Below are 115,343 nucleotides of genomic sequence, written 5' to 3'. Positions count from 1 at the left end.
TTTGACCATCTCCATTTCCACCCACGAGATTAATATTTTTGCCCATCAACTCAAATACGGGCTTCACTTTCTCAAAGACACCCTCATCTCCGCCAACCATGATTGAAAGGGTCGCATTTTTTGCACCAAGTTCACCGCCAGAAACTGGAGCATCCAAGTAATCGCAGCCCAATGCATTTATTTTCTTAGCAAACTCTTTAGTAGAAATTGGTGATATGGAGCTCATATCAACAACAACCTTCCCTTTGGTAAGGCCAGATGCTATTCCGTTGTCACCAAATAGCACCTTCTCAACATCAGGAGTGTCTGGGACCATAGTAAAAATAATGTCGGCTTTGCTAGCAACTTCTTGAGGCGAGGAGCATTGCACTGCCGATGAAGACGCCAGCCCTTCTGGTACCTTACTACGCGTATTAATAAACACTTCGTGGCCTGCATCGATTAAATGGCCCGCCATAGGTGTACCCATTATTCCTAAACCAACAAATCCCAACTTTAATTGCTTACTCATAATGTCTCCATATCGTTATTTAGTTAGATTTTTAATCCAGCCCAATCCTGCTTCAGTATTAGTTGCTGGTTTGTATTCGCAGCCAATCCAACCTTCATAGCCAATGCCATCAATGAACTGAAATAGATGCGGGTAATTAATTTCTCCAGTACCTGGCTCATTTCTGCCGGGGTTATCCGCCAATTGAATGTGAGCGATTTTAGAAAGATTGGTTTCTATGGTTTTGCAGAGCTCACCTTCCATGCGTTGGGCATGGTAGATGTCATATTGAATAAATAAATTATCTGAACCCACTTCGTTCAGAATATCTAAGGCCTGCTGGGTTCTGGATAAATAAAAGCCAGGAATATCGAATGTGTTTATTGGCTCAATTAGAAGTTTGATGTTGACCTTCTTTAAAGCAGCAGCTGCATAAGCCAAATTTGAAACAAATGTTTGATGTAGTAAGCCTTTATCAACACCAGCTGGAATTTTTCCAGCCAAACAATTTAATTGCTTAACGCCAAGCGTTTTTGCATATTCAATAGCCTTGACGACCCCTCCCTGGAACTCTGCAACACGATCTGGCAAGCAAGCTATGCCGCGCTCCCCGGCATCCCAATCGCCGGCAGGCAAATTATGTAGAACTAGTTCAAGCTTATATTGCTCTAGTTTTTGCTTAATCTCCTCCGCAGGAAATGGATAAGGAAAAAGAAATTCAACCGCCTGAAACCCAGACTTAGCTGCCTTTTCAAAACGATCTAAAAAAGGCAACTCATTAAACAGCATGGTGAGGTTTGCAGCAAATTGGGGCATTCAAATTCCTTTGGAGTAAATCAAGTTAATGGATGATCTTAACAAAAGATGTCTATTTAAGCCTCGGCAAGGAATATCGATTTTTATTATAAAAATAGGCTAAGATTCAATTTAGCAGCTTTTTATATATAAGGAAAATAATGAACATCAAATATGCGCAAATCGCACTAATCCTTGCAGCCTTTTTTACCAGCATATCCCCAGTGAATGCACAACCAGCAACCGCAGCATCCGGCCAGGCGAAACCAGCCGTGATTGATGCCGCAGTGACCGACAATCGCTATCAGCTATACGAGGGCGAAGTGGTAAAGATTGATAAAAAGACTCGCACTATTACCTTCAAAAACAAAGAGGGTGAATCAAAGTTTGTTGCTGGACCGGATATTACCAATTTTGACCAGATCAAAAAAGGTGATCGCGTCAATGTAAATTATGAATTAGCTGTAGCGATTGAGCTCATTAAGACTAAGAGTGATGGTATCCGCTCTAAAGTTGAGACCAACACAGTGACATCGTCCCATGCAAACGAAAAGCCTTCCGAAAAAATTGCTAATAAAACAACCATCATTGCCGATATAGTAGAAGTCAATCGCGAGAAAAAGCTTGTTTCCGTAAAAGGTCCTAGCGGTAAGATCACCACCGTTACCGTAAAGAACCCTGCTTTGTTGGCTGATGTTAATGTAGGCGAGCAAGTTAAGGTTATTTACTATGATGCGATGGCAGCATCCATCGCTACACCTAAGAAGTAAACCTTAAATTGATTCAACTATTACTGGCCACTCAGGCAGCCGTTTCGGCGCTGTACTACCTAACCGCCCCCTTCCACCTGAGTGTGCTGGTCATTTTTTTTTGGCTCACCAATACCGCCAGCATTCTTTTGCTCCTAAAAAATCATGCTGGCTTAATTGGTGAATTTTCACCGAATATAAAGCGCTATCGATTTGTTTTTACGGTAACCTTAATCATTTCCGAAGTCCTAATTAATATCGCATCCGACTCTTACCAAGCGGATAACTTACATGGCTTAATTAGCGATACTGAGGTGCTGTTTACAGGAATGACGCTTGGTGTTTTGTGGCATTACGAAATAGCCAACAAATTCAAAAAACTGTTTTAAGCTTTTCTGAGCTTAGATATCAGAATGGAGGCGTTAGATCCTCCGAATGCAAATGAATTGCTCATTGCGTATGAAATATCTAAATCAATAGACTGTAATGGCAAATAGTTTAGATCGCACTCCGGGTCTGCTATCTTTAAAAATGCAGTACCAGGGGCAATATTGTTCTGTAACGCCTGTATCGTAATCACCAACTCTAAAGCGCCTGCCGCTCCCAGTGTGTGACCATGGATCGCTTTCGTAGAGCTAATAGCAGTTTTTTGCGCAGCCTCTATTCCAAATGCAGATTTAATTGAATTCGTTTCAGCTAAATCACCCACACCAGTGGCAGTTCCATGCGCATTAATATATCCAATATCCATTGAGTTAACGCCTGCTTCTGCCATGCAGGCCTTCATGGCTTTAGCCTGACCCAGTGAGTCAGGTCTTGTAATGTGCATCGCATCGGTTGTTGCACCATAACCAACGACTTCGCCCAGAATATTAGCGCCTCTCTTAAGAGCGCTTTCAAGAGATTCTAGAATTAAGGCAGCCGCACCCTCCCCCAAAACAAAGCCACTTCTGTTCTTTGAAAAGGGCTTACATGAACTAGCAATGTTATCTGGATCTGGGGTTGCAAGCGTTCTCAAAGCCTCCCATGCCTTTATTGGGCCAGCATTAAATAAGCTTTCAGCGCCACCTGCAATCGCTCTTTCGCAAACTCCATACTGAATACTTCGGAAAGCTTCCCCCACAGCATGACTTGAAGATGCGCATGCGGTTGAGTAAGTTAATGAGGGACCTCTAAAGCCAGTTCGCATTGACAGTAATCCAGCCGCTCCATTGGCCATTACGCCAATAATAGTGAATGGTCGAGCACGTTGTTTAGTGTTAAGGTAAATATCTTGATAGGTGTTATCGAGGGTGTTGGAGCCACCAAATCCAGTTCCCCAGAAAATTCCGCTTTTATCAAGCTCTGCCTCACTTAAATCGCCCAAGCCAGACTGTTGCAACGCTTCCTTGGCTACCAGCCAGGAAAGGTGAGCAGTTCTGTCAAACATCCCAAGTGAATTCGCATCCAAATCAAAAAAGAGATCATCTTGAATAATGGAAGCGCAAGGAAGATCAACGGGTATTGCAGTTAACTCTGAAAAAGCGCCAATTCCGGATTGACATTGAACGGCCTTCTGAAATTGAATTCCAGCACCTACCCCAAGGCCAGAAACAGCGCCTAGGCCAGTTACAACGACTCTTCTTACACCTTCTCTAATCAATTAATTGGCTTTGCAGTATCAAGCAAGGCAGCAACTTCTGCCAAGGTATCCACTTTTGCATCCTCATTAGGAATGCGCACTTTGAAGTGATCTTCAAGATCAAAAATGAGCTCTATCTTTCCCAGGGAATCCACGCCAAGGCTCTCGAGAGTGGTGTTGGGGCCTAACTCATCTATTTTTTTATCAAACTTTTGGGATACTAGTTCGATCAATGTGCTTAGGGTATTAGACATTATTCTTTTCTTTTTAATTCCTGCAAAAGCTGGTTATCTCTGTGCAGGATTATAAGGTAACGTGATTCAGAGACAAGTAGCAATAATTTTGACTTAAAACGCTGGCGTTGCAAAACCTCGATAAAGAAAATGGCCACACTACCAAATAGAAGATTGATTAAGAATCTTTCAAATTCATCCAATGTCAGAGTAAAGATTCCAAAAGGCGGCACAAAATATAGATTAGCGTAAATACTGGTTACCAAAATATAAATGCTTGCCGTAATGTAACCAAAAAAATAAGCAAGTACGGTCGCGGCAAAGAAATAGAATTTGTAGGGGTGGGCGCTGTAAAAATTAGGGCCCATATATAGCATCCATCCGCTAATAATTACAAAAGACAGGGCAGACCAAAACAAAGCATCAGATACACTATGAGATGACCAATTATTGGCGTTTTTGATAATCATGACTAGTTTTGTCTCTAATGGGTCTAAAATTAATAGTTATGAATGACTATACACATAATGACGATAATAGCCCTCTAATTGTACTATTTCACGGCCTTTCGTCATCGCCTCTTGAATTCAATTTCCTAAGCTCACAGCTTACTGCTGCTGGCTATAGGGTGAATGCCCCAACCATTGCGGGATATTCCTTTGGAGGCAAGGCTAGTAGTTGGAAGTTCTGGCTTAAGGAAGCGATCAAGCATGTTCAAGACCTGCAGAAGACTGAATCTAAGCCTATCAGCCTGGGGGGTATTTCACTTGGCTCTACATTAGCCTTGGCTGTTGCCTCTGAGCTCAACGATATCTTAGGCGTGGTGGCTCTATCAACTACCCTTAAATACAACGGTTGGGCCATCCCCTGGTATCGCTCGCTGATACCATTTGGAATGATGCTTGGATTGGGTGATCACTTCAAATACAGGGAGCGCGATCCCTTTGGCATTAAGAATCCTCAAATTCGCGCCTATATCAAGAGAGTACTTTCGAGCCAAGATATATCCGCCGTCGGTGGTTTATACATGTCGCTGAGGCACATGCATGAAGGAAACAAGCTTTGTAAGTATGTAACAGAAAATCTTTCACGAGTAAGTTCCTCTGTTTTAACCATTCATGCTATTGATGATGAAATAGCCAATACCTTTAATGCAGAATTGGTTGGTGAAAAATCTAATGCTTCCTTACTAAGACAGATTTATTTGGGAAATAGCTATCATATGATCACTGTAGATAACGAACGGGAAACAGTAGCCTATGAAACCCAAAACTTCCTCGATTTAATTTATGGAAAAATTGAACCTATACCATCAGAAGAAAAAATTCTTGCGCCAGAATTGCAGCGTTTTTTGAGAAACCTCAACAGAATTGACTAATGCGTCAAACTTGTGCCCCTTGCATGAGGGATTCATGAATTCAGGAAAGCCAAAATGGATTCCTTACTCCCCTATTTAATTTCACCTTTAATCTTGCTTGTGCTCAGCCTTTGGGAGCGCAGATGCCCCCTGTATCTATACAATGCAGATAAGGCTTGGCGTAAAAGACTTCTGATTTGTGCGGTTCTTGGCATTGCCTCTACCGGTCTTATTGGTGCTGTTATCAGTCCATATACGAGTGCCATGCATGCTTCGGGGCCAATCGTAGAATTGTTAAATTCAAGCCCCAATTGGTTAAGCGGGCTTGGCGCATATCTGGTGATTACTTTTTTTGTATATTGGTGGCATCGTTATCGTCACCACAACAATTTTGCATGGAAAGTCTTCCATCAAATCCATCACAGCACTTATCGCCTCCAGGCCTTTACTGCTTTTTATGCTCACCCATCGGATTTTGTTGCCAATGTATTCATCATCAACTTAGTTTGTTATGGCTTATTGGGAATGAGTATTGAATCTGCCTCTTGGGCTACCCTGTGGGTTGCAATATTCGAGTACTGGGAGCATACCAACATTCGTACACCACGTTGGCTTGGGTATTTCATTGTTCGCCCAGAAATGCATCGCATTCACCATGAGCGCGATCGTCACCGCAATAACTATGGCCTACCAATCTGGGATATGATTTTTGGAACATACGAGAACTCGAGCCGCCAAGTGGAATGCGGTTTTGATATTAAGCAGGAGAAAAGAATTTCAGAAATGTTAGCTTGCAAACAAGTTGAATAAGAAAAAGCCCCCGATTAAGGGGGCTTTTTAATTGTCTTGGCGGAACGGACGGGACTCGAACCCGCGACCCTCGGCGTGACAGGCCGATATTCTAACCAACTGAACTACCGCTCCAAAATACATCGAGTAACGCAACATCATACATCTTTACATCTACCAGAAGAATCTGGCGTCCCCAGGGGGATTCGAACCCCCGTACTCACCGTGAAAGGGTGATGTCCTAGGCCTCTAGACGATGGGGACCTGGACTACAACATACAACTATTTTAAATGCTTGGTGGAGATAAGCGGGATCGAACCGCTGACCTCTTGCATGCCATGCAAGCGCTCTCCCAGCTGAGCTATACCCCCAAAATCCCGCCATAAAACTACAAGACACTCAAAACAATCCAAGATTTTATCCTATTTTTGTGCAGATGCGCAAATTCTCTATTGGATAACCTTGGAGAGCCTTTTGACGGCTTCTTCCTTGCCCAACACAACCAATACAGAATCAATGGCTGGGGTCTGAGTGGTGGCAAATAATGCATATCTAACAGGCATTGCTAGTGCCGGCATTTTGATTTGGTGCTTTGCCAATATTTGCTTAAAAGCAGCTGCATAAGCCTCTTTAGTCGGCTCAGCAGTTGAAATGGCCTCAATCAAATCTTTTAAGGCAGGAATAACGGCTTCACCAATATTTTCCTTAATTTGATCAACGCTTAAATTAGGTGCCGGCAAATAGAATAGCTTTGCCCCCTCGGCAATTTCAATTAGGGTATTGGCGCGATCTTTTAATAAACCCACTACCTGAACAAAGTCTGGGCCGGATTCTGTATCTATACCCATCTCATGTGCAAATGGCTTAGTAGCAGCTGCTAGGTTTGCTAGATCGGAATTCTGAATATATTGATGGTTTAGCCAAAGTAATTTTTCTGGATTATGTTGCGCTGGTGAGCGGCCCAAACTTTCCAAATCAAACCAATCTACAAATTGTTCTTTTGTAAATACCTCGGCATCTCCATGAGACCAGCCAAGTCTTGCAAGGTAATTCAGGATTGCATCAGGCAGGTAACCTGCTTTTTGGTAATCTCTCACACTCATTGCGCCATTACGCTTACTCATTTTTTCACCGGCATCATTGAGGACGGTTGGCAGATGGGCATAGACAGGCGGGGTTCCACCAAGCGCCTTCATGATGTTGATTTGTCTTGGTGTGTTATTGACATGGTCATCACCCCGAATAACGTGGGTAATGTTCATATCCATGTCATCAATCACTACGCAAAAGTTATAGGTAGGTGTTCCGTCTGGTCTCGCAATAACCAAATCATCCAACTCATCATTACTAATTTCTATTTGACCTTTGACAGCGTCATTCCAAATGACTGATCCACCAATTGGATTCTTAAAGCGGATTACTGGGCTTACACCCTCAGGAACGGGCGGCAATGTTTTGCCAGGCTCAGGTCTCCAAAGTCCGTTATAGCGAGGCTTTTCTTTATTTGCCATTTGCTGATCACGGAGTTTATTGAGCTCTTCTTCGCTCATGTAGCACGGATAGGCCAATCCAGAATCCAGCATTTGTTTTACTACTTCACGATATCGATCAATACGCTGCATCTGATAGATCGGACCTTCATCCAAATCGAGGCCGAGCCACGCCATTCCTTCGATGATGACGTCTACCGCTTCCTGTGATGAACGCTCAAGGTCAGTATCCTCAATACGAAGAATGAAGTCGCCTTTATTGTGGCGTGCAAAGGCCCATGGATACAGAGCGCTGCGAAGATTTCCCAGATGAATGAAGCCCGTGGGACTTGGGGCGAAACGTGTACGAATATGCATAAATCGCATTATCTCAGGTCGGGCTTGCTGAGACTAAAACCGAAAAAAAGTGGATACTTTGCCCTATGAATGAATTACTAGTCTTTATGTGCGATGGCGCCCCAGTTCGCGGGGAAATTGTGTCCATTGGGAGCGCCTGGCAGGCCGTTTTAGAGCGTCGTAATGACCCCCCTGCCGTCCGTCGGATACTTGGCGACTTCGTTGGTGCAGCTACCCTTCTAAGTGCAAGCCTTAAATTTGATGGAACCCTCATTATTCAAGCGCAAAGCAAGGGTCCTATTCAGCTTCTGGTTGTGGAATGTAAGTCTGATTTATCCATGAGGGCTACAGTCAAGCTCTCAGTTGACCCCTCTGAAATAATGCCCGACGCAACATTAGCCGATCTTCTGGATGTGAGTGGGAGCGGAAGATTGGTGATCACCTTAGATCCAGCCGACCGTGAGCCGGGGCAAGCCCCCTACCAGGGCATCGTAGCGCTACAAGATCATCAAGGCGCAGTCATTAAGCCGGTCAGCAGCGCTGCAGAGGCTATAGCCCTGTATATGCAAAACTCCGAACAATTAGACACGCGCATTTGGCTTACTTCCAGCGATACACATGTTGGGGGCTTATTGCTACAGCGCTTACCAAATTCTGGGGGTCATGCACATATAGATCCGCAGGTTGCTACTGAAGGCTGGTCACGCATTCAAACGCTTGGGGAAACAATTACTGATGAAGAGCTGTTAACGCTCCCACCAGAGACTATTTTGAGACGTTTATTTTTAGAAGAGTCCGCCGAAAACGGTGTACGCAGCTTCCCTGCTCGCCCCATTCGTTTTGCTTGCAGATGTTCTCGTACTAAGGTTGCGGATATCTTGCGAATGCTTGGTGAAGAAGAGGTTCAAAGCATTCTTGCGGAGCAAGGAGCCGTGGAAACCGTCTGTGATTTCTGTGCAAAACCATACCGCTTTGATGCGGTTGATTGCCTGCAGGTATTTAAAACTGATTTATTGAGTGATGCTACAAGGCCGCCATCTAGCGGTCATTAAAAAGTTACTGTTTTGTGGTTTGGGAATTTGATGTCTTATCCGCTGGCAAGATTTGCACGAAAAACTCACCTTCCTTAATTAAGCCATGCTCAACACGGGCCCGCTCTTCGATGGCGCGAGTGCCGTCTTTCAGGTCTTTAACATCGCCAGATAGCTTGGCATTGCGAAGAGCCAAGAGACTATTTTTAGCCTCTTGAAGCTCTACTTGTCGCTCCATCTCGTAAACCTTTAGCCATCCACCCTTACCCAGCCAAAGTGGGTACTGGATTGCTATTAGCAATACCAGCATGGAGTAGATGACGATCCGCATAAGCTATTAAGAACTCTAAGTTAGCGTTTGAGGTTATAGAAAACAGATTTACCTGGATAAGTTGCCACATCACCCAGATCTTCTTCAATACGCAACAGCTGGTTATATTTAGCAATGCGATCAGAGCGAGATAAAGAACCGGTTTTAATTTGACCTGCGTTAGTGCCAACAGCAATATCTGCAATGGTGCTGTCTTCGGTCTCGCCAGAGCGATGGGAAATCACAGCAGTGTAGTTTGCGCGCTTAGCCATCTCAATAGCAGCAAACGTTTCTGTCAAAGTGCCAATCTGATTAATCTTAATCAGAATAGAGTTGGCAATGCCTTTGTCTATTCCCTCTTGGAGGATGCGGGTGTTTGTAACAAATAAATCATCACCAACCAATTGAATTTTCTTACCAAGCTTTTTGGTAATGTCAGCCCAACCATCCCAGTCACCTTCATGCATGCCATCCTCAATCGAGACGATTGGGAACTGGTCTGTCAAGTTACCAAGGTAATCAGAGAACTCACTTGAGCTTAATTGTAGGCCTTCGCCTGACAAGTGATATTTGCCATCTTTGTAGAACTCACTAGCAGCGCAATCTAGGGCCAATAGAACATCTTCGCCTGCCGTATAGCCTGCACCCTCAATTGCCTTCATAATGGTCTGCAAACATTCGTGATTACTCTTGAAGTTTGGTGCAAAACCACCCTCATCACCAACAGTAGTTAGCATACCTTGAGAGCCTAAGATCTTTTTTAGCTCATGGAAAATCTCTGCACCACAACGAAGTGCGTCACGGAAGTTTTCGGCGCCAACTGGCATCACCATGAATTCTTGAATATCCAAACTATTATTGGCGTGAGCACCACCGTTCACGATGTTCATCATAGGCACTGGTAACTGCATACCGCCAGAGCCTCCAAAATAACGATATAAAGGCAGACCCGCTTCTTCAGCTGCTGCTCTGGCAACGGCCATAGAAACTGCAAGCGTTGCATTTGCACCTAAGCGTGCTTTGTTATGAGTGCCATCTAATTCAATCAGAGTGCGATCAAGAAAGGCTTGTTCACTAGCATCAAGCCCAAGAATAGATTCTGCAATCTCAATATTGATGTTTTGAACAGCCTTGAGAACGCCTTTACCCAAGTAACGTGACTTGTCTCCATCGCGCAACTCAATAGCCTCACGAGATCCTGTGGAAGCTCCAGAAGGTACTGCCGCGCGACCCATAACGCCTGACTCAAGCAAAACATCGCACTCAACTGTTGGGTTGCCGCGCGAATCCAGAACTTCTCTACCGATGATGTCAACAATGGCGCTCATGCACCTTCTCCTTAAAACAATATGAAATGGGTTTTAATAACTTACTTAAAGCTGTCTTCTAAAAAACTTCCAGATGATTTAACGACTCCATCGATCGCTACCAAGGACTCAAGTAGCTCTTTCATGCGATCCAAAGGAACAGCATTCGGTCCATCGGACAATGCTTTTGCTGGATCAGGATGGGTTTCCATAAATAGGCCGCTAATGCCGACTGCTACAGCAGCACGCGCCAAAACGGGTACGAATTCACGTTGACCGCCGCTAGAGTTGCCTTGACCTCCAGGCAATTGAACTGAATGAGTAGCATCAAATACTACTGGCGCATTAGATTCTCGCAGTATTGCCAAGCTACGCATATCTGAAACCAGGTTGTTGTAGCCAAAGGAGGCGCCACGTTCGCAAACCATAAATTGATCTGGAAGATTTTTTTCAGCAGCAGCTACTCGAGCCTTCTCAATAACATTCAGCATCTCGTGCGGCGAAAGAAACTGACCCTTTTTAAAATTCACCGGCTTGCCACTTTGAGCGCAGGCACGAATAAAGTCGGTTTGTCTGCATAAAAAAGCCGGAGTCTGCAATACATCTACAACGCTAGCTACGGCAGCAATTTCACTGATGTCATGAACATCCGTAAGCACCGGAACGTTAACTTGCTTTTTAACCTTAGCCAAAATCTCTAAGCCCTTATCCATACCTAAACCACGGAAAGACGTTCCTGATGAACGATTGGCCTTATCAAACGATGACTTGTAGATAAAGGGGATCTTTAGAGCAGAAGTAATTTCTTTCAATTGACCTGCAATATCAATAGCTGATTGCTCTGACTCAATGACACAGGGACCAGCAATTAAAAAGAAACGTTGATTTAGACCAACGTCAAAGCCACACAACTTAAATGCGCTCATATTCTTCCTTTATGCAGCCTGCTTTTCAGCGGCTGTTTGGTGCTCAAGTGCAGCGCTAATAAAGGCTGAGAACAAAGGGTGTCCATCCCGTGGTGTTGAAGTAAATTCAGGGTGAAACTGCACACCGAAGAACCAAGGATGCATAGAGGTTGGTAATTCCATCATCTCTGGCAACTCTTCATGAGGGGTTCTAGCTGAAATAATCAAACCAGATTTCTCCAACTGAGGTACGTAGGTATTGTTTACTTCATAACGATGACGATGACGCTCATTTACCTCAGGACCGTAAATGCGATGGGCTAAGGTTCCAGCTTTAACTGGACAGCGTTGCGACCCTAGACGCATAGTGCCGCCCAAATCAGAGTCGTTAGTGCGTTTCTCTACTCGCCCTTCTCTGTCCAACCATTCGGTTATCAGAGCAACAACGGGCTGCTCTGATAGAGGATCAAATTCGGTGCTATTTGCTTTTGTGAGGTTCGCTACATGGCGTGCAAATTCAATTACGGCCAATTGCATACCCAAGCAAATACCTAAATAAGGAACATTGTTTTCACGTGCATAGCGAATGGCAGCAATTTTGCCTTCAGTGCCACGTTTACCAAAGCCACCGGGAACCAGGATAGCGTCGAGATTTTGTAGACATCCGATACCATCTTTTTCAATGACTTCGGAATCAATGTAATTAATATTGACGCGGGTATGCGTATGAATACCGGCGTGACGCAAAGCTTCAATCAGTGATTTGTATGACTCCGTTAGCTCCACATACTTGCCAACCATACCAATGGTCACTTCGTGTTGTGGGTTTGCCATTTCATAAACTAGATTAGCCCAAACAGAAAGATCTGCTGGCTTGGCTTTGAGATCTAGTTGACGGCAAATTAAATCATCCATGCCTTGGGCTTGGAGCATTTCAGGAATCTTATAAATTGTGTCTACATCCCAAACTGAAATCACCGCTTCTTCACGAACATTTGAGAACAAAGATATCTTTGCACGCTCATCTTCAGGAATTGGTCGGTCAGCACGACAGAGCAATACTGTCGGCATGATGCCAATTTCACGAAGCTTCTGAACAGAGTGTTGCGTTGGTTTAGTTTTTAACTCACCGGCGCTATGGATATAAGGGACGAGAGTCAAATGAACAAAAGCGCAATCATGCAAAGGTAGTCGCAAGCTCATCTGTCTTGCAGCCTCTAAGAACGGTAGTGATTCGATATCACCAACGGTACCGCCGATTTCGCAAATAGCAACATCTGCTTTGCCATCATGACTAGCTTTAGCGCCGCGCTCTACAAAAGCTTGGATTTCATTTGTAATGTGCGGAATAACTTGGACTGTTTTTCCAAGATATTCACCGCGACGCTCTTTGCTGATAACTGACTCATAAATCTGGCCAGTGGTGAAGTTATTACTTTTGCGCATCTTTGCAGAAACAAAGCGCTCATAGTGACCCAAGTCTAAATCGGTCTCAGCACCATCTTCGGTTACAAAAACCTCTCCGTGCTGCAGTGGGCTCATAGTGCCCGGGTCAACGTTGATATAAGGGTCTAATTTTAGGAGGGTGACTTTCAGGCCGCGGGATTCAAGAATCGCGGCAAGCGAGGCAGCTGCGATTCCTTTCCCTAAAGAAGAAACCACACCACCAGTGACAAAAACGTATTTGGTCATCGCTTAAGCTCTGTTGGAAAAAGTAATTATAACGATAGCCATCAGGGGCGGGAGAATTTCAAAATCGTTAATATAGGATCTTATCCACCCAAATCTAATGATTTAATACCTATGCGCCTTTTATTTGCGATATTAATCACTATTCTTTCCCTCTTTTATTTCCTCCCTTTTGCTATTGCATTTCACAAAAAAAGGGCAAATACAGGGGCTATTTTTGCCTTAAACCTATTTTTAGGATGGTCCCTGATTGGCTGGGTAGTGGCACTGGTTTGGGCCCTCAAAGAAGAGCAAGTTGTGTAATTGACCCATTTTTCAGGTCATGGGTCTAAATAAAGCCCTAATTTCGGTTAATTTGCCGATTTTTTAGGGTTTAAACTCTTATATAAGACTTGATTTAGCAACTATAATTTGGCAAAACGGGAGAGAATTCCCTTTTGGCCTTTCTATTGATCACCTTTACCTCATAGGAAACATAATGTTAGAAGCCTATAACGCCCTCGCCGCTGAACGCGCAGCCCTCGGTATTCCAGCCCTACCCTTAACCAAGGATCAAACCTCTGAACTGGTGAAGTTGCTGAAAAACCCACCTGCTGGTAAGGAAGCTGAGCTACTTGAATTAATCACCAACCGCGTTCCTGCTGGTGTTGACGATGCAGCTAAAGTTAAAGCTGAGTTCTTAGATGCTGTTGCCAAAGGTACAGAAAAATCCCCAATAATTTCCCGCGTACGTGCTACTGAACTTTTGGGCACGATGCTAGGTGGTTACAACATCAAACCTTTAGTAGAGCTTTTATCTGACTCTGAGTGTGGTGTTGCTGCTGCCGAAGCGCTCAAGAAAACACTCTTGATGTTTGATTATTTCAACGACGTTCAAGAACTTGCTGAAAAAGGCAATGCGAATGCTAAAGCAGTAATGCAAAGCTGGGCCAATGCGGACTGGTTTACTAGCCGCCCTGCAGTTCCAGAAAGCATGAAGTTAACTGTTTTCAAGGTAACAGGTGAAACCAATACCGACGACCTTTCTCCTGCGCCTGATGCATGGAGCCGCCCTGATATTCCGCTGCATGCAACCATCATGCTCAAGAACCCCCGTCCTGGCATTGAGCCAGATGAGAGTGGTGTTCGTGGTCCGATGAAGCAAATCGCTGCTCTCCAGAAAAAAGGTAATCAAATTGCTTATGTTGGGGACGTGGTTGGCACAGGCTCTTCACGCAAATCTGCAACAAACTCTGTTCTTTGGTGGACAGGTCAAGATATTCCATTTGTACCAAACAAGCGTTTTGGTGGTGTGTGCTTAGGTACCAACATTGCCCCGATCTTCTTCAACACAATGGAAGATTCTGGAGCATTGCCAATCGAATTAGATGTTTCGCAAATGAATATGGGTGATGAGATTGAACTTCGCCCATACGAAGGAAAAGTATTTAAAAATGGTAAAGAAATCACCAGCTTTACATTGAAATCACCAGTGATTTTGGATGAAGTACGCGCCGGCGGACGAATTCCTTTGATCGTTGGTCGCGGCTTAACTGCTAAGGCACGTGCCGCTCTCGGCCTGCCTGCTTCTACTGAATTCCGCTTACCAGTAAATCCAGTTGACAATAAGAAGGGCTTTAGTTTGGCTCAAAAGATGGTTGGTCGTGCATGTGGATTGCCAGAAGGCCAAGGTGTTCGCCCTGGTACATACTGCGAACCACACATGACTACTGTTGGCTCACAAGACACAACTGGTCCAATGACGCGTGATGAATTGAAAGACTTGGCTTGCCTTGGCTTCTCTTCTGATCTCGTAATGCAATCCTTCTGCCATACCTCAGCTTATCCAAAGCCTGTAGATATTCGTACACAACATGAGTTGCCACCATTCATGACCAATCGCGGCGGTGTTGCCTTGCGCCCAGGTGATGGTGTGATCCACAGCTGGTTAAATCGCTTGCTCCTTCCTGATACCTGTGGAACTGGTGGCGATAGCCATACTCGTTTCCCAATCGGCATTTCTTTCCCTGCTGGTTCAGGTTTAGTTGCCTTTGCCGCAGCAACAGGTGTAATGCCATTGGATATGCCTGAGTCTGTATTGGTCCGCTTTAAAGGCAAGATGCAACCTGGCATCACCTTACGTGACCTAGTAAATGCCATCCCTTTATATGCAATCAAAAAAGGTTTGTTGACCGTTGAGAAACAAGGCAAGAAGAATATTTTCTCTGGCCGTATTCTTGAAATTGAAGGCCTACCTGACCTAAAAGTTGAGCAAGCCTTTGAATTGTCTGATGCTTCTGCTGAACGTTCTGCTGGTGGTTGTACAGTTCACTTGAACAAAGAGCCAATCATCGAATACATGACATCAAATATCACCTTGATGAAGTGGATGATTGCTAATGGTTATGAAGATAAACGTACTCTCGGTCGCCGTATCAAAGCCATGGAAGCTTGGATTGCTAATCCACAACTCCTCAAAGCTGATGCGGATGCTGACTATGCAGAGATCATCGAAATCAATATCGATGAAATCAAAGAGCCTATCCTTGCATGCCCTAACGATCCGGATGATGTGAAAGTATTGTCTGAAGTAGCTGGCGATAAGATTGATGAGGTATTTATTGGCTCATGCATGACCAATATTGGCCACTTCCGCGCAGCTGGTCAGGTGCTACAAGGCAAGAAAGATATGCCAACCCGTTTATGGGTAGCGCCGCCAACCAAGATGGATGCCATGGTCTTGATGGAAGAAGGCTACTACGGCATGTTAGGCGCAGCTGGTGCCCGTATGGAAAGCCCAGGCTGCTCACTTTGCATGGGTAATCAAGCACAGATCCGCAAGGGCTCAACAGCTGTATCGACTTCTACTCGTAACTTCCCTAACCGCCTGGGTATCGACACTCGCGTGTATTTGGCTTCTGCTGAATTGGCTTCTGTTGCCGCCCTCTTGGGTCGCCTACCTACACCTGCTGAGTATTTAGAGCAAGTGAAGGCACTCGATGCTAAAGCTGGTGATGTCTATAAATACATGAGTTTTGATAAGCTCAAGTCATTTAGCGATGTTGCAGATACTGTGACTGTGTAATACGCAATACGCTCAACCTAGCAATAGGTTGAACAGCAAAAAAGGCGATCAAACGATCGCCTTTTTCTTTTGCTTCGAAGTATTAGATCGAGAGCTTATTTTCTTGTCGGACATTCTCCCGACTAATGCCTGAGACCCATTTATTGGTAGGAAGCCCGGTTTTTTCAAGAATCAGTTTTGCTCGTTTTGAGACATCCTTCCATTCCGCCTCGAGCTTAGGCCCTTTGAATCCAATCGCCACGACGTTGCAATCATGAGACTCTGGAAATAAGAGCACTCTATTATTAAAGGCTTCGCAGATATTCTTAAGGTTTATATCAAAGCTTTTGTGTCGCGAGAATAAATTCACCGTCATGACACCAGGCCCTCTAAGAATATCGTAGCAACCTTTATAGAAATCCAAAGAGCTTGCTGCAGGGCCATCGCAAATCGCATCATACAAATCAACCTGAACAGCATCAAAGTAGTCTTGATACTTTTTATTCTTGACGAATAGTTTTGCATCAGCTTGTAGAGTTTCTAAGCGGCGATCATCGTCAGGTGTAAAAAACATTGATCTTGCAGAAATGATTACAGCGGGATTGAACTCTACTACGGTAGTTTTCACAGCTGGGCAATATCGATGTTGAAATTTAGTTAATGCACCAGTGCCTAAACCTAGCTGGGCTATCCGCATGCCAGGCTTAGTCTCTAAAAACAAAAGCCAGGCCATCATTTGCTGGTTGTACTCTAAATAAATCTCGTCAGGATCACGAATATGCATCGCACCCTGAATGGAGTCGGTGCCAAAGTGGAGATAACGAACGCCGCCACTTTCAGAAAAAGTGACCGGCTCCATTAATCCGTCAGCAGACAACTTAATTCGCCCAACGACGGGCATTGCGGAATAAGCGTAGCCAAGGGCTAGCCCCATCAGGGGTATCCAACCATTCAGGCGGACACCAGCTCATCTGTACAGCCCTAAATACACGTTCTGGATGTGGCATCATGACCATAAAGCGGCCATCAGGTGTCGTCACACCAGTCAACCCATTAGGAGAGCCGTTTGGATTCATGGGATAGGTTTCTGTTGGGTTACCTTGATGATCCACAAAGCGGAATGAGGCCAAGCCTTGCTTTTGAATCTGCTCTAAGCTGCCCTGTTGACTGAAATTGGCAAATCCTTCACCGTGAGCGATGGCAATGGGTATCTGACTGCCTTCCATGCCTTGGGTGAATATTGAAGGTGAAGCCATTACTTCAGCCATCACTAAGCGCGCTTCATATTGCTCTGATTGATTGCGTGTAAATTTAGGCCATGCTTCTGCACCCGGAATAATTCCTGAGAGATTGCTCATCATTTGGCAGCCGTTACAAACACCTAACGCAAAGCTGTCTTGACGCTCAAAGAACTTAGAAAACTGATCACGAAGCTGTTGATTAAACAGAATTGTTTTTGCCCAGCCTTCTCCAGCTCCCAATACATCTCCGTAACTAAAGCCACCACAAGCAATAAGCCCTCTAAAGTCTTCTAATTTAGCCTTGCCACTGAGCAAATCTGACATATGAACGTCATAGCTCTCAAATCCAGCCCAATTAACGGAATAAGCCATTTCCACATGAGAATTAACACCCTGCTCTCGCAAAATGGCCACTTTGGGGCGCGCATTCTTAGCGATAAAGGGCGCTGCAATATCTTCAGAAGGATTGAATGTGAGTTTAGGATTCATGCCCGCATCGGCAACATTGTCCAAGAGCAAGAATTCACTATCAGCACAGGTGGGATTGTCACGTAAACGCGCTATTTGATAGCTAGTGTTAGTCCAGATCTTTTGTAGTACTTCGCGGGGTTCGGCAAAGATATTTTTTGCATCACGCCAAATTTCAATACGGCCGTTGGTATTGGGTTTGCCGATCACATGGCTGTGAGCGCTTAAGCCTAACCTTCTCAATACAGCAAACACTGCATCACGATCTTCTTTGCGAACTTGAATTACCGCGCCTAACTCTTCATTAAATAACGCGCGCATGGTTTGCTCATGGCGACGACCAGATACCTGTTGAGCCCAATTCTTGGCGTCACCATAATCAGGCTCTTGTCCAGCATCCCTAGCGATCATATCTACGTTAAGCGAGATGCCGCAGTGGGAGGCAAAAGCCATTTCAGCAACAGAGGCAAATAACCCACCATCAGAACGGTCGTGATAGGCCAAAAGCTTATTCTCTTTACGCAGCTCAATAATGGCGGCAGCCAAAGACTTCAAATCTTCTGGGTGATCAATATCAGGCGCTGATTTTCCGGACTGATCAAGCACTTGAGCCAAGATACTTCCCGCCATACGATTCTTACCACGCCCTAAATCGATCAAGATCAGCTCAGTCTCTTGTGGAGATCCGTCTTTACCCTTCAACTGCAGAAGAGGTGTCAATGTTTTACGGGCATCTAGCACAGATGCAAAAGCAGAGATGATTAAAGATACGGGTGCGACTACTTTCTTGGCTTCATCACCATCTTGCCATGCGGTAGACATAGATAAAGAATCCTTGCCAACTGGAATCGATATTCCAAGCGCAGGACACAGTTCCATGCCAATCGCTTTAACGGAGTCATAGAGCTTGGCATCCTCACCAGGAGAACCGCATGCCGCCATCCAGTTTGCAGAAAGTTTTACGCTTTCGAGGCTGGCAATATCTGCAGCCAAGAGGTTGGTAATCGCCTCACCCACTGCCATGCGCGCAGCCGCTGCTGCGTCTATAACCGCTAATGGAGTTCTTTCACCCATAGACATTGCTTCACCACGATAACCCTTGTAATCCATCAGAGTAACGGCGCAATCAGCTACAGGAACTTGCCATGGACCAACAAACTGGTCTCTCGCATTTAGACCGCCAACAGTTCGGTCACCAATCGTAATTAAGAATGATTTGCTTGCTACAGTAGGTTGTTGCAAGACCCAGGCTATTGATTGTGCAAGATCGGCATCAGTTACATCTAATTCTTTGAACTCCTGGGCAACTCTTGTAACGTTGCGATGCATCTTTGGAGGCTTACCAAGCAAAACTTCCATTGGCATATCAATTGGCAGCGCAGCATCATCAGATGAGGACTGCTTTGAGTCGCTTAATTTCAACTGACGTTCTGCGGTTGCTTCGCCAACTACCGCAAAAGGACAACGCTCACGTTCGCAAAATGATTTAAACAGGTCAAAATCTTTTGCATCAATAGCCAAAACATAACGTTCCTGAGATTCATTGCACCAAATCTCCGCAGGACTCATGCCACTTTCTTCGAGTGGAACGCTCCGAAGTTTAAATGAAGCCCCCAAACCAGCTCCATCTGCAAGCTCCGGGAATGCATTGGATATACCGCCCGCACCCACATCATGTATTGACACGATTGGATTGTGATCACCAAGAGCGCGGCAGGCATTAATCACCTCTTGTGCTCGACGCTCCATTTCTGGATTGCCTCGCTGCACAGAATCAAAATCAAGATCGGCAGTATTTGTCCCTGTTGCAACCGAGCTTCCTGTAGCACCGCCCATACCAATTCGCATGCCTGGGCCACCCAATTGAATCAATAAGTGCCCTGCTTGAATTGCTTTTTTTGCAGTGTGGATTGAATCAATGCTTCCAATACCGCCGGCAATCATGATGGGCTTGTGATAACCACGACGTGTGCCATCTAATGTTTGCTCAAAGACTCTAAAGTAACCACCTAAAATTGGGCGACCAAATTCATTATTGAATGCAGCGCCGCCTAGCGGCCCTTCAATCATGATTTGTAAAGGTGTAGCAATGCGCTCAGGCTTGCCATATTTCAGATTCTCCCAAGGAAGATCTGTGCCAGGAATATTTAAATTAGATACTGAGAAACCGGTAAGGCCAGCTTTAGGACGTCCGCCTATACCAGTGGCACCCTCATCACGAATTTCACCGCCCGCACCTGTAGATGCGCCAGGAAAAGGAGCGATCGCAGTCGGGTGATTATGAGTCTCCACCTTCATAAGGGTGTGGACCAAGCGCGTATCTTTTTCATAGCGTTGATCTTTACCTTGGGGAACCCAGGTTTCCGCTTCGCAGCCAACCATGACTGCAGAGTTGTCGGAATACGCAACAATCGTTCCCTCTGGTTTTAATTGGTGAGTATTGCGGATCATGGCAAATAAAGATCGCTCTTGATCATCCCCATCAATTGTCCAGCTGGAATTAAAAATCTTATGGCGACAGTGTTCACTGTTTGCTTGAGCGAACATTATTAGCTCAACGTCTGATGGGTTGCGCTTGAGTCTAGTAAAATTTTCAACTAGGTATGTAACCTCGTCATCGGACAAAGCAAGGCCTAATTCTTGATTTGCTTTATCGAGAGCAGCCCGACCTTCAGTCATTACCGGTATACGTGTTAACGGCTTGTCTTCCAGTGATTGGTATAAAGCATTAGCGGCGTCAGTTGAATCAATCACTGCTTCAGTCATTCTGTCGTGGACCGCAGCAAGCACCAATTGCTTTTGCTCTGGTGTCAGCGCTTTCTTGCTCTTCCATGAAAATTGAGCGCCACGCTCAATGCGCAATACATCTAATCCACATTGACGAGCGATATCTGTGGCCTTACTGGCCCATGGAGAAAGTGTTCCAAACCTCGGAATAACAATGGCACCTTGATTCTCGTTCTTGCTACTTCCGAACCAGGATTTTCCTGGATGTATTTTTGAATGAAATGGCTCGCCATAGGTCAACAAACTAGCCATGACTTCTTGGTCTTTGGCTTTTAGCGAAGCCTCTGACCATATGAAATGAAGGTATTGAGCTTCAATGGACTCAAGATCAACCCCTTGAGCAGCCAAAGCAGCCAAAAGTCGCTGCTGGCGGAAGGGGGAAAGCGCATCAGCGCCGGGCAAAAAGTGGAAAAAAGACATCCCTAGATTATAAGGTTTTGCCTACAGCAATCGACCGCCTTGAAGGTGTAATTGCCGCTGGCACCGATCAGCCAGGGCTTGGTCGTGGGTGACCAAAATAAGGGTGGAATGATTGGCTCGATTTAGCTCAAAAAGCAGCTCAATAACCCGATTTCCGCTAACCTCATCCAGACTGCCCGTGGGCTCGTCAGCAAATAAAATCTCTGGCTTCATGATGAAGGCCCTAGCTAGCGCTACCCGTTGCTGCTCTCCGCCAGACAAGGTCTTGGGGAAATGGTTGGCTCGCTCGCTTAAACCCACCTGTTCTAGGCAGGCCAATGCATTTTCCTTAGCCATCCCCATCCCATTTAGATCGGCCGGCAGCATGACGTTTTCAAGGGCTGTTAAATGAGGTAGCAATTGGAAGGATTGAAATACAAAGCCTACCTTTTGCCCTCGTAATTTCGCCCGCCCATCTTCGTCAAGCTGATTGAGATTTTGGGCAACCAATTCAACATGCCCACTAGAGGGGGTATCTAAGCCGGCTAAAAGACCGAGCAAAGTACTTTTCCCAGAACCCGACGCGCCAGTAATAGCAACACTTTCGCCATCAAAGACATCAAAGCTAATGTCGTGCAAAATAGTTAATGATCCATCGCTAAATAAAACTTCTTTACCTAGATGTATTGCGCTAAGGACCTTGACTGGAATACTCATAAATGAATCAATATATTTGGTTGAACTTCTTGAGTAAAAAATTGCAGGCCATATTGATGGCAAGCTCCCTATTTTGCCTGTTTATTCCCCTTAGCACACAGGCTCAGACTAATCCCGTTATTTTGGTTATGGGAGATAGTCTCTCGGCAGAGTATGGATTGACGCGCGGCACTGGGTGGGTAAAGCTCCTGGAGGACCAACTTCATAAAGAGGCTAGTCCTTGGACTGTTTTTAACGCCAGCATTAGCGGGGAAACCAGTTCTGGAGGCCTATCTAGATTACCAAAACTACTGGAACAAAGGAAACCGGGAATTGTCCTTTTAGAACTTGGAGCAAATGATGCATTACGCGGCCTATCAATCCAAGAGTCAAATAGAAATCTTCGCAAAATGATTCAATTAAGCAAAAGCTCAGGAGCAAAAGTTCTACTGTTTGGAATGCAGATTCCACCCAATTATGGACAAGACTACACCAAGCAATTTCAGGAGCTATATCCCAAGCTGGCTCGCCAGGAACAAGTTGAACTTGTGCCGTTTTTTCTAAAGAACGTTGCCTCTGACATCAATTTATTTCAAGCGGATCGCATGCATCCGAACGAAAAGGCGCAAGCCATTGTCTTTAAAAACGTATGGGGCGCTATGGCCCCATATCAAGCACTACTTAAGTAAATAAGTAATTCAGCGATACAGCTTAACTGCCCGAACCAGATGATGGCGGCTTCAGTGGGTTGATTATCTTGACCCCAGCAACATCGCGCCAATAAGCCATAAAGCCAGCAAATTCAGACTGAGCTGCCAACGCTTGGATTTGTTGCGCTTGTGCCTTGTGGACCTTGGCATCAACACCTGCGGGTTGCCTTAGCTGATCAACACGATACAGAATGGTGCCAACCCCTGGATTTTGAACAGAAACCAGCGCAGGGAATTTATCAGGATTGACGGACATCACCTCATCTAAAGCTCCACCTACTAAATTTGCAGGCTTATTCCGAGAAACCCAAATAGGACTAGCAAAGCCGGTGCCACTCTTCGGGTCTTTTTCTAATGCCGTAAAGCGATCTGCTGCAGCGCTGACGGCAAGTTTTTCAGCCATGCGTTGACTTACTTGACGCTTCACTTCAGCGGCAACATCTTTGTAAGGCAAAGTTTGAGCAGGATGGAAAACAACTACTCTTGCCGAAACAAAAACGCCTGGAGAGGTTTGTACAGCTTCAATATTGCGTTTGTTCTTAACAGCGTCATCACCAAACAAGGATTGAACTACCTTAGGATTGGCCAGCGGATGATCTTTTGCAACGCCGGATGCACCGGAGCGCGTTACGCCCTTCTGTGTTTGAATATTGAGCTTTAATTTATCTGCAGCCGGCTTAAGACTATCCGACTGGTCATAAGTCATATTGGCAAATTGATCTGCTTTATCGCTAAATACTTTCGCATCTTCTTTTGGATCGGCTTTGAGAACGATGTACTCGACATCCACATACTCCGGACTCTCAAATAGCTTCGTATTGGCGGTATAGAAGGCCTGGAGGTCTTCTTGGGAAGGATTTACCTTGTTTAAATAATCTTTTGCATCAAAGGATAGAGCCTGAACTTGACGCTCAGTCTCATACAGGGTTGAAACAATTTCAGATAATTTTGGACTGGCGATTTCCGTACGGGCTACAGAGTTCACCAATTGGCTGATTTTTAAATCAAAAGCCTGGCTCGCATAAAACTGCTCTTCATTTAAGCCATTGCTAGCCAAGAGCTGTTTGAAGCGCGCATCATCAAAACTTCCATCTTGCTTATATAGCGCGCGAATTTGCGGAATATTTTGCAAGCTCTTAACAAGGGCTTCTTTCCCAACTTGTAAACGCAAATTGCTGACTGCAAAACCAAGGATGCGTTGTTGCAGTAACTCATTCAAAATTGCTTGTCTAAATTGAAGGCTTTGAGCAATCTGCGCATTTCCACCGACGCGCTCTGCTTGACGTTTCGCAGCAGAATCCACCTCTTGAGCGGTAATAGGTTTGCCGTTAACTTTGATAATGTCAGTCTCTTTGTCCAGGAAGCTGGAATAGCTAGAAATTCCAAAGAACGCAAAGGATGGAACAATCAAAAGCATTAAAACAAACTGAAGAATTCGCTGGTGCTTACGGACGGTATCAAACATGTAAAAGTTCGCTAGTAAAAAAGATGAATACCACGAGTGTACTAGGCGCTGGGCTGATGGGTATTGAAATGCCTGAGTAGGCTAAGAAAAAGAAAAGAGGTAATAGTTTGGTGGGCGCTGAGAGGCTCGAACTCCCGACATTCTGCGTGTAAGGCAGACGCTCTACCAACTGAGCTAAGCGCCCCAAATTATTACAGCTGAGATTGTAACCTAAGCGTGGGTTTTGGGTGGATTTTTCGCTAAACCGACCTCTAACCACGAGGAGAATTTAACGAAAAATCGCCCTATTTTCAGTGCTTAAGAACGTCTGAGGCCGCACCCTTTTCATTTGCTTTACTAGCCTCTGAAGCCTTTTTAGCCAACTCTTCGGGCGTAGGATCTGGCAGTGCTTCAGGCATACGTTCTAAAGCCAGCTCCAACACTTTATCGATCCAGCGAACCGGAATAATCTCGATTGCATTTTTGACGTTGTCGGGAATATCAATCAGGTCCTTGACGTTCTCTTCGGGAATTAAGGCTAATTTAATGCCACCGCGATGAGCAGCCAAAAGTTTCTCTTTTAATCCGCCAATAGGCAATACTTCACCACGAAGCGTAATTTCACCTGTCATCGCAACATCTGAACGAATCGGAATCCCAGTAAAGACTGATACCAAGGCTGTCGTAATCGCAATACCGGCAGATGGGCCATCCTTTGGTGTTGCGCCATCAGGGAAGTGAATATGAATATCCTTCTTCTCAAAAGCCTCGTCCGTGATACCAAGTCGTTTAGATCTAGAGCGAACTACTGTTCTAGCAGCTTCAACGGATTCTTTCATGACATCGCCTATGGAACCAGTTCGGGTAATAACGCCCTTACCTGGCATCACAGCAGCTTCGATGGTAAGCAAATCGCCACCCACTTCAGTCCAAGCCAAGCCGGTCACCTGACCAACTTGATTTTCTTTACCAGCCAAACCAAAGTCATACATGCGTACAGATAAGAACTTCTCTAAGTTGTCCGCATTCACAACGACTGGAGCTGCTTCTTTTTTCAAGAGCAATAGTTTTACAACCTTACGACAAATCTTACTAATTTCACGCTCTAAAGAACGTACGCCAGCCTCACGCGTGTAGTAACGAATCATGTTACGAACTGCGCTATCTTCAATCTTGAGCTCGTCCTTCTTTAAGCCATTATTTTTGATTTGTTTAGGAATCAAATAATTCACAGCAATGCTGGTTTTCTCGTCCTCGGTATAACCAGCTAGGCGAATAATCTCAAGACGATCTAACAATGGGCCAGGAATATTCAAGGAGTTTGAGGTAGCCACGAACATCACATCTGATAGATCAAAATCAACTTCTACATAGTGATCTTGGAAGGTGTGATTTTGTTCTGGATCTAAAACCTCCAACAAAGCACTGGCTGGATCTCCGCGGAAATCCATACCCATCTTGTCTACTTCATCAAGAAGGAATAAAGGATTACGAACGCCCACCTTGGTGAGGCTACTCAGAATCTTGCCAGGCATCGATCCAATGTAGGTACGACGGTGACCACGAATCTCAGATTCATCACGCACACCACCTAAGGCCATGCGGACAAATTTTCGATTGGTCGCACGCGCAATAGATTGACCTAAAGAAGTTTTACCAACCCCAGGAGGACCGACTAAACAAAGAATCGGAGCCTTGACACGATCAACGCGCTGTTGAACTGCGAGGTACTCCAAAATACGCTCTTTGACCTTATCCAAACCATAGTGATCTTCGTCCAATACTTTCTCAGCATTAGTAAGGTCGTTATTGATCTTGGTTTTTTTCTTCCAAGGCAGATTTACCAGCGTATCAATAAAGTTGCGGATGACCGTTGCCTCTGCAGACATGGGCGACATCAACTTGAGCTTCTTAAGTTCTGATTCCGCCTTTTTCAATGCTTCTTTAGGCATGCGTGCAGCCTTGATGCGCTTCTCGAGCTCTTCGAGATCAGCACCCTCCTCGCCTTCGCCTAACTCTTTCTGAATCGCCTTTACCTGTTCATTGAGGTAATACTCGCGCTGACTCTTTTCCATCTGACGCTTTACACGTCCACGAATACGCTTCTCAACCTGCAGAATATCAATCTCACTCTCCAGATCAGCCAACAAGCTTTCTAGACGTTGTACAACATCCATCATTTCAAGCAAGCGTTGTTTTTGCTCTAGCTTTACAGGTAGATGCGCACAGATGGTGTCAGCCAAACGACTTGGATCATCTATGCCACCGAGAGAAGAGAGAATCTCTTGAGGTACTTTTTTATTGAGTTTTACGTATTGATCGAACTGCGCCATGATTGCGCGGCGCAAGGCTTCGGTTTCATGCGCATCAATTGCATTGATAGCGATTGGCGTTGCTTCGCAATTAAAGTAACCCAGACTATCTTCAATTTGACTAACTTCTGCGCGCTGTACACCTTCAACAAGCACCTTCACAGTGCCATCAGGCAACTTGAGCATTTGTAAAATATTGGCAATACAGCCGACCTCATAGAGATCCTCAATAACGGGCTCGTCCTTAGCGGCCGTTTTTTGGGCTACCAAAAGAACATTTTTGCCAGTTTCCATGGCAGCCTCGAGGGCTTTAATCGATTTTGGGCGACCCACAAACAACGGGATCACCATGTGAGGAAATACAACTACGTCCCGCAATGGGAGCAAAGGTAGTTGAATTGGTTCAGAGGGTAACAATAAGTGGCCAGGCATGGGGCAAATCCTCCAAAGTAATCAAACCTCAAAAGTCACCATTAGCAGCAATTTAATCAACAACCACTAAATAGAGACATTATTCATGAGTAGCATACTACCTATGTGGGTAGGCTTTAGAGAAAAACAAGGGGTAAAAAGACAAAAAAGGGGCAAAAAAGCCCCAAAAATAGCAAAAACCCTAGGAATTTAAGCTTTTTTGCTTAAATCTGTCTGCTCGGCATCCTGTTTGTAGACCAAAAGCGGTTTTCCGCCCTCAGCGATACTGCTTTCGTCGATAACCACTTTTTGGACATTCTTCAGGGATGGCAGGTCATACATGACATCCATCAATGAGCCTTCAAGGATAGATCTCAGGCCACGAGCACCAGTTTTGCGGGCGATTGCCTTCTTGGCAATAGCTGATAGAGCCTCGCGACGTACTTCGAGCTCAGAGCCCTCCATAGACAAAAGTGCCTGATATTGTTTAACTAAGGCATTTTTAGGTTCGGTCAGAATCTGAATTAAAGCCTCTTCATCCAATTGAGCCAAAGTCGCAACAACGGGCAAGCGACCAATTAACTCTGGAATCAAGCCAAACTTAATCAGATCTTCTGGCTCAACTTCAATCAAGAGGTCACTGACACCGCGGTCATCTTTACCAGGAACAGTCGCATTGAATCCAATACCTGTTTTAGCAGTACGCTGCTGAATAACTTTTTCAAGCCCATCAAATGCACCACCGCAAATAAACAAAATATTCGTTGTATCTACTTGCAAGAAATCTTGATTGGGATGCTTACGCCCACCTTGCGGCGGTACAGAAGCCATCGTGCCCTCAACCAGCTTTAACAGAGCTTGCTGAACACCTTCTCCCGATACATCGCGGGTAATAGACGGGTTGTCTGACTTGCGTGAAATCTTATCGATCTCATCAATATATACAATGCCGCGCTGCGCTTTTTCTACGTTGTAGTCGCACGCTTGTAATAATTTTTGGATGATGTTTTCAACGTCTTCGCCAACATAACCTGCCTCAGTTAAGGTGGTTGCATCAGCCATCACAAATGGCACATCTAACATGCGCGCCAAAGTCTGGGCTAATAATGTTTTACCTGAGCCAGTAGGCCCAATCAACAAAATATTACTCTTTGCAAGCTCTACACCATCAACCATTGCTTTAGCAGGGAGCTTAGATTCTTTTTTTTCTGAGCCCTCTACTGGCTTGCCATCCTTATCCAACTTCTCTTTTTTAGGCTTAGGCAAATACTGTAGGCGCTTGTAGTGGTTGTATACGGCAACTGCCAATGTTTTTTTGGCATGATCTTGACCAATAACGTATTGGTCTAAGTTTTCACGAATTTGATGTGGTGTTGGCAAAGAATCATCACCCTCTTCCTTGGGAAGCTTGGCAATTTCTTCTTGAATAATGTCTGTGCAAAGATCAATGCACTCATCGCAAATAAAAACAGATGGGCCAGCAATGAGTTTTTTAACTTCATGCTGGCTCTTGCCGCAAAAGGAGCAATACAGAACTTTGTCTGCTGAATTCGTAGTGTTGGTATCGCTCAAAATAGGCTCTGTATATATCTATGAAGGGTTAAGGACGCTTCTCGATAACTTTGTCGATCAAGCCATAATCACGAGCTTGCTCTGCAGACATAAAGTTGTCGCGATCAGTATCCTTGGCAATCGTATCGATTGATTGACCAGTACGGTCGGCCAAAATCTTGTTCAAGCGCTCACGCAAATACAAAATCTCACGAGCTTGAATCTCAATGTCAGAGGCTTGGCCACGTGCACCACCTAAGGGCTGATGAATCATGACGCGTGAGTTTGGCAAAGCATAGCGCTTACCTTTTTCACCAGCACACAATAAGAATGCACCCATACTTGCAGCCATGCCCATGCACAATGTGCTGACATGCGGCTTGATGAATTGCATTGTGTCGTAGATAGCCAATCCTGCAGAAACTGAACCGCCTGGAGAGTTGATATATAGAGAAATTTCTTTATCTGGATTTTCACTCTCAAGGAACAGCAATTGCGCGATTACCAAATTAGCAGTTTGGTCGTTTACTTCACCAACCAAAAAGACTACGCGCTCACGCAATAATCTGGAGTAGATATCGTAAGCACGCTCACCCCTACCAGAGGTTTCAATCACCATTGGAACCAAGCCCAAGCCTTTTGGTTCTAGATTTTCAGACTGAGAATGGTTATGGATCATTTCGAAACCTCTTGTGGGTAAATGGATGACTTAGTAGTTAACTTAGTTTAGCTTGCTGAGTTCTTCGAAGGTAACTGCTTTATCAATTACCTTGGCTTGGGATGTGAAATACTTAATCACGTTATCTTCAAGCACGAGGTTTTCAATATCCTTCAAGCGACTCGGATTGCTGTAGAACCAACGCACCACTTCTTTTGGATCTTCGTATGTAGCAGCTTGCTCGTCAATTTCGGCTTTAATTTGGTCTGCGGTAGCAGCCAAGTTTTGCTTTTTAACCAACTCGCTCAGGATCAAGCCAAGACGAACACGCTTGGTAGCTTGCTCAGCGAAAATTTCAGCGGGGATTGGGGCATCTTTAGCATTCGGAACACCGCGCTGCATTAAATCTTGACGAGCGCCTTCAACTAAGCGCTCTTGCTCGGAGGCAACTAAAGACTTAGGAACATCGAGTTCGCACAAGCTATTGAGCTTGTCCATTACTTCATTCTTGAGTAAAGAAGTAATGCGACGCTTCACTTCGCGATCTAAATTTTCTTTTACTTCAGAACGCATTTTCGCAACGCCGCCTTCAGTAACACCTAAAGACAATGCAAATGCATCATCAACAGCTGGTAGATGCGGCCAATTGACTGACTTCACAGTAATAGTGAACTCTGCTGTTTTGCCTGCAACGTCTTTGCCATGGTAATCAGCAGGGAAACTTAATGGGAAAGATTTGCTCTCGCCTGCTTTAAGGCCCAATGTTGCAGCTTCGAACTCAGGCAGCATGCGCCCTTCGCCCAGTACGTATTCAAAGTTTTCTGCTTTACCACCAGCAAACTCAACGCCATCAATCTTGCCAACAAAATCAATCACCACTTGGTCACCGCTTTGTGCAGCAACATTAGAGCCGCCGTCGCCATGGGCACCAGCTTCACCGCGTGGGTGGTAATGAACCTGCTGCTTACGCAGCACATCTAAGGCGCGGTCAATTTCTGCCTCGCCAATATCGGTTGTGTGTTTGGTAACTTCTGCCTTGCTAAAGTCGCCAATTTTTACTTCTGGCAAAACTTCAAAGAAAGCATCAAAAACAATCTTGTCAGCATCAATTTCATTCTTTGGCTCAAGGCGTGGTTGACCAGCTAAAGCAATACCTTCTTTTTGAGCTTGGTCATAAAAGAGTTCAGCAGCTTTATCAAATTGGAGCTCGAAATCCACTTGCATGCCATGTTGTTTTTCAACGAGGTTCTTTGGTACCTTGCCTGGGCGGAAGCCAGCCATTTTCATGGTCTTACCAACTTTAGCCAAACGGGCTTCACGCGCTTTTGCCAAATCGGCACGAGCGAATTCCAAAGTCATTTTGCGGTCTAGTGAACCTAAATTTTCTATCTGCACAGCCATTCTCGTCTCTTAATTTAAATCTGGAAATGTGAAGTCCAAGCCAAGTAGCAATCTTGTGGTGCGAGGAGGGGGACTCGAACCCCCACACCATTTCTGGCGTCAGGACCTAAACCTGGTGCGTCTACCAATTTCGCCATCCTCGCGATATCCGCAAACTGCCAAGCCTAGACTTCACTCTAAAGACCATAATTCTACAATGCCTAGGGTTTTAGAGGATCTTTTAGGCCTTGTAGAGCAAAGCAACGGCATGGACGGCAATGCCCTCGCCTCTGCCTAAATGGCCCAGGGATTCATTTGTCTTAGCCTTAAGATTGACGTGACTGGGGGTCACAGCCAAATCTGAAGCAATATTGCGGACCATTTCTGGCAAAAAATCCGCCAATTTCGGCTTTTGGCAAATAATAGTGGCATCAACGTTTCCAATCTGAAATCCCGCTGCCTGGATCTTTTGCAAGGCCGCTCTAAGCAAGATTCGACTGTCCATATCCTTAAATTGAGGATCTGTATCCGGAAATAACTGCCCAATATCATTTAAACCTGCAGCGCCCAATAATGCATCTGTTAAGGCGTGCAATAAGGCATCTGCATCCGAGTGACCCAATAAACCCTTTTCAAAGGGCACATGAACTCCACCCAGAATCAATTTTCGGTCCGCTACCAATGCATGTACGTCGTAACCTTGGCCAATACGAAATTGCGGAATATGGGGATTGCTTTGAGTCATATTGGGTTTCTCATTGTTTGGCGCGGGAACTTAACAGCAATTGCATTAACTCCCAATCGGCAGGATGCGTAACCTTAAAGTTACGAGCGGCACCTTCAATCAATAAAGGTTTTGCCCCAGTTAACTCGATTGCGCTAGCCTCATCAGTAACGTCAGCCTCAAGGCGGATAGCATCTTGAAGGGCATCATGCAATTGTTTTAATCCAAACATCTGTGGCGTTTGCGCTTGCCAGAGATGCTCGCGCGGAATAGTTCTCTCTGAGTGCGGGATGTTTCCAGCAATCACTGAATCTAGATCAGCCTGTTTTAAGGTATCAGCCAAGGGAACAGCTAGGATGCCACCACTATTAGATGCCTGTACTGAGTGAATGAGTTTCCCAATTAATGCCGGGGTGATACCTGGTCTAGCTGCATCATGAACCAGTATCCAGTCATCCTCAGGAATGCCTGCCTTTAGCATTGCAGCTAGAGTATTTCGGACTGTTTCTTGTCGAGTTGGTCCACCGGTTGCTACAACATGTGTATCGGCCCCAGTGTTAGCGATAGTTGCTAAGATGGGGTTCTCGATAAAGCCAGGGCTGACACCAATCCAAATAGACTGAATCAGCGGAGATCCCTTAAAGGCTTCTAGCGCATAAGAGACCATGGGTTTGCCGGCTAGCTGCTGAAACTGCTTAGGCAACTCGCCACCTAGGCGCGAGCCAGTACCTGCTGTTGGCAAAAGGGCATGGCATTTCTTAATGGAATGATTTCCAGGGTGCATACCTGATTCTATAATGAGCGCAGATGTCTGATGCATTAAATCTAGCACCCCCTATACCTGCTCCGCGGGCTGGGCAGCGCTTTACCTTTTCAGGGCTGGTGGGCTCGGCAGATGCCGCTTTAATCGCTCAAACCGCCCTGCGCTACCGTGATCAGTTTTCAGTGATGGTCATTTTTTGTGCTCAAGCCCAGGAAGCGCAGAGGCTTCTGGAAGAAATCCCCGCTTTTGCTCCGCAGCTAAAAACCCGGCTTTTGCCTGATTGGGAAATTCTTCCTTATGACCATTTTTCACCGCATCAAGATTTGGTTTCAGAACGACTCGCCACTCTGTATGAATTACTGAATGGTAGTTGCGATATTGTTTTAGTTCCAGTGACAACTGCTTTGCAAAGATTGGGGCCGCCGAACTTTTTATCTGGCCATACTTTTTTCTTTCGGCAAGGTGACAAACTGAATGAAGCTGCACTAAAGCTGCAACTGCAACAAGCTGGCTATGATCCTGTGAGCGCTGTAATGCGTCCCGGTGAATATAGTATTCGGGGTGGTTTATTTGATTTATTTCCAATGGGATCGAATCTGCCATATCGATTGGATCTCTTTGGTGATGAAATTGAACAGATTCGGGCATTTGATCCGGATACGCAACGAAGCCTTTACCCCGTCAAGGAAGTCCGTCTACTTCCTGGCCATGAATTTCCATTTGATGATGCTTCACGAACCGCTTTTAGAGGTCGCTGGAGAGAAGTATTTGAGGGTGATCCGAGTCGCTGCTCTATTTACAAAGATGCCAACCTAGGCATACCTAGTGCAGGTATTGAATCCTACCTACCCCTCTTCTTTAAAGAGAAATCCAACCTTTTTGATTACTTTCCACGCTCAGGTGATCCTGTATGGCTTGTCAGCATTGGTGATGTTGAAGAAACCATCAAAGGGTTTTGGAAGGACACGCTTTCTCGTTATGAGTTCCTCAAACACGATCTTGATCGCCCCATTCTCCCTCCAAAAGAATTATTTCTGGATGTCGACGAATTTTTCTCTACCTCTAAATCGTATGCACGACTAACACTAGAAAAAGACGGCGCTGAAAAAAGTCAATTCTTAGCTGTACCAGATATTGCGGTCCATCGCCGCGATACTGATCCGATAAATCTTCTCAGAAAAGTGGTGTCATCTGAAAAGGTTCGTGTATTAGTTTGCAGCGACAGTGCAGGACGTAAAGAATCGATTCGACAGCTCTTTGATGAAAGTAACTCGGTTGCTGGATTGGACGGTAAACCGCTCTACCCGCTAAAGCCAGAGAGCTTTGACAGCATTGCCGAGTTTATTAAAAGTGATTCATTATTTGGATTGGTCACTGCACCACTCTTTAATGGATTTTCATGGCCAGCTGAAAATCTCCTCGTTATTACCGAGGCAGAGTTATTTACTACAACAGCACGACAGAGGCGTAAAGGTAAAAGTAATGAGAATGCTGATCCTGACATGCTCTTTAAGGATCTGTCTGAGCTAAAGATCGGCGATCCCGTAGTTCATGCTGAACATGGCATTGGTCGCTACCAGGGATTAGTGCTTCTGAATTTAGCTCCTCCTAAAGAGGCGCCAATTTTTGAAGAGTTTTTGCATTTGCAATATTCAGGACAGGCAACTTTGTATGTTCCTGTTCAGCAATTACAAATGGTCACACGTTATGCAGGCTCTGACCCTGATTCAGCTCCACTGCATCAATTAGGTTCGGGCCAATGGGATAAGGCCAAACGCAAGGCCGCCCAACAAATTCGAGATACCGCAGCAGAGCTATTAGGTCTCTATGCGGCTAGAGCGATACGCAAGGGTCATGCTTTTGAATTCTCAGCCCATGACTATGCTGCTTTTGCAGAAAGCTTTGGCTTTGAAGAAACTCCAGACCAAGCCAATGCTATTGCAGCCGTTATTGGTGATATGACGAGCGGCACGCCAATGGACCGCTTAGTCTGCGGAGATGTTGGCTTTGGGAAGACCGAAGTAGCGCTCCGAGCAAGCTTTGTTGCAGTCATGGGCGGCAAACAAGTCGCCATTTTGGCGCCAACCACCCTACTAGCTGAGCAACATGTGGCTACCTGGAAAGATCGATTTGCCGATTGGCCGGTCCGCATTGTTGAATTGTCACGCTTTAAAACAACCAAGGAAATTAATGCAGCCCTAGAGGCCATTGCCAAAGGTGATGCAGACATCATTATTGGCACACATAAGTTACTTTCCAAGGAGACGCAATTTGCCAATCTTGGCCTAGTGATTGTGGACGAGGAGCATCGCTTTGGAGTACGGCAAAAAGATGCTCTTAAGGCATTGCGTGCTGAAGTCGATATTCTGACGCTAACTGCTACGCCCATCCCAAGAACCTTGGGCATGGCTATGGAAGGATTACGTGAGTTCTCTATTATTGCCACTGCCCCTCAGAAACGTTTGGCGATTAAGACCTTTGTTCGTCGAGAGGGAGATGGCGTTATTCGTGAGGCCGTGCTTCGTGAAATTAAACGTGGCGGCCAGGTCTACTTCCTGCATAACGAAGTTGAAACGATTCAGAATCGCAAGCATGCTTTACAAGAGCTGATTCCGGAGGCACGTATTAGTGTTGCGCACGGACAGATGCATGAACGCGAGCTGGAATCTGTCATGCGTGAATTTGTTACCCAGCGTACCAATATTTTGCTGTGTACCACGATTATTGAGACTGGCATTGACGTACCCACAGCTAACACCATCATCATGCACCGCGCCGATAAGTTTGGTTTAGCTCAATTACACCAACTGCGTGGCCGTGTAGGTCGCTCACATCACCAAGCCTATGCTTATTTACTAGTGCCAGATCCTGAGGCACTCAGTAAGCAAGCGCAGTTGCGTCTTAATGCCATTCAAGCCATGGAAGAGCTGGGCTCTGGCTTCTATTTAGCTATGCATGATCTAGAAATTCGGGGTGCTGGTGAGGCCCTAGGCGACAAACAATCCGGTGAAATTCATGAGATTGGCTTCCAGCTGTATACCGAGATGCTTAATCGTGCTGTTAAGTCCCTGCGCAGTGGGAAGGAGCCTGATTTACTTTCACCATTGCAAGCAACCACCGATGTCAATCTTGGCGTTCCCGCCCTATTTCCAGAGGACTACTGCCCTGACGTTCACGTGCGCCTATCCTTATACAAGCGGTTTGCTGGTACAAATGATTTTTCTGAGCTCATGGGGTTGCGTGAAGAATTGGTTGATCGTTTTGGCGACCTTCCCGATCAAGCTAAATCGTTTTATGAGACCCATCGTCTACGTTTAGAGATGACCGGCTTTGGAATTAAAAAGATTGATGCCACACCTGCATCTATTCAGATTCAATTTATCCCAAATCCACCGATTGACCCAATGAAGATTATTCAGCTTATCCAGTCCTCTAAGCATATTCAACTTAATGGCCAAGATAAGCTTAAGGTGCTTCCTCAAAAAGACCGTGAATTCGAGAAGTTAGAACAACGTCTTGACGCTATACGCAATATCTTGCGACGCCTCAACGATTCTGCAGTATTGAGCTCTGCAAAAGTAAACTAACAATCCGATATTATTAAGACATGCCCAATTACCAAGTTCTTGTTGCCCTGTCTAGAGAGCCTATTGCTGATAAGCTCGTATTTTCATTAAAAGATCAGGCCTTAAAGTTTGGCATTTCACTGCACTCTAGCGGCGGCCAAACCAGCAACGGGAGCTATTACTCCGAGCGTTTTGAATCAAGTGCCCATCTGGATACAACTCAACGTGAGCAACTGCGAACTATTGCAGCAAGCTTTAATGCCGATCTGTGCTTTCTAAAGCCAAATCTATTGCCACAAGACATTCGTGTACTAGCAATGGATATGGATTCAACGTTGATTAATATTGAATGCATTGATGAGATTGCTGATTTCACAGGCAAGAAGTCCGCTGTAGCTGAAATTACCGAAGCTACTATGCGTGGTGAAATCAAAGACTTTAAAGAAAGTTTAAGAAGGCGAGTTGCTCTTTTAGAAGGCGTACATGCTGATGCACTTGAATCTGTTTATCGAGAGCGCTTACGACCCAACCCAGGAGCAGTAGAACTTTTAGCCGGGGCTCATGAACGTGGTTTGTACACCCTGCTTGTCTCAGGCGGCTTTACTTTCTTTACTGAAAAATTACGTCAAGAGCTTGGCTTCAAGCAATCTCAGGCGAATACGCTAGAAATCATCGATGGCAAGCTTACCGGCAAGGTTCTTGGCGACATTGTCGATGGCGCAGCGAAGGCCGCCCATCTAGACGAAGCTTGTGCTCGCCTTGGCTGCACAAAAGCGAATGCCATCACCATGGGTGATGGTGCCAATGATCTGATAATGATGAATGGCTCAGGCATCAGCGTTGCTTACCAAGCAAAGCCTGTTGTCAAAGAAAAAGCCGACGCGGCTTTCGACCGAGTCAGCTTAGATGCTGCTTTACTACTGATCTCTTAAGCTTTTACCCAAGAGATCAGGGTAATAGTTATGCGTCTATGTTTATAGTCGCTCAAAAATAGTAGCGATACCTTGTCCACCACCAATACACATTGTTACCAAAGCATATTTACCTTGAACGCGGTGTAACTCATGGATTGCCTTAGTAGCAATCGCAGCGCCAGAACAGCCAATTGGGTGACCCAAAGCGATTGCACCACCGTTGACGTTAGTCTTGGCTGGATCTAAACCCAAACCTTTAGTAACAGCCAACGCTTGTGCAGCAAAAGCCTCGTTAGACTCAATTACGTCCATTTGATCCAATTTCAGACCGGCGCGCTCAAGAGCTAATTTGGTTGCAGGAATTGGGCCTTCACCCATGATGTGGTTTGGAACACCAGCAACTGCATAAGACACCAAGCGAGCGATAGGCTTATGACCGGCTTTCTTTGCAGTTTCAGCATCAGCCAATACAAAGAATGCGGCACCATCATTAATGCCTGATGCATTACCAGCCGTTACGGAACCACCCTCTTTTTTGAACACTGCCTTCATCTTGGCAAGCGTTTCCATCGTAGTTTCAGGCTTCACATGCTCGTCGGTATCAAACACTACATCACCCTTACGAGTTTTAATAGTGATTGGCACGATCTGAGATTTAAAGCGACCTTCTTTAATTGCATTGGCGGCACGACGATGCGATTCAACGGCTAGAGCATCTTGCTCATCACGTGTTAACTTCCATTTTTCAACAAGATTTTCTGCTGTAACGCCCATATGACCAACACCAAATGGGTCAGTCAAAATACCAACCATCAAGTCGATCATTTTGGTATCGCCCATGCGTGCACCACTGCGCATCGCTGGAGAGCCATACATGCCACGGGACATTACTTCCACGCCACCACCAATGCCATAGTCACAATCGCCCAACATAATTTGCTGTGCGGTTGTAACAATTGCTTGCAAGCCAGAGCTACACAAACGATTTAATGCCATTGCCACTGATTCCATTGGCAGGCCAGCCTGGATAGATGCAACCCGTGCTACATAACCATAGCGGCTATCTGTAGGAATGGTGTTGCCCACAGTAATGTAATTAATCAAAGCAGGATCTACGCCTGAACGTGCTACCGCCTCTTTCATCACGATACCGCCGAGCTCGGAAGGCTCAAAACTACTGAGAGCGCCATTAAAGGTGCCAATTGCGGAACGAACTGCACTTAAGACAACGACATCACGACTCATATTAATCCCCTTTGCTAAGCCCAATTAATAGGCTGACTTTGTACTAAATAAGTAATCCAACTATCAGTTTTATTGCATTCGTCAAGTTTCGGCTATTAGGTCATGCCCTTGGGAGCTATTTACAGTAGCCTTGATGATTTCACCGGCACGATAGCGCTTAGAGGGCTTGCTAGGAGGCAAAACCCTCACTAGACCATCAATTTCTGGGGCATCGCCAATCGTTCTGCCAATTCCACCAGACTGATCTACCCGATCAATGATGACCTGAACACGCTTGCCTATTTTTTTAGCAAGCCGTTTTATTGAAATATCTTCGGCTTTAGCCATAAACCTGGCGCGCCGCTCTTCTCTAATTTCAGAAGGAATTGGGTTATCCAATTGGTTTGCTGTAGCACCCTCAACGGGTGAATATGCAAAACAGCCAGCGCGATCAATTTGCGCCTCATCCAAGAAATTAAGAAGGTGTGCAAACTCTTCTTCAGTTTCTCCAGGAAAGCCTGCAATAAAGGTGCTGCGAATAACTAAATCAGGACAAGCTTCGCGCCACGCTAAGATGCGCTCCAAATTCTTCTCACCACTCGCAGGACGCTTCATGCGCTTGAGAACATCTGGGTGGGAATGCTGCAATGGAATGTCCAAGTACGGTAGAACACCATAACCATTTTCCGAAAACTCGGCCATCAAAGGCAACATATCATCCACATGCGGGTAGGGATAAACATAATGCAATCGCACCCAAGCCTGATGCTCGCGAGCAATTTGATTTAAAGCATTTACCAAATCAAACATTTTCGTTTTGACTGGTTTGCCATCCCAAAAGCCAGTGCGATATTGAATATCAACACCATAGGCGCTGGTGTCTTGTGAGACAACTAGTAACTCTTTTACGCCAGACTCAAACAATCTTTTAGCCTCAAGCAACACTTCACCAATCGGCCGTGAAACTAAATCACCACGCATATTGGGAATGATGCAGAAAGTACAACGATGGTTGCAGCCTTCACTAATTTTGAGGTAGGCGTAATGCTTTGGTGTCAGTTTGACGCCAGCCGGGGGAACTAAATCAGTGAATGGATCATGCGGTTTAGGTAGATGCAAATGAATGGCTTGCATTACCTCGTCGGTAGCATGAGGCCCAGTAACAGCGAGGACCTTAGGATGAATGCTCGAGATAAGATCATTGCCGTCGGCATTTTTTCTGGCGCCTAGACAACCAGTCACAATGACTTTGCCATTTTCAGCGAGAGCCTCGCCAATAGCCGAAAGACTCTCCTCTACGGCTGAGTCAATGAAGCCACAGGTATTCACAACTACAAGATCGGCGCCAGAGTAATCCTTGGCGGTCTCATATCCCTCAGCGCTCAATTGCGTCAGGATAAGTTCAGAGTCTACAAGTGCCTTAGGGCACCCTAAGGATACAAATCCAATTTTCCCGGCCACAACTATTCTTTTTCAGGTTTATTGGACTGAGGGGTAAATGGAAAATTTCCAAAGATATTCTGTGAGCCTTGTACCTGCTCTTGCATTTTGATAAAGAGATCTTTGCTTTGCTCCATGTAGTTACCCATCAAACCTTGCATCAGCGGGTTTTGGAGATTCATCATTTGTGACCAAGCCTCTGGCGTACTACCAGCACCAAGACCCTTTGTTTGATCACCAAGCTTATTGTGGATATCTACAAACGATTGCATGGTCTTTTCAAGATAATTTCCCATCAAACCTTGCATGGAGTTTCCATAAAAGCGAATGATTTGAGAGAGCATTTGTGAAGAGAACACTGGTGCGCCACCAGCCTCTTCCTCAAGAATGATTTGCAGCAAGATGTTGCGCGTTAAATCTTCTTCAGTTTTAGCATCGACCACTTTGAATACTTCATTGGCCATAACTAAGTTTTTGATGTCAGATAGCGTGACATATGTACTTGTCTGGGTATCGTAGAGACGACGATTCGGATACTTCTTGATGAGCCGATCTTCGCCAGCTCGTTTAGCGCGGGTAACCATGTATTTTCCTTACTATTTACTGCATCGCAACATCAGCGTAGTTTAGCCTTAAGTTGACCAAAAGGTAAATACGCTGTGTTGCGTACTGCATGTACTTCAAATACTGAATTAATTGTTGCAGTGCAATATTAACCAGTGTGGATACCGCCGTTTAAGGAAAAGTCTGCACCAGTTGCATAGCCACCATCTTCAGAAGCAATCCAGCAGCAGATAGAGGCTATCTCTTCGGGAGTGCCCAAGCGCTTGACTGGAATGCCAGAAACGATCTTTTCTAGGACGTCTTCGCGGATGGCTTTAACCATATCAGTGCCGATATAACCAGGGGATACCGTATTTACAGTAACGCCCTTAGTGGCAACTTCTTGAGCTAGGGCCATAGTAAAGCCGTGCAGACCTGCCTTTGCAGTCGAATAGTTCGCCTGACCAAACTGGCCTTTTTGACCGTTTACAGAAGAAATATTAATAATCCGGCCCCAGTTGTTTTCAACCATACCGTCAATCACTTGTTTGGTAACGTTAAACAAGGAATTCAGATTGGTATCAATCACAGCTTTCCATGCGTCTGGGGTCATTTTGCGGAAAACGCTGTCACGGGTAATGCCGGCGTTATTTACCAATACGTCTACGCGACCCACTTCAGCCTTAACCTTTTCAAAGGCTGCAACCGTACTATCCCAATCGGAAACATTACCCTCAGAAGCGATAAAGTCATAACCCAAGGCTTTTTGCTCACCAATCCAGCGATCTTTACGCGGAGAATTTGGACCGCAGCCTGCAATCACTTTAAAGCCATCTTTAGCCAGACGTTGACAGATGCCGGTACCAATACCACCCATACCACCAGTTACATATGCGACTTTTTGAGACATTACTTTCCCCTTTTTAAAACCTTCGTTAATTATTAGTTGAGTTCCGGTGTTGCTTTTTCTTTTACATACACACCAGGTGCTGCTTCCATTTTTTTGTATTTTGTATTTCCAAAAGTAGTACTTGCTGCTTTCTTTGCACCACCAAATTGCTCAAGCCATTTGGTGTAATCAGGCCACCAACTGCCTGGTATTTGTTTTGCACCCTCTAGCCACTCCTGGGCTGTTGGAGCAATCTCGTTATTTTCAAAGTAATAGCGCTTATTTTTTGCCGGAGGATTAATCACCCCTGCAATATGTCCAGACGCACCTAATACAAAGTGATTCTTACCTTTGAGAAGATGAGTTGATTCATAAGCAGATTGCCACGGAACAATATGATCTTCTTGCGATGCATAAATATAGGCGGGGCAATTGATTTTTCCGAGATCTACTTTTTCACCGCAAATTTTTACTTTGCCAGGCTTGACTAAATCATTTTGCAAATAAGTGTGGCGCAGATACCAGCAGTACATTGCACCAGGAAGATTGGTGGAGTCGCCGTTCCAATACAGTAAATCAAATGGGGGTGGTGAGTTGCCTTTGAGATAGTTCTCCACTACGTAGTTCCATACCAAATCATTGGGTCGCAAGAATGAAAAGGTGTTGCCCAAATCAAGGCCTGACATCATGCCGTACTTGCCACCTTTACCACCAATAGAGTTCTCGCGCATCTCCACCATACCTTCATCGATAAAGACATCGAGAATTCCGGTATCCGTGAAATCCAATAAAGTGGTTAGGAGCGTCAAGCTTGCTGCTGGGTGCTCGTTACGGGCTGCCAGCACGGCTAATGCAGAGCTAGTTAAGGTGCCGCCAACGCAGAACCCTAAGATATTAATTTGCTCGGTATCGCCGATTTCTTTTACGACTTCAATTGCTTTGATAACGCCCTTACCTACGTAATCATCCCAACTTACTTCCGCCATGGAAGCATCTGGGTTCTTCCAGGAGACCAAGAACACGGTATGACCTTGGCTCACCATATGGCGTACTACAGAGTTGTCAGGCTGTAAATCGAGAATGTAATACTTATTGATGCATGGTGGCACCATTAAATAAGGGCGTTCAAATACTTGCTCTGTTAATGGCGTGTATTGAATTAGCTCGAATAACTCATTACGAAATACCACATGACCTTCTGTAGTGGCAATATTTTTGCCCACTTCAAAAGCAGATTCATCTGTTTGAGAGACCTTACCTTTTTTCATATCTCCCAACAAATTCACAATCCCTTTTTGAATAGATTGCCCTTGGGAGCTAATAATGCTTTCCAATACTTCTGGATTAGTCGCTATAAAGTTTGATGGCGAAAGCGCATCAATCATTTGCTCAGTAGTAAACAGAATTTTTTGCTTTTGCTTCTCATCTGCATCTACTGCGTTGGCCAATGCCATCAGATGTTTAGAGTTAAGCAAATAGGTTGCAGCAATCACTTTGCTCCAGGATGAGTGCCAAGCCTTCCCCGCAAAACGGCGATCTTTAACTTCAATGGCCTCAGGGTTAGTGGCAATGTGTGCCAACTCCGTGAAATATTCTTTCTGGATTTCAGATAAACGCTCTGGTGGAATTAGCGCCATATGATGCGGTGCCAAAGATGGTGTTGCACCGGTATTCATGCCTGCAAACATAGTAGTCTCTTCAATTAATTAGAGACATTCTCCGCCCTTAAGCACTATAGAGTTATACGCAATAACCCTAGCTTGGTGCACGGGCTAGTACTAACCCGCATGCTTTTGTGCACAAGCTATTTTTCAATCCAGATAGCTGAGGCAAATCTTCCAGTCTTGCCATCACGACGGTAAGAAAAAAACTGGTGCTGATCTCGAACAGTGCAGTATTCGCCACCGAAAATCATTTTTACGTCACAAGCCTCTAAACGTGCTCGTGCCAACAGGTAGATATCTGCAAGAAACTTTCCAGGTTTATGAGGTATTTCTGTGAATGCATTTTTTGGAACAGGAAAGCCGGAATCTTGAAATGACTTCACAACATCCTCTCCAACCTCAAATGATTCAGGTCCAATTGCTGGTCCTAGCCAAGCCATGAAGTCTGCCGCAGTGGATCCATCAGAAATTTTGAGCAACTCAGTAATCGTATTTTCCAGAATTCCAGCACAAAGACCCCTCCAGCCAGCATGTGCAGCACCAACGGCAGTCCCTTTGGAGTTAGTAAATAACACTGGCAAGCAGTCTGCCGTCATGATGACCAAGACCTCTTCAAGAGCATTAGTAACCGAGGCATCAGCCTCAATTGCCAGCCCCCGGTTTAAGTCTCGACTTTTCGGAGTGCTTACTGTTGTTTGGTGAGTCTGCTTTAACCAGATAGGCTCACCCGGCATGTCTTTAGTAAAAATAGCTCTATTGGCCAAAACATCTTCAACGCGGTCGCCCACATGATCGCCCAGATTTAGAGAATCATATGGAGCTTGACTTACCCCGCCTAACCTTGTGCTGACTGCTGTGCGCACCGACTTTGGGGCGGGCCATTGAGGAGCAACCAATCTCATCAGCGTGCCTCATTTTCAATAGAGGCCAACACAACAGATTCTTTCGGAAGAACTTCGTCACTCATTCCAACTTGCGGTAATAAGTCCAATAAATCCTGTGGTGGCAAGCGGAACCAAGTCATCAACTCATGTTTCACCGGATGTTGAAGACTTAAAGCAAAGGCATGTAAGGCCTGGCGATTAAATGACAGATTTTTAGCTACACCCGGAACCTTTTTGCGGTAGACCGGGTCGCCCACCAATGGAAAACCGAGTGATTCAAGATGAACACGAATCTGATGCGTGCGCCCTGTTTCCAGGCGACACTCTAACAATGTGACAGCAGCCTCTCCAACCAAACCCTTGGCTAAGCGTCGAAATAAAGTAGCTGCTGGTTTTCCTTGGGGACTGCCTGCGGACATCTTTAGGCGATCTCGCTGATCACGCCCAACCGAAGCCAGGACTTTGCCTTGACTGGGGGCATCACCCCACACCCAAGCCAAATAGCGACGTCCCACCGTTCTTTCTTGAAGTTGACGTACTAGGGAGGTTTGGGCTTGAGATGTTCTCGCCACGACCATGAGGCCTGAAGTGTCCTTATCCAGGCGATGCACTATTCCCGCCCTGGGGAGCGATTTGAGCTCAGGATAATAAAATAAGAGGCCATTTAACAGGGTTCCGGACCAATTTCCCGCTGCTGGGTGTACCACGAGGCCAGGCGGCTTATTGACCACAATGATGTCCTCATCCTCGTAGACCACATCCAGGGGAATATCTTCAGGGTTGAAGGCAAACTGCTCGGGCATTTCCTGTGGGAAAACCTTAACACTCTCGCCGCCATGGAGCAAATAACGGGCTTTAGTAACCTTTCCATCGACCATAACGGCGCCAGCTTCAACCCAAGCCTTAAGGCGATTACGTGAATAATCAGGCAAAGACCCTGCTAGCACCTTGTCCAAGCGCTCGCCAGCCATCTCCAAAGGGATATCTAGGGAGATGAAATCCTCATCATCGATATAATCAATGGGATTCGATTCAGGAGTTTCCGGCAATGCCACGCTTAGAGAGCCTTTCAGTTATGTCCGACGTAATATCAGACGCCAGTTTAAGGCTTGCTGGGAATTCTTCCTCACAAAAAAAGAGCTTCCATATAAGTGGCACTCCATTTGCCCTGCTTTTAGCCTTCGTGTTCGCATTAATGCTTTTGGGTGGATGCGCAGGTAGCGATGGCAGCAAAGATGACACAGACATCTGGTCAGAGGCAAAACTCTATTCTGAAGCCACTGACAAACTCAATGATGCTGACTTTGCTAAGTGCGGCAAGTACTTTGAAAAATTAGAGGCACGCTTTCCTTTCGGTCCCTATTCACAACAAGCACAAATTAACTCTGCTTATTGCTACTGGAAAGCGCAAGAACAAACTCAAGCACTGGTTGCGATTGATCGCTTTATTAAATTACATCAAGGTAGCGAAAGTCTAGATTACGCTTATTACTTAAAAGGACTCATTACCTTTAATGATGACTTGGGATGGCTTGGCAATTTTACTGGCCAGGACCTCAGTGAGCGAGACCCTAAAGCTGCTAAAGAAGCTTTTGAGTCGTTCAAAGTAGTAGTGGATCGTTTCCCAGACAGCAAGTACGCTCCAGATGCATTAGATCGCATGCGCTATATAGTGAATTCTCTTGCTGAGGCGGATGTGATTGTTGCGCGCTTTTATTATCAACGTGGTGCCTATCTGGCCGCAGCCAATCGCGCTCAGCTAGTTATACGTGATTACGATCGCGCACCTGCAGTTGAAGAGGCGCTCTACATTCTCACCAAGTCTTATGAGAAGCTCGGCATGGTTGAACTAAGCAATGATTCAGCCCGCGTCTTCAAATTAAACTTCCCAGACAGTCAAATGATGATCACCGGTCAACGTGTTCAAAAAGAACGCAGATGGTGGCAGTTCTGGAATAAGTAAGATTGTTTCAATATCAACAAAAATCCTCCGCTGTGGAGGATTTTTTATTTACTGGCTTGGCATTTTCTTTATCTACTGGATCTCAACAGGAACCCTAGGCGCCACAGCACAAAGCAACTCATAACCAATGGTTCCACTCATTTGCGCCACATCATCGACTGGAACTTTGTCACCCCAGAGTTGAACTACGCTACCGATGCCTGCATTTGGCGCATTGCTTAAATCAATCGCCAGCATATCCATAGAGACTCTTCCAACCAGAGGGCAAATGATCCCATGATTACGATTGCCAACCCAAACTGGCGTGCCATCTTTAGCATGACGTGGATACCCATCAGCATAGCCACAAGCCACAATGCCGATACGCATGGCATTAGGTGCCTCATAACGACCGCCGTAACCAATGCGATCCCCTTTTTGAAGTTCTTGAATATCAATAATTTCACTATGAAGTTGCATGACCGCCCTGAGATTGGCATGCTCAATATCAGCATGCAGTCCTGTTGGTGATGCGCCATAGAGCATGATGCCTGGGCGCACCCAATCGCCTAAGGCGTTGCGATGCCACAAAATAGCTGCAGAGTTTGCTAGTGATGTTGCACCTTCTAGACCAGCAATCGTTTCATTAAATAACTCTTGTTGACCTCCAACTGAGGGTAACTGATCCACTTGATCAGCATTGGCAAAATGGGTCATGTGGTGCATGTGATAACCAGTTGCATGCAAGCGATGAAAAACAGTTCGATATATTTCGGGCTTAAATCCCAAGCGATTCATACCGGTATTCATCTTTAGAAAGACACTTAAAGGCTTATGGTTTTTACCTTTAAATCGCTCCAGCCAATCTACTTGAGCATCACAGTGGACCACGAGGTCGCATGCTAAATCTTCCGCTCGGCTTAGCTCATTTTCATGAAATAAACCCTCTAAAAGGAGGATGCGCCCTTGCCAGCCGTGCTCCCTTAACCAGGCAGCGTCCTGTATATCTAACAAGGCAAAGCCATCCGTAGAGGACAGCCCCTTTAATGCAGCCTCAAAACAATGACCATAGGCTCGAGCTTTGATGACAGACCAGATTTTGGATTCTGGCGCCAATTCCCGAACTCGGTTTAAATTATGCCGAAAGGCGGCAGTATCAATAGATGCCAAAATTGGTCTATTAATCAGGCCGTTAGCTGAATCACCCATTTTCACCCCTCCTTTCATGCTTTAATTGCAGTAATGACTAGATTGTACGAATGAACCGTAGCTTTTACATCATTATGGCGGCGCAATTTTTTTCGTCGCTTGCCGATAATGCTCTCCTAATTGCCGCTATTGCGCTCTTGGCCCAGCTTCAAGCTCCGGCCTGGATGACGCCGTTGCTCAAATTGTTCTTTGTATTGTCCTACGTTCTTCTAGCAGCCTTTGTTGGAGCCTTTGCAGACTCCCGACCCAAGGGTAATGTCATGTTTATTACCAATACCATTAAGTTTGTTGGCTGCGTGACCATGTTGTTCGGTAGCCATCCTTTAATGGCCTATGCCATCGTCGGCCTAGGTGCCGCTGCTTACTCGCCAGCTAAATACGGGATTCTGACCGAACTTCTACCTCCTGAAAAATTAGTTGCAGCCAATGGTTGGATCGAGGGATTAACGGTAAGCTCAATCATTTTAGGCACCGTTTTAGGTGGCGTACTGATTAGTAGCACGGTATCTCAAAGCCTCTTGGCCCTAGACATGCCTACATTTGATACTGGCATTGATACGCCAGCCGAGTCGGCAATTCTGATCATCATGATGATTTATGTTGTTGCCGCACTCATCAACCTAAAGATTCCAGATACTGGCGCACGTTACGTTTCCCAGAAAACCAATCCAATTGAATTGGTCAAAGACTTTGCCATTTGCTTTAAGACGCTCTGGAATGATCGCTTAGGTCAAATCTCCCTAGCGGTAACAACCTTGTTTTGGGGTGCTGGTGCAACTCTTCAATTCATTGTCATTAAGTGGGCGCAAGTGGCTTTGCATATGAACCTATCCCAGGGGGCTATTTTGCAAGCCATTTCCGCTGTAGGCGTTGCCGGTGGCGCTGTTTATGCTGCTTGGCGTATTCCGCTTCGTAAATCGCTAGAGGTATTACCCTATGGCATTGCTATGGGCCTAGTAGTCTGCATCATGGCAGTCTATAACTCAGATATGCTTCCCAATACAAGCATCCTTACAGTGGGTAAGTTTCAGATATCCCTAAGCTTATTGCCTGCTTATTTTTTATTGATCTTAGTAGGCTGGTTAGCTGGCTACTTTGTAGTACCAATGAATGCCTTGTTGCAACATCGTGGTCACGTCCTGATGTCTGCAGGCCACTCCATTGCAGTACAAAACTTTAACGAAAACATTTCTGTTTTAGTGATGTTGCTAGTTTATTCTCTGCTGATCTGGCTAGATATACCAGTTCAATTTGTGATTATCGGATTTGGTTTAATTGTTAGCCTAATTATGTGGCTAGTGATTAAACGCCACGCCAGGAATCAAGCGGAGTATGACTCCATGCACCTGATCGGCGAACATAAGTAATAGGCTTGCTTATGCTTACATCAACTGTTTTGCAGAACAGATCTCGCTAACAACAGATCCTGCCAGAGCAACGCTTTATCGTTTGGTTTTGCAAGTACTTGATTGAGTTCAAAAGTAGCAATCACTGGAATCTCTTCCTCATTGCCAGTATTTAAAGCTAAAACCGTTTCGCGCAACTGCGGCAATGGATCCCTTTCTCCAGTGATTTTTTGAGCAGTAGGTCCACCGAAGGCAATTGCTACAACAGGCATTTCAGGGGCGCTCAACTGACTCAGACTCTGACTTGGATTTTTCCAAGCCCACTCATTTTTAGCCAGCCCCAATACACGAATCATATTTTGGAACAAGATTTGCGCATCGCCCTGTGGTTCGTTACCAAAAAACCACCACATTCCATAGCTAATTCTTGGGGTTGAATGTGCAACTTCAGGAGAGGCTTGAGCGTTAGTCTGTTCGGATACTAAGGCTGTCGCTTGTACAACATCCCGGGAAGTCCATTCGGTGATGCCCATTTCTTTTAAGAAGGCTGAATGTGTATTGGTCATGGCTCTAGCTTAATCGATTTGGCCATAACGAGCGCATCCTCACGAGATCCAGTCTCTGGATTAGCTGGGTAGTAGTTTTTACGAACACCGATTTGTTCGTACCCCAATTTTTGATAGAGCGATACCGCAGCTAAATTGGTTGGCCTTACCTCCAAAATAATGCGGGGCATTTTTTGTTGGGCTGCCACACCCTCAATCGCAGCCATCATTCTTTGGCCCAAACCAAGTTTACGCAAATGGGGCGACACCGTAATATTGAGCAGGTGTAACTCATCTACCGCAGGAAAGAGAATGCAGTACGCCCAAAGCACTGCTGGATCCAAATAACTACCCTTTACCATTTGGTCTACTTGCGGGCGAATGCAATAGGCCCAATGTCCAGCAGCCAAAGAATCAGAAAAATTACCCTTTGTCCAAGGGTGAATGTGCGAGACGGACTCTATCTTGAGAACTTCATCCAAGTCGGCAGCTTGCATTGGCATGAACGAGAGCTCTGCAGCCCCTTTCCCAGAGGAACTATCGGACATTACCTCATCCTCCCTTCGCGCTCTGCAGTAGTAAATGCCACTTTATTCCGCACATACATTGGCTCAAGCAGTCGAACACCTTCCTGTAAACCTTCTTTAAACGATTGTTTAGCACACTCTAAAACACCCAATGCAGAGATTGAGATATCGACATCCTTAGGGCCATCAAATATCGGCATACGACTGCTGTAAGCATTTAAAGCGCTACCTGCCATGAGTTGCACGCCATCAAAATTAAGATCTTCAGGCTTTGTAAGGTAGATATCACTCACGCGTTTTGGTAATTGAGTAGCTTGAGACTCATAGTTCGCCCAATAAATCTCTTCCATGCGTGCATCAACGGCAATCATGAAGCGTTGAGGCTTGGTCTTTTTATAAATCTCGGCGCTTGTGATTTGCGCAGCTATTGCATCTAAGCTACAAACTGATATGACTGGCAGATTGTTTGAAATAGCGAGGCCCTGCACTACCGCCACACCCAATCTAACTCCCGTGAATGCGCCTGGTCCAATACCAACGGCAATAGCATCAAGATCTTTTAAAGACAGTTTTGCATTAGCTAGTAGTGACTCAACCCAGGGCAATAGCAGTTGGCTGGCGCCCGCTGAAACAGCTTCATGCCTGAACTCTGGTGCTTTATCACCTAAAGATAAAGCCACCGAACACCACGCTGAAGAGGTGTCGATGGCCAATATATTTGCCAATTTGAACCCTATTTGCTAATTACAAAACCAAATTATGAACTCAATCCAGCAATCACCTCGGGTGGCGCTTGTACCAACTCAATGAGCACCCCTTCACCGCTTATTGGGAACTCGTCATTCCCCTTGGGATGGACAAAGGTGATGTCGTAGCCAGCAGCACCCTTGCGGATACCACCTGGAGCGAATCGAAGGCCATTAGCTGAGAGCCACTCGACCGCTTTAGGCAAGTCATCCACCCATAAACCAATATGATTTAAAGGTGTTTGATGTACAGCTGGTTTCTTTTCAATATCAAATGGCTGCATCAGATCGACTTCAATCTCATGGGCACCAGAACCAATCGCACAAATATCTTCATCCACGTTTTCACGCTCAGAGACAAAAGTACTTTTGTATTCAAATCCGAGCATATCGATCCACAACTTCTTTAGTCGATTTTTGTTCTCACCGCCTATGGCGATTTGCTGAATACCTAAAATCTTAAATGGCTTTGTGCTCATAGTCATTTACCTATTTATTCAAAGCGAATAATTAATTGATCCACCGCCAAGCTATCGCCCTCTTTAGCGCAGATTTCAGCAACTACACCATCTTGCATAGCGGATAGCGTATTTTCCATCTTCATCGCTTCAATTGAGGCTAGTTTCTGACCTGCTGTAACCGCTTCACCAGCCTTGACAGCAATTTTTGTGAGCAGCCCTGGCATTGGAGACATCACTAATTTAGAAGTATCTGGCGGCAACTTGACAGGCATACGACGTTGTAACTCTGCTCCCAAGGGGCTCAGAACCATACATTCGTAATGAGCGCCATCAAGAATTAACAGATACTTAACGCCACGACGCTCTACTTGTGCAGTAATCTTGTGCGTACCGTTAATGGTCGCATGCAGACAGATCTGCCCGGGACGCCAGTCACTCACAATGTCATAACGACTCACACCATCAGTCTCATCGATGTAGACGGAATAGATGCCGTCTTTCAGCTCAACCCGAATAGGCACTTCATAAGGATCATTCATGGAGCCGGTTTTTTTGCCAGTAACCACTACAAATTTCTTTGCAATGATCATTTCATGGCCAGCTAATTGACCATCAATCATCTTGATATGCTCAAGATAGCGATAGCGCATAAAAGCGGCTAATGCTGCCAAACGCTTCGGATCAGCGGGCTGTACAGAATCCTTTTTAAAGCCCTCTGGATACTCTTCAGCGATAAAGCCAGTTGTAAAGTCGCCATTTACAAAGCGAGGGTGTTGCAATAGGGCCGCTTGAAATGGAATATTGGAGTGAATGCCGCGAATCACAAAATCATTCAATGCTGCGCGCATCTTTTCAATTGCTTCCGTACGATCCTTGCCGTGAACAATCAATTTAGCAATCATTGAGTCGTAGTACATCGGAATTTCACCGCCCTCATACACGCCAGTATCTACACGCACTCCGTTAATAGCCTCTGGTGGACGGTACTTCACTAGACGGCCAGTTGAAGGTAGGAAGTTGCGGAATGGATCATCAGCGTTGATACGGCACTCCATCGACCAACCATCCAACTTCACATCTTCTTGCTTGAATGCCAACTTCTCGCCTGCAGCTACCCGAATCATCTGCTCGACCAAGTCAAGGCCAGTAATACTTTCGGTCACTGGATGCTCAACCTGCAAACGGGTATTCATTTCTAGGAAATAGAAAGACTTATCTTTACCAACCACAAACTCCACTGTGCCGGCGGATTGGTAGTTCACAGCTTTTGCCAATGCAACCGCTTGTTCGCCCATCGCTTTACGAGTCGCCGGATCGATAAAAGGTGAAGGCGCTTCTTCAATGACTTTTTGATGACGGCGCTGAATGGAGCAATCGCGCTCATTGAGATAAACCACATTGCCAAATGAGTCGCCTAAAACCTGAATCTCAATATGACGCGGGCCTTCAACAAACTTCTCAATAAAAATACGATCGTCACCGAAGCTGTTCATCGCTTCCGTTTTGCAGGCTGCAAAACCTTCGGCAGCTTCTTTGTCGTTAAATGCAACGCGCAAGCCCTTACCACCACCGCCTGCCGAAGCTTTAATCATGACAGGATAGCCAATGCCTTGAGCAATTTTGACCGCTTCTTCAGTGGTATCAATGGCCTCGTTATAACCAGGAATCGTATTCACCTTAGCTTCTAACGCAAGCTTCTTGGAGGCAATCTTGTCACCCATAGCAGCGATCGATTGATGCTTAGGGCCAATAAAGACAATGCCTTCTTCTTCGCAACGCTTAGCAAACTGCTCGTTCTCCGATAAGAAGCCGTAGCCAGGATGAACCGCTTCAGCGCCGGTATCTTTGCAGGCCTGAATAATTCGGTCCATTACTAAGTAGGATTCACGCGAAGGTGCCGGTCCGATGCAAACAGCCTCATCTGCCAGTTGAACGTGACGCGCTTCTTTATCGGCCTCTGAGTAAACGGCTACAGTCTTGATGCCCATTTTTTTAGCGGTCATCATCACACGGCAAGCAATCTCACCGCGGTTAGCAATTAAAATTTTCTTAAACATTTTCGTAGTCATAATTTATCAGCGCCTTTACAGAGGAATATTGCCGTGTTTACGCGCAGGATTCTTCAAGTCTTTGTCTTTGAGCATCGCTAGTGAACGAGCAATCCGTTTACGGGTCTCATGCGGGAGAATGACGTCATCGATGTAACCGCGACGACCTGCCACAAAAGGGTTGGCAAACTTCGACTTGTACTCAGCTTCACGTGCAGTGATTTTTACTGGATCCGATTTCTCTTCACGGAAAATAATCTCAACAGCCCCCTTAGGACCCATTACTGCAATTTCTGCTGAAGGCCAGGCAAAGTTGACGTCACCACGTAAATGCTTAGAAGCCATCACATCATAGGCGCCACCATAAGCTTTACGAGTAATTAAAGTCACCTTGGGCACGGTGCAATCAGCGTACGCATAGAGCAATTTCGCACCATGTTTAATAATGCCGCCGTATTCTTGTGCAGTGCCAGGCATAAAGCCAGGAACGTCAACCAAAGTCACTACCGGAATATTGAAGGCATCGCAGAAGCGCACGAAACGCGCAGCCTTGATGGATGCCTTGATATCCAAACAACCAGCCAGAATCAGTGGTTGATTGGCAACAATCCCAATGGATCGACCTTCGATACGAGCAAAGCCAATCACGATATTTTTTGCGTAGTCAGGCTGTAATTCAAAGAATTCACCGTCGTCCACGATCTTCTCAATCAACTCTTTCATATCGTAAGGTTGATTGGGGTTGGATGGCACCAAGGTATCTAATGAAAAATCAGGCTCTTCAGTTCGGTTTGCACCTTTGATCAAAGGTGGTTTCTCACGGTTTGAGAGCGGTAAGTAGTTAAAGAAACGACGCAACATCATGATCGCATCAACATCGTTATCGAAAGCCAAATCGCAAACACCTGATACTGTTGAGTGAGTTACAGCACCACCTAATTCTTCAGCAGTAACATCTTCATGAGTAACGGTCTTCACTACTTCAGGGCCCGTCACAAACATGTAAGAACTATCTTTGACCATGAAAATGAAGTCGGTCAAGGCCGGGGAATATACGGCGCCACCAGCTGAAGGCCCCATGATCAGGGATATTTGCGGGATTACGCCGGATGCGGTTACATTGCGCTGAAAAATCTCTGCATAGCCGCCAAGCGAGGCAACACCCTCTTGAATACGCGCACCGCCAGAGTCATTGAGGCCAATTACAGGAGCGCCTACCTTGAGGGCTTGATCCATGATTTTGCAAATTTTTTCTGCATGGGCCTCTGATAAGGAGCCACCTAAAACGGTGAAGTCTTGAGAGAAAACAAACACCAGGCGGCCATTAATCATTCCATAACCAGTGACAACCCCATCGCCAGGAACAGTTTGATCGGCCATGCCAAAATCATGACAACGGTGCTCAACAAACATATCCCACTCTTCAAATGTGCCTGCATCAAGCAAAAGCTCAATACGCTCACGAGCAGTTAATTTGCCCTTCGCATGTTGAGCCTGGATGCGCTTTTGACCGCCACCCAATCGAGCAAGCTCACGCTTAGCTTCGAGTTGTTGAATGATTTCCTTCATTTCCTGCTCCTTAGAAAAATTCATGCCCCATGGCTTCCAGTAGTCGTCTTGCCGCTACTGAAGCTGCCATAGTTCCTTGGTTTACCTGTGCTGCCAAGCTTGGTAGAAGCGCTTGAACGGCTTCATTACTACGAAATGCATTTTTTAATCCTGCATCGATGCGATCCCACATCCATGCACCTGATTGCTCTTTACGACGAGAGTCAAATTTCCCATTGGCCTTTTGGAGAGATTCAAAATGAGATACCTTTTCCCATAACTCCGGAACGCCGTTACCCTCTAGGGCACTTAAGGTCATGACTTGTGGGTGCCAAAATTCTTTGTCATGGGATGCATGATCTGGATTGCCTTGGAAACCAAGCAGTCGTAATGAGCTGGTAATAAATAACTGAGCGCGCATTGCAGCATCAGGATCAATGTCTACTTTATTGATGACGATCAGATCGGCAATTTCCATCACACCTTTTTTAATCGCCTGTAGATCATCGCCAGCATTGGGGAGTTGCATTAACAGGAACATGTCAGTCATACCTGCAACTGCAATCTCACTCTGCCCTACGCCAACGGTTTCAACAATAATCACATCAAAACCTGCGGCTTCAGCAACCAACATGGCTTCACGCGTCTTCTCTGCAACACCACCCAGCGTACAAGACGATGGACTGGGGCGAATAAAGGCATGTTCAAGAACGGATAGACGCTCCATACGGGTCTTATCGCCCAAAATTGAGCCACCAGAGATGCTGGAAGAAGGATCAATCGCTAACACAGCGACTCGATGACCTTTATCGATGAGGTAAAGGCCCAAAGACTCAATCAAGGTCGACTTGCCAACACCTGGAACGCCTGAAATTCCCAGACGAAATGATTTACCTGTTTTTGGCAATAGAGAATTCAGCACCTCATCAGCGCGATGACGGTGATCTAAGCGAGTTGATTCAAGCAGCGTAATGATCTTCGCTAATGCACGTCGCTGCTTAAGCGATGGCGCACCAGTGAGATCATTCACTAGAGCTTGATCAGCGGCTTCGAGCATGCCTATGGCCCGTACTAAGCTGGTTTAACAGACTTGCGGATTTGCTCGAGCACATCCTTAGCCGAAGCCGGAATTGGAGTGCCTGGACCATAAATACCTTTTACACCTGCCTCATAGAGGAACTCGTAATCTTGCCTTGGAATCACACCACCAACGAATACGATGATGTCGTCTGAACCCTGCCTCTTCAATTCAGCAATGATGGCTGGCACCAATGTCTTATGGCCAGCAGCCAATGTAGAAACTCCCAAGGCATGTACGTCATTCTCGATCGCTTGACGCGCACATTCTTCTGGGGTTTGAAATAGGGGGCCGATATCCACGTCAAAACCCAAGTCAGCATAGGCTGTAGCAACCACCTTTGCACCACGGTCATGGCCATCTTGCCCCAACTTAGCAATCATCACACGTGGACGACGACCAAAGTCTTTTGCAAAGTCAGCAATTTCAGTTTGAAGTTTTGCCCAGCCCTCGGCTGAGTCATAAGCAGCTGCATACACACCGGTCACCTTTTGAGTATCGGCGCGATGGCGCCCGTAAACTTTTTCTAATGCATCAGATACTTCACCAACGGTTGCTCGTAATCGAATTGCATTGACAGATAACTCCAACAAGTTTCCAGAGTTATCTTCAGCAGCCTTAGTTAATGCCTCTAACGCAGCTTCTACTTTCTTAGAGTCACGCTTAGCCTTAATTTCCTTAAGACGTGCAACCTGACCTTCACGGACTTTATCGTTGTCGATCATTAATACATCAACAAGATCCTCTTTGCTAAGCTTGTATTTGTTCACACCCACAATTACGTCGGAGCCTGAATCTATCTTGGCCTGTTTTTCAGCAGCAGCAGCTTCAATTTTAAGTTTAGCCCAACCACTTTCAACCGCCTTGGTCATACCGCCCATGGCTTCTACTTCTTGAATAATTTCCCAGGCTTTGTCAGCCATTTCTTGAGTTAGGTTTTCCATCATGTAGGAACCCGCCCATGGATCGATGACGCTAGGAATATGTGTCTCTTCTTGAAGGATCAATTGAGTGTTACGCGCAATACGGCTGGAGAACTCGGAAGGCAAGGCAATCGCCTCATCCAAAGAGTTGGTATGCAATGACTGTGTGCCACCAAAGACTGCGGCCATCGCCTCTACCGTAGTTCTTACTACGTTGTTGTATGGATCTTGCTCAGTTAAGGACCAGCCCGATGTTTGACAGTGCGTACGCAACATTAAGGACTTCGGATTCTTTGGCTCGAAGGACTTCATAATGCGCCACCACAACAAGCGGGCGGCACGCAACTTGGCCACTTCAAGGTAGAAATTCATACCAATCGCAAAGAAGAAAGAGAGGCGACCTGCAAAGCCATCAACATCCAAACCTTTAGCGAGCGCTGTTTTTACATACTCTTTACCATCGGCCAAGGTGAATGCCAACTCCAACACTTGATTGGCTCCAGCCTCTTGCATGTGGTAACCCGAAATAGAAATCGAGTTGAACTTCGGCATGTGCTTAGCGGTGTACTCAATAATGTCGCCAATAATACGAATCGAAGGTTCTGGTGGGTAAATGTAGGTATTGCGAACCATGAACTCTTTCAGAATGTCATTCTGAATCGTTCCGGATAATTGCCCCTGCTTCACGCCTTGCTCTTCACCAGCCACAATGTAACCAGCCAGAACCGGCAATACAGCTCCGTTCATTGTCATTGAAACGGATACCTTATCCAATGGAATGCCATCGAACAAGATTTTCATATCTTCTACAGAGTCAATGGCAACACCGGCCTTACCAACGTCACCGGTAACACGCGGATGATCGGAGTCGTAGCCGCGATGAGTAGCTAAGTCAAAAGCAACGGATACACCTTGACCACCTGCATCAAGTGCCTTGCGATAAAAAGCATTGGATTCTTCTGCAGTTGAAAAACCAGCGTACTGACGAATGGTCCAAGGACGAACCGAGTACATTGTTGCTTGTGGACCACGTACAAATGGTTCAAATCCAGGCAATGTATCGGTGTAGTTAAGACCTTCAACATCCGATGATGTGTATAAAGCTTTTAAATGAATTCCATCCGGAGTTTTCCAACCCAAGGAATCAACATCACCATGAGGTGCAGATTTTTGCGCTGACTTTTTCCAGGCCTCTAGATTGGCATCTGGAAATGATGGCCATGAATTGTTTTCTTTAGAACTCACAAAAACTCCCGGTTAATTTTTGCTGCATTGCATCGAAATATCCCTACATTCTGCTTGACAATTATTTATTTGTCTAGCTATCATGTATTCATAATTATGAATACAAAACTGAATAACAGACCCTTATACGAAGACGTAGCCGATCGGCTAAGGGAGCAGATATTTAGCAAGCAACTAGCTCCAAGCAGCTGGTTAGATGAACAATCGCTTGCTGACCAATTCGGCATCAGCCGCACGCCAATGCGTGAGGCAATTAAGGTCCTAGCCTCTGAAGGTCTGGTTACCATCAAGATGCGTCGTGGAGCCTATGTAACTGAGGTGGCTAGAAAAGATCTAGAACAAATCTTCACGATTCTCTCCCTTTTAGAGGGTCAAGCAGCTAAGGAAACAGCGATTAAAGCGACTGAAGCTGAATTAAATATGCTGGATCACCTACACCACCGCTTAGAAAAAGCAGCTGCCGACCGGGATATTGAGCAGTTTTTTGAGATAAATGGCAAATTTCATGAGCTAATTCAAGAAATTGCAGGTAATAAATGGATGAATAGCGTCATTGCAGATCTACGCAAAGTTCTCAAATTACATCGTAGAGACTCATTAACCAGCACCGGTAGACTGCAAAACTCATTAGTTGAGCACCGAGAAATCCTTCGGGCACTTCTCAAGCGAGATGAGCAAGCTGCTGAAGCGGTGATGCGTAAACATCTTGCCCATGGGCTAGAAGCGTTAAGATAAAACCTATAAAAAATAAAGGCTTAGAAAGATATTCTAAGCCTTTAATCTAAGCAGCCTGAGCTAGCAGGGTTTACTTTTTAATAACAAAATTTCCTGGCAAACTTGAAATATAAGCGGCGATATCTTGTATATCAGCATCGCTAAAGGCCTGAACTTGGGAGCCCATGATGGCGTTATTACGACCATACTGAGGATTGCCGTTGCCTACTTTGTAAGCCTTCAAGGCGTAATACAAGTAGTCAGAATACTGACCAGCTAACCTTGGATAGGCGGGCAAGATTGGGGCATTGAGTCCAGCACCATGGCAAGAGGCGCAATTACCCTTCTCTACCAATGCCTGACCTTTATCTACGCTAGCAGCATTTGCTACGTTTACCAAACCAATGCTGGAGAGCAAAACTGCTGTAATTAGTGCAAATTTCATAAAAGTATCTCTATGTATCTTTATCAATGAATCACTTCAATGGGTTGTTAGGTGTGCTGGCAGTTTGCGCAGCATAGTATTCGCCAATATCGGCCATATCCTGGTCAGACAAGCTGGCAGCGATAGCGCGCATCGTTGGATGCTTGCGCTCACCCTTTTTGTACTCTGACAAAGCGGTAGCAATATAGGCGCCATTTTGACCGCCCAACATGGGCACTTTGTATACCAATGGGTAATCAGCGCGGTAATCAGGGATTGAGTGGCAGCCAACACAAAGCCAAACCTTAGCGTTACCTGCAGCGGCATTGCCTTTAACTTCATCAGCCTGAGCAACAGAACCTGCAAAAGCTAAAGTTGCAGCAACGGCCAAATGAGGAAGAAATGTGAGTTTTTTCATAGAAATCATTATTAATGAGTTTGATTTGGATCAATTTGGGAAGAGTATAGCGGACAGATGCCTTTCCCGTCATTTCAGAGGCCAAAATCAGTAGAAACACTGAAAAATTCCCCTCATTTACCTATACTTGAATGCTTAATCCAGTCCTTATTTAGGTATGTCTATGAGCAAATCCACCCCACCCTCTCAAAATCGCTTTGCAGGCAGCCAAAGCTATGTCGCTACCGATGATCTGAAATTGGCAGTAAATGCGGCCATTGCTCTGCAGCGCCCCCTTCTTATTAAAGGTGAGCCCGGTACTGGGAAAACCATGCTCGCTGAAGAAGTAGCAGCTGCCCTCAACATGCCGCTATTGCAATGGCATATCAAATCAACCACAAAGGCTCAGCAGGGTCTATATGAATACGATGCCGTAAGCCGTTTGCGCGACTCCCAATTGGGCGATGAAAAAGTAAACGATATTCGAAACTACATTGTGAAAGGTGTTCTTTGGCAAGCTTTTGAGGCAGACGAACCTACCGTATTGCTCATTGATGAAATCGATAAAGCAGATATTGAGTTTCCGAATGACTTATTACGTGAAATTGATCGCATGGAGTTTTACGTCTATGAAACTCGTGAATTGATTAAGGCTAAACATCGTCCGCTCGTCATCATTACTTCAAACAATGAAAAGGAATTGCCCGACGCCTTCTTGCGTCGTTGCTTCTTTCATTACATCACCTTCCCGGACGCCAATACGATGCAAAGCATCGTGGATGTGCACCACCCCAATATCAAACAGGATCTTTTGGACGCTGCCCTCAAGGCCTTCTACCAGATACGCTCGTTACCGGGCTTAAAAAAGAAGCCCTCTACATCTGAATTAATCGACTGGCTCAAGCTCTTATTGGCTGAAGACATTCCGCCTGAAGCGCTGCACAGCAGCGATGAAAAGATTGTCGTACCGCCCTTGCATGGGGCTTTACTTAAGAATGAACAAGATATTCATCTATTTGAGCGCTTGGTCATGATGAATCGCAATCATCGCTAACTTGTTAGCCAGAAGACTTCTGACATGTTGATTCAATTCTTCCTAAATCTGAAAGAGGCCAAGGTGCCTGTTTCAGTACGAGAGTTTTTAACTCTTTTGGAGGGTTTGAAATCGGGTGTTATTAACCCCTCTATTGATGAGTTTTATCAGTTCTCGCGCTTAATATTGGTTAAGGATGAGCAACACTTTGATCGCTTTGATCAAGTGTTTGGTAGCTACTTCAACGGGATTGAACAAATCATTGCTCTATCGCCAGATATTCCACTGGAATGGTTAGAGAAAAAACTTCAACGCGTACTAACGGATGAAGAAAAAGCTGCGCTGCAGAAATTAGGTGGTCCGGATGCCTTAAAGAAGCGGCTTGAGGAGCTTTTAAAAGAGCAAAAAGAATGGCATGGCGGTGGCAATAAATGGATTGGCGCAGGTGGTTCTTCACCATTTGGTCACAGCGGCTATCACCCCGAAGGCATCCGTATTGGTGGCGAGAGTGCCGGCAACAGAACGGCCATCAAAGTCTGGGAAGCTAGAGAATTTAAGGATTACGACAGTGATCTAGCATTAGGTACACGCAATATTAAAGTCGCTTTACGGCGCCTACGTCGCTTTGCCCGAGAAGGATCTACTCTAGAGCTCGATTTAGATAAGACTATTCATTCAACAGCTGCCAATGCCGGCATGCTCGATATTCAAATGCGACCCGAGCGACACAACCAGGTAAAAGTTCTACTGCTCATGGATGTCGGCGGCTCGATGGATGATCATATCCAACGCATTGCTGAGTTATTTTCTGCTGCCAAAGCTGAATTTAAGCACTTAGAACATTACTATTTCCATAACTGTGTTTATGAAAACTTATGGCAAAGCAATCGCCGTAGACGTGATCAAGTGACTGCAACGCAAGAAATCATTAATAAATATGGACCCGACTACAAGCTCATCTTTGTTGGAGATGCGACGATGTCTCCTTATGAAATATTGAGCCCCAATGGCTCCGTTGAATACAACAATAAAGAAGCGGGCGCTGTTTGGATTAATAGGCTCATTGACCACTTCCCGCATTTTGCGTGGCTTAATCCTGAGCCTGAATCCATCTGGCAATACCGTCAATCGATCGACATCATGCAAAACCTCATGAAAGATCGTATGTACCCAGTCACTCTAAATGGTCTTGAAAGTGCCATGCGTCAGCTTTCCAAGTAAGATTCCTTTTTTCAATTTAATTACATAAACCCAATATGAGCACAACCATTAGCGAACGTCTTAAGACCCTCGGTATTGATTTACCGCCACCAGGACCCCCTGCTGCTGCCTATGTCATGGCTGCCACCACTGGTAATACCGTATTTCTTTCTGGTCACATTGCTAAGCAAGATGGCAAACCTTGGGTTGGTAAGCTCGGTAAAGATATGGATACAGAAACTGGTAAAGCGGCTGCACGCTCTATTGCGATTGACCTGATTTCTACCTTACAAAATCACTTGGGCTCTTTAGATAAAGTAAAGCGCATCGTTAAAGTCATGGGCTTGGTGAACTCCACTGACAGTTATACCGAGCAACACTTAGTGGTAAATGGCTGTTCAGAATTATTGTTTGAAGTTTTTGGCGACGCTGGCAAACATGCGCGTAGCGCCTTTGGTGTTGCACAAATCCCGCTTGGTGCTTGTGTAGAAATCGAACTGATTGCCGAGATTTAACTCAACACAACTTAATGGGGCTGGATTCTATCCAGCCCTAGTTTCTCGATATCGCTCTGCGTATCGACATCCATTACAAATGCTTGATTATCAGTAACAAAATTTTTCACTAGCTCGGGATGTAGATCTATGTAGGGCCTGCAGACCATCCCGGGTATTGCTAAGATTTTCTCAATGATTGGTTTTGAAAATAATACCGGGTTACCTCGCTGACCATTCACCATCGGCAATACGATCTCTTGGTTTGCGCTTCTTTGATTAAATTGCCACAGTAATGCCTCGATCTCAGTGCTAGCTATGTCCGGCTGATCGCATAAAGCAATTAACAAAACTTCATAGTCACTTTTTAGCGATTCAAGACCAAGACGTACTGAAGAGGCTTGACCCAACTCTGGCTGGAGATTTTTTACCCAAGTTATTGGGTTTGCTACGGCTTGCTTGAGTAATTTAATTTCTGCTTCGATTTGGTCCGAGTAAAAGCCTGTAACGACCAAAGTCTCAATGGGGTCAAAACTCTGGGTAGATTGAATAAAGCGCTTCAACAAACTATCTCCGCCTTTTTTTAATAAGGCTTTGGGATATCCACCCAAACGACTTCCCTCACCCGCTGCCAATATCAGGATGGCTAGACGCAAATTGGGGCTTTTGGAGGATTCACCGGAGACTGTCATTAGAGTGATAATAAATAGTTATCAATAAAAGCTTTAACAAAAGAACGAAAAAGAAGAAAACGCATGAACAGCACCGATTTAAGCGTACTCAAATCTGCCGTCGAATGGCTACAAGCAGGCCAATCTGTCGCGATTGCGACCGTGGTTCAGACTTGGGGCTCAGCACCCCGTCCAGTCGGCTCCTGGCTTGCTATACGAGCTGATGGGCAAGTTGCTGGGTCTGTTTCAGGGGGCTGCGTTGAAGATGACCTTATTCGTCGAGTCCAAACTGAAATCCTCACTCGCGATACCCCAGAAATGGTGGTTTACGGAGTAACCCAGCAAGAAGCTGCTCGTTTTGGTCTGCCTTGTGGTGGCACCTTACGTTTATTGGTAGAGCCTAGGCCAGAATTAGCTATTTTAGAAAAGTTGCTTGCGAATATTTCATCTCATCAAATTACACGTCGCTCCGTAAATCTGGCTACTGGTAAATCCACCCTTAGCTTAGGTGAGCGCAGTGATGAATTTGCTTGCACTGAACAGGAAATGAAAACCACTTACGGCCCTCGTTGGCGTATGGTGATTATTGGTGCTGGTCAGCTATCCCTATACACGGCCGATTTTGCGCTAGCTTCAGATTTTGAAGTCGTCGTGATTGATCCTCGTGAAGAATATGCCGAGGGTCTAAATCGTTCTGATATTACTTTCTCAAAGGGGATGCCAGATGATGTCTTGCTGGAGATTGGTGTTGACTCTCACACCGCCGTTGTTGCTCTGACACATGACCCCAAGTTAGATGACATGGCTTTGATGGAGGCCCTGAAGTCTCCCGCCTTTTATGTGGGGGCGTTAGGCAGCAGAAAAAATACTCAAAAACGCAAAGAGCGCTTGCTCGAGTTTGATGTCAGCCAAGAGCAGGTTGAAAAATTACACGGTCCTGTTGGTCTATATATTGGCGCTCTCACCCCACCAGAGATCGCAGTTTCGATTCTGGCAGAAGTGATTGCTGTTAAATATGGCGTGAGTATTCCAAAGAAAACTTAGCTGACTTAACTGACTTAACTGGCTTAGTTCGCTGTTAATTTGCCGTCTTTTAAGCGCGGCTCAACAAAGTGGCCTTTGCGTGCGCGGTTACCTGCAAATGACTTTAAGGTTTTGGCATCAAGGCCGAGTTCAGTTGGTTTACCAGCACGTCCAGCGCCTGAATAGGTAGCCCCGTCAGGACCAACTGCGATAGCCGAAGCCAAGTGTTCTTTATCGTCCAAGCCCATAAGGATTACCCCTTTGCCGCCGGTTGGCAGACGCTTGAGTTCATCTAATGGGAAAACTAATAACTTAGAAGCTTCTGATAAGCAGGCAACTTGCTTCATGCCCACCTTCACCTTAGCAGCACCTAAAGGAGCATCGCCAGGAACTTTAGCATCCATACTCAAGAATGATTTACCCGCTTTGTTACGAGTAGTCATATCAGATACATTGGCCAAGAATCCATAACCCGCTTTAGTAGAAAGCAATACCAAATCATCGGATTGACCAGCGTAATAGGCAACCATTTGTGAGCCAGCAGCCAAATTAACGAAGCTCGTTAATGGCGAGCCATCACCACGAGCGCCTGGCAATTCGCTGACAGGAACGGTGTATACCCGTCCGTCACTACCAAAGCCCTGAATAACGTCTACTGTTCTCACCTCAAAGGTGGCATACAAAGCATCACCTGCTTTAAAGCCAAATTGGGTTGCATCATGCTCATGACCTTGGCGCACACGTACCCAGCCCTTTTGAGAAACAATGACTGTGACCGGCTCATCAATGACCTTGGTCTCAGCAACAGCACGTTTATCTTCCTGAATGAGGGTGCGACGATCATCGCCGAAGTCTTTCATATCAGACTCAATTTCTTTGATGATGCGCTTGCGTAAGACGGTGTCGTTCTGCAACAAACCTTCTAGATCATCACGTTCAGACTTGAGCTCTTTAAGCTCTTGCTCAATCTTGATGCCTTCTAAGCGAGCCAACTGGCGCAAGCGAATGTCCAGAATATCTTCTGCTTGGCGATCGCTAAGCTTGAACTCTTTAATCAGGTCCGCTTTAGGTTCATCGCTATTGCGAATGATCTTAATGACTTTATCAATATTGAGAAGAACGGTTAAGCGTCCTTCCAAAATATGCATACGGTCTTTGACTTTGCCTAAGCGGTGCTGCGTTCTGCGAGTAACTGTGGCTACCCTAAATGCAACCCACTCAGACAGAATTTCTTTTAGGCCTTTTTGACGTGGACGGCCATCATTACCAATCATCACCAAGTTCATTGGGGCATTGGATTCCAATGAAGTATGAGCAAGCAATAAATTGACAAACTCATTCACGTCAATATTCTTACTCTTCGGCTCAAATACCAAACGAACTGCGGCATCCTTGCTGGATTCATCACGCACGCCATCGAGCACATTCAATATGGTCGATTTAAGGTTATTTTGCTCAGGCGTTAAGGTCTTTTTGCCGACCTTTACCTTCGGATTGGTAATTTCTTCTATCTCTTGCAGTACGCGCTGCGAAGAAGTTGCCGGAGGTAGCTCATTAACCACAATCTGCCATTGACCACGAGCCAATTCTTCGACAGACCAACGTGCACGCACTTTAATACTACCGCGCCCTGCTTCATAGATCTGTGCAATTTCTGCAGAAGAAGAAATAATCTGTCCGCCGCCTGGATAGTCAGGACCAGGCATGATTTCCAATAACTCTGAAGTGCTCATCTTCGGAGACTTCATTAATGCAACGGCAGCTGTAGCCACTTCACGCAAATTATGGGAAGGAATCTCGGTCGCCATACCAACGGCAATACCGGATGCGCCATTGAGCAATACAAACGGTAGGCGCGCTGGTAATAATTTAGGCTCTTGGAATGAGCCGTCATAGTTCGGCGCGAAATCTACCGTACCTTCATCGATTTCACTCAGAAGCAAACTAGCGATCTTAGTAAGACGAGCCTCGGTGTAACGCATCGCTGCCGCACCGTCGCCATCGCGTGAGCCGAAGTTACCTTGACCATCGATTAATGGGTAGCGCAATGAGAAGCTTTGTGCCAAGCGCACTAAGGCATCGTATGCAGATTGGTCACCATGCGGATGAAACTTACCCAGCACATCGCCAACTACACGCGCACTCTTCACCGGTTTAGCATCAGCACGCAAACCCATTTCGCTCATTGAGAACAAGATGCGGCGCTGTACGGGTTTCTGTCCATCAGATACATCAGGTAATGCACGGCCTTTAACTACGCTAATTGCATAATCTAAATAGGCACGCTCTGCATATACCGCTAGAGTTAAGCTGTCTTTACCATCTTCATTTAAGTCAACCGTTTTGGGGTCATGATTGCCCGTTCCACCACCAGAAGAAGCAGCAACTGCAGGGGCCTCTTCCACTTCAACGATATCCATTTCAATGGGACTGGCAAACAAATCCGCCTGATCGGCTGGAGTATTTTTTCCAGGAGTCTTTTTAGTTGTCATTAGATATCCGCCTCCACTTCATTACCGCGCTCTTCTAGCCAATCACGGCGTGCACCGGACTCTGATTTACCCATCAACATATCCATTGTTTTAAACGTTTCGTCTTCAGTCCATGTGCCCAAAGTGACTGGTAGTAAACGACGAGTATCTGGATTCAAAGTCGTATCCCAAAGTTGCTCAGCACTCATCTCTCCCAGACCCTTAAAGCGGGAGATTTGCCATGCAGTTTCTTTGACACCATCTTTACGTAATTTATCTTCAATCGCTTGAAGCTCATTAGCATCTAGGGCATAAATCTTTTGCGCTGGTTTCTTGCCACGCGCTGGAGCATCGACTCTAAATAGTGGTGGCCTAGAAATATGCACATGCCCTAACTCAATGAGTTTGGGGAAATGCTTGTAGAACAAGGTTAAGAGCAATACCTGGATGTGTGCACCATCGACGTCCGCATCAGACAAAATGCAAACCTTGCCATAGCGCAGATTAGATAGATCAGGACTGTCATTTGCTCCGTGAGGATCAACACCAATTGCTACAGCAATGTCATGCACTTCATTATTGGCAAATAAGCGATCGCGCTCAGCTTCCCAAGTATTTAATACCTTGCCCCGCAATGGAAGAATCGCCTGATATTCCTTATTTCGCCCCATTTTGGCTGAACCGCCAGCAGAATCACCCTCTACTAGGAAGATTTCATTCATACCAATATCTTCGCTCTCGCAATCAGTAAGCTTGCCCGGGAGTACAGCTACGCCAGAGGATTTTTTCTTCTCAACTTTTTGGCCGGCACGGGTTCTCGCTTGTGCTTGCTTGATCACCAGGTCGGCTAACTTGCGACCGTAGTCAACATGTTGGTTGAGCCAAAGCTCTAAAGCAGACTTCACATAGCCAGAAACTAAACGTACGGCATCACGAGAATTCAGCCGCTCTTTAATCTGCCCTTGGAACTGAGGATCCAATACTTTGGCCGACAGAATGAAAGATGCGCGAGCAAATACGTCTTCAGGCATGAGTTTCACGCCTTTCGGTTGTAATGCATGCATCTCAATAAAGCCTTTAACAGCATTAAATAAACCTTCACGCAAACCACTTTCGTGCGTGCCGCCTGCAGGTGTTGGAATCAAGTTCACATAACTCTCGCGTACTGGTGCGCCATCTTCAGTCCAGCAAACAACCCAAGCCGCGCCCTCGCCTTCAGCAAAAGAATCTTCCTCTCCAGTGCCGGTAGCGTATTGCTCGCCTTCGAATGGAGGAATGACTTCGGCACCATGACCTGCTTGCGCAATCGCTTCGTTTAAGTAGCCACGCAAGCCTTGTGCGTATTGCCATGTCTGGGTATCGCCTGATTTTTCTTGAATCAGTGTTACCTTCACACCTGGCAATAAAACAGCCTTGGAACGTAATAGACGAATGAGCTCAGGCATTGGAATCACTGAGCTATCAAAATACTTACCGTCTGGCCAAGTGCGAACGCGGGTACCGTGCGACTTATCTTCTTTTGCAGAAGAAATCGTTTTGAGCTTTTCAATGACTTTGCCGTCAGCAAAGGTCAATGTCGACATTTGGCCATCACGCCAAACGGTGACTTCTAATCTTTTGGATAAAGCATTGGTTACGGAAACACCAACACCGTGTAAGCCGCCTGAGAATGCATAAGCACCACCAGTGCCTTTTTCAAACTTACCGCCAGCATGAAGCTGGGTAAAGACAATCTCCACTACCGGCAATTTTTCGGTGGGATGCATGCCCACTGGAATGCCGCGACCATCATCTTCCACACTCACGCTGCCATCGGTATGCATCGTAACGATGATTTGCTTACCAAAACCTCCTAAAGCTTCATCGGATGCGTTATCCAGCACCTCTTGAATGATATGGAGTGGATTGTCGGTGCGGGTGTACATTCCAGGCCGTTGACGGACTGGTTCTAGTCCTTTTAGGACCTGAATTGACGATTCGCTGTATTCGGAAGTTTTACGGGTAGCCATGCGCGCAAATTGTAGTCATGTCTGAGATCTATACCGAATTTTTCGGGAATTCCCCTGTCATCCATGCCAAAATTGGGGGATGGGAGCCTTAAGTCATATTCGCGTTTTAGACCTTAGCCGAGTCTTGGCAGGGCCTTGGTGCGCTCAAAACCTAGCGGATTTGGGTGCAGATGTCATCAAAGTCGAAAGACCGGTCGTTGGCGACGATACCCGCCACTGGGGGCCTCCCTTTGTCAAAGACGCCAATGGCCAGGAAACTGAAGAGTCTGCCTATTTTATTTGCATTAACCGCAATAAGCGCTCGATTACAGTTGACATTGCAAAGCCCGAAGGTCAAGAGTTGATCCGTCAGCTGGCTGCCGAATCGGATGTGGTGATTGAAAACTACAAAGTTGGCGACCTCGCTAAATATGGCCTTGATTATGAAAGCCTCAAAAAAGTAAAGCCAGATTTGATCTACTGCTCAATTACAGGTTTTGGTCAGACCGGCCCCTTTGCTAATCGTCCTGGCTATGACTTCATCGTTCAGGGTATGGGCGGATTTATGAGTGTGACCGGTGAAGCGGATGGTGTTAAAGGAGCTAGCCCACAAAAAGCAGGGGTTGCAATCGCAGACATCTTTACCGGCATGTATGCCTCTACAGCCATATTGGCAGCAGTCATTCACCGTGACCATACAGGTGAAGGCCAATACATCGATATGGCTTTATTGGATACCCAAATTGCAGTGATGGCTAATGTTTCAAGCGCCTACCTTACATCTGAAAAAGTGCCCCGTCGAATTGGCAATGCCTCCGTAACCATTGTTCCGTATCAGACCTTCCCAACATCGGATGGCTGGATGATTGTTGCTGCTGGCAATGATGGTCAATATAGACACTTTGTTATGGCTGGCGAAGAAGCTCACCTTGCTGATAATCCACGTTACGCCACTAACCCACTCCGTGTTCAACACCGAGATGAGCTAGTGCCGCTACTGGAAGCCATGACCCGTAAAAAAACAAAGAAGGAATGGATGTCACTTCTAGAAAAAGTGAATGTTCCTTGTGGACCGATTAATAACTTCAAAGAAGTCTTTGAAAACGAGCAAGTCATAGCTCGTGGGGTAGAGATCAATGTTCCACACCCTACTGTTGGCAATATGAAATTGGTTGCTAGTCCTATGCGTCTTTCTAAAACACCAACAGAGGTGCGAATGGCGCCGCCTACGCTTGGTCAACATACACAAGAGATTTTGCATGAACGTCTCAAACTAGATGATCAAGCGATTGAAGCCTTACGCACTAAGGGAATCATCTAGGAACCATGACAACACAGACATCCAAAGCAGGGCTTTCGATGAAGGAAGTCCTCATCTATGGTGGACTTATGGTCACCCTATCGATGGGTATTCGTCATGGCTTTGGCCTCTTTAATTTACCCATTACTTCAGCCAATGGCTGGGGTCGCGAAACGTTTGCTCTGACTATTGCTTTGCAAAATCTGATTTGGGGAGCTGTACAACCAGTTACTGGGGCTTTGGCGGATCGTTACGGGGCATTCAAAATTATGGTTGCCGGTGGGATTTTGTATGCCCTAGGTTTGGCAGGAATGGCCATATCTACTGATGTCATGAATTTCACATTAGCTGGTGGCTTGCTCATTGGTTTGGCACAAACTGCCACGACCTACAGCGTGGTCTATGGAATCCTGGGGCGCAATGTGTCTGCGGAGAAACGAGTTTGGGCAATGGGCATTACTGCAGCTGCCGGTTCATTTGGTCAGTTCCTCATGATTCCAGCCGAGCAAGGCTTGCTCAGTATGTTTGGCACACAAGATGCGCTTCTCATGTTGGCATTGATGGCCAGTCTAATGATTCCAACTGCATTTATGTTGCGTGAAAAGAATTTTACCTATAACCATAATCTGGGTGATCAGACGATTAAACAGGCCTTAAAGGAAGCAATGGGTAATCCAAGCTTTCGTTATCTGACCTTAGGTTATTTTGTTTGCGGTTTTCAGGTGGTGTTTATTGCGGTTCATTTGGCACCTTACCTTAAGGACCTGTCTTCTACCTATCCAGCTGTCGGGGCTCCGGTTGTCGCCACGACCGCCCTAGCCTTAATCGGCCTGTTTAATATCTTCGGCACCTATAGCTCTGGCATCCTAGGTCAGCGCTTCCCTAAACGCTATTTACTATCTGCAATCTATATTGGGCGTTCCATTGCCATTACAGCGTTCTTGTTATTGCCGCCCACACCAATGAGTACTTACATCTTTGCAGCCATCATGGGCTTCTTGTGGCTCTCAACTATTCCACTGACTAACGGTATCGTTGCGCAAATTTTTGGTGTGAAGTATTTGACGATGCTCTCTGGTCTCATCTTTTTCTCACATCAATTGGGTAGTTTCTGCGGAGCCTTCTTAGGTGGTTATTTGTTTGACCAAACTGGCTCCTATTTAATTGTTTGGGAAATTGCAATTGGATTGGGCGTCTTTGCTTTCTTAGTTAATCTTCCTGTAAAGGAACGGGCAATTCATAGAGTGGCCAATGCTTAAGAGAAAGCCAAGTAGTGGGAAAATCATTTTTTACGGGTTTGCTCTATTCGCTTTGTTGTTTGTTTTCTCGATGTACTTCGCACCCGATATGATGGTGGCAGTAACAAATCAAGTATGGGCACTGTGTGGTTGGTAATTCATTAGAATTGACATAGCACACTTTTTGCTTTCCTAGCATCTCGCCGTAGCACAATGGATAGTGCACATGCCTCCTAAGCGTGGGATACAGGTTCGATTCCTGTCGGCGGGACCAAAAATTCCCAATACTTATCCACAGGCATTGTGGATAAATCCTCAAAAGTTTTCGTAAGTCACAGATTTGTATAGGTAGGCCTAGCTTGCCTAATTTGTGTGCAAAATATCTTTCCCTACTTTGCGTGTTTGTTTATAAATATTTAATCTAGTTCCTATAAGATTTTGTGTTGTGGAACTTTTTTAATCAGGGCGTAGAACGCGAAGTTCCCTTACACTTAGGGCATGACCAGCCTTTCAACCAGCACCTTAGCCGCCCTCGAGGAGATGCTCCAAAACACGGCGCGCTCTGCTCCTGCAGAATACCTACCGATTTATTTATCCCGCGGTGCAACAGGTGAGCAACTCATTGGCCACCTCAATCCAGAATTTATTCCTTATCTGCAAGAGTCTTTACAAAAAGAATCCATTGCACTCATTGCCATGGGTCATGACAAGCTCACCATTCAATTGGGTAAGCCTAGAGAATTATCCAATAGTCTTTATCAGTTAGCCAATCGCATGAGACTGGGTGGATTTATTCCAGGCTGGCGTAACGAAGACTTTGCTTGGGTTGATCTAAATGGTCACAAATACTTTCGCATGGAGCGCGCTGCGTTTCGTACCTTTGGTTTTCGGAGTATGGCAACGCATATAAATGGTTACACCCGCGGCAACACCATTTGGCTGGGTAGACGCAGTGAAACTAAACCTACTGATCCAGGCAAGTTAGATAACTTGGCTGCCGGCGGAATTACTGCTGATGAAACACCCTGGGTCAGCGCACGACGCGAACTTTGGGAAGAGGCTGGTGTACCCGAACAAATCTCCGATCAGATTGAACCTGTGGGACGGATTCATATGCGCCGCCCATCTCAAGGTCGAGGCTTTCATGATGAGCAGCTATACATCTACGATTTAGAGCTGGCTGATAACTTTGTCCCCACAAATCATGATGGCGAAGTGAGTGGCTTTATTGAAATATCACTGCCAGAGGCTGCTGCCAGAATCTTGGCCGATGAATTTACCTCTGATGCCGCCTTTGTTACGGCTGATTTCATATTGCGCCGCAATAAATAGGCTATTTCACCCCATTTGATTAATTCCACCTACCGCTTGACTGGTGTCATACAGTAATCAATCAATTCGTGGTTAAATTCATCTTAAGGATGAACCAGGGGTGCCCTTCATAGCAGTTTTGCTAGAAGGCGCTGAGAAAGACCCTAGAACCCGATCCAGGTAATGCTGGCGTGGGGAGTTACATCAGACCGACACCCGGTTTCGTCCATCTAAAACAGCTAGGAGATGGACATGAGTACAGGCAACACCTCAACTAAAAACGCTAAACATGAGATTCCAAGCCTTAAAAGCTTAGAGCGCGACTTCGGGCAAAAGTTTGCCTATCCTGCCTCAACCAAAACTTACCTTCAAGGTTCAAGACCTGATGTCAAGGCGCCAATCCGGATGATTGAGCAACTACCTACTCGCGTAGGTGAAGAAATGTTGGCAAATCCGCCAGTGCCTGTTTATGACACTTCAGGCCCATACAGCGATCCAGATGTTGTGATCAATCTTGAAAAAGGTTTGCCAAGACTACGTGATGCCTGGATTGCTGAACGCAATGACACCATCCAGTTGACAGGACCCAGCTCCGAATACGGCGTTGCGCGTTCTCAAGATGAAGCCACACAAAATTTACGCTTTTCTCATATCAGCGCACCGCGCGTTGCTAAATCCGGCCATAACGTCAGTCAGATGTATTACGCTCGCCAAGGAATCATCACCCCTGAAATGGAATACATCGCCCTGCGTGAATCCATGGGCCTTGAGCAACTGCGCAAAGATCCAGCCTACAAGCAGTTATTGAAGCAGCACCCAGGCAAAGGTTATGGCGCAAACCTGCCTGACATCGTCACCGGTGAATTTGTTCGCTCCGAGATTGCTGCAGGACGCGCAATTATTCCAGCAAATATCAATCACCCTGAATTAGAGCCAATGATTATTGGCCGTAACTTCCGTGTAAAGATTAACGGAAACTTAGGCAACTCTGCCGTTACTTCATCCATTAATGAAGAAGTTGAAAAGATGGTGTGGTCCATTCGTTGGGGTGCAGACACTATCATGGATCTCTCCACTGGTAAGCATATTCATGAGACTCGCGAATGGATTATTCGCAACTCTCCAGTACCTATTGGCACAGTTCCAATTTATCAAGCACTAGATAAAACCGGTGGTATTGCAGAAGATCTCACTTGGGAAATGTTCCGTGACACGCTCATTGAGCAAGCAGAGCAAGGCGTGGATTACTTCACCATTCATGCGGGTGTATTGCTACGCTATGTACCGTTAACAGCTGATCGTATTACGGGCATTGTTTCTCGTGGCGGCTCGATCATGGCTAAATGGTGCTTGGCTCATCACAAAGAAAACTTCCTGTACACGAAGTTTGATGAGATTTGCGAGATCATGAAAGCGTATGACGTGTCATTTAGCTTGGGTGATGGTTTGCGCCCTGGTTGTATTGCTGACTCGAATGATGCTGCTCAGTTTGGTGAACTCCATACATTGGGTGAGTTGACTGCAAAGGCTTGGAAGCATGATGTGCAAGTCATGATTGAAGGTCCTGGTCACGTTCCAATGCAGCGTATTGAAGAGAATATGACTGAAGAGCTCAAGCATTGCTTAGAAGCTCCCTTCTACACCCTCGGACCATTGATTACCGATATTGCCCCTGGCTATGACCACATCACCAGCGGCATTGGTGCTGCGCAAATCGGTTGGTATGGCACAGCAATGCTTTGCTATGTCACACCAAAGGAGCATTTGGGATTGCCAGATAAAGAAGATGTACGCGAAGGCATCATTACTTACAAGATTGCTGCCCATGGTGCTGACTTAGCCAAAGGGTTGCCTGGTGCACAAGTGCGTGATAACGCCCTTTCCAAAGCGCGCTTTGAATTCCGCTGGGAAGACCAATTTAATCTAGGCTTAGATCCTGAGCGCGCGCGTGAGTATCACGACGCAACACTGCCAGCTGAAGGCGCCAAGATTGCGCACTTCTGCTCTATGTGTGGTCCAAAGTTCTGCTCGATGAAGATCACTCAAGAAGTTCGTGACTACGCGGCAACCCTAGATGCCGATGGCAATCCGAAAGCTAAAGTCATTCCCATTACTGAAGTAGCTGACGCTTCTAAGGGCATGGAAGAAATGTCTGCGGAGTTCCGTAAGCGCGGTAGTGAGATTTATCAGTAAGCCAACCAGCTAAAAAGATAAAGATGACTAGCGCAAGCTTCTCCAATAGCAAATACGCAATTGTTGGCGGCGGCCTAATGGGTCGCTTGCTGGCTGTTGCGCTTGCTAAAGGAGGTGCTCAAGTCGATCTCTTTGATAAAGGCGGCCCTGATGGTTCTCATGCTGCTGCGCGCATTGCTGCAGCGATGTTGGCACCATTAGCTGAGTCTGCAATTACTGAAGATTCTGTTGTGCGCATGGGTTTGCATAGCCTGCCTCGCTGGAAGGAGCTTATTGCTAACTTATCTTCACCGGTTTACTTTCAGCAAGTTGGCACCTTGATTTTGTGGCACCGCCAAGATGCTAGTGAAGCTGAACGCTTTGCTGCTCATTTAGATAAGAACTGTCGCTCAAACGCTGATCTCAGCGAACCACAAAAGCTCAATAATGAAGCATTACGCGAACTCGAGCCTGGCGTTGCCGATCGCTTTACTCAGGGACTGTATTTACCCAATGAAGGGCAATTAGATAATCGCCAGCTATTGGATGCTCTCGCTAGCGAATTAACGCTATTGAAGGTCAATTGCCACTGGCATACCGAGATCGAACCTTCTGAATTGCGCAAACAGACTGGCTATAAAGCGGTAATTGATTGTCGCGGTACGGGCGCTAAAGAAGCTTGGTCAACTGGAGATAAGTCCAATAACTTGCGCGGTGTTCGCGGTGAAGTGATCAGACTCTATGCGCCAGAGGTGAAGTTGCGTCGCCCTACACGCCTAATCCATCCGCGCTATCCGATTTATATTGCTCCTAAAGAAAATGATGTCTATGTGGTGGGTGCCACTGAGATCGAATCCGATGACCTATCAGAAATGAGCGTACGCTCTGCTATGGAGTTACTCAGTGCCGTTTATACCGTTCATAGTGGGTTTGCAGAAGCGCGCATTTTGGAGATGGCGACGCATTGTCGCCCCACTTTAAAAAATAATCTCCCAGAAATTCGGTCGATAAGAAATAAAGGGCTTGCAGATTTGATCATGATCAATGGCTTATATCGCCATGGTTTTATGATTTCTCCTGCAGTACTCGATTGCGCATTAGAGCTTCTGGAGTTCGGCACAAGTAAGACTGCATTGGATTTAGGGTTGAGTGTGACTCAAGATTGCAACCAGATTGAGGCGGTATGCGCGTAATCGTGAATCAAGTAGCTTATGAGTTGCCTAGCAAGAGTATGGTGAGTGATGCTCTAGCCTTGATCAATGCGAAGCCACCCTATGCCGTTGCCGTAAATCTCAACTTTGTGCCCAAGACTAAGCATGCAGACTTTGCATTAAATGAGAATGACCAAATTGAAGTGATTGCTCCAGTTACTGGCGGCTGATTAAGAACCAATTATTTTGCTATGAACGCTCCTTTACCTAATAACCTCAATAGCGCCGATACACTTGTCCTTTATGGCGAGAGCTTTGCGAGTCGCTTGCTGCTAGGGACCTCACGCTACCCCTCTCCACAGGTGCTGGAGAACGCTGTACAAGTATCGAATCCCGGCATGATTACTGTAAGCTTGCGTCGCCAAGGAACATCAACTGCAGAAGCGCATAGCGGCTTTTGGGATTTACTTAAGAAGATGGCGGTTCCTGTTCTACCGAATACCGCTGGTTGCCATAGCCCACAAGAAGTGATTACTACCGCGCAAATGGCGCGCGAAGTATTTGAAACAGATTGGATCAAGTTAGAGCTTATTGGCGATGATTACACTTTGCAACCCGATGTATTGCGCTTAGTGCAGACAGCAGAGACTCTGATTAAAGATGGCTTTAAGGTTCTGCCGTATTGCACGGAGGATCTCATTTTGTGCCAACGTTTGGTTGATGTCGGCTGCCAAGCGGTGATGCCTTGGGCTGCTCCAATTGGTACCGGACAAGGCCCTTTAAATCCATATGCCATGAAACTCTTGCGTGATCGTCTGAAGGTTCCGCTCTTGGTGGATGCCGGCCTAGGGCTGCCTTCACATGCATGCACCGTCATGGAATGGGGATTTGATGGTGTACTGCTGAATACCGCAGTAGCCTTGGCGGATGATCCTGTGGTGATGGCCAAAGCCTTTGCTATGGCAGTTGATGCGGGTCGTACAGCCTATTTATCTGGCGCTATGAAGCCCCAGGAATCAGCCCAGGCAAGCACTCCATTGGTGGGCACTCCTTTTTGGCACCAATCGTAGTGACGCTAAGTTAAGTACACTGAACACATGAGCCTGATTCGTGACCTTGCAGACCAAATTGTTGCCGCACATCGCAATGAAGATTTATGTATTCCGATTCCGAGCTTTAGCCTGAACTCTCCGCCTCCACTGATTGATAACGAAGCAGCAGTCGATCATTACGAATTAGCCGGTGCTCTAGCAGCAATTGAGATGGGCTTTATAGAGTCTGATGCCAGAATTCTGGGTAAGGCATGGTCACGCATGACATTGCAAGATGGTGGCTTTAATCCCTTTAAATGGCCTAGCAGGCCAGAGCATTTTGATTTATTGCCCTGGACTCGCAATATGAATCCCAATGCGTTTAAAGAATGTCCAAAACGTTTAGGCTTGTATGGTGTCATGCCGGATGCTGATTGGGTAAAGCGCATGGTTGAGGTGGAGCTGCCTACAGTACAACTTCGCTTTAAGTCGGATGAAAAATCCAAGATCCGAAAACAAATCAAGGAATCTGTTGCTGCAGTTAAAGATAGTAAAACTCTGCTCTTCATTAATGATTACTGGCAAGAAGCAATTGATGCCGGCGCCTATGGCGTGCATTTAGGTCAAGAGGATTTAGTAGATGCCAACCTAGAAGAAATCCGGGGCGCAGGTTTAAGGCTGGGACTAAGTACTCATGGCTATGCAGAGCTGGCTTATGCGGATCGCTTTTGCCCGAGTTACATTGCGATGGGAGCCGTGTTTCCAACGAATCTAAAGAAAATGCCTACGGCGCCGCAAGGACTGGGTCGCTTATATCGATATGCTCAGCTCATGAGCAATTACCCACTAGTTGCTATTGGCGGCATTGATCAAGATAGCATTCATGCAGTAGCAAAAAGTGGTGTTGGTTCAGTGGCTGTTGTGAGAGCCATTACCCAAGCTAAAGATCCCAAGGCAGCAGTTAAGCGCTTACAAGAATTAATGCAGGCTTAAATCGATTTAGGATTTATCAAATAACCCCAAAAGGTGCTCAACGAATTCACTTGGTTTAGCAACCGCCCATTGAGCATCCTCCTTGGCCACCAAATCACCTTTGTAATCACCCATTAAACGAAGATCCTCGACCCTGTTTAATGCTTTGCCGAATTCAATTGAGACTTGACCTGTTTTTACCAATTTCAAACTAAAAACTGATATGAGACCACTATGGGTTTTTGTATGCTCGACCGAATTTACCTCGCCCGAAGCAAGTAAAGCACCTCGAGCAGCGTCAAACATAGCGTAATAGGCTCGATTACATGCTCCATCGAAATCATCAGCATTTAATAGTATTTTTGCCGAGGCAGCTGCTGTTGTCGCTTTAATAAAAAGTTCTTTTGCCTTCAAAGCACAATACCTTCGTTTCGCACATTATTGATAAGGCTTGGATTTGAATAAGTTTCTGGATGATCCCATTCTTCCTGCCATATTGGTAGCGGCTGAATACGTATACCGGTCTCTAAAAGAACTTCATAAGCAAGGTCATCCATAGCAAATTTTGTCGCCATAAATGGGGTTGCTAGGCCTTTCAAAAGAATAGCAACATCGGCGTCACTTTCTACGTGATGAGTACCCCTAGCTCGACTTCCAAACAACAATGCTTTTGCTATTGGAAAGTATTGAGCAACCTTATCCATAAAAGCTGATGTAGCAGCTTTTGTTTGATAGTCAATGAAGAAATTGCTCATAGCCTACATTATCCAAAGAAAGACATCTTATGGCAATTAAGGTCTTTAACCATAGTAGATTGAGGTCAAAAACACTGCTAAAGCTTCGTTTTTTCATCAAGCAGCGCAGTTGGATAAAAATCGTGCATGTGCCATAGAGGCCCTGGACCTTCGCCAACACTTAAGAAACGCCCCGCCTCTAAGCCTGCCTCGACATAGGCTATTGCCTTAGCAACTGCATGAGCTAGATCATGACCATCAGCTAGATAGGTAGCAATGGCAGACGCTAAAGAACATCCGGTGCCGTGCGTGTTTGCTGTGTTAACACGGTAGTGCTTGAATTCTTTTGACTGAACCACTTCAAGGCCGTCTTCAAGCGTACGCCACATTAAATAATCGGTAATTTGGGTATGCGTACTGTCTAAATGCCCGCCTTTGATGAGCACTGCTTGTGGGCCCATCTCGAGTAATTCTTCGGCGGCTAATTTGAAATCATTGGGACCACTTATTTCGCGACCTAGCAGCAATGAAGCTTCATCTAAGTTAGGAGTAACGAGCAATGCCATCGGAAATAATTCAGTAATCATTGCTTGAGCGGTATCGTCACCACCTAAGCTAGCGCCGGAGGTTGCGCGCAAAACAGGGTCTAAAACAATACGTTTAACACCATGTTTGCGTAAAGATTTAGCAACTGTTCGGACTATTTCTGGGTTAGCCAGCATGCCGATTTTGACAATATCAGCACCAATATCCATTAAAACTGCGTCAATCTGGGCTTCAACCACGTCAAGATCAACATCCTGAATACGTGTGACGCCCAAGGTATTTTGGGCGGTAATTGCAGTTATGACTGACATGCCGTAGCCACCAAGGGCGGTGATGACCTTCAGGTCAGCCTGGAGCCCTGCCCCACCGCCGCTATCGGACCCAGCAATGGTCAGTACTTTGGGGATCTGCACAGAAGTGGGAAGAAGTGAATTCATCTTGCTATAATATCGGCTTATTCCTCGATAGCTCAGTCGGTAGAGCGCCGGACTGTTAATCCGTAGGTCCCTGGTTCGAGCCCAGGTCGAGGAGCCAAATAAGTAAAGCCCCTAGAGCAATCTAGGGGCTTTTTCTTTATGAGGACTGATTAAGTCGATCTCTTAGATCAAGCCCTTCTTGCGCAAGTTGGACAGGCGATTATGGAGAGACTTCAATGTCAGAAGATTGTATTTATCCCCCTCCTTCCAAACACTACCTTTCCATTCAATGCCTTCTGGTGTGACATTAGCGAACGGCTCTTTACCTTCCTTTGCATAGCCTTCTAAGATGGCGATCAGTGCTGCTCGGTCATTGGATCCACCAGCATCTTTCACTGCATCCAAAATAGGTTTGGTGATGGTATCGCTATAGGTAATCTTAGCATCCATATGATTGGGCGCTGCTGTTTCTTCGAAGATGTACTCATGTGGCCACTCAAAGACATTTCTGGCGGAATTTTTAACTGCCTCAGGACTCACTGCACCGCCCTCAGGATTCTTTAGATCGGTTGGTAGGCTTAGACCCAAAATCCAAGCTTCAAATTCAGCAATGCGGCTATAACGCTTTTCTTCGCTATCGCGCTTTTGCTCTTCTTGTGACAGCAACAAGGTAACCCATGCCCAGGCAATATCTTTAGGTGTTGCAAACTCTTGAGCCAAAATTCCACTGGCTTTTTTTAGGATGGGTTTGGATGTGAGTTTTGACATTGCATTCTTTCTGGATTCGTTCTGCTTTTTTAGTAAGCGCCTTCAATTTAGGGTGAAAAGTCAAAGGGAAGGCTCCCCGCTCATCTTGACAATGCTCTCCACATCCCCCGTAGGATACTCTTCATTAGCTAGCTGCCTACTTGTCAGGCCTACGTAAACCCAGTTCTAGCAGGCCTCAGGACTGAGTCATGGAGCAAATCAAACAAGTTCGGCCGTATTCACTAAAATAGCCGGATGACTAAGATTCCTGAACTCCTCGCTCCAGCCGGCAGCCTTTCTATGCTGCGTACTGCCTTTGATTTTGGCGCAGACGCCATTTATGCCGGACAGCCTCGTTATTCACTCCGGGTTCGCAATAACGACTTTGGCAAGATCGAGGTTCTCAAGCAAGGTATCGATACAGCCCATGAATTGGGCAAGAAGTTTTATTTAGTTTCTAACTTATTACCTCACGGTGGTAAGACGCGTACCTACATTAAGGATATGGATCCAGTAATTGCATTAAAGCCGGATGCTTTAATCATGTCTGATCCTGGACTAATCATGATGGCACGCGAAGCTTGGCCAGATATGCCAATTCATTTATCGGTACAGGCCAATACCGTGAATGGTGCTTCTGCTAAGTTTTGGCGATCTGTTGGCATTAGTCGTGTGATTTTGTCGCGCGAACTCTCTTTTGATGAAATTGAGGAAGTGCGTCAAGACTGCCCTGAGATGGAGCTTGAGGTATTTGTTCATGGCGCTCTCTGTATTGCCTACTCAGGTCGCTGCTTGTTATCGGGCTATATGTCTCACCGCGACTCTAATCAAGGCGCCTGCACGAATGCTTGCCGCTGGGATTACAAGGTGAAGCCTGGGCAACAAAATACGAGTGGTGATGTTGTACTGCTTCAGGAAGCACGTCGCCCTGATGACTTGATGCCAATGGAAGAAGATGAGCATGGTACCTACATCATGAACTCAAAAGATCTGCGAGCCGTTGAGCATATTGAGCGCCTAACTAAGATGGGTGTTGACTCTTTCAAAATTGAAGGTCGCACCAAATCACCTTATTACGTTTCAAGGACCGTTCAATCCTATAGGGCGGCGATTAATGATGCCGTTCAAGGCAAGCCGTTTAATACCGCCCTGTTAGGTCAATTAGAAGGTTTAGCCAACCGCGGTTATACCGATGGCTTTTATGAGCGTCACCATGACAAAGAGTATCAACTCTATATGCGTGGCCACTCTTTATCTGGACGTAGCTTATATGTTGGCGAAACTTTAGATATAGACTCTGCTACTGGTCGCGTCAAGGTGGATGTCAAGAATCGCTTTTCTGTTGGCGACAAAATCGAGATCATCGAACCAAACGGAAACACAGATGTAGTGTTGACAGAAATGTGGAATATGAATGGCGAGTCCATTGATGTCGCACCAGGGTCCGGTCACTTTGTGTGGCTCAAGATCCCAATGACTAGTAAACACGCCTTTATTGCCCGCTATACCCAAGAGCCAGCTCCAGCCGAAGTGGCGACTAGCTCTTGCTCTACTTGCGGCGATTAATCTCCATTACTCTGATTAAAGATTTTCATGACTAACATCGCTAAGAGCGCCTCAAACAAACCAGGCTTGAAAATGAAGCTCGAAGAGGAAATTAAGAAAGCGTTTGCTTTATCGATTTACTTCGGCACCTGGTTCTGCGCGATTGCCTTTATGGCTGCAACTGCTCTTGAAGAGCGCCCCATTCCTCTTTCTCTTTTTGGGTTTGCGTTGATTAAAGCTGCTTTATCGGCAAAATTTATGTTGATTGCTCAGGCTGTTTATCCAATTAAGATTGATAAACAAAGCGGCATTGTTAAGTCACTCATGCTTGAGTCGCTGATCTATCTAGTGGTGGTAATCGCCCTGAATTATCTTGAAGCTGGAGTGCATGGACTCATTAATGGTAAAGAATTTATTGCCTCTATGGCATCTTTTGGAAGCGGCGATCCATTAAGAGTCCTTGCCATGTCGATTGTGTATTGGTTAATTGTTTGGCCTTACTTGATTTTTGTGGGCTTTAATATGGTCGTAGGCAATACTGAAACTCTTGCAGTCTTGTTTGGCTCCAAAAAATAATTGCCTTATTTGTATTGCGTGAGAATTTTTTGGCTCTGCTTGTTAGGATTCATTTGCCAACAAGCGTCCGCTCAAGAGATTGAAGCTCGCGCGTATTCAAATGCGCCTATTGGCATTAACTTTATTTCGGGTGGAATAGCCCTGGCCAAGAGTGGTTCATACACCCTCACTACTGAAGCAACAAGTCTGACACGCATTATTAATGTCTTTGGACAGTCTGGCCGGATTAGTCTACTACTTCCGTATGCCCAACTTTCTGGCGCTGGTAGTCTTGGCCCTCAAAATATCAACGCTTCTGCCGAAGGCTTATCCGATCCTATCGTAAAGATCTCCGCCAATCTGTATGGTGCGCCAGCACTCTCGCTAGAGGAATTTAATAACTACAAACAAGATCTTATTATCGGCACTAGTCTCGCTGCATCAATCCCATGGGGTAAGTACAACAGTGAGCAAATGCTCAACGTGGGCGCCAATCGCTCTCTTATTCAGCCCGCCATCGGAGTCTCTCAAGCAATCGGATCATGGCGCTTGGAATTGGCAGGCATGGCTACCATCTACACCAACAATACTAGTTTTCTGGGAAGTAATACGCTCTCTCAAAACCCCGTCTACTCCTCGGAAGCCCATGCGATCTATTACTTTGAGAATACAGCCTATATTTCTGCCGATGCTACCTACTTCATGGGTGGTCAGAAATATGTCAATGGCACAGCAATCAGCGGCTCACAAGAAAATTGGCGTTTTGGCAGTACTTTTTCTTACCCTATTAATAAGCGCAATTCCATCCGCCTAACTGGTAGCAAAGGCGTCTACTCCAACACCAATACTGACTACACCGCACTGGGAATTTCCTGGCAGTACCGCTGGGGCGGCGGAGTATAGGTATATAGGCTACTCCATCGCTACAATAAAGCCAAAGATCATTAAAAAGAGACACGAGACAATCATGAGCAATACACCAAAAGACTCTGCAGAGAGTGGTTTACGTAAAGGCTTGACTAGCTATGGAGATAAAGGTTTCTCTTTATTTTTACGCAAAGCGTTTATTAAAGGCGCTGGGTATACCAATAGCGCATTAGATCGCCCTGTCATCGGTATTATCAATACCGGTAGCGCTTACAACCCCTGCCATGGCAATATGCCTCAGCTTTTGGAAGCGGTAAAACGCGGTGTGATGTTGGCTGGTGGTCTGCCAATGGAATTTCCGACGATTTCGATACATGAGAGTTTTGCTGCACCTACTAGCATGTACTTGCGTAATTTGATGTCTATGGACACCGAAGAAATGTTACGCGCACAACCAATGGATGCAGTCGTCATGATTGGTGGTTGCGATAAAACTGTTCCTGCACAAATGATGGGTGCCGCTTCAGCAGGCTTACCCGCCATTCAACTGATTACCGGCTCAATGCTCACCGGATCCCATCGCAGCGAACGTGTAGGCGCTTGCACTGACTGCCGTCGTTACTGGGGTAAATTCCGTGCCGGTGAAATTGATGAAGTTGAAAAAGATGAAGTCAATGATCAACTGGTCGCCAGCGTTGGCACCTGTTCAGTAATGGGCACTGCTAGTACGATGGCCTGCATCTCTGAAGCTCTTGGTATGACTGTTCCAGGTGGCGCAACTCCACCAGCAGTCACTGCAGACCGCATCCGCGTCGCCGAAGAAACTGGTACTTGTGCTGTGAAGATGGCTAAAGAAGGCTTAACGATTGATAAGGTACTTACTGCAGACGCATTTGAAAATGCGATGCGTGTTTTATTAGCCATTGGCGGATCCACTAATGGCATTGTTCACTTAGCTGCTATTGCTGGCCGTATGGGTCTAGAGATTGATTTGGATGCACTCGATAAGATGGGTGATGAGACTCCTGTTTTGGTGGACTTAAAACCCTCTGGTGACCACTATATGGAAAATTTCCATGACGCCGGTGGCATGACTACCCTGCTACGTAAACTCAAGCCACTTTTAAAGTTAGATGCAATGACGGTTTCCGGCAGAACTCTTGGGGAAGAGATTGATGCTGCCCCACCGAGCTTTAAACAAGATGTCGTCCGCCCATTTGATAAACCCATTTACCCACGTGGCAGTATTGCTGTATTGCACGGCAATTTAGCACCTGGCGGCGCCATCATCAAGCAGTCGGCTGCCAATGAAAAGCTCATGGAACATGAAGGTCGTGCTGTGGTGTTTGAAGATGCCGCCGATTTAGCAAACCGTATTGATAGCGCAGATTTAGATGTCACTGCTGATGACATTTTGGTACTCAAAAATATTGGGCCTAAAGGTGCCCCTGGTATGCCAGAGGCTGGGTACATCCCTATTCCCATGAAATTGGCACGAGCTGGCGTCAAAGATATTGTGCGCATCTCTGATGGACGCATGAGCGGCACTGCCTTCGGCACGATTGTGTTGCACGTTACCCCTGAATCCGCTATTGGGGGTCCATTAGCGCAGGTACGTAACGGTGATCGCATTCGTTTGAGCGTGAAGAATCGTGAAATAAGTCTTTTAATATCAGATGAAGAACTAGCTAAGCGTATGAATGACAATCCCATTACTTCTCCTACAGCTGAACGCGGTTACAAGAAACTCTTTTTAGATACCGTTACTCAAGCGGACCAAGGTGTGGACTTTGACTTCTTAAGGGCGGCCAAGATGGTTGGCAAGACCCCTTCTTCTAAATAAAGTATTCAGTGATTAGCGCCAATCTGCTCCGCAGAGGAATGAATCTGTGGCCACCATTTATCGGGGCTGGCATTACTGTTGAAAAAATTTCTAAGGATTTTCGACATGCTAAGGTACGCCTAAAGCATGGCTTATTGAACCGCAATATTGTGGGGGTGCATTTTGGTGGCAGTCTCTTTGCGATGACTGACCCCTTCTTCATGATGATGGTGTCTCAGAATATTGGCAAAGGGTATATCGTTTGGGATCAAGCAGCGAAGATTGAATTTCTGAAGCCAGGTAAGGGGAAGGTTCATGCTAGTTTTGAAATTACCCAAGAACAATTAGATGACATCATCGGCTCTGCTGAGTCTGGCAACAAAGTACTCAAAGACTTTGTTGTTGATGTGAAAGATCAAGAGAATGATGTAGTCGCGAGAATTACGAAGACTTTATATATCCGCAAGAAGAAGAAAAGCTAACGTGTATTGTTAACTTTTTTATAAATAGACTAATTACTTTGTATAAGCAGGTGCATCAATGAGTCGCATCTCGCCTTCAATCCAAGCTTCTACCTCAAGCTGCAACTGGTCCTCCGTTTTTCCTGAAACAGAAATCACAGGCCCAATGGAAAGCGTAATCACTCCAGGACGCTTTAAGAGGGTGTTTCTAGGCCAAATGGCAGCAGAGTTCTGCGCTACCGGAAGAATGTCTGTTTGTGTACTTATTGCAAGTCGTACACCGCCCTTTCTATAAGGCTTAAATGACCCGCGCGGGGTGCGAGTGCCCTCTGGATAAATCGCAATCCAACTGCCCTGGGCTAATACCGCCTTGCCCTGCTCATTGACTGCTTCACGAGCCTTCTCACGATCGCCCCGATTAATGTGAATCATTTTTAACGAGGCCAAAGCCCAACCAAAAAATGGCACGAATAATAATTCTCTTTTGAATACAAAGCAGAGTTGTCTTGGGAAAAAGGCTGGGTAGATAAAAGTTTCCCATGCGGATTGATGCTTGCCTAAAATAATTAATGATTTATTAGGATCTTGAGGAATATTCTCAAAGCCCTTTATCTTTAGGTTAATTCCACAGAAAAATAAGAGTGCTTTCTGGGTTAGGCGGCACCAAAATACGCCCATCTGGTAACGCGTACTTCGATTTGTAAAGGGGATGACCAGAATCATTGCGCTAGCAACAATGGTGACGGTAGTAATCCCGAATAAATAGAATATAAAAGAGCGAAGCCAAAGAATCACGATAGTATTTTTGCTTAAAAGGAGCTAAAAACCTATTTTAAATGACTAGCCCTTACAAGATGGGCATGGATATTGAAGGGCTCAATACCCATGCCATGAAGTGCCTATTTTGGAATTGTTTATAAATCTCGTAATTCCCGCCTTAGGATTTTTCCAACATTCGTTTTTGGTAAATCAGAGCGGAAAACAATATATTTAGGACGCTTATAGTTGGTAAGGTTCTCTTTGCAAAATGCCAAGATAGCTTCCTCTGTTAAAGACTGATCCTGCTTCACAATAAACGCTTTGACAGCTTCACCAGAGTCTTCATCAGGCACACCAATAACTGCACACTCCAAGACACCAGGAATTAATGATATGACCTCTTCTACCTCATTTGGATAGACGTTGAATCCAGAGACCAGAACCATATCTTTTTTGCGGTCCACAATCTTGGTCAGACCGTCGGCATTCATGATGCCAATATCGCCAGATTTAAAGAAGCCATCGGATGTCATGACATTCTTCGTTTCTTCAGGCTTATTCCAGTAACCAACCATCACCTGCGGACCCCGAATACAAATTTCACCAGGCGTACCAAATGGCACCTCAATACCATCGTCACCCAAAATAACTACTTCTGTACTTGGTACTGGATAACCAATATATCCAGTAAAGCTGTCGATCAAAGCGGAATTTACGCAAGCAACTGGTGATGTTTCTGAAAGACCATAGCCCTCGGCAATCGGGGCGCCCGTCATTTCCTGCCAATGATCAGCAACTATCTTTTGCATTGCCATACCGCCGCCAATAGTTGCCAAAATATTAGGGAACTTAACAGAGGCAAATTCAGGTTTGTGCATCAATGCATTAAAGAGTGTATTAACACCGGGGAAGATATTGATATTTGGGTGCTTTTTCAATAGTTTGATGAAACCATCAAAATCACGTGGGTTAGGCACCAAAACCAACAAACCACCCTTACGCATACCCAATACTGAACAGGCTGTTAAAGCAAAGATGTGATACATCGGTAGCGCGCATAAGAAAACCAATTGATCTACTTTTTTACGCTTTAATCCTGGCTCAAGCCATAACTCAGTCTGAATAACATTAGACAAAATATTTTTATGCGACAGAATGGCGCCTTTAGATAAACCGGTAGTACCACCTGTGTATTGCAAAAAAGCAATGTCAGCTAAAGAGGTGTTGGGTTTATTCCAACGATGGCGACTACCCTCACCTAGAGCCGCTAAGAAAGTAATGTGTCCAGGCAGATCCCATGAGGGCACGAGTTTCTTGACATTGCGCACTACAAAGTTAATTATTGCTCCTTTAAGACCAATCATTTCTCCAAGTGAAGTAACGATGGTTTTTTTCAAAGGCACTTCAGCAGCGATGTGCTGATAAACATGGGCAAAGTTTTCTAGGATGATTAGGGCTGATGCGCCGCTGTCTTTGAGTTGGTACTCCAGTTCGCGAGCAGTATAAAGTGGATTGACGTTGACCACTACGTACCCAGCACGAAGAATACCGATCATCGCAATCTGAAACTGCAATACGTTAGGTAACATGATTGCCACACGAGCACCAGGTTCTAAACCCAGGTTTTGCAAGTAAGAAGCAAAGTGCTTGGAGTGCTGATCTAACTCTCGGTAGGTTAAAAACTTATCGAGATACTCGCATGCAGCTCTATTGGGGTATCGATTAAAGGCCTCCTCAAACATGTCCAATAAGGAGTTGTAGCCAGAGATGTCTACCTCATGAGGTACGCCCTCAGGATAGTGCTTTAACCAAGGTTTTGAAGGATTAACCATGAGTTACTTTCAGTCTCGATCTAGTTTTATTTATAGTCAGATTGTTATATCTGTATGACTCATTCTAATCACAGGAACAATAAATCTAAAGAAAAAGCCCTCTGCAATGAGAGGGCTTTGACTTAACAACTTACAGCGATTAGAAGCGGTAACCAACGCCTACCAGGAATTCTGCTCCATTTGCGCTAACAGGCTGGGCTACAGGAACTGCACCATAAGCCGTCGCATTTGCAGTTTTTTGACCATAAGATGCATATTTAACTTCGCCAAGCATATAAAGCGATTGGGTAATCATCTGCTTATAGCCGAGTCCGACAGTGTAACCAGTTAGGTTTACGGTATTGTAAGGAATATTTTGGCTAGATAGGCCAACTGTAGCTCCCGTATAACCCAACATCAGATATGCCAATTTATCATTATCTATGGTGTATCCGGGATTCACTGTAATAGAGTAGACATTCTTCATTTGATATGTTGCATTCTGAGTAGGCCCAACCGCAGCACCGCTCAATGGGCCTAATGCAGGATTAGTTGGCGCTCTTGTTACGAGCTGACCAGTTGCACCAGAACTTGCGCCAGGATCATAGGAAACACCAAGACCAACAACAAACTTGTCATTGATAGCAAAGTTGTAGCCTGCGGCGATGTTAGCTACAGCAGTATTCAAGGTATTGACATTTTGACCAGATGTAGTCGCATTGAGGGATACGGGAATGACTCCTCCAAAACCGGCGGGTATTGTTGCGGTGCCATCCTTGATGGTGGGAGTTACAGTACCGTAACCTACGCCAACTTGACCATAAAAGCCTTCCCAAGCATTTGTCTTTGCAGACTGTGCGTTAGCACTTGTAGCAAATACTCCAGCCATTGCCAAGACTATGGCGCTAATCTTTACTGTTTTCATAAGTCTTCCTGTGTTAATTTTTTTAATATGAAACTACTCGTTGAATATTAATTAACTTTGTTTGTATTTGGATCTCGGGTTTTCCCTCTATTTATTTTGCAGCGCATCAATTTTATTAGCCTTATGGATAGGAAACTTTGTTTTAAAGGCTCTAGGTTAGGTTTCAAGATTTAATTAATGATGTAATATAAACGAACGATCGTATTATTTTTACAACAATTTGCGTAAATTGACATGTCCATTCAAGAATCAAGGGATTTACAAAGAGAATTAATTGAGCCCAAGAAAGGTGTTCAGACAAAGAATTCCATCATTGAGGCGGCTTTGGCAATTGCCAGCAAATCTGGGCTAGAAGGCTTGACCATCGGCAATATTGCAGAGGCCGTCAAAATGAGTAAAAGCGGTGTATTCGCCCACTTTGGGTCTAGAGAAGAGTTGCAGGTTGCCGTTGTACGAGAGTATTACCAGCGGTTTCAGGATCTCATCTTCTCACCCGCACTTCTCAAGCCTAAAGGTTTGCCCCGCCTTAATCAAATGATTCAGTCTTGGATCAAGATGAGCATTGGTGACGATAGTTCAAGTTGCTTCTTTATTGCTGGCGCTGTCGAGTTTGATGACCAACCCGGAATTGTTCGCGATGAATTAGTGCGTAGCGTAGAAGACTGGCGTGCTGCAATCCGTCGTGCGATTAAAGAATCCATTGCAGCTGGACACCTAAAGAAATCTATCAATGTAGAAGGTCTACTCTTCCAGCTTTATAGCATCGCGCTCGGCGTACATCATGACTCTCGCTTTTTAGAGAATCCTAAATGTCTAGCCAACGCAAATAAATTAATCAAAGAAATCTTGAGCAACAGTAAGTCACATTAATCTCAACCTTAATAGAAGAACATCATGCCTCAATACAATCCACCGCTCCGCGATATTCAATTCGTTATTCATGAAATGCTTGATGCTGGCAAAGAGTTTGCTGCCCTGCCCGCATACCAGGATGTTGATAAAGACACCATGAGTCAGATCATTGAAGAGGCCGGCAAGTTTGCTAGTGAGATCGCCTTTCCCTTAAATCAAATTGGTGATCAACAAGGCTGTACGCGTCATGAGGATGGGTCTGTCACGACTCCTGATGGCTTCAAACAAGCCTATGAGCAATACGTTGCTGGTGGATGGCCTGCATTGTCATGTGATCCTGAGTATGGTGGCCAAGGATTGCCACAGCTGCTCAATACCGTTCTGTATGAGACGCTCAACTCCGCCAATCAATCTTGGACGATGTACCCAGGCTTGTCACATGGTGCATACGAGTGCTTGCATGCGCATGGTACTGAAGAACAGAAAAAAACTTATTTAGAAAAATTGGTATCTGGTCAGTGGACTGGAACCATGTGCTTGACTGAGCCACATTGCGGTACTGATCTTGGTTTGCTAAAGACTAAAGCCGAGCCACAAGCAGACGGTACATACTCTATTAACGGAACCAAGATTTTTATCTCTAGCGGCGATCATGATTTAGCTGAGAATATTGTTCATCTTGTTTTGGCACGCCTACCAGACTCCCCCATTGGAAGCAAAGGCATCTCTTTATTTGCAGTACCTAAATTTCAGGTTGGGGCCAATGGTTCGATTGGTAAGGCCAATGCAGTGTCTTGTGGTTCCCTAGAACATAAGATGGGTATCCATGGGAATGCTACTTGCGTTATGAACTTTGATGGCGCTATTGGCACTCTCGTAGGCGAACCCCATAAAGGGCTGAACGCAATGTTTGTGATGATGAATGCAGCGCGTTTGGGTGTTGGTATGCAAAGTCTTGGCTTAACTGAGGTAGCGTATCAAAACTCCGCCGCCTATGCAAAAGAGCGTTTGCAGATGCGTAGCTTAACTGGGGCCAAAGCTCCTGAAAAGGCTGCTGATCCGATTATTGTTCATCCCGATGTTCGTAGAATGTTGCTCACCCAAAGAGCTTACGCAGAAGCTGGTAGAGCCTTCTCTTACTGGGTGGCCCTCATGATTGATAAAGAACTCAATCATCCCGATGAAAAAGTTCGTAAAGAAACAGGCGAGATGGTCGCCCTTCTCACTCCAATCATTAAAGCCTTCTTAACCGATAACGCATTTACTGCTACGAATGAAGGCATGCAGGTATTTGGTGGTCATGGGTATATTGCTGAATGGGGCATGGAGCAATATGTTCGTGATGCCCGCATCAATATGATTTATGAGGGCACCAATACCATTCAATCGCTTGATCTCTTAGGCAGAAAAGTTCTTGGAGATATGGGCAAGAAGCTCACCAAGTTTGGCAAGATCATTGAACAGTTCATCGAAGATGAAGGTGTTCGCAAGGAAATGCAGGAGTTTATCGATCCTCTTTCTGATATCGCCGTCAAGGTGGAAAAGCTCACCAAAGAGATTGGCATGAAAGCCATGATGAATCACGAAGAAGTGGGTGCTGCTGCCGTACCTTACTTACGTGTTGTGGGTCACTTGATTTACTCATACCTCTTTGCGCGGATGGCAAAAATTGCTTTAGCCAATAAGGCTAGCAAAGATCCTTTTTATGAAGCGAAATTGGCTACTGCCCGCTTCTACTTTGACAAACTCCTTCCTGAGACAGCCATGCTGATCCGTCAAGCACGTGCTGGCTCTAAATCGTTAATGGCTATGCCTGCTGATTTTTTCTGAGAGACTAAATATGAGTGATAACAAGATTATTAAGAAAGTAGCCATCCTAGGCGCTGGCGTGATGGGCGCTCAGATTGCTGCGCAATGTATTAATGTAGGGTTGCCTGTAGTGTTGTTTGATTTGCCGACGAATTCTGAAGATGGCAAACCTTCTAATAAGAATGCAATTGCCATTAAAGCGATTGAGAATCTTAAAAAGTTAAAGCCGGCACCTTTGGGTTTATCTTCAGAAGCCAATCTAATTACTCCAGCAAATTATGAGGACGACTTAGGTCTTTTAGCGGGTTGCGACCTCATCATTGAAGCCATTGCAGAGCGTCTCGATTGGAAGCATGCTCTCTATGAAAAAGTAGCGCCACATATTCCGGCGCATGCTCTGTTTGCTACCAATACCTCAGGCCTTCCTATCGGCGAACTTGCCAAAGGTTTTTCTGGTGATCTGAAGAAGCGCTTCTGTGGCGTGCACTTCTTTAACCCACCTCGGTATATGCATTTACTAGAGCTCATTCCAGCGGCAGACACTGATCCCGCCGTATTGGATGCACTTGAAACCTTTATGACTTCCACGATGGGCAAAGGGGTTGTGCGCGCTAAGGATACCCCGAACTTTATCGGCAACCGTGTAGGTGTTTTCTCGATCCTGGCAGTGTTTGCAGAGGCACAAAAGTTTGGCCTAGGCTTTGATGAAGTTGATGCCATTACCGGCAGCAAACTTGGACGTGCTAAATCAGCTACCTTTAGAACCAGCGATGTGGTTGGCTTGGATACTATGGCCCATGTCATTAAGACCATGGAAAATGCATTACAAGGCGATTCCTTCTCTGCCCTATTTAAAACGCCTGAAGTGGTTAGTCAACTCATTGCAAAAGGTGCGCTGGGACAGAAAACCAAAGCAGGCTTTTATCGCAAGGATGGGAAGAATGTTCTTGTATTGGATGCTGCCACCGGCGAATACAAGCCCTCTACCGCAACGATTGAACCGCTGATTGAACGCATTCTGAAAAAACCGATTGCAGAACGCCTTGGATTACTGCGCGAGACCGACGAACCACAAGCTCAGTTCTTATGGGCTATCTATCGAGACATCTTCCACTACTGCGCTATTCATCTTGGTGAGATTGCGCAATCTGCTCGAGAAATCGATTTTGCAATGCGTTGGGGTTATGGCTGGAATTTAGGTCCGTTTGAGGATTGGCAAGCCGCTGGATTAACACAAGTAGCTAATTGGATTAAAGAAGATATCGATGCTGGCAAAACATTAAGCAAAGAACCTTTGCCCGCATGGATCTTTAGTGGGCCAGTTGCGGATAAGCAAGCTTTCCATACACCTGAAGGTTCATGGTCTGCATCTGAGAATAAATACATCCCCCGCTCTACTTTGCCGGTGTATCAAAAGCAAGTATTTAGAGCGCCACTGTTAGGAGATGGTTCTCCAGACCCTAAAACAGCGGGCACCACTGTTTTTGAAAACACGGACTTCCGAGCTTGGGTCGATGCCAATCAGCCAGAGGTCTTAATTGCCTCATTCCGCTCGAAGATGAATACCTTTAGTCCAGACGTATTAAGTGGTCTACAAAAAGCGGTTGAGATCGCAGAGGCAAATTATGCGGGATTGGTAATCTGGCAGCCTACATCATTGAAGCTAGGCACACCTGGAGGACCTTTTTCTGCAGGCGCCAACTTGGAGGCTGCGATGCCAATGGTTATGAAAGGCGGCCCTGCTGGAGTAGAGCCGTTCGTCAAAGAGTTTCAAGACACGATGATGAAAATCAAATACTCCCAAGTACCTGTAGTTGCTGCAGTCTCTGGCATTGCTTTAGGCGGTGGTTGTGAATTAGTTCTCCAATCTGCGCGCAGAGTTGCTGCTATGGAAAGCTATATTGGCCTGGTGGAAGTTGGTGTTGGCTTATTACCTGCTGGTGGCGGACTTAAAGAAGCAGCCATTCGTGCGGCTCAAGGCGTTGCGCTTGCTGGGAACACCAATTATTTGGATTTCACCAAAGCCGCTTTTGAAAATGCTGCAATGGCTAAGGTTTCTTCATCAGCTCAAGAAGCAATGAGGATGGCTTACCTCCAAAAGGGTGACATTATCGTTGTAAACGTTTATGAATTACTGGCTTTGGCACAAGATCAAGTCAAAGCAATGCGCTACTCCGGATACAGACCTCCTATACCAACCTTAATACCGGTTGGTGGCCGTTCTGTTGCCGCCACCGTGATGGGTCAAGTAGTCAATATGCGTGACGGTGGCTTTATCTCTGAACACGATGCGCACATTGCTCAGAAGATCATTCAGATCATTACTGGTGGCGATGTCGATGCAGGAACGCTAGTTACTGAAGAGTGGCTGCTCAAACTGGAGCGTCAGGCTTTTGTGGAGCTCATTGGCCACCCTAAATCCATGGAACGGATTATGGGTATTCTCCAAACTGGCAAGCCTGTTAGAAACTAATTTACCGAGATATCACTATGAAAAATATTCAAGACGCATATATCGTTGCTGCCACTCGCAGTGCCGTTGGTAGATCTGGACGAGGTGCATTAAAAAATACTCGTCCGGATGACTTACTTGGCAATGCCTTGCAGCACGTACTGACACAAGTCCCCACCTTAGATCCCAAAGCAATTGAAGATGCCATTATTGGCTGCGCCATGCCAGAAGGCCAGCAAGGATTAAATGTGGCCCGCATTGGACTTCTTTTAGGCGGCCTTCCCAATACTGTCGGCGGCATTACCGTTAACCGCTTCTGTTCATCAGGCTTAAATGCGATTGCTATGGCCGCTGACCGCATAAGGGTTGGTGAAGCAGATGTCATGATTGCTGGTGGTGTTGAGTCAATGAGCATGGTGCCTATGGGCGGCAATTCGCCATCAATGTCGCCAGAAATCTTTATGGGTGATGAAAATATTGGTATTGCTTACGGCATGGGCTTAACTGCTGAGAAAGTTGCGCAGCAATGGAAGATCAGTCGTGAGGATCAAGATGCTTTTGCATTCCATTCGCATCAAAAGGCCATGGCCGCACAAGCCGCCGGTGAATTTAATTCTGAAATCTTTCCAGTCAAGGTGGCTTATCGCTCCATGAATCTAGACAAGGGTCAAGTAGATGTGCAATGGCGCGATTTTTTGAAGGATGAAGGTCCGCGCGTTGACACTTCAATTGAAGGTCTAGCTAAACTCAAATCTCCATTTGCAGCTAGAGGTAGCGTTACCGCTGGCAACAGCTCACAAACCTCTGATGGTGTTGGCGCACTCATCTTAGCCAGTGAAAAAGCGATCAAGACCTTTGGCCTTACCCCTTTGGCACGCTTTGTCAGTTTTGCCGTTAAGGGTGTTCCACCTGAAATTATGGGTATCGGCCCTAAAGAGGCGATTCCAGCCGCATTAAAACTAGCTGGACTCAATTTGCAGGATTTGGACTGGATCGAGTTGAATGAAGCGTTTGCAGCCCAGTCTTTAGCAGTCATTCGAGATCTTGGCTTGGATCAAAGTAAAGTTAATCCTTTGGGTAGCGCTATTGCCCTTGGACATCCATTGGGGGCAACCGGCGCCATCCGAGCTGCGACAGCGATTCATGCCCTACAGAAACGTAATCTTAAGCACGCCATGGTGACAATGTGCGTTGGTACTGGTATGGGCGCTGCTGGAATCTTTGAGCGTTGTTAATCAGAATTTATCAACATCAACCAATATTAGGGGGCAAGAGAATGCTAAAAAAACAACTGATCTTATCGGCATGTTGTCTTAGTCTGATCGCGGGAAATGTGTACGCTCAAGCAACCGACCCAGCTATTGGGGTTTGGAAAACGATTGATGATAAAACCAATCAACCAGCTTCCTTAATTAAGATTGAAGAAGCCAATGGCCTTTTACAGGGCACCATCATCAAGACATTCCCATCTCCTGGCGAAACGCCGCTAGTCTATTGCAATCTCTGCAAAGATGATCGCAAAGATAAACCACTTGTTGGCATGAAAATTATGAGTGATCTTAAAAGAGATGGGTCAGGCGCTTGGTCAGATGGAAAAATCTTGGATCCTAAGAATGGCGAAACCTACAAAGTCAAGGTTGCCACTGAAGATGGCAAGAAAATGGATGTCCGTGGCTATATTGGGGTTCCATTATTAGGTCGTACCCAAGTTTGGTACAAAGCTGAGCAGTAATCCACAGATCATTTAAAAATATGAGCAATAAACCTCTTCCAGAAGTTCTTCGTAAACATTTGGCGGATGGTAATTTACCCGTCATTGCAGCGCCTCTATTCATTATCAGCAATCCTAAATTGGTAATTGCCCAATGCAAAGCGGGAGTGATTGGCTCTATGCCCGCACTTAATGCGAGGCCGGCTGAGCAGTTTGAAGAATGGTTGATTGAAATTACCACTGCATTGGATCTATACAACAAAGAACATCCTGAAAAGCCTGCCGCACCCTTTGCCATCAATCAAATTGTGCACAAGAGCAATGATCGCCTTGAACATGATATGGCTCTGTGCGTCAAATACAAAGTACCCATTATCATTACCTCGTTAGGTGCTCGTGAAGAAATTAATACTGCCGCACATAGTTATGGCGGAATCGTATTGCATGACATTATCAATAATGCCTTTGCTAAAAAGGCGATAGAAAAAGGTGCTGATGGCTTAATTGCTGTTGCAGCTGGCGCTGGTGGACATGCTGGCATTAAAAGCCCATTTGCATTGATTCAGGAGATTCGGGAGTGGTTTAAAGGCCCGCTAGTTTTAAGTGGATCCATTGCTACTGGTGGCGCTGTTTTAGCTGCTCAGGCAATGGGCGCTGACTATGCTTATATTGGTTCAGCATTCATCGCTACCGAGGAAGCTCGTGCCAGTGATGCGTATAAGCAAGCGGTGGTTGATTGCAATTCAGACGATATTGTCTTGAGCAACCTATTTACTGGCGTATCTGGCAACTATTTAGCGCCATCTATACGCAATGCCGGCTTGGACCCAGACAATCTCCCCGAAAGCGATCCAAGCAAGATGAACTTTGGTGGCGCAGCTCAGAAAGCCTGGAAGGATATTTGGGGTTGCGGTCAAGGTATTGGCGCCGTGAAAGCGGTTACACCTACAGCGCAATTTGTAGGTCGCTTAAAGGCTGAATATGATCAAACTAAAGCGAATTTGCTTAAAGGTACAGCATAGACGACATGATTAATCATCATCTATCGGATGGCATCCTCAAGATACTACTGAATCGTCCTGAGAAAAAAAATGCATTCACCAATGCCATGTATAGTGAGCTTACGCAGATATTGTCTGATGGCGACCAAAATCCCGAAGTAAAAGTGATGTTGATATCTGGGGCTGGCAATGCCTTTTCTGCCGGAAATGATATTGCTGATTTCATGCAATCCCCCATTACTCATAAAGATGCCCCGCCCATTAACCTATTGAAAGTGCTGGCAGGATTAACTAAGCCGTTAATCGCTGCGGTTGATGGTGTTGCCGTTGGTATAGGGGCGACATTACTGTTTCATTGTGATTTGGTATACGCTCAAAAGGATGCACGCTTTATTTTTCCATTTGTTTCGCTAGGATTGGTTCCAGAAGGCGCCATCTCTTTATTACTTCCACGCCTCGTTGGTCATCAAAGAGCGTCAGAAATATTGCTTTTTGGCGAACCCATGAGCGCTGACGATGCAAAGCAAATTGGATTTGCAAACAAGGTAATTACAGAGCCATCCGCTTTGCCTTATGCAGAGCTGCAAGCTCAAAAACTTACCTCCCTCTCCTTCGGGTCTGTTTTACGCACTAAGTCACTATTGAAAGATGGCGCTCTGAAGACTGCAGTACTCAATCAAATTGATATTGAGGGCAAACTCTTCATTGATAAGCTTCATAGTCCTGCAGCGAAAGAGGCTCTGACCGCCTTTTTAGAAAAGCGCGCTCCTAATTTTGATGGGCTGGATTAGTAATGGTTTTTAGTTTTTGAGAATGTAGCATTCCTAGATCTATCAATTCGGGAGAAAATATGCAATTAACCATTAACGATAAATCAGTTGAGCTGACGGTAGATCCTAGCATGCCCCTACTGTGGGTTATTCGCGATGTTTTGAATATGACTGGAACGAAATATGGCTGCGGCATAGCCGCTTGCGGAGCTTGTACTGTTCTCGTTAATGGTCGAGCTACGCGTTCCTGCGTAACCCCGGTGGAAAGTGTCTCTGGCGCAAAAATTACCACTATTGAATATTTAGGCACCCCAGAAAAGCCCCACCCTCTTCAAGCTGCTTGGATTCAAGAACAAGTTCCACAATGTGGCTATTGTCAAAGTGGCATGCTATTAGCCGCTGTAGATTTATTGGCACGCAAACCTAAGCCAACCGATGCTGATATCGATGAAGCGATGTCCAATATTTGCCGTTGCGGTACGTATCAAAGAGTCAAGGCTGCCATACATACCGCAGCAAAGGAGCGAGCATGAAGCGCCGGACGATGATCCTCAGCACACTTGGTGTTGCAGGTGCGCTCATTGTGGGATGGGGCGTCCTCCCAGCCAGATCACGACTTGGAAGTCCTGATAATTTCTTGACTGGAGATGGGGCTATTTCTCTGAATGGCTGGATTCAGATTGCACCCGATGGTAGCGTGGGTCTGGCTATGAATAAAAGTGAAATGGGACAAGGTATTTTTAATGCCCTGATGATGCTTGTAGCAGAAGAGTTAAACGCCCCAATGGCCAGCATTTATCTTCACCAAGCTGCTTATGACGGCATTTATGGCAACGTAGCACTTTTTATGGGAGCCCTGCCGCTGCATCCCGTCGTCAATGACGGTGAAAAACCTTTCATTATGAAAAGTAGTGAGTGGCTTGTTGGCAAAGTTGCTCGTGAATTAGGTATCAATGCTACTGGCGGCTCTACTTCAGTAGCGGATTCGTGGCTCAATTTACGTTATGCTGCAGCTACAGCAAAAGCCAGCCTACTGATGGCTGCATCCAAGCAATGGAATGTACCCGCCAAAGATTTACAGGTAATAAATGGAAAAATTATTAGCCCTGGTGGCAAATCAGCTCACTTTGGAGACTTTGCTAAAGAGGCTGCAGCTCGCACGCCATATGAAGTGACGTTAAAAGATCGCAAAAACTGGGAGGTAATTGGCAGGAGTGCGAAACGTGTGGACATCCCATCAAAGACAGATGGTTCAGCAATATTTGGCATAGATATCAGACTGCCAAACATGCTTTATGCAACCATCGTTCAAGCGCCGATGATGGGTGGAAGTGTGAGGGAGCTAGACACAAACCAAAATGTACCAGGATTGATAAGTATCGTTCCACTCAAGAGCCATGCAGGATCAGCCAATTGTTTTGCCGTTGTTGGCAAAACAACCTGGGACGCGATGCAAGGATCTAAACAAGTCAAAGTACAGTGGGCCGAGAGAAAAAATGGCGCCATTAATACCGATCAAATATTGAAAACACTCCACGAAAATATAAAAACGGATAGTGGTTTTACTTTCTATAAAACAGGCGACACAAATGAGGCTGAGAAAAAAGCCAACAACATTATCGAAGCTAGCTACTCTGCCCCCTACTTGGCACATGCAACTCTTGAGCCAATGAATTGCACTGTCCAGGTTAAAGATGGGCAAGTGGATGTATGGGTCCCGACTCAAATTCCAGGACTAGCGAGAGCAATGGCTGCAAAAATCGCCAATGTTCCTGTTGAGAAGGTAAATGTTCATGTGACTTTATTGGGCGGTGGATTTGGACGACGCCTAGAGCTTGATTTTGTCTCCCAAGCCGTACAAGTTGCCATGGTTACAGACGGTAAACCAGTTCAGCTAACTTGGTCACGAGAACAAGATATGGCTAACGACTTTTATCGACCAATGCAAGCCACGCAGCTCAAAGCGGCCCTCAATGAAAAAGGTCAAGTGCAAAGCTTGCGCATCATCTCTGCTGGTGACGCCATTACCCCTCGATGGATGGAACGTGTTTCCATTCCATTGGCTGGCCCAATTGATGCCCCAGATAAAACAGCATCAGAAGGACTGTTTGACTTTCCGTATGCCTTTACTAATCAACATATATCCCATATACCAACCCATATGGGTGTACCAATTGGTTATTGGCGTTCCGTTGGTCATTCTCAAAATGCCTTCTTCCTAGAAAGTTTCATGGATGAATTGGCGTATGCTACTAAACAAGATCCACTAGCCTTTAGAGAATCCTTGCTGACAGATGCGCCGCGCTATTTAACAGTCTTACAGCTGGCTGCCAAAAAAGCAAATTGGGGTGGGCCTCTTCCAAGTGGTCACGCTAGAGGAATTGCACTGCATGAATCCTTTGGCTCGATTGTGGCGGAAGTTGTTGAAGCATCAATTCAGAATGGAAAACCTCAGGTCCACAGGGTAGTTTGCGCAATTGACTGTGGCACAGTAATCAATCCCAATACGGTTGCCCAGCAAATACAAAGCTCAGTCAATTTTGGATTAACAGCAGCTTTGTACGGCAAGATAGATATCAAAGATGGCGTGGTTCAGCAAACAAATTTTAATAACTATCCAATATTGAGCATGTCAGAGTCACCCCAGGTAGAGACTTGGATCGTGCCGAGCACTAGGGCACCAGCAGGCGTGGGTGAACCAGGGGTCCCTCCTGTTGCACCAGCCTTAAGTAATGCCTTATTTGCATTGACTGGCAATCGCATCCGAAAGCTACCTTTATTAGCCTAGTTTTCAAAATGAAACTTATTTAAGCTTCTGCCCGAATAAGATCAACTGCTTTTTCGGCGATAGCAATGATAGGGGCATTGGTATTACCGCCAATGAGGGTCGGCATGATGGATCCATCAACTACCCGAAGACCATCAATGCCATGCACTTTTAATTGGGAGTCGACAACTGCCATTGGATCATTACCCATTTTGCAGGTACCCACCGGGTGATATACGGTATCTGATCTTTGTCTAAGAATTTGACGAATATCATCATCTGTTTTTACATAAGGCGTAAAAATATCTTTCTTACGAATCTTAGTAAACGTTGGGGCATCCATTAATTTTTTAGTTAATTTATAGCCTTTAACTAAAGTTTCAAGATCCTCATCATCTTTTAGGAAACCAGGATCAATTAAGGGGGCTTCATTCATGCTTGCGCTAGCTAATGTCACTTGACCGCGACTCTTTGGCCTAAGAACGCAAACGTGACATGAGTATCCATGAGCCATATGGAGTTTTCTGGCATGATCCTCTACTAGACTCACTACAAAATGCAACTGCACATCTGGAGCCTCTAAGCTGGAATCTGTTTTCAAGAATCCGCCTCCTTCGGCAAAGTTAGTCGCCAACAGGCCTTCGCGAGAGCGCACATACTTCATAATCTCACCCGTGATTTTGACGGTGCCACCAAGTGAAATGCCAATTAAATCAAGACTATCCGCAGAATAACCAAAGATAAAGTCGGGATGATCTTGCAAGTTTTGACCAACGCCCGGTAAATCATGTACCAGTGGAATATCAAACTTTTGCAGTTCTTTTTTAGGTCCCACTCCAGACACCATTAACAATTGAGGGGAATTAAAGGCTCCAGCACACAGGATGACTTCTTTGTTTGCGCGAATGATATGGTGCTTGCCGCCTTGGTTGTAACTCACACCCACTGCACGCTTACCTTCGAATAATATGCGCTCGACTTGAACGCCAGTTTGAACATTTAAATTAGAGCGCTTGCCCATATATGGATGAATATAGCCGCGCGCAGCACTCCAACGCTCCCCATTTTTATGGGTTACTTGATAGATACCCAGACCCTCTTGTTCCTCACCATTGAAGTCATCATTAATCTTAAAGCCAGCTTCTTTAGCGGCCTCCAAATAATATTGTTGAAAGGGATTATGGGATTGAAGATTGGAAACATGTAAAGGGCCATCATTTCCATGGAACTCATCAGCTATAGCGGCGTTATTTTCGCTTTTTTTGAAATAAGGTAGTAGATCTTGATATGACCAACCGTCATTTCCTAATTCCGCCCAGTGGTCATAGTCTGATTTATGGCCGCGGATATAAATCATTGCATTAATTGCTGAGGAGCCTCCAAGACACTTTCCTCTGGGTTGATATCCACGACGTCCATTTAAGCCCGATTGCGGTACGGTCTCATAAGCGTAGTTGTTTAATGGGGTTGGCAGCATAGCAACAGCGCCTGCCGGAGTCTTCACAACCCAACTATCGCCCTTGCCGCCCGCCTCTAGTAGCACCACTGAGGTGCTGGCATCTTCGCTTAAGCGCCCTGCCACAACTGAGCCACCAGATCCTCCGCCAATCACAACATAGTCATAGCTATGTGAAGTCATGCTGTCTCCTTAATTGCACCAGCGCTGATATAGTTTTCGGCTGGCCGATGGCTGAATATTTATTTTACTTAGATCACCAGTGTAGTGTTTCACTACACGATGATCCATCAAGGCAAACCATAATGGTGGAAAGTAAGCCAAGGTAATCATGGATGCATACCCACCCGGTAATTGCGGTGCTTTATCAAAATGTCGCAGCGCTTGATATCGTCTAGTTGGATGTGCGTGATGATCAGAATGACGCTGTAGGTGATACAGCAAAATGTTTCCAACTATATGGTTGCTGTTCCAAGAGTGCTCTGGTGCACAGCGCACGTACTCACCATCTTGATCTTTTTGACGCAATAGTCCGTAGTGCTCTACATAGTTCACAACCTCCAACATGGAGGCAGCGTAGATGCCCTGAAGGGCAAGAAAGATCAGGGCTGCCCATCCCAACCAAAGCATGAGAGCACCATACAAGAGAATGGTGAGAGACCAAGCTTGGAGATTTTCATTCTGGATACTCCAAACGCCCTTACCTTTTCTTTTTAAGCGTTCTCGCTCTAATTCCCATGCTGAATATAGGCTACCCAATACAGTGCGCGGCAGAAATACCCAAAAACTCTCTCCCATACGAGCGCTAGCGGGATCCCCTGGGGTTGCCACCCGTTTGTGATGACCGCGATTATGTTCAACAAAGAAGTGGCCATACATACTGGAAGCTAATGCTAATTTAGAAAGCCAGCGGTCAATTGAATCTTGTTTATGCCCAAGTTCATGGGCAGTTCCTATACCAATACCATTGGTAGATCCCACGGTAAATACTAAAGCGATGTAGGCATACCAATCTAAAGACTGGGTCACTGCCAGCCAAGTTCCATAAACCGTCCCAATGAGTTGAAAGGGAACATAGAGCCAAACCAACGCACGATAAAAGAAATCTTTATTCAAGTTCTCAACAGCGGATTCCGGAGGATTGCTAAAGTCTTCACCAAAAGTCAGATCCAAGATTGGTATGGCGATATGAATGATGGCGGGGACAAAAAGCAAATAAAGCCACTGACCCGTCAATACGAATGCCAGAATAGAAGCGGTAAAAGCAAATGGAATAGTTGGGCTCAATAACCAAAGCCAGCGCTTATCATTCCACTCTGGATTTTGGGTTGTTGTTATGCTATTCATAACTACATCTTAGCCTCCACTCACAAAAATTGCTTGATTGGATGGCCCGCCTTTTGGGATGCAGTGTTCGGAGCATCTCAGTAGAATCCCTAATGACGCAGCATTAAAGCCTCATTAATGGCCGACAAGGCCTGATCCGAATGGAGGTTTAGATAACCAGATTAGGGGCATCAGCGCCACCAAAATGAGTCCTGCCAATAGCATTAGCTGATTGGTTGAAAGCATGTAGGCCTGAGAGGTAACCAAGTTATCAACTAAGGCATATCGCTGCATTTCTGTCATGCCGAGTTTGGCAGTTGTTTCCATCAATTGTTGGTATGCAAGATTCCCCGTCTGAATATTGCTCATGAGGTTCTCATGCTGTCTAATCGCATTGTCCTGCCAGAGCGTAGTGGCAACCGCTGTTCCTACACTGGCACCCACGTTTCTTAAAAAGTTAGAGATACCCGTACCAGAAGCAATTTGACTCCCCCTGAGCTGTGACATAGAAATTGCAGACATTGGCATGAAGAATCCTGCAATACCCACACCCATAATGAGGCGAGCAAACATCAGTGTTTTTTCATCGACGCCAGTTGTAAAGCCGGCAGCCATCCAGCACCCAATTGCCATGGCGGCAAATCCAATAGTGGCAATGATTCTCGCGTCAATACGATGGATATTGGCCCCAAATAAAGGGCCACAAAATAAAGCCAATACTCCAGTGATTGCCATGACCTTGCCAGAGTTAAATGCGGTATAGCCCAATTGGGTTTGCAGCCATAAAGGGCCGATCACAATGTAGATGTAAAAGGCAAAAGATCCTATCCCCAAGCAGATGGCAGAGGTACGAAAGTTCACCAGCCTAAATAAGCGCAAATCCACAATGGGGTGCTCTGCCCCCAACTCCCAGAGAACAAAGGCGACCCAAGAGATAAAGGAGATCGTTGCTAAAGTTGCAATGAATGATGATGACAACCAATCTAATTCACTACCCTTATCAAGTGCAATTTGCATCGAGGCGACAGCAGCAACTAGTAGCGCTATGCCAATAAGATCAATTTTCTCTTTAGAGGACTCAGGCTTTGGAGCCCCATACAACCAGTAAACCATCACAGCAACCAAAATGCCAAATGGCAAATTGATATAGAAAGCCCAACGCCACACCAAATTATCGGTAAGCCAGCCACCAATTAAGGGTCCTAATACAGGCGCCACTATGGTAGTTGTCGCCCAAATACCCAATGCCATGCCCCGCTTTGCTGGCGGATAACATTTCATGATCAAGGTTTGGGAAAGCGGAATCATTGAAGCGCCAACAATGCCTTGCAAGATGCGCGAGATGACCAGTACCTCGAAGGATGGTGCCAACCCACATAGCATTGAAGCTATCGTAAAAAGTATCGTGGCAAAGATAAACTGACGTACCTCGCCAATTCTCTTGGCTAGAAAACCGGTTAATGGCAAAAAGATAGCTTCGCTAACTGCGTAGGAAGTAATGACCCAGGTCCCTTGAGTTGGGCTAATAGCAAAATCTCCTGCAATCGTTGGTAAAGCAACGTTTGCAATGGACATATCGAGAACGTTCATAAAGGATCCCAAAGCAAAAGCCAAGGTTCCAAGTACCAGCTTATATCCCTTAAGAGGCTCTAGCTCAGGCGCACTCATAAGGGCTAATTATGGTCTCTTATAGTTCGTCAATAGAGACTGAATATGTCGCTCAGCTTTATCAAATTGCTTTTGATAAATAGTTGTGTCACTTATGGGACCTTTATCCATTGCCTGTAGCGAACTACCATCGCGATCACTAGTATCGACTTTGACATTCATTGATAAGCCAATATTTAAGGGGTGCTTACTTAACTCATTACTATCCAGTGCGATTCTCACCGGTAAGCGCTGCACTACTTTTACCCAATTTCCTGTGGCATTCTGAGGTGGCAAAAGAGCTAAAGTGGAACCTGTTCCAGGGGCAAAGCCAACAACCTTCCCATGAAATTCCATCTTTCCGCCATAGATATCAGACTCCAATTTGACTGGCTGTCCAATGCGAATATTTTTAAGCTGGTCTTCTTTAAAATTGGCATCAACCCAAATCTGATCGCCAGCAACCATCATTGCCAGTTGAGTGCCTGGAGCTACACGCTGGCCAACTTGAGCATACCGTTTTGCTATTGTGGCTTTAGCTGGACTTTGGACATCAACTCGAAGTAGATTAATGTAGGCTTGGCGTGCATTAGCCATCGCTTTTAGCAAGGCCAACTGGGAATGCTCCAGCTCCTCTTTAGACACACTGGCATCGCCTTGTAAGGCCTTACGTTTTTGGTAATCAGCCTCCGCATTACGCAAATCAATATCTGCTTTTTCTGAAGCAATCATTACTTCTGTAGGATCAATCCTAAAGAGTGTTTGGCCCTCCTCGACAGATTGGGTTTCAGAAACATTGACAGTAGCAATGGCCCCCTCTATTTGAGATACAACCTGAATCTGCGATCCTGATACATATGCATCATCAGTAGATTCTGAATTACGGCTAAAAATAAGCCAGTACAGCAGCCCTAAAAGAAAGATGCCTATCAAGATTGCAAAAAGGATCTTGAAAGCTTTTGGTCGATTAAACCTGCCATTGTTTGTTGTAGTGTCCATGAATATTCTGAGTGAAATACTTATTGAGTTTGTCCGCTTAATTTCGCTTGAGTTTTAGATTTAGACTGAAGATAAGAACCACCTAAGGCCTGAACCAGTACCACATTGGCAGTTAACAGTTTGGATTTAGCATCTGCATAGTTTTGCCCCTGCAACAGATAAGCCTGCTCCGCAGTTAAAGACGCTTCTTTGGAGGCGATTCCAACCTCGCTTCTACTGCGCGTAATTTCAAAATTTCTTTTAGCGTTTATCTCGGCATTAGTGAAGCCCTCATAATTAGCCTGTGCATTCTTCACAGATCCAATGCCATCGGCGACTTCACGTAAGGCCTGCACAAGTTGCTCCTGATATGAGGCAATCGCTTGGTTTCGATTCGCTTCTTTGCCGGTTACGTTGGCATCAATTACGCCGCCATCAAAGATTGGCAGATTTATCGCAGGGCCGATACTAAATTGCTGACTTCTGCTAGAAAAGAGTTGAGATAAGCCAAATGATTGAACTCCGATGAAACCTGCAAGATTCACGTCCGGCAAGTACTCTAACTTTGCACCTTCTAATTGCAGCTTTGCTACATCAATCTGACTTAAGAGCGCCTGTAAATCAGCCCTGCGCTCCAATAGATCGGATGGGATAACTTCGGGAAGACTAAGATTGGTTGCCTGAATAGCGGGGGCCTTGAGCGATTCACCCCAGGATGGGCCCTCCTGAACCAACGCAGCAAGTTGATGCTGCATCATCCTCACACTCAAGTTAGACTGATTTACATTAGCCTGAGCGGACTCTAATTCTACCTTGCGTTGATTTACTGTCAACGCATCAACTAGACCAGCGTGTTGGCGGTCAATGGCAATGCGCAGTAAATTCTTTTTGACCTCAAGCTCTCTCGCATAAAGTTCTCGAGCCAGAACCATATGATCATAGTCAAAATAAACACGCACAATAGTGGTCGACAGAAGGAGTTCTGATGCTTTGTAATTTGCTTGAGCAACAAGCACCTGGTTCTTGGCGGCATCAAAATACTTCTTTTGCTTTCCCCAAATATCCAGAGACCAGTTAAGTGATGCATTGGCTAGTCCGTATCCAGTGTAAATAGGCATGCCAGGCACAAAAATATAATTTTGTGAAAGTTGTTGTCGATCAACCTGACCTCCAACACTTACCTGAGGAATAAATGCCGCCCTTTCATTCTCTAACATCGCTTGGGCTGCTACTAACCTTGCGCCTGATGTATCCAGGCTAGGAGACTGCTTAAGCCCCAGTTGAATCAATTGATTTAACTGGGGATCACCAAATGCCTTCCACCAAGAATCTTCAATAGGATTGGTGCTGCTGTTATTAATATTGTCCTGTGCACCCAGCTTTGGCTCAAGCACGCCAATAGGTTTCGCTGTTTGCTCAGGTAACGCCTGTCTAGGAAAAAAGGCGCAAGCCGATAGGAGCAAGCCTATAGAAGTTATTAGGACTAAGCTACAAACCCAACTTAAGCGCCTCATGAGATCACCTCTAGTTGCTGTAAATTATTTTTTTCAATTCGCAATAAGAAATCACGCAATTGCTCAAATTCTTTTTGCGTGAAACCATTTAATGACTGATTCAATAGATTGCACCACAGTGGTGGAATCGATATAGCAGCCTTCTTTCCGGCAGCAGTGAGCGACAGGCCAATTACCCGTCCGTCCTTTTTGGAGGGTACTTTTTGTATGAGTTTCATCTTTTCCAGTTTTTGAACCACGCGCACAGTTGCTGCGGCATTAACTCCCAACGCTTGCGATAAGGAAGAAATCGTAGCTGCTTCAGAATGTGAAACAAGGAGCAACACGCTCATCTGCGCTGCGGTAATACCAAGATCAGCCAGCTTCAAATCACCTAGGCGTTGATAGCTTGATTTATTACGCAACATCAAATAAGCAACACTGCCCTGGGGGGTGTAATTATCTGGGGTATAGAAGGATGATGGTGCAGGTCTGGTGTTTTTCATAAAACTAATTGACTAGTCAATGAATTTTATAACACAAGAACTTATTTTGCCGGCGCGGCTCAGCCGCAATCATCAAGAGCCTGAGAGGTTTAAACCCTTATTTAGGGTGAATTAGGGTCGTTTTGCTCAAATTACGGAAACGGCTAACTAGGAATAGTCTGCAAGAGCCTGACTCAAAGCCGCTAAAAACAGCTCTTGGCCGTGATGAACTTTTGCCTGCCAGTGTTCCCCAGAGTCTTCATTGGCCTCATCTGTGATGTATTTAAATGACTGCCAAGGTATTTGATGTTCATGTGCGATTGCAGCAATCGCAAACAACTCCATATCTACTACATCTACACCTTGGTTATGCAACCAAGAATCATGAGAAGTCACAAAGCTATCTCCAGAGCCGCACAGAAAATTCCCCGTAGAAAGATATTCTTGTGGACGGGTGCAAAAAGGAGTGCTGCCGCGCGGCGCCAATGGCTCAGCATCCATATCGCGTTGAATAACCTTACCTATCTCCAATAGGCCGCTCAATTCTGGCTTGATTTTCCCTGCGGTACCAAAGTTCAATATTCTCTTTGGTGAGTATTGGTGTATTGCTTTGATACAAGTCATGGCAGCATTAATTTTGCCAACTCCCGAATACACAATCTCTACGCCTCTTGGGAGGGACTCACGCTTGAGCTCGGACTCTAATGCGGTAATAATAAGGAGTTCTGTTTTCATATTGGATTGTGATGAATTTATTGGATTATCTACCCGGAGTTCCTGATTTTCCAAAACCAGGCGTTCTCTTTAGAGATATATCCCCTTTATTAGCTAATCCAGCTGCCTTTAAGGAAGCCATTCGTCAGCTAAATGAGATTGCACAGCAATTTAATTACACCCACATTTTGGGCATCGAATCCCGCGGCTTTATTTTTGGCTCTGCTTTAGCCCACTATGCCCATAAAGGTTTAGTGTTGGCCAGAAAGCCAAACAAACTTCCCTTGACAAGCCATCGTGAAGCATACGGCCTGGAGTATGGCAATGACGCCTTAGAGATTCAGCAATTCACTCTACCTAAAGATGCCAGAGTATTGCTGCTTGACGATATTCTGGCCACCGGCGGAACATTAGTTGCTGCTGACAAATTAATTCGTAATGCCGGCTTTGAAGTCAGTGGCGCAATTACTTTGCTAGAAATTACCTTCTTAAATGGCAATGACCTATTAAATCAATCTGACATTCAACATCAGTCTGCATTAAAAATCTAAATGAGATTTTTAGCACTCTTGATGACCTTCATGGCGCCCCAACCTACTGCAAGAGCCTTATTTGCAAGCTTAGGTTTGTAATGCGCTAACGCTGCAAATGCAGTGGTCCATAGAATCGGATTACTCCTCAAGAAGTTGACGGCATCAACCCCTTTATCAACCCATGAGAGTGGCTTTTCCCAAGCCTCAAAATGTTCAGCGAACTCTTTGCGCTCACGACTTGCCTGAAGCATTCGCTCACGTTGGCGCAACTCTAGAACCTCTAGTTTGTCGTTCATTTTGAAAGGGCTGCGCGATCTTTGGCCAACTCAGTAATTGAAGCCTCAAACAATCTTGGCATCTTGCGTAATGACTGGGTAATTAAGAGGGTCAAAATTAACCCAATGGATAGGAATGCTCCAGCTAGTAAACCGAGCGCCATCATTCGATCCGTCTCCCAACTATAAATCACTATTAGCAGTGCCAGCATGACCAAGCCAAAGAACAAGAAGAATAAGGCGCCAATAATCATCACCAGCAAACTGATGAATTTGCTTCTAGCGATTTGAACGTCAAGCGATAATAGTTCTAAGCGGGTTTGGGCTATTGATACCCCGGTAGAAGCAAGACCTTTGATGGAGGAAAGTAAGTTTTCTTGTGACATAGAGAACTAGCGGCGTCCAATGAATAAGCCAATCAGCAAACCTAAGCCAGCCGCAACACCGACAGCCTCCCAGGGATTGCGATGCACGAAATCATCTGTGCCATCAGCAACCACCTTTGCCTTATCAAGCACCTTACCCTCGACACCTGAGAGACTTTCTTTGGCACCAGCAATAGTTTCTAATGCTTTATTACGAATAGATGTGACGGCAGCGCCTGGATGGTCTTCTGTCGCTTTAATCAAAGCCTCAGCATCAGCCATCAAGGCCTTGAATTCGCCGATGAGACTTTCTGCGCCAACTTGCTTGGCATCATGTGAATCTGAATGTTCGAGTTTCTTAGCAGTCATGGAAATGGATTCCTAATAGATGAGGCATTAATACCAATAATCCTATTCTAAGCACTTCTAGCCTGAGATCCCAGCAATAAAACTGTCATGTCAGCATTACCCTCTTTAAATCGCTTGAGATATCGCTTCAGACCAGGACGGCGTTTGAGCAGGGCATGGTAGGACTCACTGCCAAAAGCTACATCTTCGCCAAAATGGTATTCGTCAACCCTGTCGGAGTAACGGTTATTTTCGAGCGCATCATGGATAGCCCACTTAATTCGACCACCCTCACCGCTTGATCCATATCCATGAATCAACACAATGGCTTTAATCCCAACCTCTAAAGACTTGCGTAAATAGTCGGTCAGCCGCTCTAACGCCTCTTCAACATATGGCCCATCTTGCTTAATATTGAGCTCAATCGTATCTGAGCTCAAGATAGGAAAATTGACAGAACCGCAATGCGGACACTGATTAAACAATGCCCGCATATTTCCACAATCAGGACATTCAGCGTTATGTGCCACCTTACAAAATCAGACTGAACTCCTTAAGAGCAGTACTTACCCTCTAAACCCCGTGTATCAGCTGTCTTATCGTCAACCATGAGGTTCAAGGTCTTCTGCGCCAGCTCGCGATTTTCTGGAGTCTTAAGGCTGGCATTAATTAATGTAGATACATCTTTGCGGATTGCAGTATTGCCGTAACGAAGACCCTTCAAAGTGGATACCGCTTCAGCAGATATCTTGCACTGCTGATTTACTAACTCAGAAGAATCTGACGGAGATGTATTCGCATAAGCGAATGCAGCAACAGAGATTGTTACGGCTGCTAATAGAGTCTTTTTCATCTTAGTTCCTTATTTTGTGACCACACGTTGGACAACAACCCACTTCTTTCGCCTTTGTCTTTCTAAGGGCGGCATACACACTGGATTCTGAAATCTGCATCTTTCTGGCCGCTTGAGCAGCGGTCATACCCTTCCCCACCCACTCCAAGGCTTGATGTGTTTTCGGTACTTGTCTCTTCATTTCATCTCCCAGTAACAACACTATATTACAACTTGTGAAGTTGTGAAGTTGTGAAGTGTAATAATTTAGTAGTGAGATACCCTAATAAAAGGGATTTGGGATCACTGCTTTGGCTGCGGCTGTATTGGGGCGTTTAAGCCGCTTTGGTGTTATAAATACTGGATAAATAAGAAATGGGGCTTCTTAATACTGTCTTAAAGCACCCAACCAATTGGAGGAGATCTATGTCTTTACATTTCACGCCCAAAAAAGGCTTGTTGACTGTTTTTGCTGCCCTCATCACGGCCACTTCAATTCCGGCCCTAGCGCAATCTAACGCCTCCTGGCCTACCAAGCCGATCAAAATTATTGTTGGCTATTCTGCTGGTGGTGCAACTGATGTATTAACCAGACTGGTGTCAGTCGGTATGGGCAACACCTTAGGTCAATCTATCGTTGTAGAAAACCGCCCAGGCGCAAATAGCAATGTGGGCGCTGAAATTGTGGCTCGCTCACCGGCTGATGGCTACACGCTTTACGCCTTCTCGATTGCTAATACGATTAACGCTACGCTCTATCCCAACTTAAGCTATGACCCGATCAAAGATTTTGAGCCGATCGGCATGATTGCTAAGATTCCGAATATATTGGTAGTGAATCCAAATCTTCCAGTAAAAACGCTTGCAGAATACGTGCGCTATGCTAAAGATGCGAAAGATGGCGTAACCTTTGCCTCCTCTGGTAGCGGATCATCTATTCACCTCTCTGGTGAAATGTTTAAGATGCAAGCAAAAATTCAAATGCTCCATATTCCATACAAAGGCAGCGCACCTGCAGTGACCGATTTGCTTGGTGGTCAAGTGGAATCCATGTTTGACAACGCGCCCTCTGCATTGCCTCATATTAAGGCCGAAAAACTTCGTGCGATTGCAGTTACTAGCGCTCAACGCTCCCCGTTTTTACCGGATGTCCCGACTATTGCTGAGTCAGGCTATCCTGGCTTTGATGTGCAGTCTTGGTTTGCATTGGTGGCGCCAGCTGGAACGCCGAAGCCGATCATCATGCAATTAAATGCCGCCTTAAATAAAGCACTCAACTCCCCTGAAGTTAAACAGCGACTTCAAGAATTGGCTGCAACACCAGAGCCTGGTTCACCAGAAAAAATGGCTGCATTTGAAGCAACCGAAGTTAAACGCTGGCGAGATGTTGTAAAGGCTTCCGGCGCTAAAGCCGAATAACTCATTATGTTTCCGATTGATTTTTTTTGGAGGGCCGCACAGCGTTGGCCCGATCGCATTGCCATTGATACACCGAGTGGCCCCATTCATTACGCCACCTTAGCTAAGCGTGTTAAAGCACTAGCAGCGGGGCTTACCGCATTAGATCCAACCTTACAGAGTCGGGTAGCTATTTGCGCGGGTAACAGTGATGATCACATTACTGCCCTGCTAGCTATTTTGGCTTGCGGCAAGGTATGGGTACCTCTGAACCCTAAGAGCACCCACCCTGAGATTCAGCGCATTGTTAATGTCACAGAGCCTTCTATTATGATTTTAGATGCCGCTAATCAAGCGTTACTGAAAGGCGCTGCGGGAGCATGGATTTATACAGACACTTACTCTGATGCTTCTGCGCGGAGTATGAACGAATTAATTCAATTGCATGAAGATGCGCCGCAACCTTCTTTTGAATTACCCCTAGATGCAATTCAGGCCATTAAATTTACCGGTGGCACTACTGGGGCTCCTAAGGGTGTAATGCAGCCCTATCGCGCTTGGATGGCAAACATCAGCAATCAGATTCAGGTATGGGGATTTGATGAGCATGAGCGCTATGTTGTTGCCGCTCCGATTACGCATGGCACATCTACCTATATTGTTCCGATCTTGGCGCAAGGTGGTTGTCATGTGATTATGGATGGTGCAGGAGCTGAAGTGGTGAGAACTGCGTTTCGTGAGCGTCGCGGCACTGTCTGCTTTATGCCGCCAACCCTTGTTTATATGTTGATGGCATTACCCAATGCATCTAGAAACGATTTTCCAAAGTTACGCAGGCTGATTTATGGCGGCGCGCCAATGCCTCCAGAACAAGTGCGTAAGGTGCGTGATTTCTTTGGCCCAGTATTGGGTACGACCTATGGTCAAACCGAAGCGCCGCAAATTTTGACGGTCATGCGGCCTGAGGATTTTGAAGATCCCAACAACTGGGCAGCCGTTGGCAGACCCACTTGGTTTAGTGATGTGGCCATCATGTCTCCCGAAGGAAAGCTATTACCTACCGGTGAAATCGGTGAAGTGGTTGCCCGAGGTGATCTGCTGATGAGTGGCTATTGGCGCATGCCTGAAAAGACTGCTGAAACGATTATCGATGGCTGGCTTCATACCGGTGACCGCGGCCTGATTGATGAACGTGGGTTTTTGTATCTCAAGGATCGCCTCAAGGACATCGTGATTACTGGCGGATTTAATGTCTACCCAGTGGATGTTGAGAATGCCTTAAGTCAGCACCCTGCTGTTCACGAATGCCTTGTCTTCGGTCTCCCTGATGAAAAATGGGGGGAAACTGTACAGGCTGCAGTGCAATTACATCCCGGACAAAAAACCGATGAAGCAGAACTGATTGCATTTGTTCGCAATTTACTGGGTCCGGTTCAAACCCCCAAACGCGTTCACTTCTATGAAAGCTTGCCTCGCTCTAATGTGGGTAAGTTGCTGAAGAGTGCTGTGATTCAAAAACTTCAAACTCCTTCCTAGCCAATAGTTAATACCGATAGATTATGACTTCCAAAAAAACCCCCGTTACAGGCTTGTGTACTCACACTCTCACTAGCTTGCATTATCGCGATGCGGATTTAGTAGAGGATTTGATGGGTAAGAAAACATTCACCGAAGTCATGCTGATGCAGATTCTGGGTAGACAGCCTCGAGGTGTTGATATTCGCATTACTGATGTGGTGCTCATTGTGCTGATGGAGCATGGCCTAACGCCCAGTGCAATCGCCACACGCTTGATCTATATGAGCGCTCCAGAGAACCTTCAAGGGGCTGTATCTGCAGGCCTGTTGGCTGTTGGTAGTTCCTTTATTGGCACAATGGAAAACTGCTCCGCCTTGCTTGATCGCATCATTGCCGCCAAAGACCAATACGCTGAAGCTCTTTCCATTGCGCATCATTACAAGAGCATTAAAGGTGCTGTTCCTGGCTTTGGACATCACCTGCATAAGCCGGTAGATCCACGAGCATACAAACTATTAGACATGGGCCGTGCTGAGAAAGAACTCAAAGGTGATCACATTAGAGCTCTTGAGACCCTATCTAAAGCAGTGGATGAAGTGGCTGGTCGCCCCATTACGATTAATGCCACTGGTGCGGTTGCCGCCCTATTAGGTGAGATTGGCATTCCTACAGCTGTGATGCGTGGCTTTGCGGTCATCTCCCGCTCTGCTGGCTTAGTGGCCCATATTGTTGAGGAGCAACAAAGCCCATCTGGTCGCTTTATTTGGGACACGATTGAACATGCCATTCCGTTTGTGGATGGCGCCAATAAGATTGGCTAATAATGGTTTCTGAAGTCAAATCAACCAGGGAATGCGTATTAGTCACTGGCGCTAGCCGCGGCATCGGGCGTGCGATAACAGAGCGCCTTATTGCGTATGGCATGCATGTAATTAACCTTGATAAAGAAGTCCCTGGCAATATTGCTGAGCATGAAACCTTCATCAAAGTAGATGTTTCAGATGAAAAAGTTTTGCGTGATGCATTAGCCAAGATAACGTCTCAATTTGCAATCACTCGTTTAGTCAATAACGCAGGAATCGTGCGCCCCGCCACAATCGAGAAGACTACGATTGCAGATCTTCAAGCGGTTATGAGCGTTAATGTTGCAGCAGCCATTATTTGTGTACAAGCCGTACTCCCCGCCATGAAAGCAGCTCATTTTGGTCGCATTGTGAATATCGCCAGTCGCGCAGCTTTAGGTAAAGAAGAACGAATTTCTTATGCAACCTCGAAAGCGGGATTGCTGGGCTTAACTCGTACATTGGCCTTAGAGCTGGCCAGCGATGGCATCACGGTGAATGCTATTGGGCCAGGCCCCATTGCTACAGAACTCTTTCAAAGCGCCAATCCACCTGGCGCACCTGCTACACAACGTATCTTGGATAGCGTCCCGCTAGGTCGTATTGGCCAACCAGAGGAAGTGGCCCATATCGTCGCCTCTCTACTTGATCAACGCGCGGGTTATACAACCGGTCAGGTTGTATATGTATGTGGTGGCATGACAGTTGGCTTGAGTCAGTAAATGAGTTCAAAGCACCCTCCTGGTTTACCAACGGATCTCACTGATCGCGTGATCTTTGTATCGGGTGGAGGCTCAGCTGGTCCTGGATGGAGTATTGGTAGAGCATCATGTGTTACCTATGCTCGCTTAGGTGCAAAGGTCTGCGTAGTCGATCGAGATCAAGCATCTGCAGAAGAAACTACCAAGATCATTCTTGATGAAGGCGGTATAGCGCAGACTTTTGTTGGGGATGTTTCTGAAGAACTTGATGTAACAAGACTCTTTGACGAGGCTCGTAAACAATTTGGTCCTGTTGATGTACTGCACCACAACGTGGGCATAGGGAAAGTTGGCGGACCAATGGAAACCAGCGCTGAAGATTTTGATCGCATTCACAAGGTAAATGTGCGCAGCCTCCTACTTGCAGCCCAAGAGGTCTTGCCTGAAATGGTGGCGCGCGGTACCGGCAATATTATTGCCATCTCTTCAGTGGCGGGCATGCGCTATTTGGGCTACCCACATTTAGCCTATAGCGTAACCAAGGCTGCTAATACCCAATTTATTCGGATGATTGCTCAGCAATACGCCGATAAAGGCATTCGAGCCAATACAGTAGTGCCTGGCCTTATAGATACTCCACGCATTGCCAATACTGTAGCGAGGATGTTTTCTGAAAATGGTCTAGATGAGGCTCGTGCCGCACGTGATAAGCAGGTACCCATGGGACGCTCTGGAACAGCCTGGGATGTGGCACACGCTTGCGCCTTTCTGGTCTCAGATGCCGCAGCCTACATTACAGGCACTGAGCTGGTGGTTGATGGCGGCCTCACCGGGAAATACGTCTAAGTCCCAGAATTCCAGCCCCGAGCTTAAGGGATAGTATGATTTGATGATTCTTTAGGAGCTTTATATGCATCGAATCATCTACCGAGTTGTTTTATTGCTAGCAATCAGCGCTGTTCTGGTTGCTTGCAATATGAATGATAAAAAAATTAGTGGCTGGGAAGTGAATGATGTCTATCACTCGACCATCATCACGCCTAATTCAGCAACTGGTGGGAAAACCTATCAAGGCCCACCTATCAATACGATGGATGCGACCAATACTTATGAGATGTTTAGCCTCAAAACTGAACAGCCTAAACAAGGGGCAAAGACTTATGAGCTCAATGCGCAACTAACGTATTTCTCACAATGGCGTTATTACGATTCCGCAATGCTAGAAAACACACCTGCTACGACATTTAAAGTGGTTGGTAGAGAAGCTGGCGCTTGTGGTGACAGAGGTTGCATCTTTAGAGAAGTCGTCTCTATCCAATTGCCCGAGGCATTCCTAAAGGATAAGATGAAGAAGGGTTTCATCATCACCCTATCCGCTAAGAATGGAATGAAGACTGAGCTTTTTGTGTCGCCACAATATATCCAAGGTTATATGCAGGCAGTGAATGGATTTAATTGATAGCTCGATCAGTGTGATTGAAATAAATAAAGGGGCATAGAGCCCCTTTATTTTTAAGTACTGGCGGAGAATCTGTCCGGTAAAGAGGTGTCCCTTTGACGGAATTACAAGCCTAAATTTTCTACTGTAAATCATTAAATGACTCATAAATGAGTCCATAATATACTTAAGGACTTATTTATGAGTCATATTTATTGACCTATGGAGTATAAACAGGTATATTAACGTCTCATACTTAACAAAATGCATGAGGCAACTATGCGCGTAGATCAAGAACTGACCCTAGCATCAAAGCAACTTGGCCAATCCGCTGAAATAGCGCAATGCCTAGTGTCCTTACGCCTTGCCCGTCACGTTCGCCAAGGTGAGGCTGCGGTTCGTGCCGGCCTTGCTCGTGCAAC

General features: G+C 45.7%; 106 protein-coding genes, 7 tRNA genes and 1 riboswitch (1 of these 114 running past the window's edge). Of the genes, 48 read left to right on the top strand and 65 right to left on the bottom strand.

Features of this window, described 5'->3' with window-relative positions; translation table 11 throughout:
* A protein-coding gene (gene glxR, locus ICN34_RS04390; RefSeq protein ID WP_216862531.1) for a 2-hydroxy-3-oxopropionate reductase crosses the window boundary here: on the bottom strand, positions 1-511 show its 5' portion. It extends 389 nt beyond the left edge of the window; 511 of the gene's 900 nt are visible here — the first part of the coding sequence; it begins with the start codon at positions 509-511; the stop codon falls past the left edge of the window.
* Positions 512-526: 15 nt separating this feature from the next.
* Entirely contained in the window at positions 527-1,306 is a 780-nt protein-coding gene (hyi, locus tag ICN34_RS04385) for a hydroxypyruvate isomerase (RefSeq protein ID WP_216121023.1), read from the bottom strand.
* A gap of 140 nt (positions 1,307-1,446) precedes the next feature.
* On the opposite strand from hyi, the gene ICN34_RS04380 reads away from it, so the two are divergent.
* Both ICN34_RS04380 and ICN34_RS04375 read left to right on the top strand, forming a co-directional pair.
* Positions 1,447-2,055 carry a hypothetical protein gene (locus ICN34_RS04380; protein WP_072582424.1) on the top strand — a complete coding sequence of 203 codons (609 nt, stop codon included), beginning with the start codon at positions 1,447-1,449 and terminating at the stop codon, positions 2,053-2,055.
* 8 nt (positions 2,056-2,063) lie between these two features.
* Positions 2,064-2,423 carry a hypothetical protein gene (locus ICN34_RS04375; RefSeq protein WP_216121021.1) on the top strand — a complete coding sequence of 120 codons (360 nt, stop codon included), beginning with the start codon at positions 2,064-2,066 and terminating at the stop codon, positions 2,421-2,423.
* On the opposite strand, the gene ICN34_RS04370 is transcribed toward ICN34_RS04375, so the two are convergent.
* From ICN34_RS04370 to ICN34_RS04360, 3 genes are read right to left on the bottom strand one after another with little or no spacing between them, the layout of a single operon-like run.
* On the bottom strand, positions 2,420-3,676 hold the full coding sequence (locus ICN34_RS04370) for a beta-ketoacyl synthase (protein WP_216862530.1): 1,257 nt from the start codon (positions 3,674-3,676) through the stop codon (positions 2,420-2,422). The two genes, ICN34_RS04375 and ICN34_RS04370, sit on opposite strands and share 4 nt — an antisense overlap.
* Positions 3,673-3,909, bottom strand: coding sequence for an acyl carrier protein (locus ICN34_RS04365; protein ID WP_072582422.1), 237 nt, complete (start codon positions 3,907-3,909; stop codon positions 3,673-3,675). Before ICN34_RS04365 ends, ICN34_RS04370 begins: the two co-directional genes overlap by 4 nt.
* Positions 3,909-4,358: a hypothetical protein gene (locus ICN34_RS04360; protein ID WP_216121019.1), complete on the bottom strand. Its 450-nt coding sequence runs from the start codon at positions 4,356-4,358 to the stop codon at positions 3,909-3,911. Before ICN34_RS04360 ends, ICN34_RS04365 begins: the two co-directional genes overlap by 1 nt.
* Positions 4,359-4,396: 38 nt before the next feature.
* On the opposite strand from ICN34_RS04360, the gene ICN34_RS04355 reads away from it, so the two are divergent.
* On the top strand, positions 4,397-5,266 hold the full coding sequence (locus ICN34_RS04355; RefSeq protein WP_216121017.1) for a carboxylesterase: 870 nt from the start codon (positions 4,397-4,399) through the stop codon (positions 5,264-5,266).
* A gap of 54 nt (positions 5,267-5,320) precedes the next feature.
* Entirely contained in the window at positions 5,321-6,055 is a 735-nt protein-coding gene (locus tag ICN34_RS04350; RefSeq protein WP_072582419.1) for a sterol desaturase family protein, read from the top strand.
* 37 nt (positions 6,056-6,092) lie between these two features.
* Here the strand turns inward: ICN34_RS04350 and ICN34_RS04345 are convergent.
* The 4 genes from ICN34_RS04345 to gltX form a co-directional block, all read right to left on the bottom strand.
* Positions 6,093-6,169: transfer RNA gene (locus ICN34_RS04345), tRNA-Asp, on the bottom strand.
* Between the two features lie 53 nt (positions 6,170-6,222).
* Positions 6,223-6,298 (bottom strand) — tRNA-Glu (locus ICN34_RS04340).
* A gap of 32 nt (positions 6,299-6,330) precedes the next feature.
* Positions 6,331-6,406, bottom strand: a tRNA-Ala gene (locus ICN34_RS04335).
* Between the two features lie 78 nt (positions 6,407-6,484).
* Positions 6,485-7,891: a glutamate--tRNA ligase gene (gene gltX / locus ICN34_RS04330; RefSeq protein WP_216121015.1), complete on the bottom strand. Its 1,407-nt coding sequence runs from the start codon at positions 7,889-7,891 to the stop codon at positions 6,485-6,487.
* A gap of 56 nt (positions 7,892-7,947) precedes the next feature.
* Between gltX and ICN34_RS04325 the strand changes: the two genes are divergently transcribed.
* A complete protein-coding gene (locus tag ICN34_RS04325) occupies positions 7,948-8,913 on the top strand; it encodes an Hsp33 family molecular chaperone HslO (protein WP_216121013.1) in 966 nt (321 codons plus the stop codon).
* A 4-nt stretch (positions 8,914-8,917) separates the two neighbouring features.
* On the opposite strand, the gene ftsB is transcribed toward ICN34_RS04325, so the two are convergent.
* The 4 genes from ftsB to ICN34_RS04305 are packed head-to-tail and all read right to left on the bottom strand — an operon-like array spanning position 8,918 to position 13,106.
* Positions 8,918-9,223 (bottom strand): cell division protein FtsB, encoded by a 306-nt coding sequence (gene ftsB / locus ICN34_RS04320; RefSeq protein ID WP_072582416.1) that lies wholly within the window; start codon positions 9,221-9,223, stop codon positions 8,918-8,920.
* A gap of 20 nt (positions 9,224-9,243) precedes the next feature.
* Complete coding sequence (eno, locus tag ICN34_RS04315) at positions 9,244-10,530, bottom strand: phosphopyruvate hydratase (RefSeq protein WP_216121011.1); 1,287 nt, start codon at positions 10,528-10,530, stop codon at positions 9,244-9,246.
* Between the two features lie 41 nt (positions 10,531-10,571).
* Complete coding sequence (gene kdsA, locus ICN34_RS04310) at positions 10,572-11,435, bottom strand: 3-deoxy-8-phosphooctulonate synthase (RefSeq protein ID WP_216121009.1); 864 nt, start codon at positions 11,433-11,435, stop codon at positions 10,572-10,574.
* A 9-nt stretch (positions 11,436-11,444) separates the two neighbouring features.
* Entirely contained in the window at positions 11,445-13,106 is a 1,662-nt protein-coding gene (locus ICN34_RS04305) for a CTP synthase (RefSeq protein WP_216121008.1), read from the bottom strand.
* Positions 13,107-13,217: 111 nt separating this feature from the next.
* Between ICN34_RS04305 and ICN34_RS04300 the strand changes: the two genes are divergently transcribed.
* Together ICN34_RS04300 and ICN34_RS04295 are read left to right on the top strand one after the other, a co-directional pair.
* Entirely contained in the window at positions 13,218-13,406 is a 189-nt protein-coding gene (locus tag ICN34_RS04300; protein ID WP_215356781.1) for a superinfection immunity protein, read from the top strand.
* A 175-nt stretch (positions 13,407-13,581) separates the two neighbouring features.
* The gene (locus ICN34_RS04295; protein ID WP_216121007.1) at positions 13,582-16,167 is read left to right on the top strand and encodes a bifunctional aconitate hydratase 2/2-methylisocitrate dehydratase; all 2,586 of its coding nucleotides are present in this window, start codon (positions 13,582-13,584) and stop codon (positions 16,165-16,167) included.
* A gap of 82 nt (positions 16,168-16,249) precedes the next feature.
* Here the strand turns inward: ICN34_RS04295 and ICN34_RS04290 are convergent, their stop codons facing one another.
* The 3 genes from ICN34_RS04290 to ICN34_RS04280 are packed head-to-tail and all read right to left on the bottom strand — an operon-like array spanning position 16,250 to position 21,758.
* Positions 16,250-17,080, bottom strand: coding sequence for a spermidine synthase (locus tag ICN34_RS04290; RefSeq protein WP_255538571.1), 831 nt, complete (start codon positions 17,078-17,080; stop codon positions 16,250-16,252).
* On the bottom strand, positions 17,025-21,062 hold the full coding sequence (gene purL, locus ICN34_RS04285) for a phosphoribosylformylglycinamidine synthase (protein WP_216121005.1): 4,038 nt from the start codon (positions 21,060-21,062) through the stop codon (positions 17,025-17,027). The genes ICN34_RS04290 and purL overlap by 56 nt, the downstream gene beginning before the upstream one ends.
* Positions 21,063-21,083: 21 nt before the next feature.
* Positions 21,084-21,758 carry an ABC transporter ATP-binding protein gene (locus tag ICN34_RS04280; RefSeq protein ID WP_216121003.1) on the bottom strand — a complete coding sequence of 225 codons (675 nt, stop codon included), beginning with the start codon at positions 21,756-21,758 and terminating at the stop codon, positions 21,084-21,086.
* Between the two features lie 2 nt (positions 21,759-21,760).
* Between ICN34_RS04280 and ICN34_RS04275 the strand changes: the two genes are divergently transcribed.
* Positions 21,761-22,426 carry an arylesterase gene (locus ICN34_RS04275; RefSeq protein WP_216121000.1) on the top strand — a complete coding sequence of 222 codons (666 nt, stop codon included), beginning with the start codon at positions 21,761-21,763 and terminating at the stop codon, positions 22,424-22,426.
* Between the two features lie 22 nt (positions 22,427-22,448).
* On the opposite strand, the gene ICN34_RS04270 is transcribed toward ICN34_RS04275, so the two are convergent.
* The 9 genes from ICN34_RS04270 to ispD form a co-directional block, all read right to left on the bottom strand.
* A complete protein-coding gene (locus tag ICN34_RS04270; RefSeq protein WP_216120998.1) occupies positions 22,449-23,912 on the bottom strand; it encodes a peptidylprolyl isomerase in 1,464 nt (487 codons plus the stop codon).
* 108 nt (positions 23,913-24,020) lie between these two features.
* A tRNA-Val gene (locus ICN34_RS04265) sits at positions 24,021-24,096 on the bottom strand.
* Between the two features lie 106 nt (positions 24,097-24,202).
* Positions 24,203-26,635: an endopeptidase La gene (lon, locus tag ICN34_RS04260; RefSeq protein ID WP_216120996.1), complete on the bottom strand. Its 2,433-nt coding sequence runs from the start codon at positions 26,633-26,635 to the stop codon at positions 24,203-24,205.
* 189 nt (positions 26,636-26,824) lie between these two features.
* The gene (gene clpX / locus ICN34_RS04255; RefSeq protein WP_216120994.1) at positions 26,825-28,186 is read right to left on the bottom strand and encodes an ATP-dependent Clp protease ATP-binding subunit ClpX; all 1,362 of its coding nucleotides are present in this window, start codon (positions 28,184-28,186) and stop codon (positions 26,825-26,827) included.
* Positions 28,187-28,214: 28 nt separating this feature from the next.
* The gene (clpP, locus tag ICN34_RS04250; protein WP_216120992.1) at positions 28,215-28,844 is read right to left on the bottom strand and encodes an ATP-dependent Clp endopeptidase proteolytic subunit ClpP; all 630 of its coding nucleotides are present in this window, start codon (positions 28,842-28,844) and stop codon (positions 28,215-28,217) included.
* 42 nt (positions 28,845-28,886) lie between these two features.
* A complete protein-coding gene (gene tig / locus ICN34_RS04245) occupies positions 28,887-30,224 on the bottom strand; it encodes a trigger factor (protein ID WP_216120990.1) in 1,338 nt (445 codons plus the stop codon).
* A 56-nt stretch (positions 30,225-30,280) separates the two neighbouring features.
* A tRNA-Leu gene (locus ICN34_RS04240) sits at positions 30,281-30,367 on the bottom strand.
* A 77-nt stretch (positions 30,368-30,444) separates the two neighbouring features.
* The gene (ispF, locus tag ICN34_RS04235; protein WP_072582403.1) at positions 30,445-30,948 is read right to left on the bottom strand and encodes a 2-C-methyl-D-erythritol 2,4-cyclodiphosphate synthase; all 504 of its coding nucleotides are present in this window, start codon (positions 30,946-30,948) and stop codon (positions 30,445-30,447) included.
* A 10-nt stretch (positions 30,949-30,958) separates the two neighbouring features.
* Positions 30,959-31,711, bottom strand: a complete 753-nt coding sequence (ispD, locus tag ICN34_RS04230; protein WP_216120988.1) for a 2-C-methyl-D-erythritol 4-phosphate cytidylyltransferase — start codon at positions 31,709-31,711, stop codon at positions 30,959-30,961.
* A 23-nt stretch (positions 31,712-31,734) separates the two neighbouring features.
* Here ispD and mfd point away from each other — a divergent pair, with 23 nt between their 5' ends.
* Both mfd and serB read left to right on the top strand, forming a co-directional pair.
* On the top strand, positions 31,735-35,277 hold the full coding sequence (gene mfd / locus ICN34_RS04225; protein ID WP_216120986.1) for a transcription-repair coupling factor: 3,543 nt from the start codon (positions 31,735-31,737) through the stop codon (positions 35,275-35,277).
* A 20-nt stretch (positions 35,278-35,297) separates the two neighbouring features.
* Entirely contained in the window at positions 35,298-36,188 is an 891-nt protein-coding gene (gene serB, locus ICN34_RS04220) for a phosphoserine phosphatase SerB (RefSeq protein WP_216120984.1), read from the top strand.
* A 42-nt stretch (positions 36,189-36,230) separates the two neighbouring features.
* Here the strand turns inward: serB and ICN34_RS04215 are convergent, their stop codons facing one another.
* The 7 genes from ICN34_RS04215 to ICN34_RS04185 form a co-directional block, all read right to left on the bottom strand.
* Positions 36,231-37,415 (bottom strand): acetyl-CoA C-acyltransferase family protein, encoded by a 1,185-nt coding sequence (locus tag ICN34_RS04215; protein ID WP_216120982.1) that lies wholly within the window; start codon positions 37,413-37,415, stop codon positions 36,231-36,233.
* Positions 37,416-37,496: 81 nt separating this feature from the next.
* On the bottom strand, positions 37,497-38,855 hold the full coding sequence (gene rimO / locus ICN34_RS04210; RefSeq protein ID WP_216120980.1) for a 30S ribosomal protein S12 methylthiotransferase RimO: 1,359 nt from the start codon (positions 38,853-38,855) through the stop codon (positions 37,497-37,499).
* Positions 38,856-38,857: 2 nt separating this feature from the next.
* Complete coding sequence (gene phaR / locus ICN34_RS04205) at positions 38,858-39,418, bottom strand: polyhydroxyalkanoate synthesis repressor PhaR (RefSeq protein ID WP_072582398.1); 561 nt, start codon at positions 39,416-39,418, stop codon at positions 38,858-38,860.
* Between the two features lie 128 nt (positions 39,419-39,546).
* Positions 39,547-40,287, bottom strand: coding sequence for a 3-ketoacyl-ACP reductase (locus ICN34_RS04200; RefSeq protein ID WP_216120978.1), 741 nt, complete (start codon positions 40,285-40,287; stop codon positions 39,547-39,549).
* Positions 40,288-40,319: 32 nt separating this feature from the next.
* The gene (phaC, locus tag ICN34_RS04195) at positions 40,320-41,954 is read right to left on the bottom strand and encodes a class I poly(R)-hydroxyalkanoic acid synthase (RefSeq protein ID WP_072582396.1); all 1,635 of its coding nucleotides are present in this window, start codon (positions 41,952-41,954) and stop codon (positions 40,320-40,322) included.
* Positions 41,955-42,070: 116 nt separating this feature from the next.
* Complete coding sequence (gene pgeF, locus ICN34_RS04190) at positions 42,071-42,832, bottom strand: peptidoglycan editing factor PgeF (RefSeq protein WP_072582395.1); 762 nt, start codon at positions 42,830-42,832, stop codon at positions 42,071-42,073.
* Complete coding sequence (locus tag ICN34_RS04185) at positions 42,832-43,869, bottom strand: RluA family pseudouridine synthase (protein ID WP_216120976.1); 1,038 nt, start codon at positions 43,867-43,869, stop codon at positions 42,832-42,834. The genes pgeF and ICN34_RS04185 overlap by 1 nt, the downstream gene beginning before the upstream one ends.
* 20 nt (positions 43,870-43,889) lie before the next feature.
* On the opposite strand from ICN34_RS04185, the gene ICN34_RS04180 reads away from it, so the two are divergent.
* Positions 43,890-44,777: an outer membrane protein assembly factor BamD gene (locus ICN34_RS04180; protein ID WP_072582393.1), complete on the top strand. Its 888-nt coding sequence runs from the start codon at positions 43,890-43,892 to the stop codon at positions 44,775-44,777.
* A gap of 72 nt (positions 44,778-44,849) precedes the next feature.
* On the opposite strand, the gene alr is transcribed toward ICN34_RS04180, so the two are convergent.
* Positions 44,850-45,965 (bottom strand): alanine racemase, encoded by a 1,116-nt coding sequence (gene alr, locus ICN34_RS04175; RefSeq protein ID WP_192846843.1) that lies wholly within the window; start codon positions 45,963-45,965, stop codon positions 44,850-44,852.
* 50 nt (positions 45,966-46,015) lie between these two features.
* On the opposite strand from alr, the gene lplT reads away from it, so the two are divergent.
* A complete protein-coding gene (gene lplT / locus ICN34_RS04170; RefSeq protein ID WP_216120975.1) occupies positions 46,016-47,332 on the top strand; it encodes a lysophospholipid transporter LplT in 1,317 nt (438 codons plus the stop codon).
* A gap of 20 nt (positions 47,333-47,352) precedes the next feature.
* On the opposite strand, the gene ICN34_RS04165 is transcribed toward lplT, so the two are convergent.
* From ICN34_RS04165 to scpA, 8 genes are read right to left on the bottom strand one after another with little or no spacing between them, the layout of a single operon-like run.
* Positions 47,353-47,877 carry a hypothetical protein gene (locus tag ICN34_RS04165; RefSeq protein WP_216120974.1) on the bottom strand — a complete coding sequence of 175 codons (525 nt, stop codon included), beginning with the start codon at positions 47,875-47,877 and terminating at the stop codon, positions 47,353-47,355.
* Positions 47,874-48,404, bottom strand: coding sequence for a ribosomal protein S18-alanine N-acetyltransferase (rimI, locus tag ICN34_RS04160; RefSeq protein WP_216120972.1), 531 nt, complete (start codon positions 48,402-48,404; stop codon positions 47,874-47,876). The genes ICN34_RS04165 and rimI overlap by 4 nt, the downstream gene beginning before the upstream one ends.
* Positions 48,404-49,108: a tRNA (adenosine(37)-N6)-threonylcarbamoyltransferase complex dimerization subunit type 1 TsaB gene (gene tsaB / locus ICN34_RS04155; protein WP_072582389.1), complete on the bottom strand. Its 705-nt coding sequence runs from the start codon at positions 49,106-49,108 to the stop codon at positions 48,404-48,406. The genes rimI and tsaB overlap by 1 nt, the downstream gene beginning before the upstream one ends.
* 32 nt (positions 49,109-49,140) lie before the next feature.
* Positions 49,141-49,608 (bottom strand): VOC family protein, encoded by a 468-nt coding sequence (locus ICN34_RS04150; protein ID WP_216121205.1) that lies wholly within the window; start codon positions 49,606-49,608, stop codon positions 49,141-49,143.
* 14 nt (positions 49,609-49,622) lie between these two features.
* Positions 49,623-51,647: an acetyl-CoA carboxylase biotin carboxylase subunit gene (gene accC, locus ICN34_RS04145; protein ID WP_216121203.1), complete on the bottom strand. Its 2,025-nt coding sequence runs from the start codon at positions 51,645-51,647 to the stop codon at positions 49,623-49,625.
* A 27-nt stretch (positions 51,648-51,674) separates the two neighbouring features.
* Entirely contained in the window at positions 51,675-53,207 is a 1,533-nt protein-coding gene (locus tag ICN34_RS04140) for an acyl-CoA carboxylase subunit beta (RefSeq protein ID WP_216120970.1), read from the bottom strand.
* Between the two features lie 10 nt (positions 53,208-53,217).
* Positions 53,218-54,243, bottom strand: a complete 1,026-nt coding sequence (meaB, locus tag ICN34_RS04135; RefSeq protein ID WP_072582386.1) for a methylmalonyl Co-A mutase-associated GTPase MeaB — start codon at positions 54,241-54,243, stop codon at positions 53,218-53,220.
* Positions 54,244-54,257: 14 nt separating this feature from the next.
* On the bottom strand, positions 54,258-56,432 hold the full coding sequence (scpA, locus tag ICN34_RS04130; RefSeq protein ID WP_216120968.1) for a methylmalonyl-CoA mutase: 2,175 nt from the start codon (positions 56,430-56,432) through the stop codon (positions 54,258-54,260).
* A 96-nt stretch (positions 56,433-56,528) separates the two neighbouring features.
* Between scpA and ICN34_RS04125 the strand changes: the two genes are divergently transcribed.
* Complete coding sequence (locus tag ICN34_RS04125) at positions 56,529-57,167, top strand: GntR family transcriptional regulator (protein WP_216120967.1); 639 nt, start codon at positions 56,529-56,531, stop codon at positions 57,165-57,167.
* 70 nt (positions 57,168-57,237) lie between these two features.
* On the opposite strand, the gene ICN34_RS04120 is transcribed toward ICN34_RS04125, so the two are convergent.
* Positions 57,238-57,591 (bottom strand): cytochrome c, encoded by a 354-nt coding sequence (locus ICN34_RS04120; protein ID WP_216120965.1) that lies wholly within the window; start codon positions 57,589-57,591, stop codon positions 57,238-57,240.
* 31 nt (positions 57,592-57,622) lie between these two features.
* Entirely contained in the window at positions 57,623-57,988 is a 366-nt protein-coding gene (locus tag ICN34_RS04115; protein ID WP_072582553.1) for a cytochrome c, read from the bottom strand.
* 163 nt (positions 57,989-58,151) lie between these two features.
* On the opposite strand from ICN34_RS04115, the gene ICN34_RS04110 reads away from it, so the two are divergent.
* From ICN34_RS04110 to ICN34_RS04100, 3 genes are read left to right on the top strand one after another with little or no spacing between them, the layout of a single operon-like run.
* Complete coding sequence (locus ICN34_RS04110) at positions 58,152-59,021, top strand: AAA family ATPase (RefSeq protein ID WP_370623965.1); 870 nt, start codon at positions 58,152-58,154, stop codon at positions 59,019-59,021.
* 24 nt (positions 59,022-59,045) lie between these two features.
* Positions 59,046-60,221, top strand: coding sequence for a VWA domain-containing protein (locus tag ICN34_RS04105; RefSeq protein ID WP_216120964.1), 1,176 nt, complete (start codon positions 59,046-59,048; stop codon positions 60,219-60,221).
* Between the two features lie 35 nt (positions 60,222-60,256).
* On the top strand, positions 60,257-60,715 hold the full coding sequence (locus tag ICN34_RS04100) for a RidA family protein (protein ID WP_216120962.1): 459 nt from the start codon (positions 60,257-60,259) through the stop codon (positions 60,713-60,715).
* 11 nt (positions 60,716-60,726) lie between these two features.
* Here the strand turns inward: ICN34_RS04100 and ICN34_RS04095 are convergent, their stop codons facing one another.
* Positions 60,727-61,386, bottom strand: a complete 660-nt coding sequence (locus tag ICN34_RS04095) for an NTP transferase domain-containing protein (RefSeq protein ID WP_216120961.1) — start codon at positions 61,384-61,386, stop codon at positions 60,727-60,729.
* 63 nt (positions 61,387-61,449) lie between these two features.
* On the opposite strand from ICN34_RS04095, the gene ICN34_RS04090 reads away from it, so the two are divergent.
* Positions 61,450-62,409 (top strand): XdhC family protein, encoded by a 960-nt coding sequence (locus ICN34_RS04090; RefSeq protein ID WP_216120959.1) that lies wholly within the window; start codon positions 61,450-61,452, stop codon positions 62,407-62,409.
* 23 nt (positions 62,410-62,432) lie between these two features.
* Here the strand turns inward: ICN34_RS04090 and parC are convergent, their stop codons facing one another.
* Complete coding sequence (gene parC, locus ICN34_RS04085; protein ID WP_216121201.1) at positions 62,433-64,808, bottom strand: DNA topoisomerase IV subunit A; 2,376 nt, start codon at positions 64,806-64,808, stop codon at positions 62,433-62,435.
* 71 nt (positions 64,809-64,879) lie between these two features.
* Complete coding sequence (locus tag ICN34_RS04080; protein ID WP_216120958.1) at positions 64,880-66,868, bottom strand: DNA topoisomerase IV subunit B; 1,989 nt, start codon at positions 66,866-66,868, stop codon at positions 64,880-64,882.
* A 79-nt stretch (positions 66,869-66,947) separates the two neighbouring features.
* On the opposite strand from ICN34_RS04080, the gene ICN34_RS04075 reads away from it, so the two are divergent.
* The 9 genes from ICN34_RS04075 to thiE all read left to right on the top strand — a co-directional run bounded on the left by ICN34_RS04075 (position 66,948) and on the right by thiE (position 76,043).
* The gene (locus ICN34_RS04075; RefSeq protein WP_072582377.1) at positions 66,948-68,168 is read left to right on the top strand and encodes a CaiB/BaiF CoA-transferase family protein; all 1,221 of its coding nucleotides are present in this window, start codon (positions 66,948-66,950) and stop codon (positions 68,166-68,168) included.
* Positions 68,169-68,173: 5 nt separating this feature from the next.
* The gene (locus ICN34_RS04070) at positions 68,174-69,406 is read left to right on the top strand and encodes an MFS transporter (RefSeq protein ID WP_072582376.1); all 1,233 of its coding nucleotides are present in this window, start codon (positions 68,174-68,176) and stop codon (positions 69,404-69,406) included.
* Between the two features lie 178 nt (positions 69,407-69,584).
* Positions 69,585-69,659: transfer RNA gene (locus tag ICN34_RS04065), tRNA-Arg, on the top strand.
* Positions 69,660-69,883: 224 nt separating this feature from the next.
* A complete protein-coding gene (locus ICN34_RS04060) occupies positions 69,884-70,717 on the top strand; it encodes an NUDIX hydrolase family protein (protein ID WP_072582375.1) in 834 nt (277 codons plus the stop codon).
* An 86-nt stretch (positions 70,718-70,803) separates the two neighbouring features.
* A riboswitch (TPP riboswitch) is annotated at positions 70,804-70,911 on the top strand.
* A gap of 37 nt (positions 70,912-70,948) precedes the next feature.
* Complete coding sequence (gene thiC, locus ICN34_RS04055) at positions 70,949-72,889, top strand: phosphomethylpyrimidine synthase ThiC (protein ID WP_216862529.1); 1,941 nt, start codon at positions 70,949-70,951, stop codon at positions 72,887-72,889.
* A gap of 23 nt (positions 72,890-72,912) precedes the next feature.
* Complete coding sequence (locus ICN34_RS04050) at positions 72,913-74,061, top strand: FAD-dependent oxidoreductase (RefSeq protein WP_216120956.1); 1,149 nt, start codon at positions 72,913-72,915, stop codon at positions 74,059-74,061.
* The gene (gene thiS / locus ICN34_RS04045) at positions 74,052-74,249 is read left to right on the top strand and encodes a sulfur carrier protein ThiS (RefSeq protein ID WP_072582372.1); all 198 of its coding nucleotides are present in this window, start codon (positions 74,052-74,054) and stop codon (positions 74,247-74,249) included. The genes ICN34_RS04050 and thiS overlap by 10 nt, the downstream gene beginning before the upstream one ends.
* 21 nt (positions 74,250-74,270) lie before the next feature.
* Positions 74,271-75,089, top strand: coding sequence for a thiazole synthase (locus ICN34_RS04040; protein WP_216120954.1), 819 nt, complete (start codon positions 74,271-74,273; stop codon positions 75,087-75,089).
* Positions 75,090-75,116: 27 nt separating this feature from the next.
* A complete protein-coding gene (gene thiE / locus ICN34_RS04035) occupies positions 75,117-76,043 on the top strand; it encodes a thiamine phosphate synthase (RefSeq protein ID WP_216120952.1) in 927 nt (308 codons plus the stop codon).
* Between the two features lie 6 nt (positions 76,044-76,049).
* Here thiE and ICN34_RS04030 read toward each other — a convergent pair whose 3' ends face one another.
* The 3 genes from ICN34_RS04030 to thiD all read right to left on the bottom strand — a co-directional run bounded on the left by ICN34_RS04030 (position 76,050) and on the right by thiD (position 77,739).
* A complete protein-coding gene (locus ICN34_RS04030; protein WP_216120950.1) occupies positions 76,050-76,436 on the bottom strand; it encodes a HEPN domain-containing protein in 387 nt (128 codons plus the stop codon).
* Positions 76,433-76,777 (bottom strand): nucleotidyltransferase domain-containing protein, encoded by a 345-nt coding sequence (locus tag ICN34_RS04025; RefSeq protein ID WP_216120948.1) that lies wholly within the window; start codon positions 76,775-76,777, stop codon positions 76,433-76,435. The genes ICN34_RS04030 and ICN34_RS04025 overlap by 4 nt, the downstream gene beginning before the upstream one ends.
* A 77-nt stretch (positions 76,778-76,854) precedes the next feature.
* A complete protein-coding gene (gene thiD / locus ICN34_RS04020; protein ID WP_216120946.1) occupies positions 76,855-77,739 on the bottom strand; it encodes a bifunctional hydroxymethylpyrimidine kinase/phosphomethylpyrimidine kinase in 885 nt (294 codons plus the stop codon).
* A gap of 21 nt (positions 77,740-77,760) precedes the next feature.
* On the opposite strand from thiD, the gene ICN34_RS04015 reads away from it, so the two are divergent.
* Positions 77,761-77,836: transfer RNA gene (locus tag ICN34_RS04015), tRNA-Asn, on the top strand.
* 65 nt (positions 77,837-77,901) lie between these two features.
* On the opposite strand, the gene ICN34_RS04010 is transcribed toward ICN34_RS04015, so the two are convergent.
* Positions 77,902-78,486 (bottom strand): hypothetical protein, encoded by a 585-nt coding sequence (locus tag ICN34_RS04010; protein ID WP_216120944.1) that lies wholly within the window; start codon positions 78,484-78,486, stop codon positions 77,902-77,904.
* Between the two features lie 234 nt (positions 78,487-78,720).
* Here ICN34_RS04010 and ICN34_RS04005 point away from each other — a divergent pair, with 234 nt between their 5' ends.
* The 5 genes from ICN34_RS04005 (at position 78,721) to ICN34_RS03985 (ending at position 83,736) form a co-directional block, all read left to right on the top strand.
* On the top strand, positions 78,721-80,031 hold the full coding sequence (locus ICN34_RS04005; protein ID WP_216120942.1) for a U32 family peptidase: 1,311 nt from the start codon (positions 78,721-78,723) through the stop codon (positions 80,029-80,031).
* Between the two features lie 27 nt (positions 80,032-80,058).
* The gene (locus tag ICN34_RS04000) at positions 80,059-80,586 is read left to right on the top strand and encodes a hypothetical protein (protein WP_072582364.1); all 528 of its coding nucleotides are present in this window, start codon (positions 80,059-80,061) and stop codon (positions 80,584-80,586) included.
* An 18-nt stretch (positions 80,587-80,604) separates the two neighbouring features.
* A complete protein-coding gene (locus tag ICN34_RS03995; RefSeq protein WP_370623964.1) occupies positions 80,605-81,468 on the top strand; it encodes a transporter in 864 nt (287 codons plus the stop codon).
* 64 nt (positions 81,469-81,532) lie between these two features.
* On the top strand, positions 81,533-83,275 hold the full coding sequence (locus ICN34_RS03990) for an IlvD/Edd family dehydratase (protein WP_216120938.1): 1,743 nt from the start codon (positions 81,533-81,535) through the stop codon (positions 83,273-83,275).
* A 38-nt stretch (positions 83,276-83,313) separates the two neighbouring features.
* Positions 83,314-83,736, top strand: a complete 423-nt coding sequence (locus ICN34_RS03985) for a DUF4442 domain-containing protein (RefSeq protein ID WP_216120936.1) — start codon at positions 83,314-83,316, stop codon at positions 83,734-83,736.
* 33 nt (positions 83,737-83,769) lie between these two features.
* Here the strand turns inward: ICN34_RS03985 and ICN34_RS03980 are convergent, their stop codons facing one another.
* From ICN34_RS03980 to ICN34_RS03970, 3 genes are all read right to left on the bottom strand, one after another.
* Positions 83,770-84,510 (bottom strand): lysophospholipid acyltransferase family protein, encoded by a 741-nt coding sequence (locus tag ICN34_RS03980; protein ID WP_216120934.1) that lies wholly within the window; start codon positions 84,508-84,510, stop codon positions 83,770-83,772.
* Between the two features lie 119 nt (positions 84,511-84,629).
* Positions 84,630-86,306 (bottom strand): long-chain-fatty-acid--CoA ligase, encoded by a 1,677-nt coding sequence (locus ICN34_RS03975; protein ID WP_216120932.1) that lies wholly within the window; start codon positions 86,304-86,306, stop codon positions 84,630-84,632.
* A gap of 139 nt (positions 86,307-86,445) precedes the next feature.
* On the bottom strand, positions 86,446-87,210 hold the full coding sequence (locus tag ICN34_RS03970) for an outer membrane beta-barrel protein (protein WP_216120930.1): 765 nt from the start codon (positions 87,208-87,210) through the stop codon (positions 86,446-86,448).
* Positions 87,211-87,444: 234 nt separating this feature from the next.
* Between ICN34_RS03970 and ICN34_RS03965 the strand changes: the two genes are divergently transcribed.
* Genes ICN34_RS03965 through ICN34_RS03925 form a run of 9 tightly spaced genes read left to right on the top strand, consistent with a single transcriptional unit; the run spans position 87,445 to position 98,593 of the window.
* On the top strand, positions 87,445-88,080 hold the full coding sequence (locus tag ICN34_RS03965; protein WP_216120928.1) for a TetR/AcrR family transcriptional regulator: 636 nt from the start codon (positions 87,445-87,447) through the stop codon (positions 88,078-88,080).
* Between the two features lie 24 nt (positions 88,081-88,104).
* Positions 88,105-89,892, top strand: a complete 1,788-nt coding sequence (locus ICN34_RS03960; protein ID WP_216120926.1) for an acyl-CoA dehydrogenase C-terminal domain-containing protein — start codon at positions 88,105-88,107, stop codon at positions 89,890-89,892.
* A gap of 10 nt (positions 89,893-89,902) precedes the next feature.
* Positions 89,903-92,344, top strand: a complete 2,442-nt coding sequence (locus ICN34_RS03955; RefSeq protein WP_216120924.1) for a 3-hydroxyacyl-CoA dehydrogenase/enoyl-CoA hydratase family protein — start codon at positions 89,903-89,905, stop codon at positions 92,342-92,344.
* Between the two features lie 17 nt (positions 92,345-92,361).
* Positions 92,362-93,558 carry an acetyl-CoA C-acyltransferase gene (locus ICN34_RS03950; RefSeq protein WP_216120922.1) on the top strand — a complete coding sequence of 399 codons (1,197 nt, stop codon included), beginning with the start codon at positions 92,362-92,364 and terminating at the stop codon, positions 93,556-93,558.
* Between the two features lie 41 nt (positions 93,559-93,599).
* Positions 93,600-94,055 carry a DUF2147 domain-containing protein gene (locus ICN34_RS03945; RefSeq protein WP_216120920.1) on the top strand — a complete coding sequence of 152 codons (456 nt, stop codon included), beginning with the start codon at positions 93,600-93,602 and terminating at the stop codon, positions 94,053-94,055.
* 20 nt (positions 94,056-94,075) lie between these two features.
* Positions 94,076-95,056: a nitronate monooxygenase family protein gene (locus ICN34_RS03940; protein ID WP_216120918.1), complete on the top strand. Its 981-nt coding sequence runs from the start codon at positions 94,076-94,078 to the stop codon at positions 95,054-95,056.
* A 5-nt stretch (positions 95,057-95,061) separates the two neighbouring features.
* The gene (locus ICN34_RS03935; protein ID WP_216120916.1) at positions 95,062-95,826 is read left to right on the top strand and encodes an enoyl-CoA hydratase; all 765 of its coding nucleotides are present in this window, start codon (positions 95,062-95,064) and stop codon (positions 95,824-95,826) included.
* 59 nt (positions 95,827-95,885) lie between these two features.
* Positions 95,886-96,338, top strand: coding sequence for a (2Fe-2S)-binding protein (locus ICN34_RS03930; protein ID WP_072582350.1), 453 nt, complete (start codon positions 95,886-95,888; stop codon positions 96,336-96,338).
* On the top strand, positions 96,335-98,593 hold the full coding sequence (locus ICN34_RS03925; RefSeq protein ID WP_216120915.1) for a molybdopterin cofactor-binding domain-containing protein: 2,259 nt from the start codon (positions 96,335-96,337) through the stop codon (positions 98,591-98,593). The genes ICN34_RS03930 and ICN34_RS03925 overlap by 4 nt, the downstream gene beginning before the upstream one ends.
* Positions 98,594-98,612: 19 nt before the next feature.
* Here ICN34_RS03925 and ICN34_RS03920 read toward each other — a convergent pair whose 3' ends face one another.
* From ICN34_RS03920 to ICN34_RS03890, 7 genes are all read right to left on the bottom strand, one after another.
* Complete coding sequence (locus ICN34_RS03920) at positions 98,613-100,211, bottom strand: GMC family oxidoreductase (protein WP_072582348.1); 1,599 nt, start codon at positions 100,209-100,211, stop codon at positions 98,613-98,615.
* A gap of 9 nt (positions 100,212-100,220) precedes the next feature.
* Complete coding sequence (locus tag ICN34_RS03915; RefSeq protein ID WP_216120913.1) at positions 100,221-101,375, bottom strand: alkane 1-monooxygenase; 1,155 nt, start codon at positions 101,373-101,375, stop codon at positions 100,221-100,223.
* A 114-nt stretch (positions 101,376-101,489) separates the two neighbouring features.
* Complete coding sequence (locus ICN34_RS03910) at positions 101,490-103,022, bottom strand: DHA2 family efflux MFS transporter permease subunit (protein WP_216120911.1); 1,533 nt, start codon at positions 103,020-103,022, stop codon at positions 101,490-101,492.
* Between the two features lie 9 nt (positions 103,023-103,031).
* Positions 103,032-104,000, bottom strand: a complete 969-nt coding sequence (locus tag ICN34_RS03905; protein WP_216120909.1) for an efflux RND transporter periplasmic adaptor subunit — start codon at positions 103,998-104,000, stop codon at positions 103,032-103,034.
* Between the two features lie 20 nt (positions 104,001-104,020).
* Positions 104,021-105,493, bottom strand: a complete 1,473-nt coding sequence (locus tag ICN34_RS03900) for an efflux transporter outer membrane subunit (RefSeq protein ID WP_216120907.1) — start codon at positions 105,491-105,493, stop codon at positions 104,021-104,023.
* Positions 105,490-105,978, bottom strand: coding sequence for a MarR family winged helix-turn-helix transcriptional regulator (locus ICN34_RS03895; protein WP_072582343.1), 489 nt, complete (start codon positions 105,976-105,978; stop codon positions 105,490-105,492). The genes ICN34_RS03900 and ICN34_RS03895 overlap by 4 nt, the downstream gene beginning before the upstream one ends.
* Before the next feature lie 147 nt (positions 105,979-106,125).
* Positions 106,126-106,692 (bottom strand): 5'-methylthioadenosine/S-adenosylhomocysteine nucleosidase, encoded by a 567-nt coding sequence (locus ICN34_RS03890; RefSeq protein WP_216120905.1) that lies wholly within the window; start codon positions 106,690-106,692, stop codon positions 106,126-106,128.
* An 11-nt stretch (positions 106,693-106,703) separates the two neighbouring features.
* Between ICN34_RS03890 and ICN34_RS03885 the strand changes: the two genes are divergently transcribed.
* A complete protein-coding gene (locus tag ICN34_RS03885; RefSeq protein ID WP_216120903.1) occupies positions 106,704-107,222 on the top strand; it encodes an adenine phosphoribosyltransferase in 519 nt (172 codons plus the stop codon).
* Here the strand turns inward: ICN34_RS03885 and ICN34_RS03880 are convergent.
* Genes ICN34_RS03880 through ICN34_RS03860 form a run of 5 tightly spaced genes read right to left on the bottom strand, consistent with a single transcriptional unit; the run spans position 107,219 to position 109,045 of the window.
* Positions 107,219-107,500, bottom strand: coding sequence for a YqjK-like family protein (locus ICN34_RS03880; protein ID WP_216120902.1), 282 nt, complete (start codon positions 107,498-107,500; stop codon positions 107,219-107,221). The genes ICN34_RS03885 and ICN34_RS03880 overlap by 4 nt on opposite strands.
* Positions 107,497-107,865, bottom strand: coding sequence for a phage holin family protein (locus ICN34_RS03875; RefSeq protein WP_216120900.1), 369 nt, complete (start codon positions 107,863-107,865; stop codon positions 107,497-107,499). The genes ICN34_RS03880 and ICN34_RS03875 overlap by 4 nt, the downstream gene beginning before the upstream one ends.
* Positions 107,866-107,871: 6 nt before the next feature.
* Entirely contained in the window at positions 107,872-108,213 is a 342-nt protein-coding gene (locus ICN34_RS03870; RefSeq protein WP_072582338.1) for a YqjD family protein, read from the bottom strand.
* A 47-nt stretch (positions 108,214-108,260) separates the two neighbouring features.
* Positions 108,261-108,722 carry a Smr/MutS family protein gene (locus ICN34_RS03865; RefSeq protein WP_216120898.1) on the bottom strand — a complete coding sequence of 154 codons (462 nt, stop codon included), beginning with the start codon at positions 108,720-108,722 and terminating at the stop codon, positions 108,261-108,263.
* Between the two features lie 23 nt (positions 108,723-108,745).
* Positions 108,746-109,045 (bottom strand): hypothetical protein, encoded by a 300-nt coding sequence (locus tag ICN34_RS03860; protein WP_072582336.1) that lies wholly within the window; start codon positions 109,043-109,045, stop codon positions 108,746-108,748.
* Positions 109,046-109,450: 405 nt separating this feature from the next.
* Here ICN34_RS03860 and ICN34_RS03855 point away from each other — a divergent pair, with 405 nt between their 5' ends.
* The 6 genes from ICN34_RS03855 to ICN34_RS03830 all read left to right on the top strand — a co-directional run bounded on the left by ICN34_RS03855 (position 109,451) and on the right by ICN34_RS03830 (position 114,942).
* On the top strand, positions 109,451-110,443 hold the full coding sequence (locus tag ICN34_RS03855) for a tripartite tricarboxylate transporter substrate binding protein (RefSeq protein ID WP_216120896.1): 993 nt from the start codon (positions 109,451-109,453) through the stop codon (positions 110,441-110,443).
* Positions 110,444-110,449: 6 nt separating this feature from the next.
* Complete coding sequence (locus ICN34_RS03850; protein WP_216120894.1) at positions 110,450-111,958, top strand: class I adenylate-forming enzyme family protein; 1,509 nt, start codon at positions 110,450-110,452, stop codon at positions 111,956-111,958.
* A 23-nt stretch (positions 111,959-111,981) separates the two neighbouring features.
* Positions 111,982-112,761, top strand: a complete 780-nt coding sequence (locus ICN34_RS03845) for a citryl-CoA lyase (protein ID WP_216120892.1) — start codon at positions 111,982-111,984, stop codon at positions 112,759-112,761.
* Between the two features lie 2 nt (positions 112,762-112,763).
* Positions 112,764-113,504, top strand: coding sequence for an SDR family oxidoreductase (locus ICN34_RS03840; protein WP_216120890.1), 741 nt, complete (start codon positions 112,764-112,766; stop codon positions 113,502-113,504).
* Positions 113,505-114,329, top strand: a complete 825-nt coding sequence (locus tag ICN34_RS03835; RefSeq protein ID WP_216120888.1) for an SDR family NAD(P)-dependent oxidoreductase — start codon at positions 113,505-113,507, stop codon at positions 114,327-114,329.
* Between the two features lie 64 nt (positions 114,330-114,393).
* On the top strand, positions 114,394-114,942 hold the full coding sequence (locus tag ICN34_RS03830; RefSeq protein WP_216120886.1) for a hypothetical protein: 549 nt from the start codon (positions 114,394-114,396) through the stop codon (positions 114,940-114,942).
* Positions 114,943-115,343: the final 401 nt, after the last annotated feature.

Origin of the sequence: Polynucleobacter sp. Tro8-14-1 (assembly GCF_018881655.1) — a bacterium.
Classification (GTDB): domain Bacteria; phylum Pseudomonadota; class Gammaproteobacteria; order Burkholderiales; family Burkholderiaceae; genus Polynucleobacter.
The sequence above is the reverse complement of the archived record's forward strand: the minus strand, read 5'-3'. Positions and strand labels throughout refer to the sequence as shown.

Bases quoted from the DNA above. Each gene is read 5' to 3' on its own strand.
- ICN34_RS04350 (WP_072582419.1), top strand. From the start codon at position 5,321: ATGGATTCCTTACTCCCCTATTTAATTTCACCTTTAATCTTGCTTGTG.
- eno (WP_216121011.1), bottom strand. From the start codon at position 10,530: ATGAGCGCCATTGTTGACATCATCGGTAGAGAAGTTCTGGATTCGCGC.
- alr (WP_192846843.1), bottom strand. From the start codon at position 45,965: ATGGGTGATTCAGCTAACGGCCTGATTAATAGACCAATTTTGGCATCT.
- ICN34_RS04060 (WP_072582375.1), top strand. From the start codon at position 69,884: ATGACCAGCCTTTCAACCAGCACCTTAGCCGCCCTCGAGGAGATGCTC.
- ICN34_RS03840 (WP_216120890.1), top strand. From the start codon at position 112,764: ATGGTTTCTGAAGTCAAATCAACCAGGGAATGCGTATTAGTCACTGGC.
- tig (WP_216120990.1), bottom strand. From the start codon at position 30,224: ATGGCTGTGCAGATAGAAAATTTAGGTTCACTAGACCGCAAAATGACT.
- ICN34_RS04280 (WP_216121003.1), bottom strand. From the start codon at position 21,758: ATGAGTATTCCAGTCAAGGTCCTTAGCGCAATACATCTAGGTAAAGAA.
- ICN34_RS03835 (WP_216120888.1), top strand. From the start codon at position 113,505: ATGAGTTCAAAGCACCCTCCTGGTTTACCAACGGATCTCACTGATCGC.
- ICN34_RS04150 (WP_216121205.1), bottom strand. From the start codon at position 49,608: ATGAGCACAAAGCCATTTAAGATTTTAGGTATTCAGCAAATCGCCATA.
- ICN34_RS03905 (WP_216120909.1), bottom strand. From the start codon at position 104,000: ATGGACACTACAACAAACAATGGCAGGTTTAATCGACCAAAAGCTTTC.
- ICN34_RS03855 (WP_216120896.1), top strand. From the start codon at position 109,451: ATGTCTTTACATTTCACGCCCAAAAAAGGCTTGTTGACTGTTTTTGCT.
- kdsA (WP_216121009.1), bottom strand. From the start codon at position 11,435: ATGAGCGCATTTAAGTTGTGTGGCTTTGACGTTGGTCTAAATCAACGT.
- ICN34_RS04025 (WP_216120948.1), bottom strand. From the start codon at position 76,777: ATGAGCAATTTCTTCATTGACTATCAAACAAAAGCTGCTACATCAGCT.
- ICN34_RS04000 (WP_072582364.1), top strand. From the start codon at position 80,059: ATGACTAACATCGCTAAGAGCGCCTCAAACAAACCAGGCTTGAAAATG.
- thiS (WP_072582372.1), top strand. From the start codon at position 74,052: ATGCGCGTAATCGTGAATCAAGTAGCTTATGAGTTGCCTAGCAAGAGT.
- ICN34_RS04180 (WP_072582393.1), top strand. From the start codon at position 43,890: ATGTCCGACGTAATATCAGACGCCAGTTTAAGGCTTGCTGGGAATTCT.
- ICN34_RS04075 (WP_072582377.1), top strand. From the start codon at position 66,948: ATGGGAGCCTTAAGTCATATTCGCGTTTTAGACCTTAGCCGAGTCTTG.
- ICN34_RS03895 (WP_072582343.1), bottom strand. From the start codon at position 105,978: ATGAAAAACACCAGACCTGCACCATCATCCTTCTATACCCCAGATAAT.
- ICN34_RS04010 (WP_216120944.1), bottom strand. From the start codon at position 78,486: ATGTCAAAACTCACATCCAAACCCATCCTAAAAAAAGCCAGTGGAATT.
- ICN34_RS04050 (WP_216120956.1), top strand. From the start codon at position 72,913: ATGACTAGCGCAAGCTTCTCCAATAGCAAATACGCAATTGTTGGCGGC.
- ICN34_RS04095 (WP_216120961.1), bottom strand. From the start codon at position 61,386: ATGACAGTCTCCGGTGAATCCTCCAAAAGCCCCAATTTGCGTCTAGCC.
- ispF (WP_072582403.1), bottom strand. From the start codon at position 30,948: ATGACTCAAAGCAATCCCCATATTCCGCAATTTCGTATTGGCCAAGGT.
- hyi (WP_216121023.1), bottom strand. From the start codon at position 1,306: ATGCCCCAATTTGCTGCAAACCTCACCATGCTGTTTAATGAGTTGCCT.
- ICN34_RS04090 (WP_216120959.1), top strand. From the start codon at position 61,450: ATGAACAGCACCGATTTAAGCGTACTCAAATCTGCCGTCGAATGGCTA.
- ICN34_RS04275 (WP_216121000.1), top strand. From the start codon at position 21,761: ATGAATCAATATATTTGGTTGAACTTCTTGAGTAAAAAATTGCAGGCC.
- ICN34_RS04070 (WP_072582376.1), top strand. From the start codon at position 68,174: ATGACAACACAGACATCCAAAGCAGGGCTTTCGATGAAGGAAGTCCTC.
- ICN34_RS03955 (WP_216120924.1), top strand. From the start codon at position 89,903: ATGAGTGATAACAAGATTATTAAGAAAGTAGCCATCCTAGGCGCTGGC.
- ICN34_RS04115 (WP_072582553.1), bottom strand. From the start codon at position 57,988: ATGAAAAAACTCACATTTCTTCCTCATTTGGCCGTTGCTGCAACTTTA.
- rimI (WP_216120972.1), bottom strand. From the start codon at position 48,404: ATGTCCGATAGTTCCTCTGGGAAAGGGGCTGCAGAGCTCTCGTTCATG.
- clpP (WP_216120992.1), bottom strand. From the start codon at position 28,844: ATGATCCATAACCATTCTCAGTCTGAAAATCTAGAACCAAAAGGCTTG.
- purL (WP_216121005.1), bottom strand. From the start codon at position 21,062: ATGTCTTTTTTCCACTTTTTGCCCGGCGCTGATGCGCTTTCCCCCTTC.
- pgeF (WP_072582395.1), bottom strand. From the start codon at position 42,832: ATGAGATTGGTTGCTCCTCAATGGCCCGCCCCAAAGTCGGTGCGCACA.
- ICN34_RS04125 (WP_216120967.1), top strand. From the start codon at position 56,529: ATGAATACAAAACTGAATAACAGACCCTTATACGAAGACGTAGCCGAT.
- accC (WP_216121203.1), bottom strand. From the start codon at position 51,647: ATGTTTAAGAAAATTTTAATTGCTAACCGCGGTGAGATTGCTTGCCGT.
- ICN34_RS03900 (WP_216120907.1), bottom strand. From the start codon at position 105,493: ATGAGGCGCTTAAGTTGGGTTTGTAGCTTAGTCCTAATAACTTCTATA.
- ICN34_RS03965 (WP_216120928.1), top strand. From the start codon at position 87,445: ATGTCCATTCAAGAATCAAGGGATTTACAAAGAGAATTAATTGAGCCC.
- ICN34_RS03910 (WP_216120911.1), bottom strand. From the start codon at position 103,022: ATGAGTGCGCCTGAGCTAGAGCCTCTTAAGGGATATAAGCTGGTACTT.
- ICN34_RS03890 (WP_216120905.1), bottom strand. From the start codon at position 106,692: ATGAAAACAGAACTCCTTATTATTACCGCATTAGAGTCCGAGCTCAAG.
- ICN34_RS04295 (WP_216121007.1), top strand. From the start codon at position 13,582: ATGTTAGAAGCCTATAACGCCCTCGCCGCTGAACGCGCAGCCCTCGGT.
- ICN34_RS04120 (WP_216120965.1), bottom strand. From the start codon at position 57,591: ATGAAATTTGCACTAATTACAGCAGTTTTGCTCTCCAGCATTGGTTTG.
- ICN34_RS03885 (WP_216120903.1), top strand. From the start codon at position 106,704: ATGAATTTATTGGATTATCTACCCGGAGTTCCTGATTTTCCAAAACCA.
- ICN34_RS04080 (WP_216120958.1), bottom strand. From the start codon at position 66,868: ATGGCTACCCGTAAAACTTCCGAATACAGCGAATCGTCAATTCAGGTC.
- ICN34_RS03945 (WP_216120920.1), top strand. From the start codon at position 93,600: ATGCTAAAAAAACAACTGATCTTATCGGCATGTTGTCTTAGTCTGATC.
- ICN34_RS03830 (WP_216120886.1), top strand. From the start codon at position 114,394: ATGCATCGAATCATCTACCGAGTTGTTTTATTGCTAGCAATCAGCGCT.
- thiC (WP_216862529.1), top strand. From the start codon at position 70,949: ATGAGTACAGGCAACACCTCAACTAAAAACGCTAAACATGAGATTCCA.
- ICN34_RS04305 (WP_216121008.1), bottom strand. From the start codon at position 13,106: ATGACCAAATACGTTTTTGTCACTGGTGGTGTGGTTTCTTCTTTAGGG.
- gltX (WP_216121015.1), bottom strand. From the start codon at position 7,891: ATGCGATTTATGCATATTCGTACACGTTTCGCCCCAAGTCCCACGGGC.
- ICN34_RS03875 (WP_216120900.1), bottom strand. From the start codon at position 107,865: ATGTCACAAGAAAACTTACTTTCCTCCATCAAAGGTCTTGCTTCTACC.
- ICN34_RS04360 (WP_216121019.1), bottom strand. From the start codon at position 4,358: ATGATTATCAAAAACGCCAATAATTGGTCATCTCATAGTGTATCTGAT.
- lplT (WP_216120975.1), top strand. From the start codon at position 46,016: ATGAACCGTAGCTTTTACATCATTATGGCGGCGCAATTTTTTTCGTCG.
- ICN34_RS04105 (WP_216120964.1), top strand. From the start codon at position 59,046: ATGTTGATTCAATTCTTCCTAAATCTGAAAGAGGCCAAGGTGCCTGTT.
- ICN34_RS03925 (WP_216120915.1), top strand. From the start codon at position 96,335: ATGAAGCGCCGGACGATGATCCTCAGCACACTTGGTGTTGCAGGTGCG.
- ICN34_RS03850 (WP_216120894.1), top strand. From the start codon at position 110,450: ATGTTTCCGATTGATTTTTTTTGGAGGGCCGCACAGCGTTGGCCCGAT.
- ICN34_RS04355 (WP_216121017.1), top strand. From the start codon at position 4,397: ATGAATGACTATACACATAATGACGATAATAGCCCTCTAATTGTACTA.
- ICN34_RS03970 (WP_216120930.1), bottom strand. From the start codon at position 87,210: ATGAAAACAGTAAAGATTAGCGCCATAGTCTTGGCAATGGCTGGAGTA.
- ICN34_RS03870 (WP_072582338.1), bottom strand. From the start codon at position 108,213: ATGACTGCTAAGAAACTCGAACATTCAGATTCACATGATGCCAAGCAA.
- parC (WP_216121201.1), bottom strand. From the start codon at position 64,808: ATGGATATCGTTGAAGTGGAAGAGGCCCCTGCAGTTGCTGCTTCTTCT.
- ICN34_RS03860 (WP_072582336.1), bottom strand. From the start codon at position 109,045: ATGAAAAAGACTCTATTAGCAGCCGTAACAATCTCTGTTGCTGCATTC.
- ICN34_RS03950 (WP_216120922.1), top strand. From the start codon at position 92,362: ATGAAAAATATTCAAGACGCATATATCGTTGCTGCCACTCGCAGTGCC.
- ICN34_RS04300 (WP_215356781.1), top strand. From the start codon at position 13,218: ATGCGCCTTTTATTTGCGATATTAATCACTATTCTTTCCCTCTTTTAT.
- ICN34_RS03845 (WP_216120892.1), top strand. From the start codon at position 111,982: ATGACTTCCAAAAAAACCCCCGTTACAGGCTTGTGTACTCACACTCTC.
- ICN34_RS04365 (WP_072582422.1), bottom strand. From the start codon at position 3,909: ATGTCTAATACCCTAAGCACATTGATCGAACTAGTATCCCAAAAGTTT.
- ICN34_RS03920 (WP_072582348.1), bottom strand. From the start codon at position 100,211: ATGACTTCACATAGCTATGACTATGTTGTGATTGGCGGAGGATCTGGT.
- ICN34_RS03935 (WP_216120916.1), top strand. From the start codon at position 95,062: ATGATTAATCATCATCTATCGGATGGCATCCTCAAGATACTACTGAAT.
- thiD (WP_216120946.1), bottom strand. From the start codon at position 77,739: ATGAATTCACTTCTTCCCACTTCTGTGCAGATCCCCAAAGTACTGACC.
- phaR (WP_072582398.1), bottom strand. From the start codon at position 39,418: ATGGTTACCCGCGCTAAACGAGCTGGCGAAGATCGGCTCATCAAGAAG.
- ICN34_RS04200 (WP_216120978.1), bottom strand. From the start codon at position 40,287: ATGTCTCAAAAAGTCGCATATGTAACTGGTGGTATGGGTGGTATTGGT.
- thiE (WP_216120952.1), top strand. From the start codon at position 75,117: ATGAGCCTGATTCGTGACCTTGCAGACCAAATTGTTGCCGCACATCGC.
- ICN34_RS03915 (WP_216120913.1), bottom strand. From the start codon at position 101,375: ATGAATAGCATAACAACAACCCAAAATCCAGAGTGGAATGATAAGCGC.
- mfd (WP_216120986.1), top strand. From the start codon at position 31,735: ATGTCTGATGCATTAAATCTAGCACCCCCTATACCTGCTCCGCGGGCT.
- ICN34_RS03940 (WP_216120918.1), top strand. From the start codon at position 94,076: ATGAGCAATAAACCTCTTCCAGAAGTTCTTCGTAAACATTTGGCGGAT.
- ICN34_RS04325 (WP_216121013.1), top strand. From the start codon at position 7,948: ATGAATGAATTACTAGTCTTTATGTGCGATGGCGCCCCAGTTCGCGGG.
- ICN34_RS04380 (WP_072582424.1), top strand. From the start codon at position 1,447: ATGAACATCAAATATGCGCAAATCGCACTAATCCTTGCAGCCTTTTTT.
- ispD (WP_216120988.1), bottom strand. From the start codon at position 31,711: ATGCACCCTGGAAATCATTCCATTAAGAAATGCCATGCCCTTTTGCCA.
- meaB (WP_072582386.1), bottom strand. From the start codon at position 54,243: ATGCTCGAAGCCGCTGATCAAGCTCTAGTGAATGATCTCACTGGTGCG.
- ICN34_RS04140 (WP_216120970.1), bottom strand. From the start codon at position 53,207: ATGAAGGAAATCATTCAACAACTCGAAGCTAAGCGTGAGCTTGCTCGA.
- lon (WP_216120996.1), bottom strand. From the start codon at position 26,635: ATGCCTGGCCACTTATTGTTACCCTCTGAACCAATTCAACTACCTTTG.
- ICN34_RS04005 (WP_216120942.1), top strand. From the start codon at position 78,721: ATGACTAAGATTCCTGAACTCCTCGCTCCAGCCGGCAGCCTTTCTATG.
- ICN34_RS04110 (WP_370623965.1), top strand. From the start codon at position 58,152: ATGAGCAAATCCACCCCACCCTCTCAAAATCGCTTTGCAGGCAGCCAA.
- phaC (WP_072582396.1), bottom strand. From the start codon at position 41,954: ATGTTTGCAGGCATGAATACCGGTGCAACACCATCTTTGGCACCGCAT.
- ICN34_RS03990 (WP_216120938.1), top strand. From the start codon at position 81,533: ATGAGCAATACACCAAAAGACTCTGCAGAGAGTGGTTTACGTAAAGGC.
- ICN34_RS03930 (WP_072582350.1), top strand. From the start codon at position 95,886: ATGCAATTAACCATTAACGATAAATCAGTTGAGCTGACGGTAGATCCT.
- ICN34_RS04165 (WP_216120974.1), bottom strand. From the start codon at position 47,877: ATGACCAATACACATTCAGCCTTCTTAAAAGAAATGGGCATCACCGAA.
- serB (WP_216120984.1), top strand. From the start codon at position 35,298: ATGCCCAATTACCAAGTTCTTGTTGCCCTGTCTAGAGAGCCTATTGCT.
- ICN34_RS04290 (WP_255538571.1), bottom strand. From the start codon at position 17,080: ATGGGGCTAGCCCTTGGCTACGCTTATTCCGCAATGCCCGTCGTTGGG.
- ICN34_RS03880 (WP_216120902.1), bottom strand. From the start codon at position 107,500: ATGAACGACAAACTAGAGGTTCTAGAGTTGCGCCAACGTGAGCGAATG.
- ICN34_RS04270 (WP_216120998.1), bottom strand. From the start codon at position 23,912: ATGTTTGATACCGTCCGTAAGCACCAGCGAATTCTTCAGTTTGTTTTA.
- ICN34_RS03975 (WP_216120932.1), bottom strand. From the start codon at position 86,306: ATGGTTAATCCTTCAAAACCTTGGTTAAAGCACTATCCTGAGGGCGTA.
- ICN34_RS04215 (WP_216120982.1), bottom strand. From the start codon at position 37,415: ATGAGTCGTGATGTCGTTGTCTTAAGTGCAGTTCGTTCCGCAATTGGC.
- ICN34_RS04040 (WP_216120954.1), top strand. From the start codon at position 74,271: ATGAACGCTCCTTTACCTAATAACCTCAATAGCGCCGATACACTTGTC.
- ICN34_RS03985 (WP_216120936.1), top strand. From the start codon at position 83,314: ATGAATCTGTGGCCACCATTTATCGGGGCTGGCATTACTGTTGAAAAA.
- ICN34_RS04100 (WP_216120962.1), top strand. From the start codon at position 60,257: ATGAGCACAACCATTAGCGAACGTCTTAAGACCCTCGGTATTGATTTA.
- ICN34_RS03960 (WP_216120926.1), top strand. From the start codon at position 88,105: ATGCCTCAATACAATCCACCGCTCCGCGATATTCAATTCGTTATTCAT.
- ftsB (WP_072582416.1), bottom strand. From the start codon at position 9,223: ATGCGGATCGTCATCTACTCCATGCTGGTATTGCTAATAGCAATCCAG.